Origin of the sequence: Pseudoalteromonas sp. T1lg21 (assembly GCF_002964625.1) — a bacterium.
GTDB classification, from domain to species: domain Bacteria; phylum Pseudomonadota; class Gammaproteobacteria; order Enterobacterales; family Alteromonadaceae; genus Pseudoalteromonas; species Pseudoalteromonas gelatinilytica.
Window position 1 is genome coordinate 495,772 of record NZ_PQBX01000061.1, and the last position, 87,944, is coordinate 583,715.

89 protein-coding genes and 2 pseudogenes are annotated in these 87,944 nt (G+C 41.2%); 64 read left to right on the forward strand and 27 right to left on the reverse strand.

The window, feature by feature from the left end; translation table 11 throughout:
- A partial coding sequence (locus C2M25_RS22110; RefSeq protein ID WP_234003612.1) for a helix-turn-helix domain-containing protein occupies window positions 1–361 on the forward strand: 361 nt, incomplete at its 5' end.
- Here the strand turns inward: C2M25_RS22110 and C2M25_RS18955 are convergent.
- Window positions 358–609, reverse strand: a complete 252-nt coding sequence (locus C2M25_RS18955; RefSeq protein ID WP_105181877.1) for a hypothetical protein — start codon at window positions 607–609, stop codon at window positions 358–360. The genes C2M25_RS22110 and C2M25_RS18955 overlap by 4 nt on opposite strands.
- 482 nt (window positions 610–1,091) lie before the next feature.
- Between C2M25_RS18955 and C2M25_RS18960 the strand changes: the two genes are divergently transcribed.
- Both C2M25_RS18960 and C2M25_RS18965 read left to right on the forward strand, forming a co-directional pair.
- On the forward strand, window positions 1,092–1,673 hold the full coding sequence (locus C2M25_RS18960; RefSeq protein WP_105181878.1) for a hypothetical protein: 582 nt from the start codon (window positions 1,092–1,094) through the stop codon (window positions 1,671–1,673).
- Window positions 1,674–1,758: 85 nt separating this feature from the next.
- Window positions 1,759–2,220, forward strand: a pseudogene (locus tag C2M25_RS18965) (helix-turn-helix domain-containing protein); the annotation flags it as partial.
- Here the strand turns inward: C2M25_RS18965 and C2M25_RS18970 are convergent.
- Both C2M25_RS18970 and C2M25_RS18975 read right to left on the reverse strand, forming a co-directional pair.
- Window positions 2,217–3,077, reverse strand: coding sequence for a BadF/BadG/BcrA/BcrD ATPase family protein (locus C2M25_RS18970; RefSeq protein WP_105181879.1), 861 nt, complete (start codon window positions 3,075–3,077; stop codon window positions 2,217–2,219). The pseudogene C2M25_RS18965 and the gene C2M25_RS18970 sit on opposite strands and share 4 nt — an antisense overlap.
- 2 nt (window positions 3,078–3,079) lie before the next feature.
- Window positions 3,080–3,808 carry a copper homeostasis protein CutC gene (locus C2M25_RS18975; protein WP_105181880.1) on the reverse strand — a complete coding sequence of 243 codons (729 nt, stop codon included), beginning with the start codon at window positions 3,806–3,808 and terminating at the stop codon, window positions 3,080–3,082.
- 390 nt (window positions 3,809–4,198) lie between these two features.
- On the opposite strand from C2M25_RS18975, the gene C2M25_RS18980 reads away from it, so the two are divergent.
- The gene (locus C2M25_RS18980) at window positions 4,199–6,988 is read left to right on the forward strand and encodes a TonB-dependent receptor (RefSeq protein ID WP_105181881.1); all 2,790 of its coding nucleotides are present in this window, start codon (window positions 4,199–4,201) and stop codon (window positions 6,986–6,988) included.
- 73 nt (window positions 6,989–7,061) lie between these two features.
- Complete coding sequence (locus C2M25_RS18985) at window positions 7,062–7,478, forward strand: GNAT family N-acetyltransferase (protein WP_105181882.1); 417 nt, start codon at window positions 7,062–7,064, stop codon at window positions 7,476–7,478.
- Between the two features lie 38 nt (window positions 7,479–7,516).
- On the opposite strand, the gene minE is transcribed toward C2M25_RS18985, so the two are convergent.
- Genes minE through minC form a run of 3 tightly spaced genes read right to left on the reverse strand, consistent with a single transcriptional unit; the run spans window position 7,517 to window position 9,301 of the window.
- The gene (minE, locus tag C2M25_RS18990) at window positions 7,517–7,780 is read right to left on the reverse strand and encodes a cell division topological specificity factor MinE (protein ID WP_054552047.1); all 264 of its coding nucleotides are present in this window, start codon (window positions 7,778–7,780) and stop codon (window positions 7,517–7,519) included.
- 1 nt (window position 7,781) lies between these two features.
- A complete protein-coding gene (gene minD / locus C2M25_RS18995; protein WP_063707427.1) occupies window positions 7,782–8,591 on the reverse strand; it encodes a septum site-determining protein MinD in 810 nt (269 codons plus the stop codon).
- 5 nt (window positions 8,592–8,596) lie between these two features.
- Window positions 8,597–9,301 carry a septum site-determining protein MinC gene (gene minC, locus C2M25_RS19000; protein WP_063707426.1) on the reverse strand — a complete coding sequence of 235 codons (705 nt, stop codon included), beginning with the start codon at window positions 9,299–9,301 and terminating at the stop codon, window positions 8,597–8,599.
- A gap of 156 nt (window positions 9,302–9,457) precedes the next feature.
- On the opposite strand from minC, the gene C2M25_RS19005 reads away from it, so the two are divergent.
- Together C2M25_RS19005 and C2M25_RS19010 are read left to right on the forward strand one after the other, a co-directional pair.
- Window positions 9,458–9,739, forward strand: a complete 282-nt coding sequence (locus C2M25_RS19005; protein ID WP_105181883.1) for a YcgL domain-containing protein — start codon at window positions 9,458–9,460, stop codon at window positions 9,737–9,739.
- The gene (locus tag C2M25_RS19010; protein ID WP_105181884.1) at window positions 9,732–10,757 is read left to right on the forward strand and encodes a lytic murein transglycosylase; all 1,026 of its coding nucleotides are present in this window, start codon (window positions 9,732–9,734) and stop codon (window positions 10,755–10,757) included. The genes C2M25_RS19005 and C2M25_RS19010 overlap by 8 nt, the downstream gene beginning before the upstream one ends.
- A gap of 211 nt (window positions 10,758–10,968) precedes the next feature.
- On the opposite strand, the gene C2M25_RS19015 is transcribed toward C2M25_RS19010, so the two are convergent.
- Window positions 10,969–11,526 carry a GbsR/MarR family transcriptional regulator gene (locus C2M25_RS19015; RefSeq protein WP_055021667.1) on the reverse strand — a complete coding sequence of 186 codons (558 nt, stop codon included), beginning with the start codon at window positions 11,524–11,526 and terminating at the stop codon, window positions 10,969–10,971.
- Between the two features lie 250 nt (window positions 11,527–11,776).
- Here C2M25_RS19015 and adhP point away from each other — a divergent pair, with 250 nt between their 5' ends.
- The 3 genes from adhP to C2M25_RS19030 all read left to right on the forward strand — a co-directional run bounded on the left by adhP (window position 11,777) and on the right by C2M25_RS19030 (window position 14,666).
- Window positions 11,777–12,787, forward strand: a complete 1,011-nt coding sequence (gene adhP, locus C2M25_RS19020; RefSeq protein WP_054552054.1) for an alcohol dehydrogenase AdhP — start codon at window positions 11,777–11,779, stop codon at window positions 12,785–12,787.
- Between the two features lie 366 nt (window positions 12,788–13,153).
- Window positions 13,154–13,561, forward strand: a complete 408-nt coding sequence (locus C2M25_RS19025) for a hypothetical protein (RefSeq protein WP_105181885.1) — start codon at window positions 13,154–13,156, stop codon at window positions 13,559–13,561.
- Between the two features lie 118 nt (window positions 13,562–13,679).
- Window positions 13,680–14,666, forward strand: coding sequence for a hypothetical protein (locus C2M25_RS19030; RefSeq protein WP_105181886.1), 987 nt, complete (start codon window positions 13,680–13,682; stop codon window positions 14,664–14,666).
- 245 nt (window positions 14,667–14,911) lie between these two features.
- Here C2M25_RS19030 and C2M25_RS19035 read toward each other — a convergent pair whose 3' ends face one another.
- The 4 genes from C2M25_RS19035 to C2M25_RS19050 form a co-directional block, all read right to left on the reverse strand.
- The gene (locus C2M25_RS19035) at window positions 14,912–15,499 is read right to left on the reverse strand and encodes a hypothetical protein (RefSeq protein ID WP_105181887.1); all 588 of its coding nucleotides are present in this window, start codon (window positions 15,497–15,499) and stop codon (window positions 14,912–14,914) included.
- Window positions 15,496–16,188 carry an AHH domain-containing protein gene (locus C2M25_RS19040; protein ID WP_105181888.1) on the reverse strand — a complete coding sequence of 231 codons (693 nt, stop codon included), beginning with the start codon at window positions 16,186–16,188 and terminating at the stop codon, window positions 15,496–15,498. The genes C2M25_RS19035 and C2M25_RS19040 overlap by 4 nt, the downstream gene beginning before the upstream one ends.
- 194 nt (window positions 16,189–16,382) lie before the next feature.
- Complete coding sequence (locus C2M25_RS19045) at window positions 16,383–18,794, reverse strand: TonB-dependent receptor (RefSeq protein WP_105181889.1); 2,412 nt, start codon at window positions 18,792–18,794, stop codon at window positions 16,383–16,385.
- A gap of 196 nt (window positions 18,795–18,990) precedes the next feature.
- Entirely contained in the window at window positions 18,991–20,259 is a 1,269-nt protein-coding gene (locus tag C2M25_RS19050; RefSeq protein WP_105181890.1) for a Xaa-Pro dipeptidase, read from the reverse strand.
- Window positions 20,260–20,406: 147 nt separating this feature from the next.
- On the opposite strand from C2M25_RS19050, the gene C2M25_RS19055 reads away from it, so the two are divergent.
- The 3 genes from C2M25_RS19055 to C2M25_RS19065 all read left to right on the forward strand — a co-directional run bounded on the left by C2M25_RS19055 (window position 20,407) and on the right by C2M25_RS19065 (window position 23,595).
- On the forward strand, window positions 20,407–22,230 hold the full coding sequence (locus tag C2M25_RS19055) for a DUF885 domain-containing protein (RefSeq protein ID WP_105181891.1): 1,824 nt from the start codon (window positions 20,407–20,409) through the stop codon (window positions 22,228–22,230).
- Between the two features lie 343 nt (window positions 22,231–22,573).
- Entirely contained in the window at window positions 22,574–23,071 is a 498-nt protein-coding gene (locus tag C2M25_RS19060) for a YcgN family cysteine cluster protein (protein WP_105173481.1), read from the forward strand.
- Complete coding sequence (locus tag C2M25_RS19065) at window positions 23,071–23,595, forward strand: RNA methyltransferase (RefSeq protein ID WP_054552060.1); 525 nt, start codon at window positions 23,071–23,073, stop codon at window positions 23,593–23,595. Before C2M25_RS19060 ends, C2M25_RS19065 begins: the two co-directional genes overlap by 1 nt.
- A gap of 26 nt (window positions 23,596–23,621) precedes the next feature.
- Here the strand turns inward: C2M25_RS19065 and C2M25_RS19070 are convergent, their stop codons facing one another.
- On the reverse strand, window positions 23,622–25,358 hold the full coding sequence (locus C2M25_RS19070; RefSeq protein ID WP_105181892.1) for a hypothetical protein: 1,737 nt from the start codon (window positions 25,356–25,358) through the stop codon (window positions 23,622–23,624).
- 75 nt (window positions 25,359–25,433) lie between these two features.
- Complete coding sequence (locus C2M25_RS19075; protein WP_105181893.1) at window positions 25,434–26,201, reverse strand: hypothetical protein; 768 nt, start codon at window positions 26,199–26,201, stop codon at window positions 25,434–25,436.
- 211 nt (window positions 26,202–26,412) lie between these two features.
- Here C2M25_RS19075 and C2M25_RS19080 point away from each other — a divergent pair, with 211 nt between their 5' ends.
- Window positions 26,413–28,056: a M1 family metallopeptidase gene (locus tag C2M25_RS19080; RefSeq protein WP_105181930.1), complete on the forward strand. Its 1,644-nt coding sequence runs from the start codon at window positions 26,413–26,415 to the stop codon at window positions 28,054–28,056.
- Between the two features lie 58 nt (window positions 28,057–28,114).
- On the opposite strand, the pseudogene C2M25_RS19085 reads toward C2M25_RS19080, so the two are convergent.
- Both C2M25_RS19085 and C2M25_RS19090 read right to left on the reverse strand, forming a co-directional pair.
- A pseudogene (locus C2M25_RS19085) lies at window positions 28,115–29,067 on the reverse strand (carbohydrate kinase family protein).
- Window positions 29,067–30,284, reverse strand: coding sequence for an AGE family epimerase/isomerase (locus C2M25_RS19090; protein ID WP_063707397.1), 1,218 nt, complete (start codon window positions 30,282–30,284; stop codon window positions 29,067–29,069). The pseudogene C2M25_RS19085 and the gene C2M25_RS19090 overlap by 1 nt, the downstream one beginning before the upstream one ends.
- Window positions 30,285–30,421: 137 nt before the next feature.
- Here C2M25_RS19090 and C2M25_RS19095 point away from each other — a divergent pair, with 137 nt between their 5' ends.
- From C2M25_RS19095 to C2M25_RS19180, 18 genes are all read left to right on the forward strand, one after another.
- Window positions 30,422–31,693 carry a sugar MFS transporter gene (locus C2M25_RS19095; RefSeq protein WP_063707394.1) on the forward strand — a complete coding sequence of 424 codons (1,272 nt, stop codon included), beginning with the start codon at window positions 30,422–30,424 and terminating at the stop codon, window positions 31,691–31,693.
- A gap of 346 nt (window positions 31,694–32,039) precedes the next feature.
- Entirely contained in the window at window positions 32,040–33,929 is a 1,890-nt protein-coding gene (locus C2M25_RS19100) for a methyl-accepting chemotaxis protein (protein WP_105181894.1), read from the forward strand.
- Window positions 33,930–33,948: 19 nt separating this feature from the next.
- On the forward strand, window positions 33,949–35,028 hold the full coding sequence (locus C2M25_RS19105; protein WP_234003614.1) for a diguanylate cyclase: 1,080 nt from the start codon (window positions 33,949–33,951) through the stop codon (window positions 35,026–35,028).
- Window positions 35,029–35,634, forward strand: a complete 606-nt coding sequence (locus C2M25_RS19110; protein WP_105181895.1) for a DsbA family protein — start codon at window positions 35,029–35,031, stop codon at window positions 35,632–35,634. It abuts the gene before it with no gap.
- Window positions 35,635–35,810: 176 nt separating this feature from the next.
- On the forward strand, window positions 35,811–36,563 hold the full coding sequence (locus C2M25_RS19115) for a DUF3450 domain-containing protein (RefSeq protein ID WP_054552068.1): 753 nt from the start codon (window positions 35,811–35,813) through the stop codon (window positions 36,561–36,563).
- A 10-nt stretch (window positions 36,564–36,573) separates the two neighbouring features.
- Window positions 36,574–37,941, forward strand: a complete 1,368-nt coding sequence (locus tag C2M25_RS19120) for a MotA/TolQ/ExbB proton channel family protein (RefSeq protein WP_105181896.1) — start codon at window positions 36,574–36,576, stop codon at window positions 37,939–37,941.
- Window positions 37,942–37,944: 3 nt separating this feature from the next.
- Window positions 37,945–38,472, forward strand: coding sequence for a MotA/TolQ/ExbB proton channel family protein (locus C2M25_RS19125; protein WP_054552070.1), 528 nt, complete (start codon window positions 37,945–37,947; stop codon window positions 38,470–38,472).
- Window positions 38,473–38,517: 45 nt separating this feature from the next.
- Window positions 38,518–38,931 carry an ExbD/TolR family protein gene (locus C2M25_RS19130; protein ID WP_063707380.1) on the forward strand — a complete coding sequence of 138 codons (414 nt, stop codon included), beginning with the start codon at window positions 38,518–38,520 and terminating at the stop codon, window positions 38,929–38,931.
- A 12-nt stretch (window positions 38,932–38,943) separates the two neighbouring features.
- Window positions 38,944–39,549, forward strand: a complete 606-nt coding sequence (locus C2M25_RS19135) for an energy transducer TonB (RefSeq protein WP_062568031.1) — start codon at window positions 38,944–38,946, stop codon at window positions 39,547–39,549.
- Between the two features lie 17 nt (window positions 39,550–39,566).
- Window positions 39,567–40,874 (forward strand): tetratricopeptide repeat protein, encoded by a 1,308-nt coding sequence (locus tag C2M25_RS19140; protein ID WP_105173473.1) that lies wholly within the window; start codon window positions 39,567–39,569, stop codon window positions 40,872–40,874.
- A 291-nt stretch (window positions 40,875–41,165) separates the two neighbouring features.
- A complete protein-coding gene (locus C2M25_RS19145; RefSeq protein WP_105181897.1) occupies window positions 41,166–43,919 on the forward strand; it encodes a hypothetical protein in 2,754 nt (917 codons plus the stop codon).
- 78 nt (window positions 43,920–43,997) lie between these two features.
- Entirely contained in the window at window positions 43,998–46,631 is a 2,634-nt protein-coding gene (locus tag C2M25_RS19150) for a TonB-dependent receptor domain-containing protein (RefSeq protein WP_063707375.1), read from the forward strand.
- Between the two features lie 126 nt (window positions 46,632–46,757).
- Window positions 46,758–47,654: a lipid kinase YegS gene (gene yegS / locus C2M25_RS19155; protein WP_105181898.1), complete on the forward strand. Its 897-nt coding sequence runs from the start codon at window positions 46,758–46,760 to the stop codon at window positions 47,652–47,654.
- A gap of 119 nt (window positions 47,655–47,773) precedes the next feature.
- The gene (asd, locus tag C2M25_RS19160) at window positions 47,774–48,916 is read left to right on the forward strand and encodes an aspartate-semialdehyde dehydrogenase (protein WP_063707371.1); all 1,143 of its coding nucleotides are present in this window, start codon (window positions 47,774–47,776) and stop codon (window positions 48,914–48,916) included.
- A gap of 61 nt (window positions 48,917–48,977) precedes the next feature.
- Window positions 48,978–49,589 (forward strand): FMN-binding negative transcriptional regulator, encoded by a 612-nt coding sequence (locus C2M25_RS19165; protein ID WP_105173469.1) that lies wholly within the window; start codon window positions 48,978–48,980, stop codon window positions 49,587–49,589.
- Window positions 49,590–49,838: 249 nt separating this feature from the next.
- Window positions 49,839–50,273 carry a GNAT family N-acetyltransferase gene (locus C2M25_RS19170; RefSeq protein WP_105181899.1) on the forward strand — a complete coding sequence of 145 codons (435 nt, stop codon included), beginning with the start codon at window positions 49,839–49,841 and terminating at the stop codon, window positions 50,271–50,273.
- 384 nt (window positions 50,274–50,657) lie between these two features.
- Window positions 50,658–51,038 carry a VOC family protein gene (locus tag C2M25_RS19175; RefSeq protein ID WP_105173467.1) on the forward strand — a complete coding sequence of 127 codons (381 nt, stop codon included), beginning with the start codon at window positions 50,658–50,660 and terminating at the stop codon, window positions 51,036–51,038.
- 6 nt (window positions 51,039–51,044) lie between these two features.
- Window positions 51,045–51,332, forward strand: a complete 288-nt coding sequence (locus C2M25_RS19180; protein WP_105181900.1) for a hypothetical protein — start codon at window positions 51,045–51,047, stop codon at window positions 51,330–51,332.
- 291 nt (window positions 51,333–51,623) lie between these two features.
- On the opposite strand, the gene C2M25_RS19185 is transcribed toward C2M25_RS19180, so the two are convergent.
- A complete protein-coding gene (locus C2M25_RS19185; RefSeq protein ID WP_171038308.1) occupies window positions 51,624–52,430 on the reverse strand; it encodes an ion transporter in 807 nt (268 codons plus the stop codon).
- Window positions 52,431–52,518: 88 nt separating this feature from the next.
- On the opposite strand from C2M25_RS19185, the gene C2M25_RS19190 reads away from it, so the two are divergent.
- The 9 genes from C2M25_RS19190 (at window position 52,519) to C2M25_RS19230 (ending at window position 56,067) form a co-directional block, all read left to right on the forward strand.
- Window positions 52,519–52,725 (forward strand): hypothetical protein, encoded by a 207-nt coding sequence (locus C2M25_RS19190; RefSeq protein WP_063707355.1) that lies wholly within the window; start codon window positions 52,519–52,521, stop codon window positions 52,723–52,725.
- Window positions 52,718–52,990: a hypothetical protein gene (locus C2M25_RS19195; RefSeq protein WP_063707353.1), complete on the forward strand. Its 273-nt coding sequence runs from the start codon at window positions 52,718–52,720 to the stop codon at window positions 52,988–52,990. Before C2M25_RS19190 ends, C2M25_RS19195 begins: the two co-directional genes overlap by 8 nt.
- Before the next feature lie 2 nt (window positions 52,991–52,992).
- Window positions 52,993–53,442 carry a hypothetical protein gene (locus tag C2M25_RS19200; RefSeq protein WP_105181901.1) on the forward strand — a complete coding sequence of 150 codons (450 nt, stop codon included), beginning with the start codon at window positions 52,993–52,995 and terminating at the stop codon, window positions 53,440–53,442.
- Between the two features lie 59 nt (window positions 53,443–53,501).
- Window positions 53,502–53,696 (forward strand): YwbE family protein, encoded by a 195-nt coding sequence (locus C2M25_RS19205; protein ID WP_036971837.1) that lies wholly within the window; start codon window positions 53,502–53,504, stop codon window positions 53,694–53,696.
- Complete coding sequence (locus tag C2M25_RS19210; protein WP_062565591.1) at window positions 53,693–54,220, forward strand: DUF4240 domain-containing protein; 528 nt, start codon at window positions 53,693–53,695, stop codon at window positions 54,218–54,220. The genes C2M25_RS19205 and C2M25_RS19210 overlap by 4 nt, the downstream gene beginning before the upstream one ends.
- A 101-nt stretch (window positions 54,221–54,321) precedes the next feature.
- Window positions 54,322–54,564, forward strand: coding sequence for a hypothetical protein (locus C2M25_RS19215; protein WP_105181902.1), 243 nt, complete (start codon window positions 54,322–54,324; stop codon window positions 54,562–54,564).
- A gap of 154 nt (window positions 54,565–54,718) precedes the next feature.
- On the forward strand, window positions 54,719–55,135 hold the full coding sequence (locus tag C2M25_RS19220) for a DUF805 domain-containing protein (protein ID WP_199775193.1): 417 nt from the start codon (window positions 54,719–54,721) through the stop codon (window positions 55,133–55,135).
- A 49-nt stretch (window positions 55,136–55,184) separates the two neighbouring features.
- A complete protein-coding gene (locus C2M25_RS19225; RefSeq protein WP_105173464.1) occupies window positions 55,185–55,574 on the forward strand; it encodes a DoxX-like family protein in 390 nt (129 codons plus the stop codon).
- Window positions 55,567–56,067 carry a hypothetical protein gene (locus C2M25_RS19230; protein ID WP_105173463.1) on the forward strand — a complete coding sequence of 167 codons (501 nt, stop codon included), beginning with the start codon at window positions 55,567–55,569 and terminating at the stop codon, window positions 56,065–56,067. Before C2M25_RS19225 ends, C2M25_RS19230 begins: the two co-directional genes overlap by 8 nt.
- Here C2M25_RS19230 and C2M25_RS19235 read toward each other — a convergent pair.
- A complete protein-coding gene (locus C2M25_RS19235; protein ID WP_105173462.1) occupies window positions 56,045–56,941 on the reverse strand; it encodes a LysR family transcriptional regulator in 897 nt (298 codons plus the stop codon). The genes C2M25_RS19230 and C2M25_RS19235 overlap by 23 nt on opposite strands.
- Window positions 56,942–57,061: 120 nt before the next feature.
- Between C2M25_RS19235 and hutH the strand changes: the two genes are divergently transcribed.
- The 7 genes from hutH (at window position 57,062) to C2M25_RS19270 (ending at window position 64,186) form a co-directional block, all read left to right on the forward strand.
- Window positions 57,062–58,555 (forward strand): histidine ammonia-lyase, encoded by a 1,494-nt coding sequence (gene hutH, locus C2M25_RS19240; RefSeq protein ID WP_105181903.1) that lies wholly within the window; start codon window positions 57,062–57,064, stop codon window positions 58,553–58,555.
- Window positions 58,556–58,566: 11 nt separating this feature from the next.
- Entirely contained in the window at window positions 58,567–60,567 is a 2,001-nt protein-coding gene (locus tag C2M25_RS19245) for a urocanate hydratase (protein WP_054563828.1), read from the forward strand.
- 121 nt (window positions 60,568–60,688) lie between these two features.
- Window positions 60,689–61,099 carry a GFA family protein gene (locus C2M25_RS19250; RefSeq protein WP_062568003.1) on the forward strand — a complete coding sequence of 137 codons (411 nt, stop codon included), beginning with the start codon at window positions 60,689–60,691 and terminating at the stop codon, window positions 61,097–61,099.
- 569 nt (window positions 61,100–61,668) lie between these two features.
- Entirely contained in the window at window positions 61,669–62,061 is a 393-nt protein-coding gene (locus tag C2M25_RS19255) for a hypothetical protein (protein ID WP_105181904.1), read from the forward strand.
- Window positions 62,062–62,087: 26 nt separating this feature from the next.
- Window positions 62,088–62,450, forward strand: coding sequence for a hypothetical protein (locus C2M25_RS19260; RefSeq protein ID WP_062568001.1), 363 nt, complete (start codon window positions 62,088–62,090; stop codon window positions 62,448–62,450).
- 290 nt (window positions 62,451–62,740) lie between these two features.
- The gene (locus tag C2M25_RS19265; RefSeq protein ID WP_063707334.1) at window positions 62,741–63,553 is read left to right on the forward strand and encodes a helix-turn-helix transcriptional regulator; all 813 of its coding nucleotides are present in this window, start codon (window positions 62,741–62,743) and stop codon (window positions 63,551–63,553) included.
- A gap of 75 nt (window positions 63,554–63,628) precedes the next feature.
- A complete protein-coding gene (locus tag C2M25_RS19270; protein WP_063707332.1) occupies window positions 63,629–64,186 on the forward strand; it encodes a YbhB/YbcL family Raf kinase inhibitor-like protein in 558 nt (185 codons plus the stop codon).
- A gap of 299 nt (window positions 64,187–64,485) precedes the next feature.
- On the opposite strand, the gene C2M25_RS19275 is transcribed toward C2M25_RS19270, so the two are convergent.
- Entirely contained in the window at window positions 64,486–64,917 is a 432-nt protein-coding gene (locus C2M25_RS19275) for a hypothetical protein (RefSeq protein WP_063707330.1), read from the reverse strand.
- 184 nt (window positions 64,918–65,101) lie between these two features.
- On the opposite strand from C2M25_RS19275, the gene C2M25_RS19280 reads away from it, so the two are divergent.
- Complete coding sequence (locus C2M25_RS19280) at window positions 65,102–65,557, forward strand: hypothetical protein (RefSeq protein ID WP_062565578.1); 456 nt, start codon at window positions 65,102–65,104, stop codon at window positions 65,555–65,557.
- A 58-nt stretch (window positions 65,558–65,615) separates the two neighbouring features.
- The gene (locus C2M25_RS19285) at window positions 65,616–66,089 is read left to right on the forward strand and encodes a mechanosensitive ion channel family protein (RefSeq protein ID WP_063707328.1); all 474 of its coding nucleotides are present in this window, start codon (window positions 65,616–65,618) and stop codon (window positions 66,087–66,089) included.
- Between the two features lie 57 nt (window positions 66,090–66,146).
- Here C2M25_RS19285 and bfr (C2M25_RS19290) read toward each other — a convergent pair whose 3' ends face one another.
- The 6 genes from bfr (C2M25_RS19290) to C2M25_RS19315 all read right to left on the reverse strand — a co-directional run bounded on the left by bfr (C2M25_RS19290) (window position 66,147) and on the right by C2M25_RS19315 (window position 72,022).
- A complete protein-coding gene (gene bfr / locus C2M25_RS19290; protein WP_105173457.1) occupies window positions 66,147–66,611 on the reverse strand; it encodes a bacterioferritin in 465 nt (154 codons plus the stop codon).
- Between the two features lie 11 nt (window positions 66,612–66,622).
- Window positions 66,623–67,096, reverse strand: coding sequence for a bacterioferritin (gene bfr / locus C2M25_RS19295; protein WP_063530309.1), 474 nt, complete (start codon window positions 67,094–67,096; stop codon window positions 66,623–66,625).
- A gap of 209 nt (window positions 67,097–67,305) precedes the next feature.
- Window positions 67,306–69,441: a TonB-dependent receptor gene (locus tag C2M25_RS19300; RefSeq protein WP_105181905.1), complete on the reverse strand. Its 2,136-nt coding sequence runs from the start codon at window positions 69,439–69,441 to the stop codon at window positions 67,306–67,308.
- A 221-nt stretch (window positions 69,442–69,662) separates the two neighbouring features.
- On the reverse strand, window positions 69,663–69,998 hold the full coding sequence (locus C2M25_RS19305; RefSeq protein WP_062565931.1) for a DUF3703 domain-containing protein: 336 nt from the start codon (window positions 69,996–69,998) through the stop codon (window positions 69,663–69,665).
- A gap of 28 nt (window positions 69,999–70,026) precedes the next feature.
- Window positions 70,027–71,097 carry a PepSY-associated TM helix domain-containing protein gene (locus C2M25_RS19310; protein ID WP_105173793.1) on the reverse strand — a complete coding sequence of 357 codons (1,071 nt, stop codon included), beginning with the start codon at window positions 71,095–71,097 and terminating at the stop codon, window positions 70,027–70,029.
- A gap of 64 nt (window positions 71,098–71,161) precedes the next feature.
- Window positions 71,162–72,022: a cation diffusion facilitator family transporter gene (locus C2M25_RS19315; RefSeq protein ID WP_105181906.1), complete on the reverse strand. Its 861-nt coding sequence runs from the start codon at window positions 72,020–72,022 to the stop codon at window positions 71,162–71,164.
- A 171-nt stretch (window positions 72,023–72,193) separates the two neighbouring features.
- On the opposite strand from C2M25_RS19315, the gene C2M25_RS19320 reads away from it, so the two are divergent.
- From C2M25_RS19320 to C2M25_RS19360, 9 genes are all read left to right on the forward strand, one after another.
- Window positions 72,194–72,571, forward strand: coding sequence for a hypothetical protein (locus C2M25_RS19320; protein WP_105173455.1), 378 nt, complete (start codon window positions 72,194–72,196; stop codon window positions 72,569–72,571).
- 56 nt (window positions 72,572–72,627) lie between these two features.
- Window positions 72,628–73,755 (forward strand): efflux RND transporter periplasmic adaptor subunit, encoded by a 1,128-nt coding sequence (locus C2M25_RS19325; protein ID WP_105181907.1) that lies wholly within the window; start codon window positions 72,628–72,630, stop codon window positions 73,753–73,755.
- Window positions 73,756–73,764: 9 nt separating this feature from the next.
- Window positions 73,765–76,875, forward strand: coding sequence for an efflux RND transporter permease subunit (locus C2M25_RS19330; protein WP_105181908.1), 3,111 nt, complete (start codon window positions 73,765–73,767; stop codon window positions 76,873–76,875).
- Between the two features lie 127 nt (window positions 76,876–77,002).
- Window positions 77,003–77,488, forward strand: coding sequence for a GNAT family N-acetyltransferase (locus tag C2M25_RS19335; RefSeq protein ID WP_062565571.1), 486 nt, complete (start codon window positions 77,003–77,005; stop codon window positions 77,486–77,488).
- 122 nt (window positions 77,489–77,610) lie between these two features.
- Window positions 77,611–78,117, forward strand: coding sequence for a hypothetical protein (locus C2M25_RS19340; protein WP_105181909.1), 507 nt, complete (start codon window positions 77,611–77,613; stop codon window positions 78,115–78,117).
- A gap of 15 nt (window positions 78,118–78,132) precedes the next feature.
- Complete coding sequence (locus C2M25_RS19345; protein WP_105181910.1) at window positions 78,133–78,744, forward strand: superoxide dismutase; 612 nt, start codon at window positions 78,133–78,135, stop codon at window positions 78,742–78,744.
- An 87-nt stretch (window positions 78,745–78,831) separates the two neighbouring features.
- Entirely contained in the window at window positions 78,832–80,181 is a 1,350-nt protein-coding gene (locus C2M25_RS19350) for a DNA-3-methyladenine glycosylase 2 family protein (RefSeq protein ID WP_105181911.1), read from the forward strand.
- Between the two features lie 2 nt (window positions 80,182–80,183).
- Entirely contained in the window at window positions 80,184–80,651 is a 468-nt protein-coding gene (locus C2M25_RS19355) for a methylated-DNA--[protein]-cysteine S-methyltransferase (RefSeq protein ID WP_105173792.1), read from the forward strand.
- A 108-nt stretch (window positions 80,652–80,759) separates the two neighbouring features.
- A complete protein-coding gene (locus C2M25_RS19360) occupies window positions 80,760–81,344 on the forward strand; it encodes a thymidine kinase (protein ID WP_062565567.1) in 585 nt (194 codons plus the stop codon).
- On the opposite strand, the gene ltaE is transcribed toward C2M25_RS19360, so the two are convergent.
- Window positions 81,327–82,334, reverse strand: coding sequence for a low-specificity L-threonine aldolase (gene ltaE, locus C2M25_RS19365; protein ID WP_105173448.1), 1,008 nt, complete (start codon window positions 82,332–82,334; stop codon window positions 81,327–81,329). The two genes, C2M25_RS19360 and ltaE, sit on opposite strands and share 18 nt — an antisense overlap.
- A 10-nt stretch (window positions 82,335–82,344) precedes the next feature.
- Entirely contained in the window at window positions 82,345–83,250 is a 906-nt protein-coding gene (rlmF, locus tag C2M25_RS19370; RefSeq protein ID WP_105181912.1) for a 23S rRNA (adenine(1618)-N(6))-methyltransferase RlmF, read from the reverse strand.
- Window positions 83,251–83,565: 315 nt separating this feature from the next.
- On the opposite strand from rlmF, the gene C2M25_RS19375 reads away from it, so the two are divergent.
- From C2M25_RS19375 to C2M25_RS19385, 4 genes are all read left to right on the forward strand, one after another.
- Window positions 83,566–84,024: a hypothetical protein gene (locus C2M25_RS19375; protein ID WP_054563847.1), complete on the forward strand. Its 459-nt coding sequence runs from the start codon at window positions 83,566–83,568 to the stop codon at window positions 84,022–84,024.
- 176 nt (window positions 84,025–84,200) lie between these two features.
- On the forward strand, window positions 84,201–84,638 hold the full coding sequence (locus tag C2M25_RS19380; protein ID WP_105181913.1) for a hypothetical protein: 438 nt from the start codon (window positions 84,201–84,203) through the stop codon (window positions 84,636–84,638).
- 215 nt (window positions 84,639–84,853) lie between these two features.
- On the forward strand, window positions 84,854–85,021 hold the full coding sequence (locus C2M25_RS21875; RefSeq protein ID WP_188729789.1) for a hypothetical protein: 168 nt from the start codon (window positions 84,854–84,856) through the stop codon (window positions 85,019–85,021).
- A gap of 29 nt (window positions 85,022–85,050) precedes the next feature.
- Window positions 85,051–85,425, forward strand: a complete 375-nt coding sequence (locus C2M25_RS19385) for a hypothetical protein (RefSeq protein ID WP_105181914.1) — start codon at window positions 85,051–85,053, stop codon at window positions 85,423–85,425.
- Window positions 85,426–85,887: 462 nt separating this feature from the next.
- Here C2M25_RS19385 and C2M25_RS19390 read toward each other — a convergent pair whose 3' ends face one another.
- Complete coding sequence (locus tag C2M25_RS19390) at window positions 85,888–86,742, reverse strand: integron integrase (protein ID WP_325051050.1); 855 nt, start codon at window positions 86,740–86,742, stop codon at window positions 85,888–85,890.
- 600 nt (window positions 86,743–87,342) lie between these two features.
- Here C2M25_RS19390 and C2M25_RS19400 point away from each other — a divergent pair.
- The gene (locus tag C2M25_RS19400) at window positions 87,343–87,756 is read left to right on the forward strand and encodes an OmpA family protein (RefSeq protein ID WP_105181916.1); all 414 of its coding nucleotides are present in this window, start codon (window positions 87,343–87,345) and stop codon (window positions 87,754–87,756) included.
- The last annotated feature ends 188 nt before the right edge of the window (window positions 87,757–87,944 follow it).

Consider the following 87,944-nt stretch of genomic DNA (forward strand, 5'->3'; position numbering starts at 1 on the left):
AACCCGACATCTACAAAAAACCTCAAAAGCGCTTTCTCATGTAAGGGCAATTGAAGAGCCGGTAAAATTTATTCGCGAGCATTATCATCGTCAGATCAGCATTGATGAATTAGCAGAGCTTGCGCATTTGTCGGTAAGTGCTTTAGAGCGCCGCTTTAAAAAGCATTTAGCAAAAACACCTAATCAATTTATTAACGAAGTGCGTCTCGAAAATGCCCGCAAGCTACTGATTGAAACGCAACTGCCTATTTCACAAGTGGCCTACCAGTGTGGGTTTTCTGAGCCGAGTTATTTCAGCAAACAATTTCGGCGTTTGTTTGGTGAAATTCCCTCACAAATGCGCTCGCAATTAGGTGATTAAATTGCAGCTCTTGCCATTAAAATAGCCCCTTGCTCTGCACTGGCAAGGGCGGGGGTTAAATGCGCTTTACTGGCATCAGTTAAGTAAGGCGTGATGGCACTGGCAATGCCGCCCATCAAGGTGATTTTTGTAATACCTTGTTTTTCAAAGTAAGCGATATATCGGCTAATGTATGCGCACGCTTCATTGATTAATTGCTGACAAAAAGCATCGTCAGAATGGCTAAATTGGGCAGCAAAAATAAGCAATTAGTTTATCCATCGAGGCGCTGTTATTACAGCAATAGTTTCTAGGGGTTATGCGATGCACAATTTTGGTGGGGCTTTGGTTGTTGTTCACAGTAGCCAATCGGACTATGCTGGTACCTCGTTTATGAGGAATTTCTTATATGGTGCTAACCTAAGAGCTATGGAATGTTAGCGGATGCTATTATTCGTTTATCCGCTGGAACACAAAGTTACCAAGTAAAGGATGGTTTCAAGGTGCTGTTGATTTCATTTTTAATTCAGGCGACTACACGGGAGATCCCCTAGAAGTCATGAAGGTATAAACTATTATGTTAAAGTCTTTTCTAATAATCAAAATGACTCAAACTATGTAAGTTGTTTAGATGAACAGTCAATTGCCAATCACTCCACATTAAACGATGCTTCAAACGACTCAACTACTGGCGGCTCTGGTGGTGGAGGTGGCGAAGGTTTGGGCGATTTGAAAGGAACCAAGTACAGACATGTGTGGTGGCGGCTTAGGTGGAGTATGGTGTTTCGTTCAAGGGGATACCCAACATATTGCTTCACTAGTTAAGAGTTTGTCGTCAATTATTAGAGGTTTAGTGATGATGTTTTTTAAAAAATATTCAGTTATTATATGTGGGCTTTTCTTGTCTGCATGTTCAGAGTACCCTGTAACAGATGGAGAAGTGGTTCAGCATTATTATGATAATGCTGACACTTATCAATCATTAGCTGAGCAATCTTGTTTGATTCCCAGACAAGAAAACAAAGACTTCTTAGTAATTTCTGTCAATGAAACTAACTCTGAATATTTTGATATTCAAAGTACTCTTCGTGCATTGGGAAGAGACTCAATATCCATTTCCAATGTAAGGGGAGAATGCTCATTAGAGGTTATATATGACGCATTCGGCCTAGGAGGTAGTGCTACAGTGTATTCATTAAAATTTAATGTAGTTCAACCTATCCCCTATAATAAAATAGTCCATGCGTTTAAAAAGAGAAAAGATACTAAAGATGATATTAATTTTGATATGAAGTTAAGCAATGGATGGTACTTTTCTTTTTCTCAAAATTAACCGTAGTTAATTTTTAAGGCTCTATTAGCATTAATTGGAGAATGTTGAAAACCCAAGTTTTCATTAAGAATAATCGTTTTTAGTTTTAGAGCTGAACCAAACCCAACAAGGTGAGCTTGGTTGGTTTTCTACATCAAAGCATGCTTTAAAAGATCACGATGGCAATGTGATTGGCACTTACGGAGTGACCCGACATTTACAAAAAACCTCAAAAGCGCTATCTCATGTAAGGGCAATTGAAGAGCCGGTAAAATTTATTCGCGAGCATTATCATCGTCAGATCAGCATTGATGAATTAGCAGAGCTTGCACACTTGTCGGTAAGTGCTTTAGAGCGCCGCTTTAAAAAGCATTTAGCAAAAACACCTAATCAATTTATTAACGAAGTGCGTCTCGAAAATGCCCGCAAGCTACTGATTGAAACGCAACTGCCCATTTCACAAGTGGCCTACCAGTGTGGGTTTTCTGAACCGAGTTACTTCAGCAAACAATTTCGGCGTTTGTTTGGTGAAATTCCCTCACAAATGCGCTCGCAATTAGGCGATTAAATTGCCTCTCTCGCCATTAAAATAGCCCCTTGCTCTGCACTGGCAAGGGCGGGAGTTAAATGCGCTTTACTGGCATCAGTTAAGTAAGGGGTAATGGCACTAGAAATACCGCCCATCATGGTGATTTTTGTAATACCTTGTTTTTCAAAGTAAGCGATATAGCGGCTAATGTATGCGCACGCTTCATTGATTAATTGCTGACAAAAAGCATCGTCAGAATGGCTAAAAACTAGGGGCGCAAATTTGGCAAGCTCTGCAGGGCGCGCTGATATTAAACGCTGACTTAACGCTTGGCTTGAGTCGCAATTAAGCTGGGTGAGTAGGGTATTTATTGCTGCAGAACTTTGCGCAACACCATCAAGTACTGAAAATGCTTTACGGCAAAGTTGTAAACCTAACCAACCACCACTGGCACCATCGCTTAGTAATAATCCGTAGCCACCTAATTCGCTAAATTGGTTTTGCTGTTGGTAACCCGCACAAAAGCCTGTGCCCAGAATAATCACCGCACCATCATGGTGTTGATGCGCGCCTTTACAGGCAATCAGCATATCTGTTGACAGGGTAAATTTGGCAAAAGGGTGCTGCCATTTGGTCATAGCTTGATAGGCAGAGTCGATATTAGCACCGGCAAGTCCGGCATGCACATAGGTGTTTTTCAGCTCGCTTAAGGCAAGCCCAGCTTCATGAAATGCAAGTTCAGTAGCGTGCAGTATTGACTCTTGGCTTTGTTGGCAGCTGGTGGCCACGTTTGCTGAGCCACTTATGGCTTCGCTAAGCAATGAGCCGTTTTCGTTTTCTAAACGAACTTTACACTTACTGCCACCGCCATCAATACCTAAAAAATACATTGCCATGCTTAATCCTTTGAAAGAAGCTTATTGATAGCCTCAGCATTAATTGCACCATTTTCGTTGTGCACGCATGAGTGTACATGCACAGCTGCCTTTGCTGAATGGTTTTTTATTAATTGCCAAAGTGTTGGCGCGTTTTCTAAAGTAACGCCACCACCCATAACAACTTCTATCTGATTAGCGCTGTGTGCTAAGTATGTGTTGAGCTGATTTAGACCATCAACAGCACGTTGACCGCTTTGCCACGGCGTGCCTGCTGTTAAGATGCGGTCAACGCCTAAACTAATCAATTTATCAAGTGCGTTTAACGGGTTTGTAAGGATATCGAATGCACGGTGAAAGGTCACCATCAGGCCATGCTGTTTGGCAGTGGCAACTAAAGAGCGGGTCACTTCTAAATCAAGTTCGCCGTGTTTAATTGCACCAAATACCACCCCATGCGCCCCCGCGTTCGCTGCCAGTGTAATTTGTTTTTGCAATAGGTTGCGACATTCAGCACTAACAAAAAAGTTGCCTGCTTCGGGGCGTATCATCACCACTAACTCTGCACTATTAGTCAGGTTTTTCACAGCACAGTCAATCGCATTAACACTTGGTGTTAAGCCGCCTAGGTGTAAATTACTGCATAGCTCAAAGCGTTTCGCGCCTAAGTTACTAGCCATTGAAATGTTGTTAGCAAGCTGCTTTAAGCTCCCTTCGTTTAGGCATACTTCAAGAAATTTACCATTGTTCATGGGCGTGTTTTTACCATATCTATTACACCTATTTTTTAGTTACTCAATTTGTGAGTGATTAACAAATACATGGAATTTCTAATTATTATTTATTATCAATATTTTAAATGAGATTTTGAGTTTGTTTTGCTGAGCCGGAAAACTGAAAATCGCTGAGCTTAACTATAATTCAGAAAATATAAAAATGAATATAAAATATTCCTAACGCCGATTTTGTCATATCTCTCACCGAATTTTTATTATCACTTTTTGACCGCTCACCCTATTCTGAGTTTGAGTTTAACAAGCTGTTAACTACCGAAAATCAGTTTAAAAACCGACAACAATAAATCGTTTTTGCAGAGGCTAAAACCTCTTATACAAAAACAGAACACACAACTGGAGATAGGCATGGGCAAGCAAACTGTAATAAAAACAAAAGGGCAAGGAAGGCATTTTAAGCGTAATGCAATTTTAATATCGCTACTGGCTGCAATTAATACAAGCTATGCAGCAGAGCAAGCTAATGATGATGTAGAAGTGATTGAAGTACGAGGTATTCGTTCTTCAACCGCAGAAAACTTAGCAATAAAACGACTTTCAACGGCAACAGTTGATGCAATCACCGCAGAGGATATTGGTAAGTTTCCAGATAAAAATGTCGCTGACTCATTGCAACGTGTATCGGGCGTTTTGATTGACCGCGACGGTGGCGAAGGTAGCCGCGTGAGTATTCGTGGTACGTCACCGGATTGGACTCTCACCCAATTAAACGGTAACTATATTGCTTCATCAGGTTCTGGTACTCCTACCCGTAGTTTTAATTACACGTTATTGCCTTCAAGCATGATCAAAAGTGTAGAAGTGTACAAAAGTGCTGAAGCACGCATCGATGAAGGTGGTATTGGTGGTACGGTTATTTTACACACCCGAAAACCGCTTGAGATGGAAGCAAATTCAGGGGCGTTAAGTGCAGAGGTGACTTACGATGATGTGTCTGAAGACACTAAGCCGCAAGTCAACGTGCTGTATTCTTGGAAAAATGACGACGAAAACTTTGGTGTACTGGCCGGTTTTACTCGTCAAGATCGCACCGTAACAACCATCACTAACAACGCATCACACTGGCGTTTTCACTCAGATACCGTTGAAGGGGCAGAGCGCCCAGCGCTGGTAGACCAAGCCACTGGCGAAGTGTACAACAATGTATGGGCACCTCGTGCGATGAGTGTTAATAACTCAAACCAAGACCGTACACGCGATGGTTATCAAGTCGCTGTGCAGTGGGCACCGAGTGACAGACTTGATTTAAACTTTAACTATTTTGGTGCCAAGTTAGGCTACGACCAAACAGGGCAAAGTATTACTTTTGCCGAGTGGAACGATAACCACAACCCGTATTACGGCATTGTACTTGATGGTGATACCGTGGTTGCCTACGGTAATGGCGATAATGGTTTACTTAATGATAATAACTGGGGGGATGCCGATGTAAATGACGGTGTGGCTGTTCGCCGTGGTTTGTTATCGCCGCAGTTAACAGGGCGTGAGCGTTATGGCGAGTCAAAATCAAACACCTATGATTTTGAAGGTACTTATTATGGCGACACTTACAGCATTACAGTAAAACTTGGTCATACTGAAGCAGAAGGCGGAACCTCAAAAGAAACCTACGCCAATATTGATGCACGTTTAGGCTCAGTAAACAGCTGGTTGTGGTCAATTGAAAACGGAAAACCAAGCTACGAAGTGTCGACTGATTTAGCCACTGATAAAGAAGCATATCAATATTACGATTGGTTTGACTCATACTCATCTGAAAATGAAGACTCAGAAGATTACTTTCAAACAGATGTGAAATTTGACCTTGATGGCAGTTTTTTCACTCGTGTTTATGTGGGTGGTAAATACCGCGACCACGAAATTAAAGGCATTCGTAACGACTTTCGTTGGGATGACGGCATTGCTGATAACGGCGGTTACCGCGGTTACTTGCCAGGCACTGAGTGGTTCCATAATCCAGATTTTCACCCAGATGCGCCAACATTGGTAAGCGACCATGTGGTTGATAACAGTGCAGGTGATACAGGCGCATTTAACTTCTTAGCGTTTGACTTTGGAGCGCTGGATGATTACTTAAAAGAAAACTTTAGTCAGACAGTGGTGCCAACACTTTCGGGTACTTATGCTTTAGAAGAAAAAATTTGGTCTGTTTACACCCAAGCTGATTTTGAATGGCAAGATTTCCGCGGTAATGTCGGTGTGCGTTATGTAAATACAGAGCTGAGCACCTTGACCTACGATGATGTAATTGGTCAAGACGATGACGACACGGAGCCAAATGAGCGCAGTAGCGATGGCAGTGAAGTATTACCAAGCTTTAACCTTGCATGGGATGCAACCGAAGATCTAGTGGTGCGCTTTGCAGCAGCACGTACTATGGCAAGAGTGAGCTATTCAGACTTAAGCCAAGCAGAGTCATACGGTCCTCCTGTGAACATTAACTCGCCTGATTCATGGACAGGCCGTGGTAATGGTACCTCGGTAAACACAGGGCTTGAGCCTATGTTATCTGACCAATTTGATTTAGGCATTGAATGGTATTACGGCGATGGCTCTGCACTGGGTGCCACGTTATTCTCTAAAGATATTTCTAATTTACCAATCTCGACGGTAGAAATTGTAGAGCGTGAACATGATTGTTGTAACGGCCCAATTGAAGTCGAAATGAACACCAAAGTGGGTGGGGGTGATGCAAAATCAGAAGGTTTAGAGCTGTTCTTCCAGCATTCGTTCGATAATGGTTTTGGTATTTTAACTAACTATACTTACACAGATACCAGCACCAGCGAAGTCTCGACAGACGGACAAAAAACAGAGGCCGAAATACCAGGCACCGCTAAGCACCAATATAATGTGTCGGTGTACTTTGAGAATGACGACTTTAGTGTTCGTGCGTCATATAACTGGAAAGATGACCGTGCCAACGGGATTCACCAAGGCTACAACTTGTATACCAAAGACTATGGTCAGCTAGATGTGAATGCCTCGTATAACCTAACAGAGGATCTTTCGTTTACCGCGTCAGTGGTGAACCTAACTGAAGAAATAGAAGAAGGCTATTGGAAGCAAAGTAATCGCTTTACCTATAACCAATATTCGGGTCGTCGTTTTTACTTAGGCGCAAATTATAATTTCTAACCCAAGACATGTTGTTTGTTGCAACCTAAAAAGGTACTTTTATTAAAGTACCTTTTTCTTTTTTAAGACAATAATGATTGAATTTGTAGCAGCTACAGAGCAAGACAAAGCCTATTTACTCGACTTGAGATTAAAAACTATGGTTGAGCACTTAGAGAATCAAGGGTTATTTTTATCACTTGAGCAGCATCAAGCAAGAGTAGCAGAACATTTTGAGCACAGTCATTTAGTGTTAAATGATGGGCAATGTGTAGGCGCTGCAAAGTTCATCGTGAGTGATCAAGCTATCAGTTTGTTACAGCTACAAATTGCACCTAAAGAGCAGGGCAAGGGGTTAGGCACTAAGGTGTTAGACGCACTCAAAGCGCAAACAGCAGAGATTAATTTAACGGTGCTAAAAGCGAATCCAGCGTATGGATTATATCAACGGGCAGGGTTTAAAACGCTAGGCGAAGACGACTATGAGTTTCATATGCAGTGGCAGAAATAAAAAAGGGCGCTGTTAAAAAACTAAGCGCCCAATTTTGACTATTTCTTTTCTTCGTCAGGTAAGGTGACGTTTAGCTCAAGTACTGCTAAGTCATCTTCGTTTTGATCAAACTGAACCTGAACTGCATCAGTGTTTACATTCACGTACTTACGAATAACATCAAGGATGTCTTGTTTTAGCTGTGGTAAGTAATCTGGTGTACCACGCTGTGAACGTTCGTGCGCGACAATGATCTGCAATCGCTCTTTTGCTAATGACGCACTGCTTTTCTTTTCTGAGCGGAAGTAGTCAAGTAAAGACACATTAACCTCCAAAAATCCGTTTGAATAAGCCTTTTTTCTCTACGTCTAAGAAACGAAAATCAACAGTTTCGCCTAATAAACGATTGATAGCATCTGTATACGCTTGGCCTGCATCCGATTCCGAATCTAAGATAACCGGTTGACCAGAGTTTGATGCACTAAGTACAGCTTGTGATTCTGGAATAACGCCCAGTAATTTAATCGCTAAGATTTCTTGTACGTCTTCTACCGAAAGCATTTCGCCTTTTTCAACACGCTCAGGATTATAACGTGTTAATAGTAGGTGTTCTTTTACGCTTTCTAGGCCTTCTTCAGCACGTTTTGACTTGCTGTGTAAAATACCAAGAATACGGTCAGAGTCACGTACTGATGATACTTCTGGGTTCGTTGTTACAATCGCTTCATCAGCGAAGTACATTGCCATCATTGCACCGGCTTCAATACCCGCTGGTGAATCACATACAATGTAATCAAAATCTTTTTTCAGCTCGTTAAGTACGCGCTCAACACCGTCACGGGTTAGGGCGTCTTTATCACGTGTTTGTGAGGCAGGTAAAATGTATAATTTATCGACGCGCTTATCTTTAATAAGTGCTTGATTTAGGTTTGATTCACCATTGATTACGTTTACGAAATCATAAACAACACGGCGTTCACAACCCATGATAAGGTCAAGATTACGCAGACCAATATCAAAGTCGATAATAACGGTTTTAAAGCCTTTAAGCGCTAAACCTGTGCCAATCGCAGCACTCGATGTGGTTTTACCAACACCACCTTTACCAGAAGTAACGACAATCACTTTTGCCATGAGATTTATCCTTTAACCAAAGCTGAAATTTCTAATGAATCATTTTTTTGTTGGATTTGTACTGCGCTGCCCCAGTGTTCACCCTGAAGAGAGTCGCTGATCCAATAACTACCATTAATTGAAACAAGTTCTGCTTCTAATTTTTGGCAAAATATATTTGCTTCGTTGTAACCTTTTGCCCCTGCAATTGCACGGCCGCGTAAGGTGCCATAAATATGCACATTACCATCGCTAATCACTTCGGCACCATGACTTACAGCGCCAATCACGATTAAATCGCGGTCTTTAGCATACACTTGTTGGCCCGAACGTACAGTGCCATGAATAACTTGCGCAGGCAGGTGAACGGTTTTTTCAACGATAGATGTATTTGTTTGTTGTTTAGCGGTCGCACCCTTAACGTCTTGTGAATAATTTAACACCGACAGGCCCGCAGCTTTTGCGATTTCGTTTTGCTCTTGAGAGCCATTACAAACCCCAACCGGGTTTAACGAAAGACCACTTAACATTGATTTTAAGAAAGAGAAATCAAGCGCTTCATCTTGTACGTCGCTTAAGTTGATTACGATAGGCGCACCGGCAAAGAACTTAGGTGCTTGGGCGATTTTCTCATCTAACTGCTTACTTAAAAGGGCTGTATCTGCTGAAAATAAATGTAAAACAGATAACGTAAAAAGGTTCCCTTTTAATTCAAAAATTTGTTCCGACATACACGCTCAATTGAATTGTCTGGATTAGCATTATTTAAGTATAAACACAGGCTGAACAAGGCATATACAGTAAAAATCTAATCTATTTTTTCTAACTTATTATATGACTCATGTTATAGTGTGCGCCTTCGTTAAGCAAGATATTATAGGGTCATAATGCTAACTGCGGTGTATAAAAGTATTAAAAAAGCGGATACATACCTTTTTGTAGAAAAAAGAGATGATTTCTCTCGCGTACCTGAACCTTTACTAGAAACGTTCGGTCAACCTAAGTATGTGATGATCATCAATCTAGCAAGCCGTGAAGAGTTAGGCGTGGCAGATTTAGAAACGGTTAAGCAAGCGTTAATTGATAAAGGCTTTTACTTGCAATTACCTCCGCCGGAAGAAAATCTGTTAACCCAATTTAAAAAAGACAAGGGAGTTGAGAGTGATTAAAAAACTTGCCGTTATTTTACTCAGTGCTTCATTAAGCACTTCAGTATTGGCAGAAGAAAAGACACAAGCTGATTTTGACGTTTACGTTGCTGCATTAAAAAAAGAAGCGATTGAAAAGGGCTATGATCAAGCACTTATCGACCAAGCATTCGCAACGGCTAAATTTAAAAAGAAAGTTATTTCAGCAGATAAAAATCAGCCAGAAGTAAAAGAAACCCTCGAAACCTATTTACCTAAACGTGTGCCGCAATGGAAAATTGACCGCGCCCGTAAATTATACAAAGAACACCAAGACGTACTTGAAAAAGTAGCCAAAGAATACGGCGTTCAAGCGCGTTTTATTGTGGCACTTTGGGGCCTTGAAAGTAACTTCGGGAAAATCCAAGGTGGTCACAGTGTAATTGCATCATTAGTCACACTTGCTTTTGATGGTCGCCGCGAAACCATGTACAAAAACCAACTTTGGGCAGCGCTTGATATCTTAAAAGAGGGCCACATTACCCTTGATAAGTTCAAAGGCTCATGGGCTGGTGCAATGGGTCAAACACAGTTTATGCCAACCTCATTTAACGCTTACGCTGTAGATTACAACGGTGATGGTCGTAAAGACATTTGGACCACAGAAGAAGACGCTTTTGCCTCAATTGCTAATTACCTTAAGCAAGAAGGTTGGAACGATGATTTAACCTGGGGTCGCCAAGTTAAATTACCTGAAGGCTTTGATAACGCAAACATTCTTAAGCGTGGCACTAAAACCCGCAGTCAATGGCTAGAGTATTGGAAAAACTCAGAGCGCAGCCTTGCAGACTGGCAAGCTCTTGGTGTGCGTAAAATGGATGGCAGCGACTTACCAAATGTGGACATAACCGCCGCAATGGTAATGCCAGATGATACCAATGGTCGTATGTACCTAGCCTACGATAACTACAAAGCACTTATGCACTGGAATCGTTCGTATTACTTTGCAACCAGTGTTGGTTACTTATCAGATCGCATCGGTTACCCAGCGATTAAGTAATCGAGTAATAAAAGTTAGCAAGTATCAAGGGTAAAGCGATAAGTTTTACCCGAGCAACTTGCTAACTTTACTCTTGTAACTTGTAACTTATTGGGCGTTAAAACGCCTCCTACAAACTTTACTCTTGTAACTCGAAACTTTCCCCTTGTAACTCGCTAACTTTCCCCTTGTAACTCGCTAACTTTACTCTCGCCCCTAGCAACTCGCTAACTTATTCCCCTTTCCCCGGTTTTTTCAAAATCTTGTCTTTAAAATCAAGTACTTTTCCAATGCCAGAGCCTAGTTTCATTAGGCTTTGAAGTTGTTCAGGGCTTAAGCGTTGTAGCTCTGCTGACCACTTAGTAACGGTTTCGAGCAGGTCGTGAATTTCTTGCATTTGCTGTTGAGCAAAGCGCTCATCGTCAGTGTGGGCTTCTTCTAAAATGTTATCGCGAAGAAGGCTAAGGGTTGGGTCTATCTCGCGCTTTTTACGCTCTTCGAATACGCGGTTGGCCATATCCCAAATGCTGCCAGCAGGGCCGTAGTATTCTTTACGGTCACCGGGAATATGATGCACTTTAATTAAGCGCCAAGACTGTAGCTCTTTAATGCCCATGCTGACGTTTCCGCGCGAGATACTTAAGGTATCGGCAATTTCATTGGCGGTCATTGGCTCTTTAGTAATGGTTAATAATCCACACATTTGACCAATGGTGCGGTTAAAGCCCCAACGGCTACCCATTTCACCGCAGTGCATAACAAAAGCTAAGTTTTTTTCAGATAGGCTCATAATTTTTAGTATTCAAAAATTTCAGAAATTAAATGCTAGCACGCTCGGGGTATAACTAAAAGAAATAGCCACTATGCAATCTGCTACTACTAAAGTGTAGATACGCCACATTTTAAATTTAAGTTATTGAATTTAAACAATAGTTCAATTAAATGCCGTAGTGATTAGCTATTTGATGTGGATCAATAATAGTGACAGTTAATAAGTTTATCGTATAGGCTGAAATCCAATAATACCATGGAGGAAGGTTATGAAAGCTGCAGTAAATAAAGAGTACAAAGGTAAATTAACTATCGAAGATATCCCATGCCCAGAGGTGGGAATTAACGATGTGCTAGTTAAAATTGCCGCATGTGGGGTGTGCCACACAGATTTACATGCTTGTCATGGAGATTGGCCAGTCAAACCTAAAATGCCATTAGTACCTGGCCATGAAGGGGTAGGTACTATCGAAAAAGTAGGCGCAAACATTAAACACTTATCAGTAGGCGACCGTGTCGGTGTTCCTTGGTTATATAGCGCCTGTGGCCATTGCGAGTTTTGTTTAGAAGGTAAAGAAACCTTATGCCTTGAGCAGCACAACACTGGGTATTCAGTTGATGGAGGTTACGCCGAGTACTGTGTAGCCCATGGCGATTACGTGGTTAAAATTCCTGAAGGATTAGGTTTTTCAGAAGCCGCACCATTATTCTGTGCGGGGGTTACAACCTATAAAGCGCTTAAAGTGACTGATGCCAAAGCGGGTGATTGGGTGGCAATTGTCGGTGTTGGCGGCCTAGGCCATTTAGCGGTGCAATACGCGAAAGCAATGGGCTTTAATGTAATTGCCGTTGATACCGGCGAGAGCAAGTTGGCACTTGCCAAAGAGCTTGGCGCAGACATCACCATAGACTTTATGAAGCAAGTGCCTTCAGAAACCATTTTTGAACAAGTGGGCGGCGCACATGGCGTTGTGTGTACGGCAGTATCAAAACCCGGTTTTGAGCAAGCTTATAAAAGCGTGCGCCGTGGCGGTAAATGCGTGCTTGTAGGTTTACCACCCGAAGATATGCCATTGCCAATTTTTGATACCGTATTAAATGGTGTGTCTGTTGTAGGCTCTATCGTTGGTACGCGCAAAGACTTACAAGAATGCCTAGACTTTGCTGCTAAAGGTAAAGTTAAAGCCATTATTGAAGAAAAACGCCTAGAAGATATCAACGATATTTTTGACGACATGCTAAAAGGCGATATCACAGGCCGAATCGTGATGACGCTTTAAGCTGAGTCAGTTAATGCTGTCAGGTTTGGTTGAGTGACTCAATTGAATCTGGCAGTTTTTCATATGATAAAAAGCAGGTACAGTAACTCTTTATTACCTTAATACGTGTTTAGGCGAATTTTTCAAAAGAGCGAACTTCGGCCGTTCACAATTGCATTTCTATTTCGTTAAAGTTTATTATTGCATAGTCAGAAAACGATCCTACCGTTCATTATTATCCTAGGACAAAAGCTAGAACCACTGCATTTTAGTAGTATTGGCAATTAGTTAAGAAGTTTGTTAAAAATAGTCTAATAAGAAAAACGAGCTACGCTGTTGTAGAAAAATGCGCGATTAGCTCGCTATAAACATATTAGGTTTCCCTTGATGACTGAGAAAATTGCGATGTTTTATGTTGTAGCTTTTACGGTGCTGCTCGTTTTGAATATCTTCTATAAGAGTATTCCCAGTCAAATTGCTTTCATTTGGTTTGGACCAGTTCCTAAAGATGGAGAATACCTTTCCGCATTTAAAGCTAGAAAAATAAAGTATGCTCTAAGTTGGCTCTTCCAATTCATATACGCTTTTGCAATTATATATCTGCTAGCAAAAATGTTTCCTTGGCTCGAGAAAGAAGTTACCTTTCTTATGTTTATATTTGCTGCAATCATTGGTTGTGGTATGGCTGTTTTAGCTTCTGTAGGATTTGTAGTCTCGTATGTTAAAACTAAATTATTAGGCCCAGAACGTCAGTTTGAAATTATTGAAGAAGAATTAGATGAAGAAGATTGGTAAACCTAACAAGCCAAATCAACGGGACAACTTTAAACTAGCTCCCGTTGCTTCGCTACTTATTTAGCCAGCTTAAAAGTTGCACCTGCTTGGGGCGATAAGCATCAGAACTTGAGAGATCATGGATTTACTTAAACTTATAAAATCAAAATCTAGCTCATTTTCAGGAACTCAATCACAACAAGGCCTGGATGCTGTAATCCATCATATTGAAATTGCAGAGCTTCATTTTGAGCAGGGGCGTGAAAATGGGGAGCACCTGTTTACCGATGTTATTTATAGGTCTAATCAGGCTTTTGAAGGTGCGCTGAAAGAAGCTTATCGCGTCCTAAACTCTTCAGATCCAGCCAGAAAAACTCCGTTTCAAATTGAACAGTATTTTGAAAGTAGTAACGTGCTAAAAGAGCGTGTTCTGAATCAATTCACTAATTATCGAACTGAATGGCGAAATAAATCGACTCACGATTATCAGCTATTCTTCTCTTCACAAGAAGCTTTATTGGCGATCGTGAGCGTCTCAGCATTTTTCAACATTCTTCTTGATCAAATGCTAGAAAAACACGCTTATGAGATGGAAAAGGCTAGATTGAGCCACCTTTCTAAATCGGTATTCTCTGATGTTGATAATTATGAAAGTTTAGGGTTTATGCAGCAATGTATTGAATTACTGACTCATTTTTCCGCAGAGCTTAGTCAAGAGTTGGATGGCATGGAATCACCTAGAGAGTATGAGTTATTAGGAAAGCTATCAGGGTTCATTTCGGCAGCTGATCCAGAGATAAAAATAGCAACGGAAAAAGCGATTGACCATGCGTCTGGGAAGTTGCGTCTTGATCTTCTACTGGAAAAAGGTGAATCCTCAGTGATTGTAGAAATGAAAAGGCCATCTATAGAATGGAAGCGAAGAGCTCGTGAGGGCCTAGAGCAGCTTCGTCACTATCTGATCGCTACAAAGTTGGTTCATGGCATTGTATTTGTTCCCTCAATTAATAAGGGAGCTAAGCTCGAAATTACTGAGCGTACGCTTGAAGCGCCACATGGTGATCTGCACACAGTCATGATCGGCGCTCCGACAATGCTTAACAAAAAAATGCAGCCGACGCAGTGACCTGCGTAGCTGATTTAGGAGCTACCCTATAGAAATTTCTATCTAAAATTTACCTGATACAGTCGACGTTCTAACATACATTTTTCCAAAAACAAGCCACTACTCAAACTCGCTTTCACTAAACAAAACAAAAAAGCGCGGCTTACTTAAGCCGCGCTTTTTGCTCTTATTTCACAATTAAAGTGTGTAGCTAAAGGTTAATTTAGCATTACGCTCTTCACCTGACATACCGCCTAAGAACATTACTAACTAGAAAAAATATTATTAAGATCTTCGTCAATAAAGACACCAGTCAAATTATTAGTTTCTACAGTAGATTTAAACTCATCTGTACAATACAAACGAGAACCACCGGTAAACTTGCTTTTAAAGACAGGCTTATTCTTTACATCGTCATTGACAAAAGCAATCTTAGTATAATCTAGCGGGTAACCATCTAAATATTCACGCTCACATTTAGCTTCATCTTCTTGTCCAAATGTACGCAAGTTAAAAATTACAATTGGTTCACCATCAGCCTTTGTTTCAATGAACTCCCCTAAAGGAGTTAACAAGTCTTTTAAAACTTCATAGGCATTCATTCGAAGAGCAATAAATCCATCCATGATGCTGATATCATGGTTATCTTCTAAGTACTCAGGTAAAAAAGATAGCTCATACCCTTCAGGCCAATACTCCAATAAAGAGTCATTATTCATATGTATATCAAGTAAGAACATGCAAGCATCTTGATTGGATGGCAACTTAGGTTGTATTTTATCTGCGAATGAAAGTATATCCCACTCAACCATGTCGTAAGAATTAGTTACAGGCTTTAATGAAAACAGTTTCATGATTTGCCATCCCATTTAACATTTTTGGGTAACATAACGTTGGCTGGCATCATATGATTTTTAATTTTTATTTTCACGCCACGTAATGCATTTATAAAATCAAGTTTATTTACTTTGGTTCTTAAACTAGTAGACACCCAAACTTCGTAATTATGGCGGTGTAGCCTTCTGTGTGAAACAGTATCAGGTGTAGCCCAATCATCTGATTTGTTTTTTTCAAAGTTTCTCAGCCATACCCCATTTGTCGGATCATTAATACCAATACCGAATGAGTGCATTCTTAAACGAGCGGCATATGTAAGGCGCTGCAAATAGCGGCCCTTACCACACACAATATGATGAGCTTCATGATTTGAAGTTGGTTTTGGCTCGCCTGCTGCTCGCAGAAACTTTGCAAGTTTTTCAGTTGGGTGATGATCTTCTTCTGCTAACTCCTTAACAGAAGAACTTTCACTTTCAGATCGGTAAGACTCTAAACTTTGTTGTGCGATAAGCAAATACTCTAAACGTTTGCGTTCTTTTTGTAAGTGTTCGTAATCTCTTTGAAGCTTTTCTTTAGACGCAGCAGATTTACGGCGTTTATCGTCATAGTGTCTTTTGGCCAGTAATTCATAATTATAAATAGCCATTTCTAAAGGGGTTGGGTTACTTGGTCGATCTGGCATAGGGTATTGCTGTAGTGGGTTCATCCTTAAATCCTTAAATTATCCATTTATGAGCGTGTAAAATAGCAAATAGAATTTTGCGGTGCAATTTTAAACGTGGCATATCCAACTCGCGAAACCAGTTAGTAGAAGAAACGCATTCATTTTTAAATGGGGCGTTGCACTAAAACAAAAAAAGCGCGGCTTAACTAAGCCGCGCTTTTGCTCTTATTTCACAATTAAAGTGTGTAGCTAAAGGTTAATTTAGCATTACGCTCTTCTCCTGGCATACCGCCTAAGAACATGGCTTTTGAGTAATAGGTTTTGTTAAACAAGTTATTTAGGTTTAACTGTAGTTTCCAATCATCTGTTTGGTATTGAATTGCAGCGTCGTACACCGTGTAGCTTGGTACGTAGCCATCAGGTATACCAAACGAGGTTGAATGAGTGCTGCGGTCATCAACATATTGCACGCCTGCGCTAATTGTCAGTGGCTCGGCTAAATCAAACCATTTAGCGTCATAGCTTAACCAGCTGCTTGCTGTTACATAAGGCACACCTTTTTGGCGAGTATCGAAAGATGATGAGTTAGGGTTTTTCTTATCGCGAGCGTCTTGATACACCGCGTTTACGTTAAGTTTCCATTGCTCGTTTATATCGGCATTTAAATCAAGCTCAACGCCTTTGGTTTGCTCTTCACCATCGTAAAAGCTCTTTGGTACTGATGGATCAGACACACCGGCTTCGTAATCTGGGTTGGCATACTCAAGGTTTGTACGGGCACTATCAAATATCACAAGTGAGGCTAGTAGTTGATCTTCAAAGGCTTTTACACGCATACCAATGTCGTTACTGACAGACTCGGCGTCATCGCGGTCAGCTTCGTTACCCGATACACTACCAAGTACGCTGTAAGCTGTACGGCCTTTAGAGTGGTTTATAAAGAACGAAATATCATCGCTAAGTTTGTAGGTTGCACCTAGGTTGTAGGTCATACCGCTGTCTGATGTATCTGCTTCTGGCGTTGGCTCGGCGGCACTGGCGCGGTAGCGCGCATCTACACCAAAATGTTCGTAGCTTTGTTTAATACGGTTAAACGCAACACCTACACGGGTAGTGAATGTGTCGTGAATATAGGCAACATGTTGAATACCCACACCCCAAGCTTGAACCTTTTTATTGTAATCGCTGGTTTTTAGCGGATCGTAATCAAAAAAGCTGCCTTCGCCCCAGTTCGGGTTACGAATATCAAAAATGTAAGGTAATTGACCTTGGTAAATAACCTCACCATCTTTGTTTTTAATGACCTGATCAGCATCGTAAATTGAATATTGTTTAAAACGAATATCGCGGTCTTCGTAGTTGGCGTTTACCAGTAGTTCGTTATCAATACCGGCAAAGCTAAAGTCATAACGCAAGTCAGCAAAGTATTGCCATGATTTTTCGTTTGCTTCTACTTGGCGGTATTCTTGGCGACGCGCGGCAAATGGGTAAAGTACGTCATCAACCACTAAAGGAGCACGCGGATCAGCATTGATCACGCCATTACGGTTCCAATAAACATAGTTATAAGCACCCGTTTGGCGGGCAAAGCTCGATTCGTAATTACGGTATTGTAGTTGCTGATTTAAAAATAAATTATCAGTGATGAAGTAGTTATGGGTTAACTTAAAGCGTAGCTCTTCGCCTTCGTTATCATTTGCCATTGGCGAGATTATACCGTTATGACCAAAGGTGTAAGGCGTTAGGCCATCATTTGCTGCCAGTGAGTCTGCTAATTGTTGGCGTTGCTGTTCGGTTAGTTGCAGGCCTTTTGCCGTTGCATCGTTAATTAAATCGGCAGCGGTTACTTCACCTGCGGTTTTACCATTCACTGAGTCGCTGTTAAAAATACGAATAGGGTGGCCAATTGAATCAACGGCAATGGCATCTTTGATATAAGCGGCAGAAATCATGATGTCTTGTTTGTCGCTTAATACGTATTTTAATGCGCCATAAATTTCATCGCGGTCGTCTTTTAAGTCGCGGTAGCCATCGCTGCGAGCGGTTTTTGCGTTAACGCGATAAGCAATGTTGTCGGTTAATGCCGCTGTGCTATCAAAGCCTAATGAGTAACTATCCCATTGACCAAGCTCTGCATTAACGGTGTGTTTTTCAGTGAATTGTGGTTTCTTTTCAATAAGGTTGATAACACCGCCTGCGCTACCCATACCATATAAACCCGTTGCAGGGCCTTTAAGTACTTCTACAGATTCAACATTGGTCATTGAGCGTGTAGGGTTAAAGGTGTTACCTAGGCCTGCACCGCCGTACATGCCATCGTAAGTATAGTTTGCACCTAAACCGCGGATCACTAAGTTATCGCCAATACCGTAGTTATTACCGGCTTGGGTTACACCACTGATGTTACGCACTAAGTCTTGTAAGTTTGTTGCGCCTTGCGAGTTGATAAGTTCTTGATCAACAACTACAACCGGGGCTGGCGTTTCCATTAGGGTCATATTTGATTTAGTGGCAAGGCCCGAATCAAGTACTACACGGTTTTGTTTGTCGTAAACGGTGATACGTTCAACTGACTCTAAATCGTTGGCGTTTGCATTGAATGCGCTTAAGCAGGCTAGGGCTAAAATTGAGTATTTATGTGTCGTCATTATAGGTAAACTGTCGAAATTTTTCGGCAATGATAATGCGAGCTATTTTCATTTCAAGTTTTATTTATCTGTTTTGGGTAATTTCTTTATTTAGATACAAGTTGCTAACAACTGGTTTTATGGTTGGTAATTTTGTTCACGATATAGATACAAGTGAGGGTTGCTGGCTCCACTCATGCAAAGCCAGCATAATAGCTTATTTAAAAACCTTGCCGTCTTTCATAACAAATTGTACATCTTCAAGTACTGCAATGTTTTCAAGCGGGTTGCCTTTAACGGCGATAATATCGGCTAAGAAACCGCTTTTGATTTGCCCAAGTTGATCATCCATTTTTAGCAGTTTAGCACTATTGATGGTGGCAGACTGCAATGCTTGCAGTGGTGTCATACCAAATTCAACCATACGCGAAAACTGCTTCGCGTTATCGCCATGAGGGTAAATTGCTGCATCGGTACCAAATACCATGTTTACGCCTGCTTTTACTGCACGGCTAAAGCTATCGCGTTGCTTTTTAGATACTTGGCGTTCTTTATTGAGGTTTTCTTCTGCAACCCCGTTTTGTTCCCCAAAGGCAAGCGTGTACTCAGTGTTGTAAATATCCATTGAGAACCAAGTGCCGTGTTTTTTGGCAAGTTTAATGGCTTCGTCATCAACAAAACTAACGTGCTCAACACTGTCTACACCGGCAACAATGGCTGCTTTAATACCACTGGTACCGTGCGCATGGGCTGCCACGGTTAGGCCACGTAAATGAGCTTCGTCAACAATGGCGTTCATTTCGTCTTGGCTATATTGTTGAATACCGACTTTTGTGCCTTTTGAAAATACCCCGCCTGTAGCGCAAAACTTAATGGCATTGGCACCGTACTTAATGTTTTCACGCACTTTAGCGCGCACAGCCCATGGGCCATCAGCAACGCCCTCGGCGGTGTATTTCATTTCTGGTGGTAAACGGTTGTTATCGCAGTGACCGCCAGTAACACCTAAAGACGGGCCAGCCGCCCAGATACGTGGGCCAACAATATCGCCTGCGTTAATGCCATCGCGTACTGCAATCACACTGTAGCCTTCTGCGCCTAAGTTACGCAGCGTTGTAAAACCTGCATACAGTGTTTTTTCGGCAAAGTGTGCCGCTTTAATTGCTTTACGCGGAATCGATTGACCAATTCGCTCACTGCGCGGCACGGTAGGATCGCTCGTTAAATGCACATGCATATCCATTAAACCCGGCACCAAAGTCAGTTCTAATAATTGAATATGCTTATCGCCGTCTTTTAAGTTTGGCTGTTTATTGCTTTGTACAGCTGTAATTTGACCGTTATCTATACTAATAAGTGGTGATTTAATCAGTTTACCTGAATTTACATCTACCATGGCTTTTGCCGATAAGTAGGTGGTTGCGTAGGTATTTAAAGAGGTTAGGCAAGCTAGGCCTAGGCTAATAGCAAGAGCTGTCTTTTTCATTTTTATTCAAAATTGGTAAGTCGAGCCGCCACTCTAGCAATCAGCTTGCAAAGTGTAAATAAACTGCGATAAGTTGCAGCGATACTTGCTAAATAGGGAACTAAACCCTCATAATTTACGCGTACTTAATATAAGGGCAGGGAAAGAATGAAAAACGTAAAACTAGCACTACTTAGTTCGGCAGTGATGTTTGCATTACTTGGTTGTAATGAATCAACGCCAAGCAACGAAAAACCAACTCAAGAAGTGAGCAAACAAGCACCAAGCGCAACGTCAGCCACAGAGCAACTTGATACATTACTAGCAGACTACTTTGAAGCAGGCTTAAAGTTTAATCCAATTGGTGGTACTTACATTGGCCGTAGCGAATATAACGACCAATTTATTGCACCTATTAGTAAAGCAAACCGCGATGAGCAGCTTAACTTTGTTAAAGAATACAAGAACAAACTAGCAAATATCGACAAAGCGCAATTAAAGGGTCAGTCATTATTGAGCTACGAAATTCTAGCCCGCGATTTAGACCTTGCGATTGAAGGCGCTCAGTTTCCAAGTTACTTAATGCCAATTAACCAAATGGGTGGGGCACATAATACCTTTGCTGCATTAGGTTCTGGGCAAAGCGCACAACCTTTTAACACGGTTGAAGATTATCAAGCATTTGAAAAACGTGCTGACGGTTTCATCGCTTGGTTAGACAGTGTTGAACAATCAATGCGCCAAGGCATTAAAGACAAGGTGGTTCTTCCTAAACCGCTTGCTGAAAAACTATTACCACAATTTCAAACTCATATCGTAGAAAAACCAGAAGAGTCATTATTCTGGGGGCCAATTGCTCAGTTACCTGAGTCTTTCAGCGACAAACAAAAAGCACAGCTAACAAGCGCGTACACGGCAATGATCAGCGAGCGTTTAGTGCCTGCGTATCAAAAAATGGCTGACTTTTTAGCGAATGAATACATTCCAAATGCCCGTGAAAGCATTGGTTACAGCGACCTACCAAATGGTAAAGCGTGGTATGAGTACCAAATTAAACAGCATACAACGCTGAGCTTAAACGCCGATGAAATTCATGACATTGGCTTAAGCGAAGTATCGCGCATCTTATCTGAGATGAAAAAAGTCAAAGAGACAGTCGGTTTTGAAGGCGATTTAAAAGCGTTTTTTGAACACCTAAGAACCTCAGATGAGTTTTACTACGATACGCCAGAAGAGTTAATTGCCGCGTACGAAGCTGTAAAAGAAAAGATTGATGCTAAGCTGCCGCAAATGTTCGATATTGCGCCAAAAGCGCCATACGTTGTTAAAGCAGTTGAAGACTTCCGCGCTGAATCTGCTGCGGGTGCATCTTACCAGTCGCCAGCACCAGATGGCTCCCGCCCAGGTATTTTCTATATTAATACCTTTAACCTAAAAGCACAGCCTAAGTTTTTGCTTGAAACCTTGTCTATTCACGAAGCCGCACCGGGTCACCACTTTCAAATTGCCTTGCAACAAGAAATTGAAGGACTACCGCTGTTTCGTAAATTTGGTGGCTACACGGTATTTGCAGAAGGTTGGGCATTGTATGCAGAAAGTTTAGGTAAAGAGCTTGGCTTATTTACCGACCCTTACATGTGGTATGGCCGTTTATCAGATGAGCAATTACGTGCAATGCGCTTAGTGCTTGATACTGGTTTCCACGCAAAAGGTTGGACACGTCAACAAGGTATTGATTACATGTTGGCTAACTCATCAATGGCCGAAAGCGACATTATTGCCGAAGTTGAGCGTTACATTGCATGGCCGGGCCAAGCGCTGTCGTACAAGTTAGGTCAGTTCAAAATTCAAGAACTACGTGACTACGCTAGCAAAGAGCTAGGCGATAAGTTCGACATTAAAGCTTTCCATACGCAAGTTCTGATTGATGGCGCATTACCTATGCCAATTCTTGAAGAAAAAATTAAGCGTTGGGTTAACGAGCAAAAGTAAAATACCCAAACCACCTCAAGGTGCGAGTTTCAGTTGGAATTAAAAGCGATTTAGGCAAGGCATTGATTGCAAGTAATAGTGGTTCTATTGTTAAAATCAATAACGCAGTATAAATCACTTTTAAACCAACCCTTTGGGCGCTTCACAGGCACTTACTCTCATCGTTGTTACTTCTTAAAAGGGAATGCCATTCTTGCAAAGTAACGCCTAGATATTAAGGCACCTGTGAAACGCTGAATTCTGCATCTTGAGATGGCTTGGGTATCGCCCAAACACGCTAAACTTTGCGCGCATGCTGGCTTTACGCTAGAATGCGCGCTGTTTAGGGGCTTTGAGTAATACCATGTTAGAAGATCAATTTTGGCTTAAGCGCTCGCTTGAGCAAATGTCACAACCCGAATGGGAAGCTATTTGTGACGGCTGTGGTAAATGTTGTTTAAACACATTTATCGACAGTGAAGACGAAGATGAATTTACCGCAACGGATCAACTTCGCGAGGGTGAAGAACTCATTTTCACTAATATCGTTTGCCAATACCTAGACAACGACACCTGTGGGTGTAGCGAATATGCGAACCGCCAAACCTTGGTGCCTTCATGTGTTAAGCTCACTAAAGAAAACCTCAAAGATATCTTTTTTATGCCGCAAAGCTGTAGCTACCGTCGCCTTTACGAAGGCCGTGGCCTTGCGTCTTGGCACCCGTTACTAAACGGTGGCAGTAAAGATTTAATGCATGAGCTGGGTATTTCTGTGCGTGACAAAACAGTGAAAGACTGTGACGTAGACCTAGATGACTTTGACCTTTACGTGGCCGAGTGGCCAACCAGAGACATTGATTAATGAGCGCCCTTAAAGCAAGCATTGGCCTGTTAAACCCAAAAAGCCCAACCAATGTGGGTGGGGTATTACGTGCCGCGGGTTGTTACAATGCCAAGCAGGTGTTTTTTACTGGTAGCCGCTATTTACGCGCTAATAAGTACCATACTGATACCAAAAATGTGCTTGAGCATATTCCACTTACGCAAGTTGAAAGCCTAGAGCAAGCTAAGCCTGAAGGTGCCACAACGGTGGTGATTGAGCTTGTTGAAGGTGCAACGCCACTGCCTGAATTTAAGCACCCTGAAAATGCATTTTATGTATTTGGCCCAGAAGATGGCTCGGTCAGTAAAGACGTGCTGAAATGGTGTGATGAAGTAGTGTATGTGCCAACCATAGGCTGTATGAACCTAGCCGCAACCTGCAATGTTGTGCTTTACGACCGACTAGCCAAACTCGGTGGTATTGAGAGTTCAAACGACACCATTTGCAATAGTCGAGACACCAACAACTCACTTAAATGGCAACAAAAAAAGAGCGCTAAATAGCGCTCTTTTTAGATTCAAACTCAAAACTACTTTTTAGTAATTTGTACGTTACTTTCAAGGCCAATGCCGTTGTCGGTAATGTCTGTGGCAAAATACACACCTACAGGTTGGTCGCGTAGGGAATCAAGCTCAGCCATTTCTTCATCACTTAATTGACCCGTTGCAGCAATCGTATCAAGCAAAGGTAATAAGATTTTTTGTACGTCGAATGCCATGTTCACAAAGCCATTTTTAGTAACACTTTGCGACTCTAAAGTCTCGGCAATCTGCGCTGACTTATCACCCGTAAAAATCACAATATGATTGCCTTTAAGGGCCATTTTTATATCAAAGTTAAGTGGCACAGGCGATGGAATGTATTCATTGATCAGTACGGCATCACCATTGGCTGGTAGTTTTATGTTAGCAAGCGGCGGCACAAAACCTTGCGCAATTGAATACAAGCCATGGGCATCAGTAGCCGATAAGGTAACGATGGCATCAAGTTTGTCTATTTGTGGGCCATTGTAGTCATCGATAGTAAATGCAGCGTCTTGAACGCTCACACTCATACCTTGTACGCCATTAGCAAAGCCCGACATCATAGCAAGGCCAGCGGTGCTTACTTCTTGCATTTCATTTTGTAGTGCGACAATTGGGCCACAGTTAAACTCAGCTGACTTAATTGCACCCGTTAATGTATTGGCTAGTGGCAGTACTTTTGCTACATCAATACCATAAGCAACACTCATCATTTGCCCGTCAAGCCCGGTGGTGTGTTTTGGTACAAAGCCACGCACGGCTTGTAGGGTATTTAGTAAGTCTTGATCTGTGCTTTGCAGTACTGCTTTTACGTCAAAGTCGGCGTAGTCGGTGGTAATACGGGTTTTTGTTGTGCCTGATACAGTCGCAGGCCATTTAGCGGCAATGGCTGCAATGTCATCTTGACACTCAGGTGTTGAAATCGCTGCTAATGCATTCGCTTGCTGGGCTTTATCAAGTAGCTCTTTGAGCATCTGGTGTAAGCGAGAGTCTTCTTTGCCTGTTATAGCATTGGCGATACGTTGATGATCAACAAAGCCAACCGAGTTGCCATCAAGCGAGAAAGTTTTAATTAGCTCAGGTAGCTTTTTAGTCTCAGCCAGTGATTGAGCCGGTTTTTCTACGCCAAGGGCAATACGTAAATCTTGATCATTAGAAAGCGCAGTGGTCAGCGTTAAGGTAGCCCAATTGTTGTGCGTTGATGCAATTAGGTTGAAGTTATCTAAGCCTTCAAGTTCAATGGTAAAGCGCGTGTAACTTACGCCTTCAAGGCTTTCAGTTGTATACGCAATACCTGCTTCATCAGCAGATTGCTTAATGCTATTGATAATGCTGCTTTGATCAGCGACCTGAAAACGTACAATCGGCATTAAACCTTGCGCATACATCATGCCTTTGTAGTCATCACCAAAGCCCCAAATCGATTTGAAGGCGTCGTAAGAGCTCAGTGATTGTTGGTATTTTTCCATCAGTGATGCAAGGAATAGGGCATTCTTATCATCAACTGTTTTAAGCTCAGCAATAATGGGCGTTAAATCGCTCGTGCCTTTCATTGCATCTGGCATAAGCGCAAAGTATTTGCTGTACGGAAACGGTTTAAGTTGACCATAAAAAACCGCCGTATCGGCAGGTACGTAGGCAAGCTCAGGTAAATCTACCTCAACACTGGCTTTATTTTGTGAGTACAACAACGCACCTGCAACAATCGCAATTGCGCCCCCAGCAAGAAGCTTATTATTCATAGGATGAATTCCTTTTACTTTAATTAGTTAAAAAACATACCATGAAATAGAAACAAATTACTAGCGGGCTAACGACTAAAACTGATAGCTCACGCTTATTTGCGGGCCGTGGGTAAATGTATCATAACTAAAGAAGTTTTTATTTCCGCGTTGGCCTGTTTGGTAATCTACATACGTGGTTTTATAGCTCATACCTAGATCCCAATGTGGGTTTATTTGATACACCGCACCTAATTTAAAGCTGCCAGTCAATTTAGCGTTTAAGTTAAAACCACCGAGATCCCCTGCGGTTGTTAACTGCCAATGTTCGCTTAATTGTTTGTTCAAGTGAAAGCCAAAAATGAGGTCAATCCAATCTTCATCTCTGTCGACCACGGACACTTGCGACATAAAGTTAGGGTCAAGGTCGAATTCGTAGGTGTTATCCCAACGACGAATACCCACATAGTTAACCCAATCACCCATCGAAGGGCTAGAAAAACGGTACGCAACACTTAATTCGAGCACGGCTTGGCGCACCCGGGCACTGAGCACGCCAAGTTTTGGGGCGTTATGAGATTTACTTAAATCCATATAACCCCAGTCAGCAATAAAACCCCAGTTTGATTGATGATATCCCTCAAGATGGAGCATAAATGCGCTGTCGAGGTTGTTTAAAATGGTATCAAATTCGACTTCAAGGGGGGCTTCTATAGTGCCAATTGCCGAGCTGCCATCAATCGCAGTGGCCATTAAATAAGGCTCTACAGAAAATTGCCATTGGTCGGCATAAACAGTTGGTGAGGCGAATACTAAACCGAAAGATAAAATCGTTAACATACGAGGTTGTTTTAAAGTGAGCATTATTAAATCCTTTTAAGTAAATCACAGTATTAATTATAGAAACGCTGGGCTTTTTTGCATTGATTTGATGATGAAATATTTTCGTTTTGTTATTCAACGCAAAGCACAGTTTTAATCTTTCAGCTATGTCATATTTTAATAACAATAATAACGACATGGAGTAGATGTTTTGCAGGTAACTCATTTTTTTAAAAGCGCTACAGCGATTGCTATGACCGCCATTTTAGCTGGCTGTAGTGTTAAACCTTTGCCACTTGATCCAAGCGTTGGTGATACAGGTCAGCCATTATCGGCAGTTGCACTAAAAAGCGATGTGCAATTTTACGACTTATCACTTGAAGTGTTTCCTGATGATAAACGCATTAAAGGCGTGTCGAAAACGCAGTTTAAAATGCTATCTGCAAGCCAATTTGTTGAACTAAAACTTGATAGCCGATTTTTAATCACTGCCATAACCTCTGACGATAAAACACTTAACTATACCCGCAATGCAGGTCTGCTAAATATCGATTTAGGTAAGCAATACGCTGCGGGCAGCACAGTGAGTGTTGCGGTAGCCTATGAGGGCAACCCCCATATTGCTAAAAACGCCCCTTGGGATGGCGGGTTTGTATTTGCTGAAACCGAAAGCGGCGAGCCGTGGATAGCTACCGCAGTGCAGGGCGAAGGCTGTGATTTATTCTGGCCATGTAAAGATCATTTTGCTGACAAAGCCGATAGCATGCGCATAAGGCTCACAGTACCAAATGGTTTAAGTGCGGTAACCAACGGGGTATTGCAAAGCGTAAAACCAGTCGGTGCACACAAACAACAATTTGATTGGCTGCTATCTGTGCCTGCAAGCGACTATAACATTGCTCTGAACATAGGCCCGTATCAACGTATTGAGCGCAGTTATACCAGTATTAATGGCACTGAGGTTCCGATTGAATTTTGGGCACTTACTAAACACACACAGCAAGCGTCGATGCTAATAGAGCAGGATTTACGTTCTCAAGTCGCGTTTTTTGAGCGCTTTTTAGGGCCTTACCCATGGGGGAATGACAAACTGGGCTTTGTTGAAACACCGCATTTAGGTATGGAACATCAAACTATCAATGCCTATGGTAAAAAATATAAGCGTGATGCAGGCGGATATGATTGGTTATTACAGCATGAGTTAGCTCATGAGTGGTTTGGTAATTTAATGACCCATGAAAAACTCAACGATGCATGGCTACACGAAGGCTTTGGCAGTTACATGCAGCCAAGTTATAGCTTGTATAAATTCGGTGAAGCGGCCTATAACCACAGCATGTATAAGTCGTATTTAGGGCTGAAAAACTGTAAAGCCATTGTTCTTGATGGCGATATAACCTCAGATCAAGCATTCAACCCTGATATTTATGGCAAAGGCAGTTGGACTTTACATACCTTACGCTGGTTGATTGGTGATGAGTTATTTTGGCAAGCCACCCGTGAGCTGCTTTATGGGGTGAACGACACCAAGCAATTGGCTTATCCAATTTCACCGCGATATCGAAATACCGATGAGTTTATTGCTATTGTTAACCGCTTAACGGCGAAAGATTATAGCTGGCTGTTTGATGTGTATTTAAAACAGGCTCAATTACCGGAACTTGATGTTATTCAATCAGCTAACAGCTTGACGCTGAAATGGAACAAAAACTCTTTGCAAGGTAAGCCATTCCCTATGCCAGTTCCGGTGCAAATAAACGGCTCGTTGCAAACTTATTCTGTTGAAAATGGCGAGATTAGCATTGCTTTAAAAGCGGGGGATCATGTGGTGATCGATCCAAACATGAAGGTGTTTAGGTATTTACCAATTATCGATAAATGTAAAGCTGAGCAATAGCGAATAAGCCCGGCATTTATTACTAATGCTGGGCTTATTACTCAACCTAAACAAAGCTCTAGGCTAAATCGGCTGCGCTTGGTAAAGACGCAAATGCACCATAGCGGCTTACTGCAAAAGCGCCAGCTTTAGCTGCATAAGCAATGGTTTGTTCGATATTCTCTGGCGTTTGGCAAAACGCTTTAAAGCTTTGTTTGTTTTCACAGTGCTGACCAATCTTTGACAGCATGCCGCCAATAAACGCATCACCTGCAGCTGTGGTATCAACCACTTTTGTCGCTGGTGGGCTAACTTGGCCTTTAAAGTCTGCGTGATAAAGCTGATTGCTTCGCCGCCATTGGTAACCAGCAAACAGGTTACACCGGCCTTTAAAATGGCATCGATAGTATGCTCAAGTGACATTTCTTGATGGCTTCTTTGATTTAAAAACTCAAGCTCTTCAAATGAGAGTTTAACGATATCTGCCAATGAAATAACATGCCACATTCTATCGAGTGTATGGCGCATACTTGGCCATAGGTTTTCGCGCAGATTCATATCAAAGCTACAAATTGCACCGGCTTTTTTCGCCTGCGTTAAACCATAAATTGTGGTTTGATAGATGTTGTGCTCAGTCAAACTGTTGCTGCATACATGCATGATGGCGTGATTTGCAAACATTGCATGGTCGAAATCGTCTACACGATACAGTAAATCAGCGGCTGGTGGGCGATAAAAACTAAACGAGCGTTCGCCACTGTCATCAAGTGATACAAACGCCAGCGCTGTTTTCGCGGCATCGGTGAATGTACAGTACTGGGTGTTTACCGCATGCTGGTCAAGTTCTTGTTTAATAAAGTGACCGAACATATCATCGCCTAACATGCCGCAAAAGCTGGTGTTTAGGCCTAGTTTTGCTGCTGCAACAGCCACATTAGCAGGTGCGCCGCCTGCGTATTTAGTAAATGACTCTGGTTGTTTACCATCTGATAAAAAGTCGATTAATGCTTCGCCAAAACACACTAAACTCATTATGCATTCCTCAAGGTTAAGGTTCTTAATACTTCGTAGCAGGCACCCATAGTATGGTAGTCGGTTTTACCTGCTGGCGATTTTTCGTCACTGTATGGTTGGTTTTGTGCTGATAAAATGCGATACCACGCACCATATTGGTGATCTACCATATGTTGCCAACTGTATTGCCAAATTTTTTCGTACCATTGCCAATAGCTTTCGTCATGTGTAGCATCAGCGAGTAGGGCCGCTGCGGCTAATGATTCGGCTTGCACCCAAAAGTATTTATCGCTATCACAAATTTGTTTATCTGGTGCAAAGCCATAGAAAATGCCCCCATGTTGCTGATCCCACGCGATGCTTAGGGTTTCATCAAACAGGCTTTTAGCACGCGTTACCAGCCAAGGTTCATCAATATGGCGGTTTAAAATAAGTAACAGTTTTGCCCACTCAGTTTGATGCCCGGGTTGAAATCCCCAAGGTCTAAATAAATGCTGCGGGTCATCTTTGTTGTAATCTAAATCGATTTGCCAATTTTTAGCGTAGTGCTCCCAGACAAACTGTTGGCTCTGTGCTGCCAGTTTTACCGTAAAAGTTTCGGCAAGTTGTTTGGCACGTTTTAAATAACGGGTCTCGTTGGTTGCTTCAAAACACATGAGTAAGGCTTCGCATAAATGCATATTGGCATTTTGGCCACGATAGTCATCTGCACAGCTAAAATCGGCATTTTGCTCATCTAAATAGGCATTATGCTGGGGTTCAAAGTAGTGCTGCTCTAATAAATCCCAAACCTGAGAAATTGTATTTTTGCAGTCGTTTACCCCTGCTTTTAAGGCTACTGCGTTTGCAAGCATAACAAAGGCAAGCCCGTAACAATGGTTAGTATCGTCTAACACAGTGACTGCGCCGTTATCTTCTTGCTTAATAAGCCAAGCATAACCACCAGATGCTTGCTTATGCGCATGTTCAAGGTGGGCTAAACCATGTTTAGTTAGGCTTAAATATTCTGGCTCTTTGAATTCGATGTATGCCATCGCATAGTTAAATACAAAGCGGGTACTCGAAACTAAATGGCGAGTGTGTTTATCGTAAATCGCGCCATTATTTTTAAAGAACTGATAAAAGCCCGCTAAGCCATGAGCTGAATGGTCAACACAATGGGGGTGATAAAAAGCAAGGGTATCTTGGATATGCTGCTTAAGAAAATCAGGGCTTTTAAAGTCAACTGTTGCCATGGTCAATCAATAAATCTGTGTACATTTAGCAACTATAGCAGGAAATAAAAATATTGGAACGTTCCTAGTAAATCTTTGTGCTATTTTTACTTCAATGTGTAGAATCAAAGGTAACTTGTTAACGGAGTGAAAACCACGTGAGTGAAATAAATACAAACCAATCGTTTGTCGCCGATGGTTCGCAGCAAAATAAAAACTACCTGCTACCACTGACGGCAATGACAACCCTGTTCTTTTTATGGGGTTTCATTACAGTTTTAAATGACGTGTTGATCCCGCGCTTAAAAGGGGTATTCGATTTAACCTATACAGAGGCAATGCTGGTTCAGTTTTGTTTCTTTGGTGCTTACTTTATTGTTTCGCTACCAGCGGGCATGTTGGTTAAAAAACTGGGCTATAAAAATGGTGTGCTAACAGGCTTAGTCGTGGCATCAATTGGCTGTATGTTATTTTACCCAGCAGTTGTTGTGCATGAATATTGGTTATTCTTAGGTGCGTTATTTGTTTTAGCATCAGGTATTACCGTACTACAGGTATCTGCTAACCCGTATGTTGTGGCGTTAGGTCCTGAAAAAACGGCGTCGTCACGTTTAAATTTAGCTCAAGCACTTAACTCACTTGGTACTACAGTTGGACCATATGTGGGTGGTATTTTATTCTTCGGTACAGCGGGCACACTAGCTGCCAACGCGGCCACTGCTGAATCTGTAAAAGTGCCATACCTCATGCTTGCAGCAGCACTACTGACCATTGCTGTGGTATTTGCCTTCTTTAAATTACCGGTTATTTCTGAGCACTCAGAAGAGCAAGACTGCAAAGCGAAAGGCCACAGCCTAGCTGAAGCGCCTCATTTAATGATGGGTGTTGTAGGTATCTTCTGTTATGTAGGTGCAGAGGTTTCAATTGGTAGCTTCTTAGTAAACTACTTTGGTGAAGCACACATTGCTGGCCTTGAAGAGCATGCGGCTGCAAGCCTAATTGCTTATTACTGGGGCGGTGCAATGGTGGGTCGTTTCATTGGCTCTGCAGCACTGCAAAAGATTGCGCCTTCAAAAGCGTTATTCTTTAATGCCATGATGGTAATTGTATTACTGTTAGTGACTATTTTCACTGAAGGTAATGTTGCGCTTTACTCAGTACTTGCGATTGGTTTATTTAACTCAATCATGTTCCCAACGATTTTCTCAGTTGCAATCGAAAGCTTAGGATCACTGACCAGTAAAGGGTCGGGTTGGTTATGTTTAGCAATCGTGGGTGGTGCATTAGTACCGTTAGTGCAAGGTGTGGTTGCAGATACTGTTAGTATTCAACAAAGCTTCTTTGTACCAGTGATTTGTTATGCATTTATCGCTTGGTACGGCTTAAACGTTGTTCGCTTAGCTGATAGCTGGAAAAAACGCATCGGCTAACAATTACGATTAATAAAACCCCGCACTGAGTTGCGGGGTTTTTTTGTGCCATTTTTTGCTAGAGCCAACAAAACTTGATGACAAAATGATTTAATGAATACGTATTCAGGGGCGGTTAAAGTAGTTATTTGTAGGAACGTTCCAAGCTTGTTTTTACTGTTATTTATTAAAGGCGACTTAAGAAGTTGAATGTGCTGCCGTTAACAAAGTAATTGATTTTCAAAGAAAGCGTACTTTAATAAAAGGAACGTTTTTCTAGTTTTAGCTTAATTTTATAAGACAAAGAGCTTTAAATTTGTTAAATATAAAGAGGCTAACAACGAAAAAAATAACAAACAGGTTTGTCATGCAAAGCACTCTTAAATTTACCACCAAGGTAACTGTGGCTGCATCACTGGTTTTAGTGATAGTGCTCGGTTTATTCACGATTAATAACTTCATCTCTATGCGCAGCCAAACGCAGGAGCAGCTCTCGCTCGTTCTTCAAGAGATTTCTCAGTCAGTGTCGCAAAACATAGCTAACTGGTTAAATGCTAAATTAGCGATTGTTTCGTCTGTTGCTGATACCTATCAACTTGGCGATAGCAAAGAGCTTACGCTCACACAGCTCAATACTGCTGACAAAGCCGGTGGTTTTAAAAACACCTACATCGGTATCACTGACGGCACCTTTGTATTGAATGACCAATCGGTTGTTTTACCACCGGATTACGATGCTACAACACGGCCGTGGTACAAACTTGTAGAAAACAAAACGAACACAGCCTTTACAGCGCCTTATATTGATGTAACCACCAATGAACTAACTATTTCGGCCGTAGCGCCAATGCAAGCCAACGGTGTGTTTAGCGGTGTTGCGGGTGCTGACATCGACATGAAAACCATAACTAAAATCGTCAACGAAATTGACTTCTTAGGGTTTGGTTATGGCTTTTTACTAGATAGTGAAGGCCGTATTTTAAGCCACCCAGAAACTAAATTTAATGACAAAAACATGCGTGATTTATTCGGCAAGAGCCTGTCGTTACAATCTGAGTTTGTAGAAGTACAAGTGGGTGGTTTAGACAAATTAGTGTCATTCACCAAAATCAAAGGAATTCAAAACGTTGATTGGTATTTAGGTGTGGTGATCAACGAAGAAATTGCTTATTCATCGGTTGCCTCATTTAGAAATATGGCGGCTATTTACATGCTAATGGGTATTGTCGCGATTGTATTAATGATGCAATTTTTGCTTCGTTATTTAATGCGCCCAATGCAGCGCTTAAACGATGCGATTAAAGATATTGCAGAGGGAGAGGGTGATTTAACCCGTCGTCTTGAGGTTGAAAATAATGATGAGTTTGGCGAGCTAAGCCATTACTTTAATGCGTTCATCGAGAAAATTCATACATCAATTGAACAAGTTAAAAATACCACCGTTGAGCTTGAGCGTTTAGTTGAGAGTTTAGTTAACCAAACTCAAGGCACATTAGCCATGTATGCTGATCAAACAAAGCGTACAGATAACGTTGCCACAGCTATTAACGAGCTGACATCAAGCGCGGTAGAAATCTCAAACAGTGCAAGTCATGCGTCAACGTTAGCAACGAGTGCGAATAGCCAATCATTACAAAGCCAATCTGCATTAGCTGATAACTTAACAGCAATTAATGCCTTGTCTCGCAATATGGAGCAGGCACAAAAAACCATTAATAGTTTAGATGCGCACACTGTAAGCATCGGCCAAATACTTGAAGTGATCAAAGGTGTTAGTGAGCAAACTAACTTACTAGCCCTTAATGCAGCTATTGAGGCGGCCCGTGCGGGTGAAGCAGGTCGTGGCTTTGCGGTTGTAGCAGATGAAGTACGTCAACTTGCGCACCGTACCCAGCAATCAACACAAGAAATCGAAGACACTATTTCTCAGTTACAACAAGGCTCTGCGTCTGCGGTTGAGGTAATGACAACCAGTATTCGCGATAGTGAAAAGAGTGTTGAACAAGCTCATATAGCGGGCGAAAAAATGGCTGAGGTTACCCGTGCTATTGAGTCAATCGATGAGGTGAACCACAGTGTTGCAAATGCCACAACTGAGCAAAACCAAGTAATTCAAAGCTTAGACAGTGACATACATTCAATTAGTGAGCTGTCTACTCAAGGTCAAAGTAATCTTAATAACACCTTGAGCGAGTGCACTAAATTAAAAGCCCAGTTCTATGAGCTTGAAAAATTGGTACTTAAATTTAAAGTTTAGTTGTTAAGAGACTGCAATTTTGGATCAAAATTGGCTTAATGCCATAACGTTAAACAGTGTCGACACGGCGGATAAACAGCGCCGTGCCTTCACCTTATTTACCATGGCTTTTTTTGCCATCGTATTAATCACTTCGTTAGTGTTATCTAACTATCAAATTTACGCCTTGCCGCTCACTATTATGTTAGTGGTGAGCGATGTCACTATTGTGCTTTGCATGGTGTATTACTTTCGCACCGGCGCGTTGGTGTCTATTAGTTGCATTATCTTATCGATTATCTTGCTGCTTTGTGTGGCCTTGGTGTACACCGGCGGCAAAGAAAACACCGCTTTATATTGGCTTATGTTTTACCCCATTGTGGCTTATGTCACCTTAGGGTTAAAAGTAGGCAGTGTGTTGGTTGGGATTATGTACGCTAGTGCAGTTGCACTGCTTTTTAGCCCTAATTTTGGCCAAGCACATTACGGGCAAGTTGAAACCTCGCGCTTTTTAGCATCATTTAGTTTAGTGATTTTATTCTCTGCAATTAGTGAATACTTCAGACAAAAAAGCCATCAAAAAATTGCTGACATCACTTTGATAGAAAAACGCGATGCATTGACTGACCCACTAACAGGCCTTGCCAATCGTCGTTACATTTATGAGCATATTCAACCGCGCCTTGAAGCTGAAGCGGCAAACTACTTACCTATGTCGGTATTATTAATTGATTTAGACAACTTTAAATCACTTAATGACAGTTATGGTCATGATTTTGGCGATCAGGCTTTAATAGCCTTTACCTCTATGCTGCACGATAAATTACGTGGCACAGATATAAAAGCCCGTTATGGCGGTGAAGAGTTTATTATTTTGCTGCCAAAAGCAGGGCTTAACATTGCCCATGCAGTGGCTGAAAAACTGCGTAGTTATGTCGCCGAAAAACAGATCCCTTATGATGTGGGGCAGTCTGTGACTATTACGTGTAGTATTGGCATTGCTAGCCTCGAACGAGGCAGCCAATTTAGTAAAGCGATTAAACAAGCAGACGACAACCTCTATAAAGCCAAAGCAAAAGGGCGTAATGTAGTGGTCTCTGATCTAACTGAGATAAGCTAAATGGCAAAGCTAATTTATGTATACGACCCAATGTGTAGTTGGTGTTGGGGCTACAGAGAAACCTGGTTAAAACTAAAAGCGGCCCTTGGCGATAAACTGGCTATTGAATATAAAGTGGGTGGCCTCGCGCCTGATTCAGATGAGCCTATGCCAAAAGAGATGCAGCAGTTTTTACAGCAAACATGGCAGCGTATTGAACAGCAACTTGACACGCCATTTAATCATGAGTTTTGGCATTTAGCGCAACCACGCCGCTCTACTTATCCAGCATGCCGTGCAGTGCTTGTTTCAAGGCAGTACAATAAAGAGCACGAGATGCTCTATGCCATTCAAAAAGCCTACTACTTAAATGCACAAAATCCATCGGACATCAGCACCCTTGCAAGCCTTGCTGAGCAAATTGGCTTAGAAAAAAACGCATTTATTCACGAAATTGAAAGTGAAAAAATAAATTCGTTACTCATGGCCGAAATAAACCAAGCGAGAAGCTTACCTATTCAAGGTTTTCCGTCTTTAGTCCTTGAAAATAAAGGGCTCTACGCTGCTATCCCGGTTAATTATCAAGACTGGCAAAGCACTTATCAGCAAATAACATCCCATATTTAGTTCCTGAAACCCTGCAACTTTTGCCTTATCTTTGCGCAATATAAACTAATTGTTACAGCTGTCATATTTTTGTATTTTTTGCGCAACATGCTTGTCATTTTTCATCGTTATCCTTTCGCACAATAAAACAACCCAACTAGCAAATTAAGCTAACTTAACGAGTAAAGGTGTATGCGATGAAAGGCGTTAAACCACTGATTTTAGCAGGTATTGTAGCGGCATCTGCAGCAGTACATGCAAACGATCTAGATAAAGTAATTGATAAAAGCAGCGAGATAAACAAATCTGCAGCGCAATCACAAACTAAAATCGACAAGATTGCAGATTCAATGCAAGGTCGTTTACAACAATTCAAAGCCCTTAATAAAGAAATTGACGGCTTAACTGTTTATAACGCGCAACTTACTAAGCAATTAAACAACCAAATTGCTGAAATGGACGCGTTAAACGAGTCAATGGATCAGGTATCGGTTATCGAGCGTCAAATTACGCCGTTAATGATGCGTATGATCACAGGTCTTGAGCAATTCGTTGCACTAGACGTGCCTTTCTTAACTGAAGAACGTAGCAAGCGTATTGCATCATTAAAAGAAATGATGGACCGCGCAGACATCACTTCAAGTGAAAAATTCCGCCGCTTACTTGAAGCTTACCAAGTAGAAGTTGATTACGGTCGCACTATCGAAGCTTACACATCATTACTGAATGTAGATGGCCAAGAGCGCGAAGTGGATTTCTTACGCATCGGTCGTTTAGAACTTATTTATTTAACACGCGACGGCAAAAAAGCAGGTAGCTGGGATAAAGAAACAAAATCGTTTGTTGAATTACCAGATTCTGCAATCAGCCAAATCAACAAAGGTTTACGCATTGCACGTAAGCAACTTGCCCCAGATATGTTAACACTGCCAGTCCACGCTGCTGAATAAGAGGTTTGAGATGAAATTATTAACGAAAATGACAAAAATGGCCGTGTTTGCAGCTGGCCTTGGTTTTGCTGGTAGCAGCCTAGCGGCTGAGCCAATGGATTTAGATTCATTACTAAAAACATTAGAGCAAGGTAAAGCACAGCAAAGCATTGAGAATAAGCAACGTGAGCAAGAGTTCGTGGCGCGTCAAAACGAACAAGTACAAATGCTTAAAGATACGCAAGCAAAGCGTGCTGCAATGCTTAACGAGTCTGAGCGTTTAGAAACTCAGTTTGAAGAGAACGAAGTAAAGCTTGCTAACTTAACAGACACGCTTTCAAACCGTATGGGTTCACTTAAAGAGCTATTCGGTGTGTTACAACAAGTAGCGGGCGATTCAAGCAACAAATTCATGACGTCAGTTGTTTCTGCTGAGCTTCCAGGTCGTAGTAACTTCATGGATGAGCTAGCACAAAAAATGGGTTCAACGTCAAAGCTTGCTTCTATCGATGATATCGAAAAAGTATGGTTTGAATTACAACGCGAAATGACTGAGCAAGGTAAAGTATCTCGCTTTACAACAGATGTTATTGTTGAAGGTGGCAGCAAAGCACAAAAAGAAGTGGTGCGTGTTGGTGCATTTAACTTAATCGCAGATGGTAAATACCTAGAGTACACACCGGCTACGAACACAATCAGCCAGCTTACGCGTCAGCCAAGCAGCCGTTACACTGCAACTGCGACTGACTTACAACAAACAAAATCAGGTGTTGTGCAGTTCGCGCTTGACCCTACAGGTGGTTCAATTTTAGGTCTTTTAGTACAAGCACCAGATACTGAAGAGCAAGTTCACCAAGGCGGTACAGTAGGTTACATCATCTTAGGTGTTGGCTTAATCGCTTTACTAATCGCACTTGAGCGTTTTGTATCTCTGATGATTATGGGTAGCAAAATCCGTCGTCAGCTTAAAGACACCGTGGCACGTGATGACAACCCACTTGGTCGCGTAATGAAAGTGAAAGATCAGTACCCAGATGTAGCGTACGACACGCTTGAGCTTAAATTAAGCGAAGCAATCATTCGTGAAATGCCAAAAATTACTCGTAACCTGACGCTAATCAAGATTATCTCTGTGGTAGCACCGCTACTTGGTCTACTAGGTACGGTAACCGGTATGATTAACACCTTCCAAGCAATTACCTTGTTCGGTACAGGTGACCCTAAATTAATGGCGGGTGGTATTTCTCAGGCACTTGTAACAACGGTACTTGGTCTGGTTGTGGCTATCCCAACAGTATTCTTATACACACTTCTTAACACGCGCTCTAAAAACATGCTGTTGATTTTACAAGAGCAAAGCGCAGGTATCATCGCAGAGCGAAGCGAGAAAGGAGCATAAATCATGGTGCTATTGATTGATGCAATCAATGCTCTACGTGATTTCCTCGACACAGGTGGCCAAGTTCTCTTGGTCATCGGGGTCCTCATCTTCGCGATGTGGTTATTGATACTTGAGCGTTTTATGTATTTCTTTGGTGGCTTTAAACGCTACAAGAAAGACGTAAAAAGCACTTGGAGCAATAGAGCAGAGCGTAACAGCTGGAACGCAGAGCAAATTCGCCAAGCGATGATTTCACGCGCTGGCATGCAACTAAATAATAACCTTGCGCTAATCAACGTAATGGTTGCGTTATGTCCACTTTTAGGTCTGTTAGGTACCGTAACCGGCATGATCGAAGTATTTGATGTAATGGCAATCACAGGCACAGGCAGTGCACGTTCGATGGCATCAGGGGTGTCTAAAGCCACTATCCCAACAATGGCCGGTATGGTGGGTGCACTTTCAGGGGTTTTCGCCTCAACGTTCTTACAACGTCGTGCAAAACGCGAAGTGCAATTACTTGAAGACAACATGGTCTTAGACCACTAAACGAATTTTAGGGTGATGTGAGCATCACCCACTAGGAGACTAACAATGAGAGCGCCACTAGGTAACTTATTTCAAGAAGACGACGCAGAAGAAATCAACATGACGCCAATGCTAGACGTTGTTTTCATCATGCTTATCTTCTTTATCGTAACAGCATCATTCGTAAAAGAAGCCGGTATTGATGTAAACCGTCCTGAAGCGGCAACGGCAGTGAAAAAAGAGCGTGCCAACATCTTAGTTGCTATTTCTGACAAAGGTGAAATTTGGATCAACAAACGCCAAGTAGATATTCGTGCAGTACAAGCAAATATTGAGCGCTTAAAAGCTGAAAACCCACAAGGTAGCGTGGTGATTCAAGCTGATAAGAAAGCCACAACCGATGTACTTATCAAAGTAATGGATGCATCGCGTGCTGCAGGCGCATTTGATGTGTCGATTGCTGCGCAAGAAGCATCATAAGGAATGTGAGCGATGCGTTATATAGTTGCATTAATCATCGCGGGTATCGTGACTGTCATGCTGTTTTTAGGCATGCAGGCACTGATCACCGGTGGTGAAGGGGCCATGTCTGAGCCCGTAAAAGGAAACGTACTTGATTTTGTTCGTCTGAAAAAAGAAGAGACAGTGCAAAAGAAAGAACGTAAACCGCAAAAGCCACCAACGCCGAAAGAGCCACCTCCGCCAATGGAATCACCGCAAATGCAAAACAGTGATCCTAACGCGAGCAATGCGAACTTTGACTTTGGTGCCAGTGTTGAAGCCGATGTTAACTTAGCCGGTGGTTTAGCCCTTGAATCAAGTGACGGTGAATACCTACCGATTGTAAAGGTAGCGCCTGTTTATCCGCGCCGAGCTTTATCGCGTGGTATCGAAGGCTATGTGATAGTTGAGTTTACAGTAACTAAACAAGGCACAGTACGTGACCCGAAAGTAGTGAAAGCTGAACCAGAATCACTGTTTGACCGCGCTGCGATGGATGCAGCACTTAAATTTAAATATAAACCGCGCGTTGTTAACGGTGAAGCTGTTGAAGTAGCGGGCGTACAGAACAAAATTTCTTTCCAAATTAACGGTTAGAAAAGAGGAATGCGATTATGAAACCTTTAAAAGTTGCCGTGATTTGCGCGGCTGCTTTCACAAGCAGCCTGGTAATTCCAAGCGTTGTTAGCATGTTACCAGGTGTCACACTGGCAACAGCTTACGCTGAAGAACAAAAAACCAAACGTGTACCTGCACTGCGTGAAAAAGTGTATAGCCAATTAGCACGAGCACAAAAGTTAGCTGATGATGGTGATGCAAAAGCAGGATTAGCAGCCCTTGATAGTATTCAAGAGCGTTCTTCAAGCATGAACTCCTATGAAATTGCCATGATGCATAATTTCTACGGTTTTATTTACTACAACGAAAACGACTTAGATAAAGCAATTGCGTCGTTTGAAAAAGTAGTAAACGAAGATGCGATTCCAGAGACATTACGTGTAAGCACCACCTTTAGCTTAGCGCAACTTGCAATGGCTAATAGCGATTACGAAAAGGTAATCAAATATTTAGCGCAGTGGGATGTGATTAACGACAAGCCTAAAACAGATGCTTATTACGTATTAAAATCACAAGCGTATTATCAGCTTAAAGATTACCAAAAAGGCATTGAAAACATTAACCTTGCTATCGCAGAAGCCGACAGCAAAGGTGAAATGCCAAAAGAAAACTGGTTAATCTTACAGCGTGCTATGTACTACTCACTTAACCAGTCTGACAAAGTGGTCGAGGTACTTGAGCGTTTAGTTAAGCTTTACAACAAGCCTGAGTACTGGGTTCAGTTAGGTGGCATGTACGGTGAAACGGGCGCAGAGAAAAAGCAATTAGCGATTTTAGAAGCGGCATATCAACAAGGTTTCATGAAATCTAAATCAGATTTACGTCAATTATCACAAGTGTATTTATACAACGGCCTGGCTTTTAAAGCGGCGAACGTGATGAGTAAAGCAATGCAAGACGGTGTCGCTGAAAAATCAGCGAAAAACTATGCCTTTGTTGCAGAAGCGATGGTACAAGCAAAAGAGGGTGAAAAGTCACTTCCTTACTTTGCAAAAGCCGCTGATTTAGTTACGCATGGTCAGTACGAACAACGTATTGCAGAGGTAAGCATTAACCTTGAAAAATACGAAGAAGCAGCTGATGCAGCACGTAAAGCCCTAGATAAAGGCGGCTTAGAGTTTGAATCAAATGTGTATGTTGCCTTAGGTATGGCGCAGTACAATTTACAAAATTTTGATGCCTCGATTTTAGCGTTTGAGCAAGCGGAAAAACACAAAAAGTCACAGCGTTTAGCTGAGCAATGGATCAAGTATGTGAAGCGTGAAAAAGTGCACGCCGAAACATTACGTACCGCTTTACTCTAAATCGTATTCAACAGGTAAGCGTACAAAAGAACTAATTTATAATCGCAACACCAAAGCTGCCTTCGGGCGGCTTTTTTCCGTTCCTAAAATTAACTAACTTACTCTTTTTTAAATAATTAATATTGTCATTTTATGTTTATTAAAGTGTAACTAGTTTGTCATACAGCTCCCGTAAGGTAGTCGCAGTTTAAAACTCAAGTGACCCAAAAGCATTATTTTGCAGTGCTTTTTCGGTGACTTGAGTTTATGCGCTAACACAATAATTAAATATCTATCTTAACGGAGTGAACAATGAAATTATCTGGCTTATTCAAGGTTAGTCTTGTAGCTACAGCAATCTCACTAGCAGGTTGTGGTGGTGGTGATATCAACATCAACGTAGAAGAAACAGTTGAGCAACCAACTACACCTACTAACCCAACTACACCACCAACAACTGAAGAGTTACCGGGTGTATACAGCCAAAGTCTTTCGAACGAAGTGTCTGCTGCATTAGGTCGTGATGTGACAGTACAAGTTCTTTCAGGCGTAATCACTGAAAATACAACATTATCAACAGACGCATTTTGGGCGCTTGATGGTGCTGTATTCGTTGGTAACGATAAAGCAGACAGTGCAACGTTAACAATTGAAGCGGGTGCGGTAGTATTCGGTAACAGCGGTTCTGATTACCTAGTTGTTAGCCGTGACTCTAAAATTGAAGCTACAGGTACTAAAAACGACCCTATCATCTTTACTTCTAAGCAAGACGTAGTTGGTGAAGAAACATCTGCAGGCCAATGGGGCGGTATGGTGCTTCTTGGTAACGGTATCTCTAATAAGTGTCCTGCTGAAGGCGATTGTGCTCTTCAAGTTGAAGGTGTTGAATCTGGTGCTGTATTCGGCGGTACAGACAATACAGATAGTTCAGGTACTTTAAAGTACGTTGTTGTTAAAAATGCTGGTTATGAAATTGCCCCAGATAATGAACTAAATGGTATTACATTTGGTGCTGTTGGTTCTGGTACAACGGTTGAGTACTTACAAGTTCACAACAACTCAGATGATGGTGTTGAATTCTTCGGTGGTGCGGTAAATCTGAAGCACGTTGTATTAACAAGCATCGACGACGATAGCATCGACTGGGACAATGGTTACCAAGGTAAAATGCAATTCGTTTACGTTGAACAAGATCCAGATTCAACAGATGCAAACCGTGGTATCGAAGCAGATAACGACGGTAGCACACCTTCTAAAGAACCAAAATCATTACCAATCATCTCTAACTTAACAATCATCGGCAACAACTTCGACGGTGAAGACGATGCTGAGGGTATCTACCTTCGTGAAGGTACAGGTTTACACCTTTACAACTCTGTGATCACTGGTTCTGACGAAATGGGTGAGTGTTTAGAAATTGAAGGTGCTGAAGACGGTGTAAGCGAAACAGTTAATAACGCTAACGATGGTACTATCTTAATTCAAAACACTTTCATGTCGTGTACTAATGGCGAAAACTTCAAAAACCCAGTTGATGGTAGCGGCAATTCATTACTAGAGCTTGAAACGTGGTTTACAGCACAATCTGGTAACGTAATCAATGATAAGCCAATGCTTGGTGCAAACGGTCAACCAATTGCAGGTTCTCCATTACTAGGCGCGGGCCAAGATGTAGCAAATACTGTTGATGCGTTCTTCGATACAGTTGACTTTGTTGGTGCACTGAATGATTCAGATGACTGGCGTGAAGGTTGGGCATTTGGTTACGGTGGCGGTGAAGTAACTGCGCCACCAGCAGTAGCAGGTTGTCCATCAGGTACAACGTCAATTTCTCCAGTTGATGGCAGCACAACAACATGTGAAGTGTCTGGTCGTATCACCGCTGATTTAACTCTTACTGCGGGTAACTACTACGCATTAAGCGGCGCAGTATTTGTAGGTGAAGATAATGCAGATTCAGCTACTTTAACAATCGAGCCAGGCGTAACAGTATATGGCCGTACAGGTGATGATTACTTAGTAATTAGCCGTGGTTCAAAAATTAATGCTAACGGTACTAAAGATGAGCCAATCTCGTTCACTTCAAGCCAAGATGTAATGGGTGGTACTACAGCCGCTGGTCAATGGGGTGGTTTAGTACTTCTTGGTAACGCACCATCAAACAAGTGTCCAGCAGAAGGTGATTGTGCACTTCAAGTTGAAGGTGTTGAGTCAGGTGCGGTGTTCGGTGGTACTGATACAACGGATAACTCAGGTACATTGCGTTATGTTCGTGTGATGAATGGTGGTTACGAAATCGCACCAGATAACGAATTAAACGGTATCACGTTTGGTGGTGTTGGTTCTGGTACTACTGTTGAGTATGTGCAAGTTCACCAAAATGCGGATGACGGTGTTGAGTTCTTCGGTGGTAACGTACAAGCGAAGTACTTAGTACTAACAAGCATTCAAGATGACAGCATCGACTGGGACAATGGTTTCCAAGGTAAAATGCAGCACATTCTTGTTAAGCAAGCAGCTGATAACTCAGACGCGAACCGTGGTATTGAAGCAGACAACGATGGTTCTACACCGTCTAAAACACCTAAGTCAAACCCAACAATTGCTAACTTAACAATCATCGGTAATACCTTTGATGGTGAAGATGACTCAGAAGGTATGTACTTCCGTGAAGGTACGGGTGCGCAAATCTATAACGCAATCGTAACGGGCCCTGAAGGTATGGGCGAATGTCTAGAGATTGAAGGTGCTGCTTCAGGTGAAAGTGAAACAGTTAAGAATGCTCAAGATGGTACCTTAATGATTAAATCATCAGTGATTGCATGTTCTGAAAACTTCAAAGACCCAAGTGGTGTAGATTTCAGTGTTGAAAACTGGTGGACAAACACATTAGGTAACTTAGTTGCTACAGGCCAAACGCAAGTTGTAAATGGTATTTTCACTATCGATACAACAACAGCGACAGACGTTAAAGCAATCGACGGTTTCTTCGATACAACAACGCACATTGGTGCAGTATCTGCTGATAACAACTGGACTGAAGGTTGGACAGTAGGTCTGGAATAACACAGTAAGCGAGGTGCTAAACAACGTGTTTAGCACCTTTAAACAACTTTCTGTAACTTATTTCAGATAGAGGTAAACATGAAACAATATTCAAAACAGTTCAGCTTAACAGCACTAAGCGCAGCTATCTTATGCGGATTGAGTGTCTCAGCACACGCAGCTGAAGCAGACGAAGAAGCTGTTCTTGAAGAAGTTGTTGTAAGTGCAAGTCGTTTAAAAGGCACTGCAACAGCTGTTCTAGAAGAGCGTAAACAGCAAGCATTCGTTGCTGATATTATGGGCGCAGAGCAAATTTCACGTAGTGGTGATAGTGACGCTGCTGCAGCGCTACGCCGTGTAACAGGTTTAACACTTGTTGATGGTAAGTTTATTTATGTACGTGGTCTAGGTGAACGATATTCAAGTACACAGTTAAATAATTCTGCTGTACCAAGCCCAGATCCAACGCGTTCTGTATTACCACTGGATTTATTTCCATCAGGTATTATCGAAAGCTTATCAGTACAAAAGTCATATTCACCGTCAATGCCAGCATCTTTTGGTGGTGGTAACGTTGATATTCGCTTGAAATCAATTCCTGATCAGTTTGTATTTGATGTGACGGGTCAGCTTGGTTATAACACGAATAACTTTGATGATGGTCTTGAATACAACGGTGGTTCGGATGACTGGTACGGTGTTGACGATGGCACACGCGAAATTCCGCGTCCTATCCTTGATGTATACCAAAGTGGTCAATCGCTTGATGATTTAACACCTGAGCAAAGCCGTGCTTTAGCACTGTCGTTAAATCGCGATTATGATCCAAAATCAGCAAAGGTTGATCCAAATACAAAGTTCACTGCCACGTTAGGTAACAGCTTTGAATCTGATAAATGGCGCTACGGTTTCTTATCGTCGCTTAGCTACGATAATAAGCACGTTGTTTCAGATGAGTATCAAGGTCAAGGTTTCTTGATTGGTGAAAACTCAACAACCATGATCCGTGGTTATGACCAAGTACTAAGTACAGAACACACGGTTAAGACATCAGGAATGGTTACGGTTGGTGTTGAGTATGACAAAGCGCATAAAATTGACTACACGGCTTTAATCTTACGCGATACTGAAGATAAAATTTCAGACCGTTTAGGTATTGACCAAAACAACAATACCTCTGATAACAAGCGTGTACGCTCGTACGATGTTCGTTATGAAGAACGTGAACTGATTGTTAATCAATTAAAAGGTATGCATACCTTTGAATGGTTAAATTATGCTGGCCTCGATTGGAAGTATTCAATTGGTCGCTCAAATCGTTACGCACCAGGTAATATGGAAACGCGTTTTATTGTTACTGATGCTAACGAAGATGGGTTTTACGATACAGTTAACGAAAGCGCACTAACGAATGCAACAACAGCTGCACGTTACACTTTCCAAGATTTGGATGATGAAGTAGAGAACTACGGTTTTAACTTTACGTTGCCTATCATGCTAGATGGCGTGGATGTTGAGCTTAAATCAGGTGCTGACTTTATCTCTAAAGAGCGCTCAGCAACTAACCGTCGTTTTGATATCAATACACGTGCATTCTCAGATGTTGACTTAAACGGAAATGAGTTAAACACCATTTTATCTGATGATGTACTTACAAACGCGTCACTAACGCAGCCAATCTTAAACGACACAACGGTATCAGGCGATGACTATAAGTCAGCGCAAAAAGTGGATGCATACTACTTCGAAGCTGATTTCTTCTTCAATAACACATGGCGTATTACAGGTGGTTTACGTTGGGAAGATTTCCGTCAAGTATCTGTTCCGCTTGACCCATTCACTGGTGGCCTTGCATCTTCAATCGATTATGATGAGTTAGATCAGCTCGCATTCCGTGAAGATGACGTTTATAGCGCACTTGCATTAACTTATGTACAAAGTGACGAAACGCAATGGCGCTTAAGCTATGGTGAAACTGTTGTTCGCCCAGATTTACGTGAGATTTCTGATGCAACTTACATCGATCCGCTTACTGAATACCCTGTAGGTGGTACGCCAGGTCTCCGTACAACCCAAATCAAAAACTATGATTTCCGCTGGGAAAACTATTTTGATACGGGCGAGAACTTCTCTGTTGGTGTGTTCTATAAAGACATGGTTGACCCAATTGAGTCTGTTCAATCACCTGCACAAGATGGTCCACCTCTGGTACGTATTGCTAATGCAGAAGATGGCTATGTTGCGGGTGTTGAATTTGAATACTTGAAAGATTTCGCTTTCTTAGGTGGATTCTGGCAAGACGTATTCATGACTGGTAACGTGACTTTAAGTGACTCAGAAATCAACATGGACCGTCAGGCGATTGTTGAACAAACAGGGGTTTCTGCAGCGGTTACAAATACAACACGTCGCATGACGGGTCACTCAAAATATGTTGTAAACATGCAGTTAGGCTATGACGCACCTAGTGGGCAACATGCTTCAACGCTAATCTATAACGTATTTGGTGAGCGAATTATAATTCCTGGCATTGAAGGTCAAGAAGATTGGATGGAGCAACCTTTCCACTCTCTAGACTTTAACTACACCTATTTCCCTGATTTCAACTCAAGCTTGAAGTTTAAAGTGACGAATATCTTGGGCGCAAAATCTGAAATAGAGTCAGCGGGTACCTTAACTCGCTCTAAAGAGAAAGGCACTGAGTTCTCAATTGAGTACAAATATCAGTTTTAAATCTCTGACCAAGGAAGGATACAATAATAAATCCTAACGTTGATTCAGCCCTGCACTAGCAGGGCTTTTTTGTCTATAAACCATTGCGTGTTATGGTAGTTCAACGTGTTTAAACAGGGATTAAAAATGGACTTACGGTTAATTATAAATGGTAAAAAAGCGGCTGATGAGCAGCTTCGTGATGCCATTGGTCAATTTCGAACTAGTCAGCCACTGGCGGTGCGTGTTACCTATGAAGGCGGTGACATTGAGCGCTTTATCAATGAAGCCGTCGCAGAAGGTGTAAAACGTATTGTCGTAGCTGGTGGCGATGGCACCGTTAATGAAGCCGTTAATGCATTAATGAAACTAGAAAAGTCACAACGTTTAGAGCTTGCAATTTTACCTATGGGCACAGCAAATGATTTTGCTACAGCCGCTAATATTCCTCACGGGTACTTGCCAGCGCTTAAACTTGCCGCACAGGGTCAGCCGCATGCAATTGATACGGTAGAGGTTGATAAGCGTTATTTTGTGAACGTAGCCAGTGCTGGCTTTGGGGCAAAAATTACCGCAACCACACCGCCTGCACTGAAAAACTTACTCGGTGGTGGCGCGTATACCTTGGCAGGGCTTGTACAAGCGCTAAGTTTTGTGCCTTACAGTGGCGAGTTAACGCTGCCTGATGGTGAACGAACTTCGGGCGATATTATTGCCGCTGCCGTGTGTAATGGACGCCAAGCGGGTGGCGGTCAGCCCCTTGCGCCCCATGCGTACATAAATGATGGCTTGGTTGATTTAGTGGCGTTTACCTCATTTGCAATTTCAGATGTACCAGCGGTTATCGAAGAGCTCAGCAATTACCCTAACTCATCACAACAGTGGGTAAAACGCTTTCAAGTGCCTTGGCTTGAATGGCAAACACAAACAGAAATGCCAATAAACTTAGATGGCGAGCCAATCACCTCAAAGCAACAACGTTTTGAAGTGCATGCTGGTGCGCTAAACTTAGTGCTACCAGACGCATGTCCAATGCTAAGATGAAAAATTTTGATGTTACTCGGTTAGCGCTGGTTTTGCTTGGGCCGCAATGCTAGATTACTTCTGTAAAAATTAAACTCTCACGCAATGGACTTTAATTTTTAACAGTTTAGGTAATTGGAATGAATCAAACAGTGGAACAAACAATGAAAAAAGTAGGATTAGTCGGTTGGCGGGGCATGGTTGGCTCTGTGTTATTAGAACGTATGCAGCAAGAAAATGATTTTTCTAATATCGACACGACTTTTTTCACCACCTCACAAACCGGTCAATTAGGTCCTGATCTTGCGGGTCCTGCTAAACCGCTTTTAGATGCCAATGATATCGCTGAGCTTGCGAAGATGGATATTGTTGTTACTTGCCAAGGCGGTGACTATACCAAAGCCGTTTACCCGCAATTACGTGAATCAGGTTGGCAAGGTTACTGGATTGATGCGGCATCGGCACTGCGTATGAGTGACGACAGTATTATTGTGCTAGATCCGGTAAATAAAGACGTTATCAGTGCGGGTTTAGAGCAAGGTGTTAAAACCTATGTGGGCGGTAACTGTACCGTATCACTGATGCTATTAGCACTAGGCGGTTTATTTGAGCAAGACTTGATTGAATGGGTAAGCCCAATGACATATCAAGCGGCGTCTGGTGCAGGCGCTCGCAACATGAAAGAGTTAATTGCGCAAATGGGTGCAATTCACGAAACTGTTGCTGACAAACTTGCAGATCCAAATGCTGCGATTCTTGAGATTGATAAGTTAGTCACCGAAAAAATTGCCTCAAGCGATTTACCACAAGACCAGTTTGGTGTGCCTCTAGCAGGTAGCCTTATTCCTTGGATTGATGTACCAATGCCAAGCGGTCAAAGTAAAGAAGAGTGGAAAGCGCAAGTTGAAGCGAACAAAATTTTAGGCAGCAGCGAACAACCTATCCCTGTTGATGGCTTATGTGTTCGCATTGGCGCAATGCGTTGTCACTCACAAGCAATGACAATTAAACTGCGCAAAGACATTAGCGTTGAGCAAATTGAAGAAATTCTTGCTTCTCACAATGAGTGGGTCAAAGTGATCCCGAATGATCGTGGCATTACATCAACTGATTTAACACCTGTAAAAGTAACCGGCACACTGTCTATTCCGGTAGGTCGTATTCGCAAATTAGCGATGGGTCCAGAATATATCAGTGCGTTTACAGTAGGTGACCAACTGCTATGGGGGGCTGCTGAGCCACTTCGTCGTATGTTACGCATTATTGTTGATGGTCAACATTAATCATACAACTCAATATTAAGGCTAGCAGTTTGCTGGCCTTTTTTAGCACTAAAGGAAAGTAATGCACACCCCTAATAAATGGAAAATGACACCAGAGCGAGTATCGCAGTTCATCAAAACCTACAGCTTTGCATTGATGGTTGATAGTGAGTTTGAGGCAACCCATCTACCATTAGTTTATAAACCCGATGAGGGCGAGTTTGGTACCTTGTATGGTCATGTGTCACGGGCAAATCGTCATGGCAAAAGCTTGCAAGATACCCGTGTATTGGTGGTTTTTAATGGCCCACATAGTTATATTTCACCGACTTGGTATAGTGAGAAGCCAGCTGTATCGACTTGGAACTACGCTGCGGTGCATGCCCAGGGCAAAGTAGAATACCTCGATGATGACAACACCTTAGCCTGCCTAGATGAACTAATTAGCCAATACGAGCCAAGTATTTTAAACGACACCAGTTTGTTGCCAGCTGATTATCAAGCCAAATTACTCCGTGGCATAGTGGGTATTAAAATCGAACTTGATTCAATTCAGGCAAAAGAGAAGTTAGGCCAGCATAAATCGGCGGCGGATCAACAAGGTGTTGTAACAGGGTTAAGGGCAGATAAACACCCAGATGCCCAAGCTTTACTTAGCTATATGCTTAAACATGAAGTAGGAATAGGCAGCTAATTTGCATCCCGCAAATGCTGCCAATTGGTTGGAAAGTATCAAGCACTGCTTTGTTAAAAGCATGTTAATTACTAAAACTAAAGTTAGTACATTCCATGCCCCTGTCAACTAAATGTCATATTTATCGCTCGCGGGAGTTATGTCTGAAATCGTGACAATGCTTTACTTTGGTTTATTGCTTGAATAATACTTGTGTGAATTCTAAAACCTGATGTTACTTTGCTAGCAGCAATTATGAGTATTTAATCAATGAAAATAGACAATGTGAACGCTGAAGATTACCCAGAGCTACTTGCTGTATGGGAAAACTCAGTACGAGCAACCCATGATTTTATAACAGAAGACGACATCGCTTTTTTTAAGCCAATTATCATAGAGCAGGCGTTTCCTAATGTTACTTTAAAGTGTATTAAGGATGAGCATCAGGCAATTTTAGGCTTCGTTGGCGTACATGAGTGCAAAATAGAAATGTTGTTTATTTTAGATGCCGCAAGAGGTAAGGGTATAGGTAAAGCCCTACTTAACTATGCGGTTGAGCAATTAGCTGCTCACAAAGTGGATGTTAATGAGCAAAACCCACTTGCAGTTGGCTTTTATCAGCATATGGGCTTTAAAGTTGCCTCACGCTCGCCCTTAGATGATATGGGTAAACCATTTCCAATATTGCACATGGAGCTCGTGTAGGAGCGGCTTCAGCCGTGAATTTAGATGTTCGCCGTTGAAACGCCTCCTACAAACTCTTACTAACTTTACTCTCGCAACTTGAAACTCGCTAACTTCTCTTATAACGCGCTAAAGCACGACCTACAACGCGCGAAACAAGTTTCACGCCTACGAAAGAAAACATTAGGCGCTAGGAGTCAGGCTCTAGGACGCGATGTAAAATCGCTGCTACTTGTTCGGCGTTGAAACGCCTCCTAGAAACTTTGCTCTCGTAACTCGCTAACTTTACTCTCGCAACTCGCTAACTTTACTCTCGCAACTCGCTAACTCGTCACTTATCTTTTGCTTAATTTAATGAACGCGATATGCTGAAGCAACGAATAAAGCATTACAAGGGAGTAGCAAATGAATCTCAATCAGGTGACGTTACCTGTAAAGGATATGAATGAAGCGGTGGCTTTTTACTTAACACTGGGAATGATTCAGATAGTGGATACCCCGCATTATGCGCGCTTTCAATGCCCAGATGGTGATGCCACATTTTCGCTGTCATTAGAAACTGAAGAGTTTAGTAACAGTGCGGTAATATATTTTGAACATGAGCAGCTCGATGAGCTCTATGCAAGCCTTGTTGAAAAAGGCATTCGCTTTGAACAGCCGCCAACCGCACAGCGCTATTTATGGACGGAAGCAATTCTAAAAGACCCATCAGGGAATAAAATTAAATTATATTGGGCCGGAGAAAACCGCTTAAACCCGCCATGGAAGGTAGAAAAAAGAGGATGATATGTAATGAATATTACAGCAAAAGTTACTTTCTTAGTCATAGAACGCACGCCTCATGCATTTAGATATACAGGAAGTGGTTGTTACCCTCGAATTTCATATTTGAACCGTGTCGATACCAGCTGTAGACTTATTTTTGAAGAGGGTAAAGAGTTCTTTGATGGAGAAACTGCTGATATATTTATAGAAGTGTTGGATTCATCCGCTCATCAAGGTATGTATATTGGTATGCCTTTTGAATTGTTTGTATGTCATACAAAAATAGCAGAAGGCCAGATATCAAGCTTATTTTGATAATAATCCATGAATTTAAACAAGTGCTTTGAGGTTAAATAGTGGGCTAGATAACATTTATAAATAAATGCACAGGCATTATTGAATTGGGTTTGCTAGAGCATCCGCTGCACAAGAGCAAGTGAAAGCTATAAAAGAAGAAATTATCGAGTTGGATCGTAAATTTTCAGGTTGAGTTCGATTGCAAAAAGCTGCTTCATATTTATAAGTTTTAAAGTAGAAGCGCTAGGTTCTAGGTCCTAGCGCCTAATAGCTAAAAACTATTATCTAAAAAGCTTAGCTCCAAAAACGTCACTGCTTTTCTTTCAGTAGTTGTTTGAGTTCGGCCATTTCAGCTTGCAGCTGAGCAATTTGCCCTTTGGTTGCAGGCATGTCGGCATCAGATGTTTGCTCTTCACGGGCGTTACGATGCTCTTCAGACATAACTTCTAAAATCGCACCAACCATCATGTTTAAAAATACAAAGGCCGTTAAGAAGATGAACGTTAGATAGAAAATCCAGCTGAGTTCATACACAGCCATCGTTTCATACATAACATCGGTCCAATCCTCAAACGTTGCAATCCTAAATAGGGTTAGCATAGAAATTGATACATCGCCCCACAATACTGGGTTAATGTCAGCAAACAGCATGCTACCCATGGCGGCATAAATGTAGAAGATCACGAACATAAGCAGGGCGATATAGCCCATTTGCGGGATAGCTTTTAGAAGCGAGTTAACCAGCAATCTAAGTTCTGGGATCATCGACACTAGTCGCAATACGCGGAAAATACGCAATAATCGGGCGATGAAAAGGGTTGAGCCAGCAGCAGGGTAAAGGCTACCAACCACGATTATAAAATCGAAAATATTCCAGCCTTTGCTGAAGAAATCTTTAAAGCCACGACTGGCAATAAAACGGATCACCAGTTCAACTAAAAAGAATACTGTAATCCCTAAGTCCATCCAGTGTAAGGCAAGCTCGGCAGTTGGATGTAATGAGTAGGTGTGTGCCCCCACTGTTAGCGCTGAAATAACAATGACAGCAATAACAAATGATTGAAAAATTTTACTTTTATCGATACGCTGAAACAGCTCTTGTAACTGCGACAACATCATATAGAACCCTTTGGTTATAATATTTAAACCCCCGCAATATACAGGAAAACGCAGCACCAATGTATAACTACATAAAGGAAATTTAATGTTTTTTAATGCTTTAAAATTGGCCGTGATTGCAACGCTTGCTGTGGTTTTATCAGCGTGTAGCTCAGATGCCCGTTATCATGAAATTCAATCAGCGCGCTTAAGTGAATGCAATCATATGGCAGATAAAGAGTACCATGAGTGTGTAAAGCGCCAGCAAGATAGCTACGAAGAATTTAAAAAACAACAAGCAGAACATGACTAAAACTGAAAAGCGCCTAGATAAGGCTATTCGAGAGGCTTTAACGCAAGCCTGCGAACAAGCAAAAGAGCACGTACACGAATTTTCATGGTTAACGCATACTGCTGACCTAAAAAAGCTACCACAATCACTAAAAGTAAGTTGTTATTGCAAAGAGCTGCCGATAACCGCTGAGCAAACCCAGTTAATTACCAGTTTAATTATCAAAGAATTGAGCGCTGTAGATTTAGCTATCAATGTAAAAGCAATTACGTTTTTAAAGGAATAATAATGTACTTTAATTTAACCCCTAAACAGATGGTTAGGTTAAATCGAGCTCTTGCTGTGTTGTTTAGTGGTGTAGGCGTGTACGGCTTGCAATCTGATTCATTACCTATTTCACCTTATACCTGCTTTACCTTGGCAATTGCATGTGTGGTGCAGGCTTATTACTCAACAGAAAAATTCGTATCCAAAGCAGCGCTTAGTAATACAATCACTGCAACAGACACAAGCCTAACTGTTAAGCAGGTGTACTACCAATGCGAAAAAGAAGAGATACTTGAATTAAGTCGTATTTCGCAATTGAAAGTTGCTGATAACTATTTAGCCGTCATATTAGATGGCAACGGGCAAGGCTATGACTTTCAAATAAAAGGTAAAGCTGAAGCCATCACTGAACGTTTGATTGAGGTATTGCCAAAGGCGCTGCTTAAAAACAGCCCAATCAAACAGGTTTAATTTGGTAAGCCAGCGGCAAATGGCTATAATCGGCAAAAATTATTGAAAGAGATATAGCAATGGCAGTGCCTACGCGTTCACAAATTTCAATTGGCTGCGAAGTCAACATTGTATTAAAACAAGATCAACGAACAGGTCAGTTAACTCAAGGTGTGGTGTCACGTATTTTAACTAAATCCCCAAACCACCCGCATGGTATTAAAGTTCAGCTTGATGATGGTCAAGTAGGGCGCGTGAAAGAGATTTTATCATGAGTGTTTTAAGCGAAAGTGAATTTTGGCAACTCGTAACCGCCGAAGATAAAACTGCCGAGCCTGAGTCTGTTTGTAATGCATTAAAAGCAAAGCTGACTGATTTATCTGACCAGCAGCTGATGGAATTTGATAAGCAGTTTAACCTACGTATGCGCAAAGCCTATACCTGGGACTTATTTGGTGCCGCTTATGTAATGGCCGGTTGTAACGATGATTATGGCTTTTCTGAGTTTTTATGTTGGCTTATTTCACGTGGTGAACAGGCTTTTTTAAAGGCACTTGAAAACCCAGATTCAATTGCTGAGTGTACGCCAGTTTATCATTTAAACGAACAGCCTTACCCGTATTTAGATGAATACGATTTAATTGCCGGTATGCTTTACGAAGAGCGTAATGATGATGAATTACCCTTTGTACCATCAGGCCTTGAGCAACCAAAAGGTAAACGCTTTAAAGATAAAGCCAAGTTTTTAAAACAAACCTACCCAAATTTATACGCCAAATATTGGCAACAACCGAGTTAATTAAAAGCACCTAAGGGTGCTTTTTTATGTCTTTAGGTTACTTGCTTTTACCATGACAACTCATTAAGTTATTAAATAATATTAATAAAGTGAATGCTAACATGCGTCAGGAGCTTATTGAGCTAAAACAGTATTTAATAAAAAAAGGCATTCATAGAGAGGCCTATGCGATTGATACTTTACCAAGAATTGAAGGGCATTGTATTTACGACGCAAAGAGTCATATTGAGGTCTTTTACTTCGAACGAGGGGTAAAATTTCAGCAAAAAACATTCTCTGATGTTGAAGATGCGATAAGTTATTTTAAAGCAGAGTTACTTTCAGACCCATTTTCTAAATTATAACGTTCATAAGCATAAAGTTTACCAGCAATTTCTTAGTACCCAAATCCAATCATTTTGTGTTATATTATTCATGCTTAATTCAGCACTATTAACAACATAAATCAGCAGACTAGATTAATTCGGTTTGCTACAACACATATCAAAGGAAATGACAGTGTCAGAAAACGTATATCAAGCCCCAGAAGCAAACCTCGCTTCGGCATCAACAGAAACTACCACTTTAACGATGAAAGAAATTTTGTTTTCTTTTAATGGTCGTATACCTAGAAAAACCTATTGGTATTCTTTCTTAGGTATTATCGTAGCTTCATTTGTTTTTATGTTCTTAGTCGCATTATTAACAGCGGGTAATGAAACAGCAATTTCTGTGATCACACTCATCTTTTATATCCCACTTATGTGGGTTTCGCTTGCGGTTCAAGTAAAGCGCTGGCATGACCGTAATAAATCAGGTTGGTGGGTACTGATTGGCTTAGTTCCCGTTATTGGTGGTATCTGGGCGTTAATTGAAAATGGTTTTTTAGCGGGTGATGAAGCTGAGAACCGTTTCGGTAAACCTACTAGCTTATAAGCTATACTGTGTGCTCTGAATATCAGAGTACACAAAGTAAACTTACCCAATGAAGCATTTAAGTACGATTCACATCGCTCGATTTATTATCAGCTTTTGTTGGCTTTATCATGGGCTGATGCCAAAACTAATTCATATTGCCCCCTTAGAACAACAAATGACGGCAAGTTTTGGTTTTAATGCTGAAATTTCAATGCTCATTACTCGGGCAGCTGGCATAGGTGAAATTATATTTGCCGTGCTGTTTTTTATCTTCTACCGTTCAATCTTAATCAATATTCTCAATATAGTCGCTTTAGTTGGACTAATGCTGTTTGTTGCCGTTTTACAACCTGCACTTTTAATCGAAGCGTTTAATCCTGTGACTACAAACTTTGCCATAATCGCGTTTAGTCTCGTGCTAATTAAAGAAACTAAAGAGCCGCAGCTCAATGCTTAATACACCGCATCAGTCGCCAATCACTCAATACACGAAAAAAGAAGAAAAAAAGTTTTTATCTTCTTATTTATTTTTAATAGGCCTATTGCAAATAATTGCCGCATTCTATTTTTTGGATTTGCCTATAAAAGAACAGCTACTAGATGAGCAGGGTGTAGTAAAGCGCTTTTATGAATCACATAGAAATTGTGGGCAACACAATAAATGTAAACTTATGACAGTTGTAGGAACGGAAAAGACGACTACATACCTAAGACCAACGAACTTACCAATTGAATTAAATGATCACGTTCATGTTTTAGCTTCATATAATAAAAGTGCCGAAGCGTATAAAGTTCATCAGTTACAACTAAATGGTAAGATGATCCAAAGTTATGAACAGGCAATATTTAAAAGCAATATTACGCGTATATTGCTTGGTATTTTTGGTCTGATTTTGATTGTTTTTAGTTTAATCAATAAGTTTAAAACTAAACCGCGTAACAATGCTTAATTTCGTCAATCATGGCGTTTGCTAAAGGCGAGCTGGCATTTGTTTTTGAGGTGATCAATACCACAGGAATATCGTAGTGATATTTACTCGGTTGAATAGCTTTGAAAATACCTTTATCAACCCAGAACTGTGCGTAGTGGTCGGGTAAATAACCAATAAACTCACCCGATAAAATTAAATGTGCAATACCTTCATCGTGATAAGCCACAGCACTATTTTGATAGTTTAAACCGTCGTTTCGGCTTTCTTTATCGCGCATGTAGTTACTGGTAATGACTTCGGCTTCTTTAATGAGCTCATTTATTTGTTTTTCTTCACACTTAAATAATGGGTGACCGACTGCGCAATACAAAAAGTTAGTTTCATTGTGTAGGGCAGTGTAATCTAACCCACGAATATGATGGCGGCTAACACCAATTCCCACTAATGAACGGCCATTGGCTACTGCGGTTTCTACCTCTCGTGCCTCGCACACATTAATATCGAACTGAATGTTTTTACCTTTGCCTTTTAACTTTGCGATTACGCGTGGAATGGCACAACGTGGGTCGCTGACCATGGTATCTATCATGGCAATACTTAAACGCCCCGATAACTCGTTTTTAGAGCTTGCTACGGTATTAGCAAAGGCTTCGCATTGCTGAAGCAGTTCAATCGATGCCTGATAAGTGATGGCACCAGCGTCTGTAATTTCAAAACCACTGCGGCCACGTTTACATAATTTAATGCCAAGCCTTACTTCTAAATCAGATAAATGCGCACTGATCGTTGAGCGGCCAATATTTAAACGTGACTCTGCGGCTGAAAGCCCGCCACACTCAACAATTGCTACAAAAACGCGCAATAAGCGCAGGTCTACGTCATGAACTTGCATAGCTCTTCTTTTAGTTCGATAAATCTGGAATGAATAACGATAATTATGCATTTGTAAAACAACTAGAGCAAGCTAGACTTCATCTAAATAAAACTTAATCCTGTTCTTTAGGAGTTATAAATGACATTTAAGTATGGTGTTGACCAATTAACGTTAGACAGCGTTAATGCTATTGCAGCCGGTACGTTAGAGGCAGAGCTTTGCCAAGAAGCAATTGATAAAATAAATAAAAGCCGCCAAAACGTAGACAAAATGGCTGCCTCAGATAAAGCCATTTATGGTATCAATACGGGCTTTGGCCCATTGTGTGATACACAAATTTCTCCAGAAGAAACCAACCTATTACAAAAGAACTTATTGATCACACACGCTGTTGGTGTGGGTGAGCCAATCGCTAAACCTATTTCAAAGCTGATGCTAATCACCAAAGTACATGCATTAAGCCAAGGTTTTTCAGGTATTCGTTTAACCGTTGTTGAGCGTATGCTTAAGTTTATTGAACTTGATATTATCCCTGTAGTACCAGAGCAAGGCTCAGTAGGCGCATCGGGTGACTTAGCACCGTTATCGCACTTATTCTTACCTCTTTTAGGTGAAGGTGAGTTTTGGGTAAACGACACAATCAAACCAGCAGCAGAGGTATTAAAAGAGCACGGTTTAGCGCCTTTAGAATTACATGCTAAAGAAGGCCTAGCGTTAATTAACGGTACTCAGTTTATTTTATCGCATGCCATTACTGCGCTTACTAAAATGCGTTACTTATTAGACCTTGCAGATATCGCAGGTGCTATGAGCATTGAAGGTATGCAGGGTAGCGAATCGCCGTTCCGTGAAGAGTTACACGCAATTCGTGCTTTTAAAGGTAATGTTGAAGTTGCAGCGCGCATGCGTAGCTTTTTTGCAGGGTCTGAAAACATGGCTTCACATACTGATTGTGACCGTGTACAAGACCCTTACTCATTACGTTGTATTCCACAAGTTCATGGTGCATCACGTAACGCGTACTACCATTTAAAAGAGCTTGCTGAAACAGAAATGAATTCTGTAACAGATAACCCAATTGTGATCAGCGAAGACGAAGCAATTTCGGGTGGTGGTTTCCACGGTCAACCACTTGCTATGGTATTAGATTACGCATCAATCGCAGCGGCAGAGCTTGGTAACATTGCTGATCGTCGTTGTTATTTACTGCTTGAGGGCTTACACGGCTTACCACGTTTATTAACGACATCGGGTGGCTTAAACTCTGGCATGATGATCCCGCAATATGTGACTGCGGCACTGGTAACAGAAAATAAATCATTGTGTTTCCCGCCATCAGCAGACAGCGTACCAACATCAATGGGCCAAGAAGATCACGTATCTATGGGTAGTATTTCTGGTCGTAAGTTAAACCAGATTTTAGGTAACCTTGATAAAATCTTTGCTATTGAGCTGATGTATGCAGCGCAAGCAATCGAATTTAGACGTCCTAACAAGTGTTCAGACATTATTGAAGAAAACTTTGCGCTCATTCGCAGCAAAGTTTCCAAACTAGAAGAAGATCGCTTACTTAAGCCAGACATTGATGCCATGGTTGCACTCGTTAAATCGCAAGCGTTTAAAGTTAACTAAGGGAGCAAATAATGACTTTTCAAGAACAAATTAAGCAAGGTATCCCAAGCGTATTGCCAGAGCCAAAACCGTATCCAAGTGATGCAAACCGTGCTCCAAAACGTAAAGACATTTTATCAGCTGACGAAAAGCAATTAGCGATTCGTAACGCATTGCGTTATTTCCCTAAAGAGTGGCACAAAGAATTAGCTGCTGAATTTGCCGCTGAGCTTAAGCAATTTGGCCGTATTTACATGTATCGCTTTAAGCCTAACTATGAACTTAAAGCGCGCTCAATCAGCGATTACCCGGCTAAATGCGAACAAGCTGCCGCAATCATGTTAATGATCGACAATAACCTTGATCCAGCAGTAGCACAGCACCCTGAAGAGCTAATCACGTACGGTGGTAACGGTGCGGTATTCCAAAACTGGGCGCAGTACTTATTAACCATGAAGTACCTAAGCGAAATGGAAGAAGACCAAACGCTACACATGTACTCGGGTCACCCTATGGGGTTATTTCCATCATCAGTAGAAGCACCGCGCGTGGTTGTGACAAACGGTATGATGATCCCGAACTATTCAAAGCCGGATGACTGGGAAAAATTCAATGCACTAGGTGTAACTCAATACGGTCAAATGACTGCGGGTTCATTTATGTACATTGGCCCACAAGGCATCGTGCACGGTACAACCATTACTGTAATGAATGCATTCCGTAAAGTACTGGAAAAAGGCGAATCACCAAAAGGTAAGATCTTCTTAACTGCTGGTTTAGGCGGTATGAGTGGTGCGCAACCTAAAGCGGGTAACATTGCTAACTGTATCACCGTATGTGCCGAGGTTAACCCTAAAGCAGCTATTAAGCGTCATCAACAAGGTTGGGTTGATGAGCTAATTGATAACATGCCAGAGCTTGTTGAGCGTGTACGTACGGCTCAGCAAAATGAAGAAGTGGTTTCAATTGCCTTTATCGGTAACGTGGTTGATGTATGGGAAAGCTTCTTAGCTGAAGATATTTTCATTCACTTAGGTTCAGACCAAACTTCACTTCATAACCCATGGTCAGGCGGTTACTACCCGGTTGATATCAGCTATGAAGAGTCAAATCGTTTAATTCGTGAAGAGCCAGAAGTATTTAAAGAAAAAGTACAAGCGACGCTTAAGCGCCATGCCGATGCTGTTAACAAGCACACGGCAAAAGGAACTTACTTCTTTGATTACGGTAATGCGTTCTTGCTAGAGGCATCACGCGCTGGTGGCGATGTAATGGCTGAAAATGGTATTGATTTTAAATACCCATCGTACGTACAAGATATTCTTGGCCCAATGTGTTTTGACTACGGTTTTGGCCCGTTCCGCTGGGTATGTACATCAGGTAAACCAGAAGATCTTGATAAAACAGATGCGATTGCTGCAGACGTTTTAAATAAAATCATGGCGGACTCGCCAGAAGAGATCCAACAGCAAATGCAAGACAACATCACATGGATCAAAGATGCGAAGCAGAACAAACTTGTTGTTGGTTCGCAGGCTCGTATTCTTTATGCAGACGCACAAGGCCGCGCTGAAATTGCTAAAGCCTTTAATGATGCCATTAATCGTGGTGAAATTGGTCCGGTTGTACTTGGGCGTGACCACCATGATGTGAGTGGTACGGATTCACCTTTCCGTGAAACATCAAACATTTATGATGGTAGCCGCTTCACCGCAGACATGGCGATTCACAATGTAATTGGTGATGGTTTCCGTGGTGCTACTTGGGTATCTATTCACAATGGTGGCGGTGTTGGCTGGGGTGAAGTGATCAACGGTGGTTTTGGTATGCTACTAGACGGTAGTGAAGCTGCCGAGCGTCGTTTGAAATCTATGCTATTATTTGATGTAAACAACGGTATTGCTCGTCGTAGTTGGGCGCGTAACGAAGAAGCTAATTTTGCTATTAAACGTGAAATGGCTCGTACCCCTAAACTTAAAGTGACCTTGTCTAATAACGTTGATGATGAAGTTTTATCAAACTTAGATTTCTAAGTTGTGTCAATGCAAAAAGGCCATGTTGTAAGTGCAACATGGCCTTTTTTATTGCCAAAAATTATTAAATAGCGCATCGTTTAGTGTATCAATTTTTAGCTTAGCGAATAAGGAGATAGATATGACTAAAACACTTACTGGTGGATGCTGCTGCGGCGAAGTGAGTTATAAAGTCGCTGATAACTTTAGGCGTTTTTTCTTCTGTCATTGCGAACAATGCCGCAAACTAACTGGCACTGCTCACGCTGCAAACTTGTTTACCTCACCTGATGCTATCGAATGGGTTAAAGGCCAAAATCACATTACGCGATTTAATTACCCTGGTCGTGCATTATCTAGGGCGTTTTGTAAAACCTGTGGCTCTGCGTTGCCATTTGAATCACAAGACAGTAAATACCTACTTGTACCTGCAGGCAGTTTAAATGAAGAGCCAAGTAAAGAATTAGACGCGCAAATATTTTGCGAAGAACAAACCGAATGGCATAAAAAAGGATTAAATGGCAAAAAGCTGATAGGTTTTGGTCGTGATTAAGCTCGATTAAAGAGTAAAGTTAGCGAGTTACGAGGTAAAGTTAGCGAGTTACAAGGGTAAAGTTAGCGAGTTACAAGGGTAAAGTTTGCGAGATACGAGAGGAAAGTTAGCGAGATACGAGAGTAAAGTTAGTGAGGTACGAGAGTAAAGTTAGCGAGTTACAAGTTTGTAGGAGGCGTTTTAACGCCGAACAAGTAGCAGCGATTTTACATCGCGTCTCAGAGCCTAAATCCTAGCGCCTAATGTTTTCTTTCGTAGGCGTGAAACTTGTTTCGCGCGATATTATGTAGGTCGTGCTTTAGCGCGTTAAAAGAGTGTTTAGCGAGATAAGAGAGTATAGTTTGCGAGTTACGAGAGTAAAGTTTCTAGGAGGCGTTTCAACGCCGAACAAGTAGCAGCGATTTTACATCGCGTCCCAGAGCCTAAATCCTAGCACCTTATGCTTTCAATCGTAGGCGTGAAACTTGTTTCGCGCGTCAAAAGAGAAGTTAGTGAGATACGAGAGTAAAGTTTGACCAGTTGGTCGAGTTTGATTAATCTGTAAAACACATTTTAAAAGGAGGTTTTATATGTTTAAAGTTTTAACCTTAGCTGTTTTTGTCTCGTTAGCAGTACCTACTAACGCAAATGAAATTACAAGCGAATTTCTTAAAAAAGAGCTAGAACTTGCTCATTCTCAGTACATCAAAGGTTCGAGCGATAGTGCGCTTTATGCGTTAAATGCACTTGCAAGAATTCTTGAGCTTGATAGCGCTAAAACGCTGCAAACAGAGGTAGGCCTTAACAATCTTGCTTTTACTTATCTTCGCATTGGACTCATTCATGAGCATGCAGGTGATCAGCTGCAAGCCAATAGCTACTTTGCAAAAGCGATGAATGCTCACCAAGGCGAAAAACTCAAGCTTGCAGAGCTCAAAGCGTATATAACTAAACTAGATAAATCAGCTGCTCACTTAATTTAAATATAATTGGAAATACAAGGAAGACGATGATCAAATGGCACGAACTAAATAAATATCAAAAAGCTGCATTTTGGTGCTTGATAGCTATTGTCGGTTGGTTCTCACCTGAGATTGCACTGTTATTTCATTTTGGTGGAATAGAAGTTGTATTTGCTTTTTTAGCAATGTACAGCTTGCCTATTATCAGAGTAGTGCGTTCTTACCTTCAAAAAATTAGAGAAAAACTGTTACTTGCCTATGTGTCATTTCAAAAAAGTGCCTCTGGTAAACCCAACGTCTTTTTAATGCAAACGGTATTCTGCTGTATTGCAGTTGCACTCACCGGCTCATTCTCTTTTGCAATGGTATTTTTAATGCCAGGAATGATGTTAAACAATATGCTTGTTTGATTGGGTTAAAGTTAGCGAGATACGAGTTACAAGAGTAAAGTTAGCGAGATACGAGAGTAAAGTTAGCGAGATACAAGTTTGTAGGAGGCGTTTCAACGCCGAACAAGTAGCAGCGATTTTACATCGTGCCCTAGAGCCTAAACCCTAGTGCCTAATGTTTTTTCACGCGTTTGTAGGTCGTGCTTTAGCCCGATTAAAGTGTAAAGTTAGCCGGTAGCGTTTTAACGCCGAATAACTAAAATTCACGGATGATGCCGTTCCGTCCAGAGCAATAAAAAACACTGTAAATTATGAATGAATTAATAGAGATAGGTTTAAGCACAGTAAAGCAACATCCGTCTTTACCGTTTTCGATTTACTGCGCTAATGATGAACAACATATTGTAAATGTGCCTATCGCAAACCCATTACTTGTCGTTGTGTTATCTGGCAGCAAAACGCTAATAGATACAGAAGAAGTTAATTGTGATGCAGGTAATTTTGTCTTAATGGCAAATACACCTCAGGTTGCAATGCGCAATATTCCACAAAACTTTGGCTATATTGCGCTATTGATTGAATTTGATTACACCGACTTTGAGTGTTTGAAATATCAAGCCGGGGCAAAGAAAAAGTTTATTACAGGGCAAGTCGATCCACTGTTTAAAATGACTTTAAAACAATTTATTGAATGGGCTGCAGTAACACCACCACAATTATGGCCAATTAGAAGACAAGAGCTGCTGCAAGTGCTATTTTCTCAGGGATTCAAAGACTTAGGTTCTATTATTGAGCCACCAACACTGACCCACAAAGTACATACTATTATCGCTGGTGATTTAACGCGTGATTGGGATGCAAGCAGTATTGCAACGACGTTAGCGATGAGCGAATCGACACTCAGAAGAAAGTTAACCGCAGAAGACAGTAGTTTTCAGTTAATTAAAGATAACGCACGTTTAAGCCATGGACTACATTTGATTCAAAGTAGCTCACAATCTATTGGCACTATTGCCCAGCAATGTGGTTTTTCGTCGCAATCTAGATTCACCGATAAGTTTAAACTTTTGTTTAATACGACTCCAACAGCCCTTCGTAAAACAATAATGAGCGAAGCAGGCTAATAATTGACAGTTTTGGTACTAATTTGATCTGTCTTTGCTAGGTATTATGATTATTCTTATTAATCGGAGAATATTATGAAATCATCAACATTGAAAATTGCTACACCGTTATTTCTGCTATGTTTATCTGGCACCACATTCGCTGAGACATTTACTCTAACAAGCAAAGACATTGCCCATGGTGACTTTATGGGGAGTGCGCAAGAGTTTAAAGGGTTTGGTTGTAATGGCGATAACCTTTCTCCACAACTTGCTTGGCAAAATGCACCTAAAGGAACTGAAGCATTCGCATTGACCGTTTATGATCCAGATGCGCCTACAGGGAGTGGCTGGTGGCATTGGCAAGTTGTGAATATCCCTAAGTCGGTATCAAGTTTAGCAAGCGGTGCAGGCAGTGCAGAGAAGAACGCAATGCCAAAAGGCAGTGTGCAGATCACAAATGATTATGGTTTCAAAGGCTTTGGCGGCGCTTGCCCTCCAGTAGGCCATGGCGCTCACCGATATCAATTTACACTACATGCGTTATCACAAAAACTTGAATTACCGGAAAACGCATCAGGTGCGTTGGCAGGCTATATGATTAATGCCTATTCACTTGATTCAGCAACTATTGAAGCGCTTTATAAGCGTTGAGAGAGTAGCGAGCTGCAAGAGTAAAGTTTGCGAGGTACGAGAGTAAAGTTTGCGAGATACGAGAGTAAAGTTAGCGAGATACGAGAGCAAAGTTAGCGAGTTACAAGTTTGTAGGAGCGTTTTAACACCGCACAAGTAGCAGCGATTTTACATCGCGTCCTAGAGCCTAAATCCTAGTGCCTAATGTTTTATAGCGTAGGCGTGAAACTTGTTTCGCGCGTTTGTTTTTAAATAGTCGCGGCGGAAAGACGCCGCTACTTGTGAAACTATATAGGCTCAAAAATCAATGACTCGCAACTTTAATCTTCTTTCTTTGCTTTTTTCGCGAGAATTTCAACTTCGGCTTTTTCAGTTACACCTGCCATACTAAGGGCTGTGCTGCCTACCGATTCATATTCCAGTTTGATTTTATCGAGTTTGGCGTCGTTCTTGTCTGGCAAACTTAAGCTACGTGATGACATTCCTTTGGTTAAAACACCAAGGTTATCAAATACTTTTTCTTCACCGTTGTTCATAACGACTTTAATTTTTTTAAGATTCACCGTGCCATGAGTGCATTTGATTTTAATATGGCTGTAGTTGCTGCTGGTGATTGGGTTAACGGTATCGGTTTCGCTTTTGTAGCTGACTTTTTTCTCAGCAATCGTTTTCCAGTCGTCATCACTTGCTAGGCTTTGTACGCTGGTTAAGGCTAAAAATGTTGTTAAAGCGATGAGTTTGACTATTTTCATTTGATTCCCTCCAAAAGTTATCATCATTTAAATTTATAGCATATAAACAGATTGGTTGCCTATGCAAAGTTCATAAAATAGAACCAAAAGCATTTTTTAATCGTATTAACTAATACGTTATAAATTCACCAACCTTAATCAGCATGCTATGCTAGTAAAGTGTCTATAAGTTTATGGATTTTCAATGAGATATTACTTTTGTTTAGTGGCTTTTTTACTTTCGACTTCGTCAATTGCCAGCGCTCTGCTGGATGTAAAGCCGAGCAATAAAACGCAGTTTTTGGCACTGATAAAAGACAAACAAGGTGATTACAAAACAAAAGAAGGCAGTGATGCGGTTTGCCAAAACGCATCTTTTTCATTGATAAAAGAATCAACGCAAGGCTTTAGCTTAGGGACGTTAATCGATTTTAGTGACTTACATAACGGCACGCAGGTAAAAAAGATACCACACTTTTGCGTTGTCAGTTCGAAGTTAAAATACTTCGTAAATGGCATTGTTAGAACCAAGCGATATTTTCGCTGTGAAAACGAAGACGATAACGGTTCAACAACAGAAGATCTGCGTTTTAAAGACAATGGCAATATCACTTATACACTGAGTAAACCTGATGTTTCTTGTGTGTTTGAAAAGCAATAATAGTTTTCCTCATACAATTTTAAGCCTATGATGGGCTTTATTTTTAATTGAAAATCTTATGACTAGCCAACTTATTCAAGCATTTTTAGTGCTTGCTGCTTTTTACATAGCAAGCCTTATTATTGACCGCGCTATTAAACAGTTTCAACGTCGCTTTGATTCAACCGCTCTTGAAACTTTTCGGCTTATTTCTAACTCGCAGCGCGCTATTTTATTATTCATAGGTATTGTGCTGGCGTTATCGAAACTGGGTTTTGACGTAGCCGCGTTAGTTGCCGGCTTAGGCCTAACAGGCTTTGCATTGGGTTTTGCGTTGAAGGATGCTATTTCAAACCTAGTAGCAGGTGTGATGATTGTGCTTTATAGGCCCATTAAGCTTGGTAATTACATTGAAGTGAGTAATTCAAAGGGCATTGTTATCGACCTTAATCTGCGCTATATCACAATTAAAGGCGAGGGAGCGGTGCATTTAATTCCTAACTCTTTAATTTTAAGTAATAAAGTGTCAATCATTGATCGCGAAGACGATTAAGCACAAATTTTAGCTATAAAAAAAGCAGCCTAGGCTGCTTTTTTAAGTTTTAGCAAATTACATTTGAGATTGCAGGTAATTCTCAAGTCCTGCGGTTTTGATTAACTGCTGCTGTGTTTCAAGCCAATCAATCTGTTCTTCTTGCTCATCTAAGATGTGATCAAGCGCTTCACGGCTGATGTAATCTTTTTTCTCTTCAGCAAGTTTAATTGCCGCTTTAAGATCAGGTAATGAATCCAGTTCAAAGCTCATATTCGCTCCGATCATTTCTTCAGAGTTTTCACCAATACGTAGGCGACCTAAATCTTGTAAGTTTGGTAAACCTTCTAAAAACAAAATACGTTCAATTAAACGGTCGGCGTTTTTCATTTTTTGAATAGATACTTTGTAATCAGCTTTATCTAATTTTGAAAAGCCAAAATCTTTAAACATACGAGCGTGTAAAAAGTATTGGTTAATACCTACTAATTCATTCGCTAATACTTTATTAAGTGCAGCAATGACGCTTTTATCGCCTTTCATACAATTAGCCTCTATTCGCCCATTTGAGATTGATGGTAGTTTTGGCTACCAATTTTGTCGATTAGACCAAGCTGTTGTTCTAACCAGTAAACATGATCTTCTTCTGTATCAAATAATAGCTTTTCAAGCACTTCGCGTGACTGATAGTCTTTTTCTTCTTCACAGATAGCAATTGCTTCTTTAACACAGTCAACAACTTCTAGCTCAAGTGTTAAATCATTTTGCATCATGCTTTTAACGTCTGAGCCAATTAATAGATCACGACGTTTAGTCATGTTTGGTACGCCTTCTAAAAATAGAATACGTTTGATCAACCAATCAGCGTGATCTTTTTCTTCTTCCATTTCGTGGTTAAGACGCTCATACAGCTTATTTAGGCCCCAATCATCATACATACGAGAATGAATAAAGTATTGATCTATAGCGGCTAATTCGTTTGCGAGTAGTTTGTTAAAACTATCGATGACTTTTTGGTTACCTTTCATAATGCTGTCCTCGAATTCCAAGTTGCGGTAATTGTAGTATATAAAAACAAGATTGCAAACTTTTTCCTTTGTAAATCAGTTGTTTACTATTGAGTGTGATTCTCGTTTAAGTTTGCGTTAATGGTTGATAAATGAACAATCTATCGTTTCTATTCTTAAATGAAAAAAGCCCTTACTAAGAAGGGCTTGTTGTTCTTCATTAAAGTAATTTAGAAGCTATAAGTTGCACCAAGTGTAACAGTGGTACCTAAGCCTTTAATGTTATAGCCACCATAGGTGTATGACTGGGCACGGGCAGGGTAGTAATCATTATTGAATAGGTTTTCTACCCCCATAAACGCTTGCCAGTTTTTACTAAAGTTATAACGACCGCTTAGGTTAAATAGGTTGTAACTGCTAATTGGCCCTTGGTCGCCAACATAGTCACCGTCTGCATTTGGTTCAAAGCGTTTGCGAGAACCCACATATAAATAACTTACCGTCAGTGATAATTCATCATTAGGTTGCCAGTTTAAGTTAGCAGTGCCTTTAGGTGGGCTAATTTGGCGCGAGCCTAAGTAAATGTCGTCTTCGGTGTTTTTACCTTCAACATAGCTGTAAGTTGCAACCAGTTTTAGAGTTGGGTTAATTTTATAATCAACCAGTGTTTCGTAACCCCAAATCTCTTGCGGTGCACGTACCGGCTCATACACACCGGTTACTTCATTAAAGCTATTCGTGGTGCCAAATTCTGATGTACTACGGTAAGCTGCAAATTCAAAACGTAAGTCATCAAACTGTGAGGTAAAACCAATTTCATAATTATCGATGATTGATGCTTCTGTTTGAATTAAACCAATATCGTTTACCGTTGCAGCACGTAATAGGCGGCCAATATCTGAGATATCAGACCCTTGTGAATAATTGGCAAACGGGCTGAAGACCTCAAGTAAATTGTATTTCACACCCACGTTATAAGTGGTTGCATCGTAATCTATGGTATCACCTTTTACACTTAGCGGTACTGAGCACTGTGTTTCAGAGCGGCAAAGCTTTAAGGTTTCGTAGTCATCAACGGTTAAATCAATGCTCTCTTGGCGCACACCCGCTTTAATAACTAAATCATTATTGATAACCCATTTTGTTTGTAAAAAGCCAGCAAGACTTTCCATATCCATTTCTGGTACCCAAACACGGCCATCTACAAGTGGCTGAGACGTCACATCATTCAGTGCATCCAGGCCATAAATGAAGGTAGCTTCAACATTGTCAAAATCTACAAGGGTATTGAAGGTAGCGCGTGCACCTTTCTTTTCAGAGCGAATAATTGATTGGCCGCCTTCGTAGCCTTCGTCTGGGTTAGCTAAGTTTGTAGAAAAGAAAAACACATTCTCGATGTCTTGCATGTAAAGGTCGAGTGTCATTTGGGTATTAGTAAACAGGGCGTAGTCTGTGTATTTTAAGGTAATGTTTTCGTTACCGTCTGGGCCTTGTGGTTTACCTTGCTTTTGCAGCTCTTTAGGTACATGTATGGCATAGGTTTTTTCGCCATCATTAAGATCCCCTACAACATCCCCTAAATCGGTTTTTTGTTGAGAGCTAAAGTAGTTATAGCTAAATTGCAGTTGCTTCTCATCGTCAAAATCATAACCAAGTTTGGTGAAGTAGTTTTCGGTTACTGCATCAGATAAACCGTACTGTAAGCCAAGAATATCGCCTTCAGCGTCACGTTGAACGCCATTTTCTTCGTAACTTGCGGTGAATAAATAGCTAATTTTATCAGCACGACCATTAATTGCCGCGGAGACTCGCGCACCAGCGCTTTCTTCTAACTTAACTGCACTAAAGCGTGACGATAGGCTGATCTCACCTTCTGGCTGACCATCACTTGTTGCTTGTTTTGTGATGTAGTTAATAATACCGCCCGATGCGCCATTACCATAAACAGAGGTAGCACCTTTAATTACTTCGATACGCGTAATGGCACTTGGGTCGAGTGTTTTAACTCCTAACGAGCCGTTTCTGAGAGGTGTAGATTGTGGCACCCCATCAATCATCACAAGTGGTGCACGGCCGCGTAAACTCTGACCTGTATTACTCGAACTACCTGTATCTGGTGCAAGGCCTGGTACCATTTGCGCCAATAAGCTTTGTAGTTCTGGATTAACTTTTAAATGCTCTTCAATTTGCTGTTGGCTAATAATCGTGACGGAAGCGGGTACTTCATCAATGCTTTCAAATACACGGCTGCCTGATACAACAACGTGTTCCATTTCTTCTGCGGTAAGTTTTTTATTGATGGCTTCATCAGCAAATGATTGGCTGCTTAGTGCAAGAGCGACCAGAGTCAGTGAAGTTTTTAACATGCTTGTCCTTGTTAAATCAGTATTTATTATGTGATTGTGCGGCAGTCTAAATGTAAAGAAGTGTAAAGGCAAGGCTAATGATAATTATTTGCAATAATAAGTTGGCAGGTTTTAGTCATTTGTATTTGCTTGCTTAAGCCAAAGGGCTTAAATGGAGAGTCATGATAAATAGGGGATTGTCGTGTTTAATAGCTACCAAGTAACTGCAGATTAAAGCTGCTTTAGCTTAAAAAACGTTTCAAGTCATCAGGTATAGGCATTGGTTTGAAAGGGCTAACATTAGTGCCGCCGGTGTTACCGAGTGGGACCCATATACGCGAAAACACAATTGACGCAGCCATGCGAGCAAACTGACCAATTATTTCCTTGGCATTATGGGTTTTAAAACCAATTTTACACATCCACCAATGCGAGTAAGTATGCGCAATGATATAGCTTTGACCCAGAATATGAGCTCGCTCTAAGTGATAAAAAGCGGTTGTGTAATCTGCTTTCTCATAACTCGTTTTAGCCAATATCATTTCGGTGTTAAAGGCATGTTTAAGCTCACTATTCATGGCGAATGTCATTTTCAGTAATGGTTGTTTATTTGTAATGCCGTTTGTACCAAAAGTAAATACCTGAAATTGTGAAAAATAACGGTGACAAAGCCAATAGTAACCACAGTAATTGCACGATAGGGCCTGCAAAATCACCAATATGAAACTTATATTTAAAGTTCCATGTTTGCGTGGTCCATGAGCTTTGGCTGGCATCATAGCTTGCAACAATATCTGCTGAATATGGGTTTGCCCATACCCAACTATAGGCATGGCTTTCACCCGGGTTTTCTATTCTAAAGCCTATGTTATCAGTTGGTTTTTTCGGTAAATAAATTCTAAATAACTTACCCTCCGGAAATACAGTTTGTGCGTTATCAAACGCTTTTTGCACTTGTAAAGGCGTGTCCGCTAAAGGGGGAATAACGGCTGGCGGTTTAGGTCTCTCTTCAACAGTGCCTTGCATCACAAATTCTAATACGGCTTTGGTTTGTTCTTTCCAATGAAACGCCATACCTGTGTAAGCAATTAAAATGAGTGGAATTAAAAAATACACACCCAGAACGGTATGTAGCTGATACATCAGCACTCTAAATTTTGCTTTACGCTTAATAGCCAAGCGCTTCATGCGATTTTTTGGTTTAACCCAAATATAAAAACCGAGCAGAATTTCAATAATAAGAATGAGCGCACACACCGAAACCCAGTTTCTTAATGGGCGGTTTTTATCGCCATCTTCATATAGCAGCCAGCGGTGCAAAGCCATGGTAAAGCCATAAATCGTACTGTAGTAATCGTACTCATGTAACACTTGGCCGTTGTAAGGATTTACACTGACATAGCGGTTGTTTGCCAACTGTAATTGCCAAGCAAGATCACTGCGCTGATCAGGCATTAACAGGGTAACTGGTTGTTTAGTTGAAGCTGAAACGTGTTTTATGAGGTCATCAAAATCAAGAGCTGAAGCCGCTGGTTTTACCGTCCATTTATCGCTTTGAGTAAGGTATTGAATGTCTTTTGCGTAAATAAGCAACGCACCGGTCAAACTTAAACAAATCAAAAATAAACCGCTTACTAAGGCAAGCAATAAATGCGTACGACGTAACCACAACTTCAACAAGGTTTGTTCCTTCAGTTTGCTGTTAAAACAAAACTGAATAGTAAATGATAACGCGTAACATTTACACTAAAACTTGTTCAATAGTGCAGCTTTCAATTGCAAAGTTATCATGTAAGAAGTGACGTATTTCATCGTTATTGATGTTTTGCTTGGCACTAAACTTGAGCTCGCAATGAACGTGATGATCGTCTATTTGCCACGTTTTGAGGTAATCAATATTAGTGATGGCAAATTGGGTTTTCAGCTCCGTAGTAGCTGCTGTTAAAGCAAAATTATCAGGGGCTGCCTGCATTAAAATTTTACTGCTCGCTAATAGCAGCAAAATACCATGGTAAATGACATACACAGAAATCAGCATAGTGGCAATTAAATCAACAATATACCATTGATAAAGAATAATTAAGGTACCAGCTATGATCACCACCACTGAAGCTAATGCATCAGACACATTATGTATAAACGCAGCACGAATATTCATGCTGTCTTTAGCACCTGCTTTGTAAGTTAAAAGGGCGGTGACAAGGTCAATAATGAGCGCAAGTCCAGCGACCCAAATGATGATCCAACCATCAATGGGCTCAGGGTTTAAATAGTTGGAGATAGCTTCAACAATTAAGTAACCACCAATCACAATTAAACTTAAGCTGTTAAATAGGGTTGCTAAAATTTCAGCGCGTTTATAGCCGTATTGATAACGATCATTAGCAGGTTTAGCACCAATTTTTCGGGCGATTAGGGCAATGAATAACGACGAGGCATCACTTAAATTATGCAGTGCATCAGCAATTAACGATAAACTGCCAGAAACAAGGCCGCCAATCACCTGAGCGACAGTTAATAACACATTGATTGCAACTGCCAGCATGAGTTGGCGGGTGCTTTGGTTATTTGTATCGTGATGATGGTGGTGTCCGTGTCCCATAGAAAATACCGAGTTATTGATTTGCTTTATTTTTATACCATGCGTGCCGTGGTATTGAAATGTTTGTAATGCATTGTTCGTGTACAGATTATAATTTACTGTTCAAATGCCGGTAGATTTGTTAGTTTAGCGCCGTTGTACCAATTTTTAGTTCTAATTTTTAGGCTCAATGTGAAAGCTGCATTTTTTATTTTGATTAGCGTATTATTGCTCCAGCCACTGCTGGATAGCTTTGATGTGGCCGATCATAATGCTGCGTTTAATCACACCTCGGTACTGTTATCAGAAGAAATTGACCTTGAAGCCCATTGCACTGCCAATGGCGATCACCAGTTACATCAATCAGAGCATGCCGAGCTTAGCAAACAGTTGTCTGACTCAGCCGAAAAAGGCCATTGTCATGTTTGTCACAGCCCTGCGTTTGTCGATTCGCTGCAATTGTCTGAACCTACTGGTATCTATTTCACTAAAATCGAATCACTTGATTTCAACTTCAAATCGGCTGACTTAGCACCGCTACATCGCCCACCTATTTTAGCTCTTACTTAATCAAAAACCCTTTTTAGATTTTTTGGGCTTAGCCCATTTTAAGTAAGAGACACTCTATGTATTTAAGAAATTTTATGCGTTACGCATTGCTGTGCGTATGCTATATGACTGTGACAAATATTTATGCGACAGAACAAGCGCATAATCATCAAGAAAATGAGCAAGCTGAGCATGCTAATGAAGTCAGTTTAACTGAGCAGCAACAGCAACTAGCTAATATCAAGGTTGAGCGCCTTGTGTTGAAAAAACACAAGCAAACCTTGTATGCACCGGGGGAAATTAAAGCCAATGGCTACGTCAGTTATGTGGTGTCACCTCGTGTTGATTCTATCGTTGTAAAACGCCATGCCTTATTAGGGCAGCATGTAAATAAAGGAGACTCTTTAGTCACTTTATTTAGTGGCGAAGTAGCCAGCCAGCAAACTGAATTTAGATTAGCAGAAGCCGAGTGGCAACGTGTTACTAAAATGACCGCGGGCACAGTCAGCGAAAAACAAATCTTAACTGCCAAAGCCGAGTATGAAGTCGCCTATAGCCGATTAGTTGCCTTTGGTTTATCAAAACAAGCTATTGCACAAACACTCACCATAAGCCCAGAAAAACTCGGTGAATACACCTTGTTTGCACAAACATCGGGGGCTGTTTTAACCGATAACTTTGCCCAAGGTCAGCGAGTTGATTCGGGGATTGAGCTGATGCTAATAGCCGATGAATCTGCGCTTTGGGTTGCTGCTCAGCTTTCAGCTAATCAAGACCGTACTATCAGTAATGGCTCTACGGCGCTGTTGGAAGTTAACGGCAATCGTTATCAAGCAAGGGTTATTCAAGAAGCACATACCATTGATAAACAAACACGCTCACGAACCGTTAGGCTCGAGGTAAAAAACACCCAGCATAGTTTGCACCCAGGCATGTTTGCGGATGTGTATTTTCATTTTGAAACAGACCAAGAGGTACTTGCCGTACCTGAAAACGCGTTAACACGTAGTGCAGATGGTGACTGGCAGTTATTTGTCGTTGATGACGATGGTGGCTTTGCTGCCCAAGAAGTAACCCTTGGCAGAAGTTTTGGTGATTATCGTGAAGTATTAGGTATTAAAGCCGGGCTTGAAGTTGTCACCCAAGGTGCTTTTTTTATTGCATCACAGCTAGCTAAAGGCGGATTTGATCCGCATAACCACTAGAGGTGACGCATGTTTAATTTATTAATTGAGGCGGTGATAAAGAACCGTCTACTCGTGGTATTGGCCTTACTTGCAGCGATTGCAGTGAGTGCATTTATGATCCCAAAACTTAATTTAGATGCTTTTCCTGATGTGACGAATGTGCAAGTTGCGGTGAATACCGAAGCACCAGGGCTTGCGGCTGAAGAAGTAGAGCAACTGATCACATACCCGATAGAAGCAGTTATGTATGCGCTGCCCGATGTAGAGCAGGTGCGTTCTATTTCTAAAACGGGGTTATCGGGCGTCACTGTGGTGTTTAAAGAAGGTGTTGATATTTACTTTGCTAGGCAACTGGTTTTTGAACGTTTGCAGTCTGCTAAAGAGCTGATCCCAGATGGTGTGGGTATGCCAACCATGGGCCCTAATACATCAGGACTTGGACAAGTCTACCAATATCTACTTGAAGCAAAGCCAGATGCCAACATTGATAGCATGGCACTGCGTAGCTTAAATGATTGGGTGGTTAAATTACTTATATTACCCATTGATGGTGTGACCGATATTCTGTCATTTGGCGGTGAGGTTAAGCAGTATCAAGTGAACATAAACCCCAATAAGTTACTTGCTTATGACTTAACACAGCAAGATGTTAGTAACGCACTAGATGCTAACAACAGTAATGTGGGTGGCTGGTATATGAACCGTGGTCAAGAGCAGCTTGTTATTCGTGGTACAGGTTGGTTTACCCCAGGCGAAAAAGGGCTTGCTGAGATAGCACAAACACCTATCAAAACCATTGATGGTACAGTCGTTAAAGTGGCTGATGTTGCGAATGTTGAGCTTGGAAGTGAAATTCGCCAAGGCGCTGTCACCTTATCTAAACGCAATGAACAAGGCGAAATAGTCAATCGTGGTGAAGTGGTGACTGGTATCGTGCTGAAAAGAATGGGCGCTAATACCAAGCAAACTATTGATGGCATTAACGCGCGTGTCGAGATGATAAATCAAGCACTGCCAAAGGGGGTTGAATTTAAAGCCATTTACGACCAAGCAGAGCTTATTAGCCAAGCGGTACAAACGGTTATTGATGCACTGCTTTTAGCTTTTGTGTTTATTATCATTGTATTAGCGCTATTTTTGTTGGATTTAAGAGCAACATTTTTGGTGTTACTGTCAATCCCTATCTCGATTGGCTTAGCATTGAGTGTAATGGCATGGCTTGGCTTGTCGGCAAACTTAATGTCGTTAGGTGGGATTGCTGTTGCAATCGGTATGCTGGTAGATGGCTCTGTTGTGATGGTTGAGAATGTATTTAGGCACTTAGGGCTTAAGCATAACCAACATAAGCCTTCTTCGCAGCTGGTTGCTATTGCTGCAAAAGAAGTCGCACGGCCCATCTTTTTTGCCTCTTTGATCATACTAACGGTATTTTTACCGCTGTTTAGCTTTGAAGGCGTTGAGGCCAAGTTATTTCAGCCAATGGCTGTAAGTATTATGCTTGCGATTATTAGCGCTGTGATCGTTGCCTTGGTTGTGGTGCCAGCTCTGTGCGTGTACTTATTTGCCAAGGGCGTGACAGTAAAGCAAAGTATTCTGTTAAAACCGATCGATATCCTTTATCAACGGGCTTTACAAAAAGCATTGCAGGCTAAACGTAGCGTTTTAGCTATAGCAGGGTTATTACTGATTGTAGCGGCTGTTATCCTTCCAAGGTTGGGTACTGAATTTGTGCCAGAGCTTGAAGAAGGCACTATTAACCTACGTGTGACACTAGCTCCATCTGCAAGTCTCGATACGGCAATCTTAGTTGCACCAAAGCTTGAAGCCATGTTGCTTGAATTTAGTGAGGTGGAATATGCGCTGAGCCGAATCGGTCGGGCTGAAGTAGGGGGAGATCCAGAACCAGTTAACAACATTGAAATCTATTTAGGCTTAAAACCTCATGAGCAATGGGTAAACGCGAAAACGCGTGTCGAATTACAGCAACTAATGGAAGCCAAGCTTGAGCAGTTCCCAGGGCTTTTGTTTAACTTTTCACAGCCTATAGCAACCCGAGTAGATGAGCTTTTATCAGGTGTTAAAGCGCAATTGGCCATAAAATTATTTGGTAGTGACCTAGGCGTTTTAACTGAAAAAGGCCAACAAATTGAGCAGCTAGTTCAGCAAATACCTGGCGCTAAAGATGTCGCTATGGAGCAAATAGGCGGCGAAGCGCAGCTGATAGTTAAACCTAACCGTTTGGCATTGTCGCGTTTTGGCTTATCGGTGGCTGATTTAATGGATGTAGTTCAGCACGGTATTGGCGGGCAATCCGCAGGGCAAATCATTAATGCCAATGAGCGCTATGATATTTATGTGCGTATAGTAAAAAGCTTTCGCCAAAACCCAAATGTGATTGCTGATCTTCGACTGCAAACCCCCACGGGTGCCATTGTAAGGGTGGGGGATGTAGCCGATGTACAAATTGAGTCTGGCGCTCCGCAAGTTCGTCGCGATGATGTTCAAAGGCGGGTGGTTATTCAAGCGAATGTGCAGGGGCGAGATATGGGATCTGTAGTTGCCGATATACGCGCTACCATTGCCGATAAAATGCAGTTACCTAGTGGTTACAGTGTGGCGATTGGCGGTCAGTTCGAAAACCAACAACGGGCACAAAAGCGGCTAATGATAGTAGTGCCAGTGGCCTTGTTACTGATTGCGTTATTGCTTTATTTTGCTTTTAGTAACCTATCGCAAGTGGTGCTTATTCTTGTCAATGTTCCCTTGGCTGTAATTGGTGGGGTGATTGCATTATATGTCTCTGGGCAATACTTATCTGTACCCAGTTCAGTAGGGTTTATCACACTTTTTGGTGTTGCTGTATTGAATGGTGTGGTGATGGTCGAAAGTATTAATCAAAGGATTAGTGCAGGAGATAGCAAAGATAAAGCAGTATTTGAAGGCGCTGTTTCACGGCTAAGACCCGTACTGATGACCGCGCTTACCTCAATGCTTGGACTAATTCCAATGCTCCTAAGCACAGGAATAGGCGCCGAAATACAAAAGCCCCTTGCAACGGTTATTGTTGGCGGCTTGGTCAGTGCAACCTTTTTAACTTTATTTGTACTTCCGGTACTTTATAAGTCGATGAGTAAATAAAGCATAATGGGGCTAACTTTTAGTAGCCCCTTTTTTAATGCCGTGTATTTCTGTAAAGGGCGTTTACACCATGCTAAAGCCCTTATAAACTGGGCGTTACAATAATGATGTAAAAAAGGAATACAGAGTGAGTAACGCAATTACAATTCGTCCGGCAGTCGCAAGTGATGCTGCAACAATCCTACATTTTATTACCGAACTTGCTATTTACGAAAAAGAACCCGACGCAGTTAAAACAGACGAGCAAGCTATTTTAAAAACGTTATTCAGTGAAGGCGCAACGGCGCATAGTGTTATTTGTTTAGACGGCGACACACCAATTGGCTTTGCTGTGTATTTTTATAATTACTCAACCTGGCTTGGTAAAAATGGTTTGTATTTAGAAGATCTTTACGTCAGTGCTGACAGCCGTGGTAAAGGCGCTGGTAAGCAAATTATGCAATATCTCGCTAAACAAGCACTCGAAAAAGACTGTGGTCGTTTTGAGTGGGTGGTACTTGATTGGAATAAACCAGCCATTGATTTTTACGACAGCATTGGTGCTAAACCGCAAAACGAATGGATTATTTACCGCCTAACAGGCCAAGAGCTTATCGACTTTGCGCATCAATAAGTAATGTTGCTATAAATAAAAATTAACAAATAACAATATAAATAAAAATCATTTGCATTTGATCTTTTCTGTGTGTAGTTTAAATACACATAGAATGATTGGTATAAGTGCAGGTGATTTTTATGACTCAAACAACACGCCACACACCGTTAACTTCGCACGCCATTGATGATGCGCTTGCTCCTTGGCAAAGTGCTATTTATCAAGGCAACTTAGCATTTGAATCTGGCGAGCTTATTACTGCGCGTGATCATTACACGGTTGCAAGCAGCTGCGCCGAAACACTACTGGCGCAATTTTCTAATATTCCAATCAACCATTCGGTAACTCGCTCGTTAGAGCATTGTATTGCAGCATTTGTTGTTGCCACTTTGAATCTTGCCGACACCTTTAAAGTCATGCAAAAACCCGATAAAGCATGCACCTGGCTTTGTCATGCTCATCAACGATTAAGCGTGCTATTAAATCACCCAGAGCAGCAAGTTCGCACCTTGGTGCTGCACCATCATCATAAAACCTATTATGAGCTGGTTAAGTTTGCGAGCATGGCATCGGCATTTCCGGCACTTATTAACCGAATCAACCAGCTATTAGCTGACCATCCCCATAAAACGCAGTTATTACATTAACGATAAGGAATCAGTATGCCTTTTACATTACCCGATTTAGCGTATGACTATGATGCACTTGAACCGCACATTGATGCGAAAACCATGGAAATACATCACACCTTGCATCATCAAACCTATATTAATAAAGCGAATGCTGCACTAGAGGGCAGCCATTATTCAGAGCAAGATGCTGAAACATTACTCCGCACTATTTCATCAATGCCTGAGTCTTTACAAAAAGCAGTACAAGAGCATGTGGGTGGTCATCATAATCACTCATTATTTTGGCAAGTTATGTCTCCTAATGGCGGTGGTACGCCAAGTGCAGAGTTAAACACTGCAATAGTTGATACATTTGGTAGCTTTGACGCATTTAAAGAGCAATTTACTAATGCCGCGGTAAGCCGCTTTGGTAGTGGCTGGGCGTGGTTATGTGTTGATGAAAATAACCAGTTGGTCGTTGAAAGTAGCCTCAATCAAGATAGCCCACTAATGAATAATCAAACGCCTATTTTAGGGCTTGATGTGTGGGAACATGCGTATTACTTGAAGTATCAAAATCGTCGCCCTGAATATATTGCTGCATTTTACGAAGTGATCAATTGGCCGGAAGTTGAGCGCCGATATCTAGCAGCAGTTAAATAGCTGTTTAAATAGTTAAGGTCCGAAACTGGCTAGTCAAAAAATAATATTCAGTTAAGCTAAGGGTATTAGCGTGTAACGAGAATAATTATGACTAGCCAACAATGGCAAACAGCAAGGCAAAGCCGCGACCCACGCTTTGATGGGGTGTTTTTTGTGGCGGTAAAAAGCACTGGCATTTATTGCAGACCCATTTGCCCTGCACCAACGGCACAAGAAAAGAACGTTGAATACTACCAATATGCGCACTTGGCTGCGCAAGATGGTTTTCGACCCTGCATTCGTTGTCGCCCAGATAGTGCACCGAATAGCCCCGCTTGGCTAGGTACTAAAACCACCGCATTACGTGCAAAACAACTGATTGATAAAGGTGAGGCTTACGACTGTGAGGTTTTAGCAGACAGGCTAGGGGTGTCGAGTCGCTATTTACGCCGTTTGTTTAACCAACATTTTGGACTGTCGATCACCCAGTATCGATTATTTAACCAATGCAATTTTGCCAAGCAGCTATTACAACAAACTGATTTGTCGGTAGCTGATATCGCTTTTGCGGCAGGCTTTAATAGTATTCGTCGTTTTAATGATGCTTTTTTAAAGCAGTTAAATATTGCCCCTTCAAAGTTACGCAAGTCAGATAAAAAACCAGCCTCAACATTAACTCTAACACTGGCATTTAGGCCGCCTTATAACTGGCAAGCACTCCATGATTTTTTGCAGCGCCGTTTAATTAGCGGCCTAGAATGGTTGAGCGCAACAAGCTATGGTCGCACTTTTAAAGATAAATATTGCCAAGGGCAATTCACAGCGCATTTTGTTGAGCATAAAAACCATTTTAAAGTAGCAATTGATATTGATAACACCCGCTATTTACAGCAAGTGATCCATAACATTCGCCGTGTGCTTGATTTAGACGCCGACACGCACACTATTGAACAGCATTTAGATGCAGAGCTTAGAGGCGCGATGCCGCTTTGTGTTGGGCTGCGTTTGCCGGGAATTTGGTCAGACTATGAAGCGGGCATACGTGCGGTACTTGGTCAGCAAGTGAGTGTTACAGCAGCTCACAATCTCGTTACACAGCTTGTAAGTGAGTTTAATCAGCAAAGTAATAACCACTATTTTCCAAGCCCTCATTGGGTTGCTAATTCTGAACTCGATTTTTTTAAAATGCCACAATCACGCAAAGATGCGCTACGGCGTTTAAGTGCCTATTGTCAGCAAAACCCAGATAATCAAGAGCTTGATAATTGGTTAGAGCTCAAAGGTATTGGCCCGTGGACCGTTAATTACGCCAAACTACGCGGTCAAAGCCACCCTGATATTCTATTGGCGGGCGACTTAGGGGTTAAAAAAGCCCTCGCTGGAATCTGCGAATTTAATAGCGAGCACTGTGCGCCATTTCGCTCTTATTTAACTTTTCAACTATGGCAACAATTATGAGTATGCAACAAGTTATTATGCCAAGCCCGATTGGCGATATAACCATTCAAAGTACATCAAAAGGCGTCAGTTACGTTGGCTTTTACCCGGTGGTTGCAATGCAAACAGAGGTTGTTGATGAGCACACCCTTACACCCATTTTAATTTGTATAAGTGAGCTTAATGAATACTTTAACGGTGAGCGTATACGTTTTACAGTACCCCTTGATACCCAAGGTACTCACTTTCAAAGGCAAGTGTGGCGTGCGCTGATGGATGTTGAGTTTGGTCAAAGCAAAAGCTACCAAGATATTGCACTTGCCATTAATAACCCAAAAGCGGTGCGTGCAGTGGGCGCTGCAAATGGTAAAAACCCGATTAGCATTATTGTGCCGTGCCATCGAATTATTGGTGCAAACGGTAAACTCACAGGCTATGCAGGTGGCCTTGAAAGAAAAGAGTGGTTACTGAAACACGAAGGCTTGTTATAAAACAGCAATTTTACTGGGACAACGATTGAGGTAATAAGAGTAAGGTAATAGATGATGTTGTCGCGCGATTAAGGTAGCATATTGCGACTTTAAAATTTGGGCAACATCATGGCACAGCTGTACTTTTATTATTCTGCAATGAATGCAGGCAAATCTACCACACTTTTACAATCTGCATTTAACTACCGCGAACGTGGTATGGAACCGGTTATTTTAACAGCGGCTATTGATGATAGAGCAGGTGTTGGCAAGGTGTCTTCACGTATTGGTTTACAGGCTGATGCGCATATTTTTGATGCAGATAAAGATGTATTTGAGCTAATCAAATCATTAAATGCAGAGCAAAAGCGCCATTGTATTTTAGTTGATGAGTGTCAGTTTTTATCAAAAGACCAAGTAATGCAATTAACAGATGTGGTTGATGAGCTTGGTATTCCGGTGCTGTGTTATGGCTTACGTAACGATTTTAGAGGTGAGCTATTTAGTGGTTCACAATACCTACTTGCCTGGGCAGACAAACTAATTGAGTTAAAAACAGTGTGTCACTGTGGTCGTAAAGCTAACCATGTACTGCGTACTGATGAGCATGGCAATGCGATTGCAGACGGTAATCAGGTAGAAATTGGCGGCAACGACCGATATGTATCGGTGTGCCGCAAACATTATAAAGAAGCGTTAAATCTCGGCCGCTAATGCCGAGATAAAGCTATCAATATCTTGCTTAGTGACGCCTAAATGGGTCACTAATCGCAGTGGTTTACCCGGTGAAAACAGCATATTTTGCTCTTTTAGTGCATGTGCCACTGCTTTTAAATCGATATGTTCGGCAACATTTGCGTAAACAATGTTGGTATCGATTTGAAAAGTTGACGTATCAAAACCAGTTAACGTGTTTAACTGCTCAGCTAAATACGCCGCGTTATCGTGATCTTCAGCAAGCCTTGCTACGTGATGCTCAAGTGCATACTGGCCAGCGGCTGCCAGCATACCCGCTTGGCGCATACCACCACCAAGTACTTTACGCCAGCGGCGTGCTTTATCAATCAGTGCTTTGCTACCTAGTAATAGTGAGCCAACAGGCGCACCGAGTCCTTTTGATAAGCAAATAGACACTGAATCAAAATACTGGGTGATCTCAGTGATATCAACACCTAACTTAACCGCCGCGTTATACACGCGGGCACCGTCTAAGTGCAGAGCAAGGTTATGTTTATCAACACACTCTCTGGCTTCTTTTAGATAACTTAGCGGGAGAACTTTGCCACCAATGGTGTTTTCTAAGCTAAGTAGTTTGGTTTTAGCAAAGTGAAAGTCATCAGCTTTAATTGCAGCCACAACTTTGTTTAAATCTATGCTGCCATCGGCATTATTTTCAATTGGTTGTGGTTGAATAGAACCCAATACAGCGGCACCGCCACCCTCAAATTTGTAGTTATGCGCTTGTTGACCACAAATATATTCGTCGCCACGCTCACAATGTGCCATCAATGCTAGTAAGTTTGCTTGCGTGCCAGAGCTGCAATAAAGGGCGCTTTCGAAGCCATGGCGCTCAACAGCAAATTGTTCAAGTTGATTAACGCTTGGGTCGTCACCATAAACGTCGTCGCCTACTGGGGCGTCATTCATGACCGCGCGCATAGCTGCTGTTGGTTTTGTAACTGTGTCTGAACGAAAGTCGATCATCTTATTATCCTTATACTAGTTCGTTAAGAATGGCTTCGCGGTCGGCTTGGTCAAAATAGCTCCAAGCAATAAAGCGACTGATTTTTTGGCCTTGTGCCATTTTTATAACTTTTACTTCTTTCACATCAAGTGTGCTAAGTAGCTTTTTTATATGCGGTAAAGTGTCAGACTTAGAAACAAGCGATGTAAACCAAATACATTGCTCTGCAAACTCTTGGCTCTCAATGCACATTTTACTGATAAATTCGCGTTCACCGCCTTCACACCAAAGCTCGTTTTGGCGGCCACCAAAATTAAGCGCTTTTTGTGGCGCTTTGTTTAGGTTTTTCCATTTACGCTCAGTACCTGCTTTGGCCTGTTGCTCGCTGGCATGAAACGGTGGGTTGCATAAAGTTAGGTGAAAAACATCTTTATTCGATATCACGCCCTTAAACATTTTATCGGCGTTGTTTTGCTGCTTAACATTAATTTTCAGGCGGTTGAATTGCACGATTTGTTTGGCAATTTTAACAGACAAGGCATCAATATCGGAGCCTGTGAAGTGCCAGCCATATTCGTGATTACCTGTAAGCGGGTAAATCACATTTGCACCCGTGCCTACATCAAGCACTTTTACTTGCTTACCCGTCGGAATATGCCCTTGGTTATCGCTTGCTAATAAATCAGCCAAGTGATGAATGTAATCCACTCTGCCAGGAACCGGTGGGCAAAGGTAGTTGTCGGGTAAATCCCAAAAATCGATTTTATAATGGCTTTTTAATAACGCTTGGTTGAGGGTTTTAACCGCTAATGCATTGGTGAAATCAATGCTATCAGTGCCCGCTGGCGTTTGCGTTATATAAGGTGTTAGGGCAGGAGTATCTTTGCATAGCAAAGTAAAGTCGTAGCCATTTAAGTGGCGATTTCGCGGATGCATTAAGGAAAACCTATCTGTTAGCCATATCAAAGGCTGATTGTACCAAATAAATCTTAGCTCTGAGTTAGTTTGCGGTGGATATTTTTGCTTAGTAGCATTAATACATGCTGAGCAAAAATAAGTTGAAAACTGATTGAGTGGATTTACTCAAAGTATGGGTTACTTGAGGTTAAGCGCGAAAGAACGGGCATATTGGCCATGATACAAGCAACTAAAATTAGTGTTTAAAAATTTCTACTCAAATTGGGTACTACCATAAGACATTTAAAGCTGATAAATTCGTAAGTGATTCAATCAAGGAAAATAATAAAAATCATGGTTAAAAAGATACTTAAAGGAATTGGTATAACATTTTTAGTGTTAATTAGCTTATTTGTACTTTTAGCAATTTGGACTGCGAATAAATCCTCTGCCTACAAAGAAACTGCTATTCCTTACCTAAATTCAGCAATTACAGATATCTCTCAATGGGACCCTCAGACTCTCAAAAACTATATGACCCCATCATCAATTGAAAATGCCACAGATGAAGATATTTCTAAAATCATGCGTGCATTCTCAAAGTTGGGCGAATTAAAAGAACTAGGTGAATTTGAATTTATAAATGTTAGCTCTAAAGCTGTTACCGGAGGTGGTTCTGGTACTTATGTTACTTATTTAATTCCAGCTTCATACACGAATGGAGACGCAAAAATAACTGTCACGTTAAAAGAAGAAGGTGAGTCATTCTCTATTTATAACTTCAATTTAAATTCGATGGCACTGATTGATTAAGTTTAGGGGGAAGAGTAACGACTGGTTTCATTGTTATAGCCTTTTCGTGAATAGTTGATGAGCCAAAATGTCACGTATCAATGCAAAAAGGACTATATATGCTATCGCAGGAACCCTCTACTAGACCCTTAATGGGTTAATATTGTGTTTGGAAAGCCATAACAACAAGGAAGCCAATGAAACAACTATTCGCGGTGTGTTTATTCATTTTTATATCTTTTACATCTCAAGCAATGGGAAATACTGAGCAAGCTGAAAAAGTACCATTTGCAAAATCAGATGAAAGGAATGAGCAAAATAACCTAAGGCTTTACGAAATTTTTGTTCCTAAGAAAAATGGTGATCTTTTTTTAACAGAGATTAATTTGTACAAAGAGAACGAGCAAAGTGTTAGCTTAAAATTTGAAGATGCTCACATTTACCCAGATTTTAAAGAAACTTACATCGTTATTAACCCTAACTTGGTAAACACTTTCGAGATTTATTTAAATTACTCAACAACCAAATATGGTGGCCTTGTGATGTGTGGCGGTAATAGAGTAAAGCTAAATATCAATGATTTATTATTCGTTGAAAGCCCTCCTGAAGTTATCCCACCACCGAGGAAACCATAGCAGATTTTGCATGATATAAATTAAATTACTTTTAAAAAACATTGTTGTAAGGGTTAAAAGGTAAGGTTATGGTTCGTTGTCGGTAGTTAAACAGAGCTGTAAAATATTTTGCTGCATTTTTGAATGGTTAAATCGGTTTCAATATGATTTAGTTTTATCAATAATAGCAAGCGCAACTGTTTGTGTTTAAATAGTTTATTTTCAAAGGAATGTTTATGTCTAAAATTAAAAAAATAGTGATAGCTGTAGTAATTGTGCTAAGCCTTGGCGCAATTGCTAAACAATACAATGAGCACAATCACACAGAGATGGCAATTAAAGAGTGTGGCAATAAAGACAACGTCGCCAAAGTCGACTCTAAAGGTTTTGAGTGTAAAGACTAATAGACAAATACGCTGTTAGGTGAGCAAAGGTGAAGCTGTCATCGCTATCCAAATTATTAAATGAGCACATATCTCCAGAAGTGTTTCTAGGAGAGTTTATAACTGAATTTTCAGATTATGAAAATAAATTGGATATCAAAGGTTCTTCTATTGCTCTCGATATCATTGAAGATGAAGAGATTGTTATATCTTTTGCTGATATAAAGAAACTATGTGAATTGTTCATTCAAGATAAACTAAATAAAAATCACTTATGCTTTATCGCTGATGCTCTTCAACTATGTGATTTAGTTGATTTTGAAGAGGAAGGAGTTTCTGACTACGTAGCTGAATTAACAGATCCAGAAATTAATGGTGTTTTTACAAAACAACGAGCTATTGAAATAGTCGAAAAGTTCACCTAACAAGGCAATTATAGGTGGGATGTCTAAAGCTTGGCTGGTGCTCCTTCGTCGCCAATTTTAGCCAAGCTTAACACGTTCCATATTATGGGGTTAGCGAGCATGATGAAATATTTCTTAAATTCTAAATCCCTTTTGCTGCTCATAGCTCTTAGTCTAGCGATATGGGGATATTTTGTGTTGCTAGGTTATATTGGGGATCCGCGTGTAGTTGATTCGAGTTTAGATAGTGATGAGATGCACATATGGGAAACTTTGCTTTTCTCCCTATCGCTATTTTCCCTTCTTTATCTTTGGGGATGCTCGATAGTTCATTGCTTTAAAAATAAGAGCAAACTTTTTGCCGTAATCATAGCCTTTATTTGGCCCCTGAGTTACTTGTATAGCTTATATATTTTAGGAAGTAATTTCAGGAAGATTGACACTCGCTAAAAAGCTACTGAAGTGCGACTAGTAACATTTTACTCAGTTTCGATTAGCTACACATTTTAGCCAACTATTACTTGCTCTTCTGTGAGGCGAAATAACCTTTGTAATATTGGTTTGCTTTAATGCTTTTTTAATCGCTTTTCTAACACATGTAGGGTGGAAATGGTGGCGACGTATCTCGCCAGTTTCTGGGTCATCACTTAATTTGTAGGAAGGAAATAAGTATTGCCACGCTAGTGATTTATTAGCTGAGGGATATTTACGAGTTAAAGCGTTATGCATCCACACACCTGCGTATCGCTCGTTTTGTAAATCTAATCTTAAATATTCTTCAACTTGCAAAATTTGATTTCTAAGTAATGGGATCAACTCCGTTGCAAGAGTAACTATACGCTGCTTGTTGACTTTTCCGTTCCAAATTTGAATGCATTTGTAATCAAAATCAATGTCCTTTACTCGCAATTGCACCGCTTCCATCACACGCAAACCACTTCCATACATTAACCCCGTGATTAAGTAATATCGCTTGGAAAGATGACTCATCAATTGCTTTACTTCATCAGGCGTCATCACTACAGGCAGCTTGGGTTGTCGATTACTTCGTGCAAAATTCAAGTTTAAAGAAAGCTCATTTTTGACAATATGTTTATATAAAAAAGCGAGCGCATTTAAAGCTGCACTTTGTGTTCTAGGTGACATATTACGTTTTAATACAATATGGTCTAAAAACGCTTTGACTTCTGCATCTCCCATTGAGCTTGGGTGACGTTTGTTGTGAAAGTGAATAAATTTTGCGATCCAACCTAAATAAGCATTAATTGTTCTTAATGAATACTGACGAGTGAGCATATAGTCTGCAATGTAGTTTAAATAAGGAGAGCGAGTTTTTATTTTCATTCCTTTGAAATGAAGCTGTATATATATACAGTTTTAGCTCAGTCGCTCGTATAGTCAAGAAAACGACCCAATCGCTCGTTTTTATCATGAGGTAAAAGCGAGAATTCCTAAATTTTAATAACACTGGTAATTAGTTAACAAGTTTGTTAGAAATAATCTAATAAGAAAAACGAGCTACGCTGTGGTAGAAAAACGCGCGATTAGCTCGCTATAAACATGTTAAGAGTAAGTATGTCGGAGCAATATTGCCCAAACTGTAAAGAGAAGACTTTTGTTTGGTCGCTTGATGAAAAGGCCAACAAAAATACACTATGGCACTGCTCGTCATGTGATTTTCACGCTGAAGAGAATGAGTTCTTGGAAAGCACATGCAGTAAGTGCAGTACAAAAAATTTAATGTATCTTAAGTCTGGTGGTGAGTTTTTTAGGTTCTGTACTAACTGCCAATATAAAGAAAAGGCAGGTTCATGGTAGCAAACCTCACTCTTAACAAACCGCTCAAATTCGTTCCGGCCACAAAAAAAAACGTGGCCTCCACCGGACTCGCTATCGCTCGCCGTTTAGCGGGGCGTTATATAACCTCGAGGAATTGATGTGAAGTGTAAGATTTTATTTCTATTCTCTCTATTGATGATATCGAATCGACTGTGTGCGGAGTCTATTTCTGAAAAGTTCTCTATTGAGCCGGAAGAAATGAGAGTTATTGAGTTTGATATTGGCTATTCAGACCTTAATGCAACAAACCAATTAAAGCTGGATGAACATGTAAAGTTCTTAAAGCAGTTTCCCTCAATAGTTTTGGAGATTAAGGGGGTTGCCAGCGAAACTGAATCAAATGGAGTAAGTTCAATTTCTCTAGCTGCTGAAAGAACTACCTCGGTATCTAATTATCTAATTGCAAATGGAGTTTCACAGGCTCAGCTAGTTTTTAGTGCTTCAGTAAATGAGTTTAAGCTGTCAAAAAAAGGCAGTAATGAAAAACAGTCATTAGTTCAGTTAAAGTATTAAAGGTTATATAACAAGCGCATTAATGAATGGACGTCTACAGCTTGGCTGGCGCTCGTTCCTCGCTAATTTTAGCCAAGCTTAATCCGCCCATTATGCGGGCGTTGGTATGACTCCCCATGTCAAGCAGGGTACACCGATCCCTGCCTAAACTTTTAAGCCTTTAATAATCTGTCTTTCACCCAATAAAG

What these genes read in the sequence shown, in the direction of transcription:
- C2M25_RS18960 (WP_105181878.1), top strand. Translation starts at nt 1,092, where the DNA reads ATGTGTGGTGGCGGCTTAGGTGGAGTATGGTGTTTCGTTCAAGGGGAT.
- C2M25_RS19360 (WP_062565567.1), top strand. Translation starts at nt 80,760, where the DNA reads ATGGCACAGCTGTACTTTTATTATTCTGCAATGAATGCAGGCAAATCT.
- minD (WP_063707427.1), bottom strand. Translation starts at nt 8,591, where the DNA reads ATGGCAAAAGTGATTGTCGTTACTTCTGGTAAAGGTGGTGTTGGTAAA.
- C2M25_RS19125 (WP_054552070.1), top strand. Translation starts at nt 37,945, where the DNA reads ATGGTGCTATTGATTGATGCAATCAATGCTCTACGTGATTTCCTCGAC.
- C2M25_RS19170 (WP_105181899.1), top strand. Translation starts at nt 49,839, where the DNA reads ATGAAAATAGACAATGTGAACGCTGAAGATTACCCAGAGCTACTTGCT.
- C2M25_RS19050 (WP_105181890.1), bottom strand. Translation starts at nt 20,259, where the DNA reads ATGAAAAAGACAGCTCTTGCTATTAGCCTAGGCCTAGCTTGCCTAACC.
- rlmF (WP_105181912.1), bottom strand. Translation starts at nt 83,250, where the DNA reads ATGCATCCGCGAAATCGCCACTTAAATGGCTACGACTTTACTTTGCTA.
- C2M25_RS19215 (WP_105181902.1), top strand. Translation starts at nt 54,322, where the DNA reads ATGCGTCAGGAGCTTATTGAGCTAAAACAGTATTTAATAAAAAAAGGC.
- C2M25_RS19265 (WP_063707334.1), top strand. Translation starts at nt 62,741, where the DNA reads ATGAATGAATTAATAGAGATAGGTTTAAGCACAGTAAAGCAACATCCG.
- C2M25_RS19260 (WP_062568001.1), top strand. Translation starts at nt 62,088, where the DNA reads ATGATCAAATGGCACGAACTAAATAAATATCAAAAAGCTGCATTTTGG.
- C2M25_RS19035 (WP_105181887.1), bottom strand. Translation starts at nt 15,499, where the DNA reads ATGAAACTGTTTTCATTAAAGCCTGTAACTAATTCTTACGACATGGTT.
- C2M25_RS19210 (WP_062565591.1), top strand. Translation starts at nt 53,693, where the DNA reads ATGAGTGTTTTAAGCGAAAGTGAATTTTGGCAACTCGTAACCGCCGAA.
- yegS (WP_105181898.1), top strand. Translation starts at nt 46,758, where the DNA reads ATGGACTTACGGTTAATTATAAATGGTAAAAAAGCGGCTGATGAGCAG.
- C2M25_RS19350 (WP_105181911.1), top strand. Translation starts at nt 78,832, where the DNA reads ATGACTAGCCAACAATGGCAAACAGCAAGGCAAAGCCGCGACCCACGC.
- C2M25_RS19330 (WP_105181908.1), top strand. Translation starts at nt 73,765, where the DNA reads ATGTTTAATTTATTAATTGAGGCGGTGATAAAGAACCGTCTACTCGTG.
- C2M25_RS19100 (WP_105181894.1), top strand. Translation starts at nt 32,040, where the DNA reads ATGCAAAGCACTCTTAAATTTACCACCAAGGTAACTGTGGCTGCATCA.
- C2M25_RS18980 (WP_105181881.1), top strand. Translation starts at nt 4,199, where the DNA reads ATGGGCAAGCAAACTGTAATAAAAACAAAAGGGCAAGGAAGGCATTTT.
- C2M25_RS19225 (WP_105173464.1), top strand. Translation starts at nt 55,185, where the DNA reads ATGAAGCATTTAAGTACGATTCACATCGCTCGATTTATTATCAGCTTT.
- C2M25_RS19185 (WP_171038308.1), bottom strand. Translation starts at nt 52,430, where the DNA reads ATGTTGTCGCAGTTACAAGAGCTGTTTCAGCGTATCGATAAAAGTAAA.
- C2M25_RS19180 (WP_105181900.1), top strand. Translation starts at nt 51,045, where the DNA reads ATGAATATTACAGCAAAAGTTACTTTCTTAGTCATAGAACGCACGCCT.
- C2M25_RS19075 (WP_105181893.1), bottom strand. Translation starts at nt 26,201, where the DNA reads ATGCTCACTTTAAAACAACCTCGTATGTTAACGATTTTATCTTTCGGT.
- C2M25_RS21875 (WP_188729789.1), top strand. Translation starts at nt 84,854, where the DNA reads ATGTCTAAAATTAAAAAAATAGTGATAGCTGTAGTAATTGTGCTAAGC.
- C2M25_RS19030 (WP_105181886.1), top strand. Translation starts at nt 13,680, where the DNA reads ATGGATTTACTTAAACTTATAAAATCAAAATCTAGCTCATTTTCAGGA.
- C2M25_RS19375 (WP_054563847.1), top strand. Translation starts at nt 83,566, where the DNA reads ATGGTTAAAAAGATACTTAAAGGAATTGGTATAACATTTTTAGTGTTA.
- C2M25_RS19055 (WP_105181891.1), top strand. Translation starts at nt 20,407, where the DNA reads ATGAAAAACGTAAAACTAGCACTACTTAGTTCGGCAGTGATGTTTGCA.
- C2M25_RS19300 (WP_105181905.1), bottom strand. Translation starts at nt 69,441, where the DNA reads ATGTTAAAAACTTCACTGACTCTGGTCGCTCTTGCACTAAGCAGCCAA.
- C2M25_RS19135 (WP_062568031.1), top strand. Translation starts at nt 38,944, where the DNA reads ATGCGTTATATAGTTGCATTAATCATCGCGGGTATCGTGACTGTCATG.
- C2M25_RS19305 (WP_062565931.1), bottom strand. Translation starts at nt 69,998, where the DNA reads ATGAATAGTGAGCTTAAACATGCCTTTAACACCGAAATGATATTGGCT.
- C2M25_RS19235 (WP_105173462.1), bottom strand. Translation starts at nt 56,941, where the DNA reads ATGCAAGTTCATGACGTAGACCTGCGCTTATTGCGCGTTTTTGTAGCA.
- C2M25_RS19060 (WP_105173481.1), top strand. Translation starts at nt 22,574, where the DNA reads ATGTTAGAAGATCAATTTTGGCTTAAGCGCTCGCTTGAGCAAATGTCA.
- C2M25_RS18985 (WP_105181882.1), top strand. Translation starts at nt 7,062, where the DNA reads ATGATTGAATTTGTAGCAGCTACAGAGCAAGACAAAGCCTATTTACTC.
- C2M25_RS19315 (WP_105181906.1), bottom strand. Translation starts at nt 72,022, where the DNA reads ATGGGACACGGACACCACCATCATCACGATACAAATAACCAAAGCACC.
- C2M25_RS19140 (WP_105173473.1), top strand. Translation starts at nt 39,567, where the DNA reads ATGAAACCTTTAAAAGTTGCCGTGATTTGCGCGGCTGCTTTCACAAGC.
- C2M25_RS19380 (WP_105181913.1), top strand. Translation starts at nt 84,201, where the DNA reads ATGAAACAACTATTCGCGGTGTGTTTATTCATTTTTATATCTTTTACA.
- C2M25_RS19015 (WP_055021667.1), bottom strand. Translation starts at nt 11,526, where the DNA reads ATGAGCCTATCTGAAAAAAACTTAGCTTTTGTTATGCACTGCGGTGAA.
- C2M25_RS18970 (WP_105181879.1), bottom strand. Translation starts at nt 3,077, where the DNA reads ATGGCAATGTATTTTTTAGGTATTGATGGCGGTGGCAGTAAGTGTAAA.
- C2M25_RS19080 (WP_105181930.1), top strand. Translation starts at nt 26,413, where the DNA reads ATGACCGCCATTTTAGCTGGCTGTAGTGTTAAACCTTTGCCACTTGAT.
- C2M25_RS19270 (WP_063707332.1), top strand. Translation starts at nt 63,629, where the DNA reads ATGAAATCATCAACATTGAAAATTGCTACACCGTTATTTCTGCTATGT.
- C2M25_RS19090 (WP_063707397.1), bottom strand. Translation starts at nt 30,284, where the DNA reads ATGGCAACAGTTGACTTTAAAAGCCCTGATTTTCTTAAGCAGCATATC.
- asd (WP_063707371.1), top strand. Translation starts at nt 47,774, where the DNA reads ATGAATCAAACAGTGGAACAAACAATGAAAAAAGTAGGATTAGTCGGT.
- C2M25_RS19110 (WP_105181895.1), top strand. Translation starts at nt 35,029, where the DNA reads ATGGCAAAGCTAATTTATGTATACGACCCAATGTGTAGTTGGTGTTGG.
- C2M25_RS19150 (WP_063707375.1), top strand. Translation starts at nt 43,998, where the DNA reads ATGAAACAATATTCAAAACAGTTCAGCTTAACAGCACTAAGCGCAGCT.
- C2M25_RS19190 (WP_063707355.1), top strand. Translation starts at nt 52,519, where the DNA reads ATGTTTTTTAATGCTTTAAAATTGGCCGTGATTGCAACGCTTGCTGTG.
- C2M25_RS19255 (WP_105181904.1), top strand. Translation starts at nt 61,669, where the DNA reads ATGTTTAAAGTTTTAACCTTAGCTGTTTTTGTCTCGTTAGCAGTACCT.
- minC (WP_063707426.1), bottom strand. Translation starts at nt 9,301, where the DNA reads ATGTCGGAACAAATTTTTGAATTAAAAGGGAACCTTTTTACGTTATCT.
- C2M25_RS19025 (WP_105181885.1), top strand. Translation starts at nt 13,154, where the DNA reads ATGACTGAGAAAATTGCGATGTTTTATGTTGTAGCTTTTACGGTGCTG.
- C2M25_RS19175 (WP_105173467.1), top strand. Translation starts at nt 50,658, where the DNA reads ATGAATCTCAATCAGGTGACGTTACCTGTAAAGGATATGAATGAAGCG.
- C2M25_RS19280 (WP_062565578.1), top strand. Translation starts at nt 65,102, where the DNA reads ATGAGATATTACTTTTGTTTAGTGGCTTTTTTACTTTCGACTTCGTCA.
- C2M25_RS19115 (WP_054552068.1), top strand. Translation starts at nt 35,811, where the DNA reads ATGAAAGGCGTTAAACCACTGATTTTAGCAGGTATTGTAGCGGCATCT.
- C2M25_RS19275 (WP_063707330.1), bottom strand. Translation starts at nt 64,917, where the DNA reads ATGAAAATAGTCAAACTCATCGCTTTAACAACATTTTTAGCCTTAACC.
- ltaE (WP_105173448.1), bottom strand. Translation starts at nt 82,334, where the DNA reads ATGATCGACTTTCGTTCAGACACAGTTACAAAACCAACAGCAGCTATG.
- C2M25_RS19345 (WP_105181910.1), top strand. Translation starts at nt 78,133, where the DNA reads ATGCCTTTTACATTACCCGATTTAGCGTATGACTATGATGCACTTGAA.
- bfr (WP_063530309.1), bottom strand. Translation starts at nt 67,096, where the DNA reads ATGAAAGGTAACCAAAAAGTCATCGATAGTTTTAACAAACTACTCGCA.
- C2M25_RS19005 (WP_105181883.1), top strand. Translation starts at nt 9,458, where the DNA reads ATGCTAACTGCGGTGTATAAAAGTATTAAAAAAGCGGATACATACCTT.
- C2M25_RS19045 (WP_105181889.1), bottom strand. Translation starts at nt 18,794, where the DNA reads ATGACGACACATAAATACTCAATTTTAGCCCTAGCCTGCTTAAGCGCA.
- C2M25_RS19145 (WP_105181897.1), top strand. Translation starts at nt 41,166, where the DNA reads ATGAAATTATCTGGCTTATTCAAGGTTAGTCTTGTAGCTACAGCAATC.
- C2M25_RS19165 (WP_105173469.1), top strand. Translation starts at nt 48,978, where the DNA reads ATGCACACCCCTAATAAATGGAAAATGACACCAGAGCGAGTATCGCAG.
- C2M25_RS19250 (WP_062568003.1), top strand. Translation starts at nt 60,689, where the DNA reads ATGACTAAAACACTTACTGGTGGATGCTGCTGCGGCGAAGTGAGTTAT.
- C2M25_RS19120 (WP_105181896.1), top strand. Translation starts at nt 36,574, where the DNA reads ATGAAATTATTAACGAAAATGACAAAAATGGCCGTGTTTGCAGCTGGC.
- C2M25_RS19070 (WP_105181892.1), bottom strand. Translation starts at nt 25,358, where the DNA reads ATGAATAATAAGCTTCTTGCTGGGGGCGCAATTGCGATTGTTGCAGGT.
- adhP (WP_054552054.1), top strand. Translation starts at nt 11,777, where the DNA reads ATGAAAGCTGCAGTAAATAAAGAGTACAAAGGTAAATTAACTATCGAA.
- C2M25_RS19325 (WP_105181907.1), top strand. Translation starts at nt 72,628, where the DNA reads ATGTATTTAAGAAATTTTATGCGTTACGCATTGCTGTGCGTATGCTAT.
- C2M25_RS18975 (WP_105181880.1), bottom strand. Translation starts at nt 3,808, where the DNA reads ATGAACAATGGTAAATTTCTTGAAGTATGCCTAAACGAAGGGAGCTTA.
- C2M25_RS19340 (WP_105181909.1), top strand. Translation starts at nt 77,611, where the DNA reads ATGACTCAAACAACACGCCACACACCGTTAACTTCGCACGCCATTGAT.
- C2M25_RS19245 (WP_054563828.1), top strand. Translation starts at nt 58,567, where the DNA reads ATGACTTTTCAAGAACAAATTAAGCAAGGTATCCCAAGCGTATTGCCA.
- C2M25_RS19065 (WP_054552060.1), top strand. Translation starts at nt 23,071, where the DNA reads ATGAGCGCCCTTAAAGCAAGCATTGGCCTGTTAAACCCAAAAAGCCCA.
- C2M25_RS19355 (WP_105173792.1), top strand. Translation starts at nt 80,184, where the DNA reads ATGCAACAAGTTATTATGCCAAGCCCGATTGGCGATATAACCATTCAA.
- C2M25_RS19195 (WP_063707353.1), top strand. Translation starts at nt 52,718, where the DNA reads ATGACTAAAACTGAAAAGCGCCTAGATAAGGCTATTCGAGAGGCTTTA.
- C2M25_RS19230 (WP_105173463.1), top strand. Translation starts at nt 55,567, where the DNA reads ATGCTTAATACACCGCATCAGTCGCCAATCACTCAATACACGAAAAAA.
- C2M25_RS19285 (WP_063707328.1), top strand. Translation starts at nt 65,616, where the DNA reads ATGACTAGCCAACTTATTCAAGCATTTTTAGTGCTTGCTGCTTTTTAC.
- bfr (WP_105173457.1), bottom strand. Translation starts at nt 66,611, where the DNA reads ATGAAAGGCGATAAAAGCGTCATTGCTGCACTTAATAAAGTATTAGCG.
- C2M25_RS19200 (WP_105181901.1), top strand. Translation starts at nt 52,993, where the DNA reads ATGTACTTTAATTTAACCCCTAAACAGATGGTTAGGTTAAATCGAGCT.
- hutH (WP_105181903.1), top strand. Translation starts at nt 57,062, where the DNA reads ATGACATTTAAGTATGGTGTTGACCAATTAACGTTAGACAGCGTTAAT.
- C2M25_RS19040 (WP_105181888.1), bottom strand. Translation starts at nt 16,188, where the DNA reads ATGAACCCACTACAGCAATACCCTATGCCAGATCGACCAAGTAACCCA.
- C2M25_RS19205 (WP_036971837.1), top strand. Translation starts at nt 53,502, where the DNA reads ATGGCAGTGCCTACGCGTTCACAAATTTCAATTGGCTGCGAAGTCAAC.
- C2M25_RS19130 (WP_063707380.1), top strand. Translation starts at nt 38,518, where the DNA reads ATGAGAGCGCCACTAGGTAACTTATTTCAAGAAGACGACGCAGAAGAA.